This is a genomic window from Paenibacillus sp. NPDC057934, from assembly GCF_042887565.1.
Classification (GTDB): Bacteria; Bacillota; Bacilli; order Paenibacillales; family Paenibacillaceae; genus Paenibacillus_AQ.
Window position 1 is genome coordinate 1 of sequence record NZ_JBHVPB010000014.1, and the last position, 109,629, is coordinate 109,629.

Annotated in this window: 97 protein-coding genes, 1 pseudogene and 2 riboswitches; of the genes and pseudogenes, 2 read left to right on the forward strand and 96 right to left on the reverse strand. The window is 46.6% G+C overall.

Going from position 1 to position 109,629, the window contains the following annotated elements:
- Positions 1–183: 183 nt before the first annotated feature.
- The 8 genes from ACFVRY_RS26210 to ACFVRY_RS26245 form a co-directional block, all read right to left on the reverse strand.
- Positions 184–438 (reverse strand): AbrB/MazE/SpoVT family DNA-binding domain-containing protein, encoded by a 255-nt coding sequence (locus ACFVRY_RS26210; protein WP_066373981.1) that lies wholly within the window; start codon positions 436–438, stop codon positions 184–186.
- A gap of 122 nt (positions 439–560) precedes the next feature.
- A complete protein-coding gene (gene trmL, locus ACFVRY_RS26215) occupies positions 561–1,025 on the reverse strand; it encodes a tRNA (uridine(34)/cytosine(34)/5-carboxymethylaminomethyluridine(34)-2'-O)-methyltransferase TrmL (RefSeq protein WP_175374163.1) in 465 nt (154 codons plus the stop codon).
- A 102-nt stretch (positions 1,026–1,127) separates the two neighbouring features.
- Positions 1,128–2,216 (reverse strand): 3-phosphoserine/phosphohydroxythreonine transaminase, encoded by a 1,089-nt coding sequence (gene serC, locus ACFVRY_RS26220; protein WP_066373978.1) that lies wholly within the window; start codon positions 2,214–2,216, stop codon positions 1,128–1,130.
- A 98-nt stretch (positions 2,217–2,314) separates the two neighbouring features.
- Positions 2,315–3,202, reverse strand: a complete 888-nt coding sequence (locus ACFVRY_RS26225; protein WP_387503248.1) for a hypothetical protein — start codon at positions 3,200–3,202, stop codon at positions 2,315–2,317.
- 47 nt (positions 3,203–3,249) lie between these two features.
- On the reverse strand, positions 3,250–6,000 hold the full coding sequence (locus ACFVRY_RS26230) for a GH36-type glycosyl hydrolase domain-containing protein (protein WP_387503249.1): 2,751 nt from the start codon (positions 5,998–6,000) through the stop codon (positions 3,250–3,252).
- Between the two features lie 12 nt (positions 6,001–6,012).
- Positions 6,013–6,849, reverse strand: coding sequence for a carbohydrate ABC transporter permease (locus tag ACFVRY_RS26235; protein ID WP_387503250.1), 837 nt, complete (start codon positions 6,847–6,849; stop codon positions 6,013–6,015).
- Entirely contained in the window at positions 6,850–7,743 is an 894-nt protein-coding gene (locus ACFVRY_RS26240; protein ID WP_387503342.1) for a carbohydrate ABC transporter permease, read from the reverse strand.
- A 101-nt stretch (positions 7,744–7,844) separates the two neighbouring features.
- Positions 7,845–9,230, reverse strand: coding sequence for an ABC transporter substrate-binding protein (locus ACFVRY_RS26245; RefSeq protein WP_387503251.1), 1,386 nt, complete (start codon positions 9,228–9,230; stop codon positions 7,845–7,847).
- A 365-nt stretch (positions 9,231–9,595) separates the two neighbouring features.
- Here ACFVRY_RS26245 and ACFVRY_RS26250 point away from each other — a divergent pair, with 365 nt between their 5' ends.
- Positions 9,596–10,624 carry a LacI family DNA-binding transcriptional regulator gene (locus tag ACFVRY_RS26250; protein ID WP_387503253.1) on the forward strand — a complete coding sequence of 343 codons (1,029 nt, stop codon included), beginning with the start codon at positions 9,596–9,598 and terminating at the stop codon, positions 10,622–10,624.
- A 156-nt stretch (positions 10,625–10,780) separates the two neighbouring features.
- Here ACFVRY_RS26250 and glnA read toward each other — a convergent pair whose 3' ends face one another.
- The 22 genes from glnA to metA all read right to left on the reverse strand — a co-directional run bounded on the left by glnA (position 10,781) and on the right by metA (position 37,674).
- Positions 10,781–12,205: a type I glutamate--ammonia ligase gene (glnA, locus tag ACFVRY_RS26255; RefSeq protein ID WP_387503254.1), complete on the reverse strand. Its 1,425-nt coding sequence runs from the start codon at positions 12,203–12,205 to the stop codon at positions 10,781–10,783.
- A gap of 283 nt (positions 12,206–12,488) precedes the next feature.
- Positions 12,489–13,535 (reverse strand): 3-deoxy-7-phosphoheptulonate synthase, encoded by a 1,047-nt coding sequence (gene aroF, locus ACFVRY_RS26260; protein WP_066373961.1) that lies wholly within the window; start codon positions 13,533–13,535, stop codon positions 12,489–12,491.
- 383 nt (positions 13,536–13,918) lie between these two features.
- Entirely contained in the window at positions 13,919–14,875 is a 957-nt protein-coding gene (locus tag ACFVRY_RS26265) for a 4-hydroxy-3-methylbut-2-enyl diphosphate reductase (RefSeq protein ID WP_387503255.1), read from the reverse strand.
- Positions 14,876–14,932: 57 nt separating this feature from the next.
- Positions 14,933–16,399, reverse strand: a complete 1,467-nt coding sequence (locus ACFVRY_RS26270; RefSeq protein ID WP_387503256.1) for a sensor histidine kinase — start codon at positions 16,397–16,399, stop codon at positions 14,933–14,935.
- 1 nt (position 16,400) lies between these two features.
- Positions 16,401–17,090: a response regulator transcription factor gene (locus ACFVRY_RS26275; RefSeq protein WP_387503257.1), complete on the reverse strand. Its 690-nt coding sequence runs from the start codon at positions 17,088–17,090 to the stop codon at positions 16,401–16,403.
- Positions 17,091–17,224: 134 nt separating this feature from the next.
- Positions 17,225–18,874 carry a S1C family serine protease gene (locus ACFVRY_RS26280; protein ID WP_387503260.1) on the reverse strand — a complete coding sequence of 550 codons (1,650 nt, stop codon included), beginning with the start codon at positions 18,872–18,874 and terminating at the stop codon, positions 17,225–17,227.
- 1,069 nt (positions 18,875–19,943) lie between these two features.
- Positions 19,944–20,597, reverse strand: a complete 654-nt coding sequence (locus ACFVRY_RS26285) for a response regulator (protein WP_387503261.1) — start codon at positions 20,595–20,597, stop codon at positions 19,944–19,946.
- Positions 20,594–21,676 carry a sensor histidine kinase gene (locus ACFVRY_RS26290; RefSeq protein ID WP_387503262.1) on the reverse strand — a complete coding sequence of 361 codons (1,083 nt, stop codon included), beginning with the start codon at positions 21,674–21,676 and terminating at the stop codon, positions 20,594–20,596. The genes ACFVRY_RS26285 and ACFVRY_RS26290 overlap by 4 nt, the downstream gene beginning before the upstream one ends.
- A gap of 4 nt (positions 21,677–21,680) precedes the next feature.
- The gene (gene liaF / locus ACFVRY_RS26295) at positions 21,681–22,820 is read right to left on the reverse strand and encodes a cell wall-active antibiotics response protein LiaF (protein ID WP_387503264.1); all 1,140 of its coding nucleotides are present in this window, start codon (positions 22,818–22,820) and stop codon (positions 21,681–21,683) included.
- A gap of 158 nt (positions 22,821–22,978) precedes the next feature.
- Positions 22,979–24,931 carry a methyl-accepting chemotaxis protein gene (locus ACFVRY_RS26300; protein ID WP_387503265.1) on the reverse strand — a complete coding sequence of 651 codons (1,953 nt, stop codon included), beginning with the start codon at positions 24,929–24,931 and terminating at the stop codon, positions 22,979–22,981.
- 254 nt (positions 24,932–25,185) lie between these two features.
- Positions 25,186–25,332 (reverse strand): hypothetical protein, encoded by a 147-nt coding sequence (locus ACFVRY_RS26305; protein ID WP_379202717.1) that lies wholly within the window; start codon positions 25,330–25,332, stop codon positions 25,186–25,188.
- A gap of 175 nt (positions 25,333–25,507) precedes the next feature.
- Positions 25,508–26,248, reverse strand: coding sequence for a 3D domain-containing protein (locus tag ACFVRY_RS26310; RefSeq protein WP_387503266.1), 741 nt, complete (start codon positions 26,246–26,248; stop codon positions 25,508–25,510).
- Positions 26,249–26,589: 341 nt separating this feature from the next.
- Entirely contained in the window at positions 26,590–28,530 is a 1,941-nt protein-coding gene (thrS, locus tag ACFVRY_RS26315; RefSeq protein ID WP_175374147.1) for a threonine--tRNA ligase, read from the reverse strand.
- A 502-nt stretch (positions 28,531–29,032) separates the two neighbouring features.
- Positions 29,033–29,203: a type II toxin-antitoxin system antitoxin gene (locus ACFVRY_RS26320; protein WP_066373934.1), complete on the reverse strand. Its 171-nt coding sequence runs from the start codon at positions 29,201–29,203 to the stop codon at positions 29,033–29,035.
- A gap of 11 nt (positions 29,204–29,214) precedes the next feature.
- Entirely contained in the window at positions 29,215–30,057 is an 843-nt protein-coding gene (locus ACFVRY_RS26325) for an SPFH domain-containing protein (protein WP_387503267.1), read from the reverse strand.
- A gap of 236 nt (positions 30,058–30,293) precedes the next feature.
- Entirely contained in the window at positions 30,294–31,208 is a 915-nt protein-coding gene (locus ACFVRY_RS26330; protein ID WP_387503268.1) for a phosphotransferase, read from the reverse strand.
- Between the two features lie 117 nt (positions 31,209–31,325).
- Positions 31,326–31,679, reverse strand: coding sequence for a hypothetical protein (locus ACFVRY_RS26335; protein WP_387503270.1), 354 nt, complete (start codon positions 31,677–31,679; stop codon positions 31,326–31,328).
- A 178-nt stretch (positions 31,680–31,857) separates the two neighbouring features.
- Positions 31,858–32,535 carry a stalk domain-containing protein gene (locus ACFVRY_RS26340; protein WP_387503271.1) on the reverse strand — a complete coding sequence of 226 codons (678 nt, stop codon included), beginning with the start codon at positions 32,533–32,535 and terminating at the stop codon, positions 31,858–31,860.
- A 402-nt stretch (positions 32,536–32,937) separates the two neighbouring features.
- Positions 32,938–34,074: a cyclic dehypoxanthinyl futalosine synthase gene (mqnC, locus tag ACFVRY_RS26345; protein WP_387503272.1), complete on the reverse strand. Its 1,137-nt coding sequence runs from the start codon at positions 34,072–34,074 to the stop codon at positions 32,938–32,940.
- Between the two features lie 260 nt (positions 34,075–34,334).
- Complete coding sequence (locus ACFVRY_RS26350) at positions 34,335–35,513, reverse strand: trans-sulfuration enzyme family protein (protein WP_387503273.1); 1,179 nt, start codon at positions 35,511–35,513, stop codon at positions 34,335–34,337.
- Complete coding sequence (locus tag ACFVRY_RS26355) at positions 35,513–36,706, reverse strand: PLP-dependent transferase (RefSeq protein WP_387503274.1); 1,194 nt, start codon at positions 36,704–36,706, stop codon at positions 35,513–35,515. The genes ACFVRY_RS26350 and ACFVRY_RS26355 overlap by 1 nt, the downstream gene beginning before the upstream one ends.
- A 50-nt stretch (positions 36,707–36,756) precedes the next feature.
- Positions 36,757–37,674, reverse strand: coding sequence for a homoserine O-acetyltransferase MetA (gene metA / locus ACFVRY_RS26360; RefSeq protein ID WP_387503276.1), 918 nt, complete (start codon positions 37,672–37,674; stop codon positions 36,757–36,759).
- 113 nt (positions 37,675–37,787) lie between these two features.
- A riboswitch (SAM riboswitch) is annotated at positions 37,788–37,918 on the reverse strand.
- Between the two features lie 388 nt (positions 37,919–38,306).
- Between metA and corA the strand changes: the two genes are divergently transcribed.
- The gene (gene corA, locus ACFVRY_RS26365; RefSeq protein ID WP_066373916.1) at positions 38,307–39,242 is read left to right on the forward strand and encodes a magnesium/cobalt transporter CorA; all 936 of its coding nucleotides are present in this window, start codon (positions 38,307–38,309) and stop codon (positions 39,240–39,242) included.
- A gap of 84 nt (positions 39,243–39,326) precedes the next feature.
- Here corA and ACFVRY_RS26370 read toward each other — a convergent pair whose 3' ends face one another.
- The 66 genes and pseudogenes from ACFVRY_RS26370 to ACFVRY_RS26695 all read right to left on the reverse strand — a co-directional run.
- Entirely contained in the window at positions 39,327–40,352 is a 1,026-nt protein-coding gene (locus ACFVRY_RS26370; protein ID WP_387503277.1) for an HRDC domain-containing protein, read from the reverse strand.
- Between the two features lie 251 nt (positions 40,353–40,603).
- On the reverse strand, positions 40,604–41,488 hold the full coding sequence (locus tag ACFVRY_RS26375) for an ROK family protein (RefSeq protein ID WP_387503278.1): 885 nt from the start codon (positions 41,486–41,488) through the stop codon (positions 40,604–40,606).
- A gap of 179 nt (positions 41,489–41,667) precedes the next feature.
- Entirely contained in the window at positions 41,668–43,167 is a 1,500-nt protein-coding gene (locus ACFVRY_RS26380) for a cobyrinic acid a,c-diamide synthase CobB (protein WP_387503343.1), read from the reverse strand.
- Positions 43,168–43,344: 177 nt separating this feature from the next.
- Positions 43,345–44,463, reverse strand: coding sequence for a cobalt-precorrin 5A hydrolase (locus ACFVRY_RS26385; RefSeq protein WP_387503279.1), 1,119 nt, complete (start codon positions 44,461–44,463; stop codon positions 43,345–43,347).
- A complete protein-coding gene (gene cobM, locus ACFVRY_RS26390; RefSeq protein WP_387503280.1) occupies positions 44,456–45,253 on the reverse strand; it encodes a precorrin-4 C(11)-methyltransferase in 798 nt (265 codons plus the stop codon). The genes ACFVRY_RS26385 and cobM overlap by 8 nt, the downstream gene beginning before the upstream one ends.
- Positions 45,250–46,095 (reverse strand): precorrin-2 C(20)-methyltransferase, encoded by an 846-nt coding sequence (gene cobI, locus ACFVRY_RS26395; RefSeq protein ID WP_387503281.1) that lies wholly within the window; start codon positions 46,093–46,095, stop codon positions 45,250–45,252. The genes cobM and cobI overlap by 4 nt, the downstream gene beginning before the upstream one ends.
- A gap of 146 nt (positions 46,096–46,241) precedes the next feature.
- Positions 46,242–47,480: a precorrin-6y C5,15-methyltransferase (decarboxylating) subunit CbiE gene (gene cbiE, locus ACFVRY_RS26400; RefSeq protein WP_387503282.1), complete on the reverse strand. Its 1,239-nt coding sequence runs from the start codon at positions 47,478–47,480 to the stop codon at positions 46,242–46,244.
- Positions 47,473–48,624, reverse strand: a complete 1,152-nt coding sequence (locus ACFVRY_RS26405) for a cobalt-precorrin-5B (C(1))-methyltransferase (RefSeq protein WP_387503344.1) — start codon at positions 48,622–48,624, stop codon at positions 47,473–47,475. Before ACFVRY_RS26405 ends, cbiE begins: the two co-directional genes overlap by 8 nt.
- Positions 48,625–48,727: 103 nt before the next feature.
- Positions 48,728–49,393 (reverse strand): precorrin-8X methylmutase, encoded by a 666-nt coding sequence (locus ACFVRY_RS26410; protein ID WP_387503283.1) that lies wholly within the window; start codon positions 49,391–49,393, stop codon positions 48,728–48,730.
- Positions 49,363–50,190: a precorrin-6A reductase gene (cobK, locus tag ACFVRY_RS26415; protein WP_387503284.1), complete on the reverse strand. Its 828-nt coding sequence runs from the start codon at positions 50,188–50,190 to the stop codon at positions 49,363–49,365. Before cobK ends, ACFVRY_RS26410 begins: the two co-directional genes overlap by 31 nt.
- Positions 50,187–51,488, reverse strand: a complete 1,302-nt coding sequence (locus ACFVRY_RS26420; RefSeq protein ID WP_483875156.1) for a sirohydrochlorin chelatase — start codon at positions 51,486–51,488, stop codon at positions 50,187–50,189. Before ACFVRY_RS26420 ends, cobK begins: the two co-directional genes overlap by 4 nt.
- Before the next feature lie 6 nt (positions 51,489–51,494).
- Positions 51,495–53,063 (reverse strand): annotated as a pseudogene (cobJ, locus tag ACFVRY_RS26425) (precorrin-3B C(17)-methyltransferase); the annotation flags it as partial.
- Between the two features lie 16 nt (positions 53,064–53,079).
- Positions 53,080–53,958, reverse strand: coding sequence for an energy-coupling factor ABC transporter ATP-binding protein (locus ACFVRY_RS26430; protein ID WP_387503285.1), 879 nt, complete (start codon positions 53,956–53,958; stop codon positions 53,080–53,082).
- Positions 53,959–54,002: 44 nt separating this feature from the next.
- Positions 54,003–54,794 carry a cobalt ECF transporter T component CbiQ gene (cbiQ, locus tag ACFVRY_RS26435; protein ID WP_387503286.1) on the reverse strand — a complete coding sequence of 264 codons (792 nt, stop codon included), beginning with the start codon at positions 54,792–54,794 and terminating at the stop codon, positions 54,003–54,005.
- Positions 54,778–55,074, reverse strand: coding sequence for an energy-coupling factor ABC transporter substrate-binding protein (locus tag ACFVRY_RS26440; RefSeq protein ID WP_387503287.1), 297 nt, complete (start codon positions 55,072–55,074; stop codon positions 54,778–54,780). The genes cbiQ and ACFVRY_RS26440 overlap by 17 nt, the downstream gene beginning before the upstream one ends.
- The gene (locus ACFVRY_RS26445) at positions 55,075–55,839 is read right to left on the reverse strand and encodes an energy-coupling factor ABC transporter permease (RefSeq protein ID WP_387503288.1); all 765 of its coding nucleotides are present in this window, start codon (positions 55,837–55,839) and stop codon (positions 55,075–55,077) included.
- 260 nt (positions 55,840–56,099) lie between these two features.
- Positions 56,100–56,287, reverse strand: a riboswitch (cobalamin riboswitch).
- On the reverse strand, positions 56,246–56,419 hold the full coding sequence (locus tag ACFVRY_RS26450; protein WP_387503289.1) for a hypothetical protein: 174 nt from the start codon (positions 56,417–56,419) through the stop codon (positions 56,246–56,248). Its footprint overlaps the riboswitch before it by 42 nt.
- 2 nt (positions 56,420–56,421) lie before the next feature.
- A complete protein-coding gene (locus tag ACFVRY_RS26455) occupies positions 56,422–57,387 on the reverse strand; it encodes a DMT family transporter (protein WP_387503290.1) in 966 nt (321 codons plus the stop codon).
- Between the two features lie 218 nt (positions 57,388–57,605).
- A complete protein-coding gene (locus ACFVRY_RS26460; protein ID WP_387503291.1) occupies positions 57,606–58,532 on the reverse strand; it encodes a 5'-3' exonuclease in 927 nt (308 codons plus the stop codon).
- 38 nt (positions 58,533–58,570) lie between these two features.
- A complete protein-coding gene (locus tag ACFVRY_RS26465) occupies positions 58,571–58,936 on the reverse strand; it encodes an arsenate reductase family protein (RefSeq protein ID WP_387503292.1) in 366 nt (121 codons plus the stop codon).
- 118 nt (positions 58,937–59,054) lie between these two features.
- Entirely contained in the window at positions 59,055–60,047 is a 993-nt protein-coding gene (locus tag ACFVRY_RS26470; protein WP_387503293.1) for an RluA family pseudouridine synthase, read from the reverse strand.
- Between the two features lies 1 nt (position 60,048).
- The gene (locus ACFVRY_RS26475) at positions 60,049–60,612 is read right to left on the reverse strand and encodes a cob(I)yrinic acid a,c-diamide adenosyltransferase (RefSeq protein ID WP_387503294.1); all 564 of its coding nucleotides are present in this window, start codon (positions 60,610–60,612) and stop codon (positions 60,049–60,051) included.
- 43 nt (positions 60,613–60,655) lie between these two features.
- The gene (locus tag ACFVRY_RS26480; protein WP_387503295.1) at positions 60,656–61,213 is read right to left on the reverse strand and encodes a hypothetical protein; all 558 of its coding nucleotides are present in this window, start codon (positions 61,211–61,213) and stop codon (positions 60,656–60,658) included.
- A 253-nt stretch (positions 61,214–61,466) separates the two neighbouring features.
- Positions 61,467–62,210, reverse strand: coding sequence for an SDR family oxidoreductase (locus tag ACFVRY_RS26485; protein WP_387503296.1), 744 nt, complete (start codon positions 62,208–62,210; stop codon positions 61,467–61,469).
- Between the two features lie 79 nt (positions 62,211–62,289).
- Positions 62,290–63,198 carry an SDR family oxidoreductase gene (locus ACFVRY_RS26490; RefSeq protein ID WP_387503297.1) on the reverse strand — a complete coding sequence of 303 codons (909 nt, stop codon included), beginning with the start codon at positions 63,196–63,198 and terminating at the stop codon, positions 62,290–62,292.
- 304 nt (positions 63,199–63,502) lie between these two features.
- Positions 63,503–64,093 carry a TetR/AcrR family transcriptional regulator gene (locus tag ACFVRY_RS26495; RefSeq protein WP_387503298.1) on the reverse strand — a complete coding sequence of 197 codons (591 nt, stop codon included), beginning with the start codon at positions 64,091–64,093 and terminating at the stop codon, positions 63,503–63,505.
- Between the two features lie 92 nt (positions 64,094–64,185).
- Positions 64,186–65,220 (reverse strand): C40 family peptidase, encoded by a 1,035-nt coding sequence (locus ACFVRY_RS26500; protein ID WP_387503299.1) that lies wholly within the window; start codon positions 65,218–65,220, stop codon positions 64,186–64,188.
- A gap of 179 nt (positions 65,221–65,399) precedes the next feature.
- Positions 65,400–65,651 carry an aspartyl-phosphate phosphatase Spo0E family protein gene (locus tag ACFVRY_RS26505; protein ID WP_387503300.1) on the reverse strand — a complete coding sequence of 84 codons (252 nt, stop codon included), beginning with the start codon at positions 65,649–65,651 and terminating at the stop codon, positions 65,400–65,402.
- A 194-nt stretch (positions 65,652–65,845) separates the two neighbouring features.
- Positions 65,846–67,066: an aminotransferase class I/II-fold pyridoxal phosphate-dependent enzyme gene (locus tag ACFVRY_RS26510; RefSeq protein WP_387503301.1), complete on the reverse strand. Its 1,221-nt coding sequence runs from the start codon at positions 67,064–67,066 to the stop codon at positions 65,846–65,848.
- A gap of 14 nt (positions 67,067–67,080) precedes the next feature.
- A complete protein-coding gene (locus ACFVRY_RS26515; protein WP_387503302.1) occupies positions 67,081–67,581 on the reverse strand; it encodes an Lrp/AsnC family transcriptional regulator in 501 nt (166 codons plus the stop codon).
- 334 nt (positions 67,582–67,915) lie between these two features.
- Positions 67,916–68,194, reverse strand: coding sequence for a thioredoxin family protein (locus ACFVRY_RS26520; RefSeq protein ID WP_387503303.1), 279 nt, complete (start codon positions 68,192–68,194; stop codon positions 67,916–67,918).
- A 53-nt stretch (positions 68,195–68,247) separates the two neighbouring features.
- Positions 68,248–69,153, reverse strand: a complete 906-nt coding sequence (locus tag ACFVRY_RS26525) for a sigma-70 family RNA polymerase sigma factor (RefSeq protein ID WP_387503304.1) — start codon at positions 69,151–69,153, stop codon at positions 68,248–68,250.
- A gap of 643 nt (positions 69,154–69,796) precedes the next feature.
- The gene (locus ACFVRY_RS26530; protein ID WP_387503305.1) at positions 69,797–70,465 is read right to left on the reverse strand and encodes a lytic transglycosylase domain-containing protein; all 669 of its coding nucleotides are present in this window, start codon (positions 70,463–70,465) and stop codon (positions 69,797–69,799) included.
- 460 nt (positions 70,466–70,925) lie between these two features.
- On the reverse strand, positions 70,926–71,252 hold the full coding sequence (locus tag ACFVRY_RS26535; RefSeq protein ID WP_387503306.1) for a hypothetical protein: 327 nt from the start codon (positions 71,250–71,252) through the stop codon (positions 70,926–70,928).
- 98 nt (positions 71,253–71,350) lie between these two features.
- Entirely contained in the window at positions 71,351–71,629 is a 279-nt protein-coding gene (locus tag ACFVRY_RS26540; RefSeq protein ID WP_387503307.1) for a hypothetical protein, read from the reverse strand.
- A gap of 134 nt (positions 71,630–71,763) precedes the next feature.
- Positions 71,764–72,006, reverse strand: coding sequence for a hypothetical protein (locus ACFVRY_RS26545; RefSeq protein ID WP_387503308.1), 243 nt, complete (start codon positions 72,004–72,006; stop codon positions 71,764–71,766).
- 335 nt (positions 72,007–72,341) lie between these two features.
- Positions 72,342–72,794: a hypothetical protein gene (locus tag ACFVRY_RS26550; RefSeq protein WP_387503309.1), complete on the reverse strand. Its 453-nt coding sequence runs from the start codon at positions 72,792–72,794 to the stop codon at positions 72,342–72,344.
- A gap of 58 nt (positions 72,795–72,852) precedes the next feature.
- Entirely contained in the window at positions 72,853–73,089 is a 237-nt protein-coding gene (locus tag ACFVRY_RS26555; protein WP_387503310.1) for a hypothetical protein, read from the reverse strand.
- Positions 73,090–73,167: 78 nt separating this feature from the next.
- Positions 73,168–73,419: a hypothetical protein gene (locus tag ACFVRY_RS26560; protein ID WP_387503312.1), complete on the reverse strand. Its 252-nt coding sequence runs from the start codon at positions 73,417–73,419 to the stop codon at positions 73,168–73,170.
- A gap of 58 nt (positions 73,420–73,477) precedes the next feature.
- Complete coding sequence (locus ACFVRY_RS26565) at positions 73,478–74,038, reverse strand: hypothetical protein (protein WP_387503313.1); 561 nt, start codon at positions 74,036–74,038, stop codon at positions 73,478–73,480.
- 6 nt (positions 74,039–74,044) lie between these two features.
- Positions 74,045–74,314 (reverse strand): hypothetical protein, encoded by a 270-nt coding sequence (locus ACFVRY_RS26570; protein ID WP_387503314.1) that lies wholly within the window; start codon positions 74,312–74,314, stop codon positions 74,045–74,047.
- Between the two features lie 396 nt (positions 74,315–74,710).
- Positions 74,711–75,829: a hypothetical protein gene (locus tag ACFVRY_RS26575; protein WP_387503315.1), complete on the reverse strand. Its 1,119-nt coding sequence runs from the start codon at positions 75,827–75,829 to the stop codon at positions 74,711–74,713.
- Positions 75,830–76,112: 283 nt separating this feature from the next.
- Positions 76,113–76,316 carry a hypothetical protein gene (locus ACFVRY_RS26580; RefSeq protein WP_387503317.1) on the reverse strand — a complete coding sequence of 68 codons (204 nt, stop codon included), beginning with the start codon at positions 76,314–76,316 and terminating at the stop codon, positions 76,113–76,115.
- 345 nt (positions 76,317–76,661) lie between these two features.
- Positions 76,662–77,165 carry a hypothetical protein gene (locus ACFVRY_RS26585; protein ID WP_387503318.1) on the reverse strand — a complete coding sequence of 168 codons (504 nt, stop codon included), beginning with the start codon at positions 77,163–77,165 and terminating at the stop codon, positions 76,662–76,664.
- A 92-nt stretch (positions 77,166–77,257) separates the two neighbouring features.
- Positions 77,258–79,828: a DNA polymerase gene (locus tag ACFVRY_RS26590; RefSeq protein ID WP_387503319.1), complete on the reverse strand. Its 2,571-nt coding sequence runs from the start codon at positions 79,826–79,828 to the stop codon at positions 77,258–77,260.
- Positions 79,829–79,957: 129 nt separating this feature from the next.
- Positions 79,958–80,587 carry a hypothetical protein gene (locus tag ACFVRY_RS26595; protein ID WP_387503320.1) on the reverse strand — a complete coding sequence of 210 codons (630 nt, stop codon included), beginning with the start codon at positions 80,585–80,587 and terminating at the stop codon, positions 79,958–79,960.
- A gap of 402 nt (positions 80,588–80,989) precedes the next feature.
- On the reverse strand, positions 80,990–81,526 hold the full coding sequence (locus ACFVRY_RS26600; protein ID WP_387503321.1) for a sigma-70 family RNA polymerase sigma factor: 537 nt from the start codon (positions 81,524–81,526) through the stop codon (positions 80,990–80,992).
- Positions 81,527–81,617: 91 nt separating this feature from the next.
- A complete protein-coding gene (locus ACFVRY_RS26605) occupies positions 81,618–82,703 on the reverse strand; it encodes a toprim domain-containing protein (RefSeq protein WP_387503323.1) in 1,086 nt (361 codons plus the stop codon).
- 73 nt (positions 82,704–82,776) lie between these two features.
- Complete coding sequence (locus ACFVRY_RS26610) at positions 82,777–84,060, reverse strand: DnaB-like helicase C-terminal domain-containing protein (protein ID WP_387503324.1); 1,284 nt, start codon at positions 84,058–84,060, stop codon at positions 82,777–82,779.
- 157 nt (positions 84,061–84,217) lie between these two features.
- Entirely contained in the window at positions 84,218–85,219 is a 1,002-nt protein-coding gene (locus ACFVRY_RS26615) for an FAD-dependent thymidylate synthase (protein WP_387503325.1), read from the reverse strand.
- 24 nt (positions 85,220–85,243) lie between these two features.
- Positions 85,244–85,963 (reverse strand): ATP-binding protein, encoded by a 720-nt coding sequence (locus ACFVRY_RS26620; protein ID WP_387503326.1) that lies wholly within the window; start codon positions 85,961–85,963, stop codon positions 85,244–85,246.
- A 105-nt stretch (positions 85,964–86,068) separates the two neighbouring features.
- Entirely contained in the window at positions 86,069–87,157 is a 1,089-nt protein-coding gene (locus ACFVRY_RS26625) for a helix-turn-helix domain-containing protein (protein WP_387503327.1), read from the reverse strand.
- Positions 87,158–88,037: 880 nt separating this feature from the next.
- Positions 88,038–88,343 carry a hypothetical protein gene (locus ACFVRY_RS26630; RefSeq protein WP_387503328.1) on the reverse strand — a complete coding sequence of 102 codons (306 nt, stop codon included), beginning with the start codon at positions 88,341–88,343 and terminating at the stop codon, positions 88,038–88,040.
- On the reverse strand, positions 88,343–89,290 hold the full coding sequence (locus ACFVRY_RS26635; RefSeq protein WP_387503329.1) for a peptidoglycan recognition protein family protein: 948 nt from the start codon (positions 89,288–89,290) through the stop codon (positions 88,343–88,345). The genes ACFVRY_RS26630 and ACFVRY_RS26635 overlap by 1 nt, the downstream gene beginning before the upstream one ends.
- Before the next feature lie 83 nt (positions 89,291–89,373).
- Positions 89,374–89,727, reverse strand: a complete 354-nt coding sequence (locus ACFVRY_RS26640; RefSeq protein WP_387503330.1) for a hypothetical protein — start codon at positions 89,725–89,727, stop codon at positions 89,374–89,376.
- Positions 89,728–90,140: 413 nt separating this feature from the next.
- Complete coding sequence (locus ACFVRY_RS26645) at positions 90,141–96,122, reverse strand: DNRLRE domain-containing protein (RefSeq protein WP_387503331.1); 5,982 nt, start codon at positions 96,120–96,122, stop codon at positions 90,141–90,143.
- Positions 96,123–96,164: 42 nt separating this feature from the next.
- Complete coding sequence (locus tag ACFVRY_RS26650) at positions 96,165–97,391, reverse strand: hypothetical protein (protein ID WP_387503332.1); 1,227 nt, start codon at positions 97,389–97,391, stop codon at positions 96,165–96,167.
- A gap of 75 nt (positions 97,392–97,466) precedes the next feature.
- On the reverse strand, positions 97,467–99,776 hold the full coding sequence (locus ACFVRY_RS26655; protein ID WP_387503333.1) for an RCC1 domain-containing protein: 2,310 nt from the start codon (positions 99,774–99,776) through the stop codon (positions 97,467–97,469).
- 21 nt (positions 99,777–99,797) lie between these two features.
- Positions 99,798–101,423: a hypothetical protein gene (locus ACFVRY_RS26660; protein ID WP_387503334.1), complete on the reverse strand. Its 1,626-nt coding sequence runs from the start codon at positions 101,421–101,423 to the stop codon at positions 99,798–99,800.
- Between the two features lie 14 nt (positions 101,424–101,437).
- Positions 101,438–103,489, reverse strand: a complete 2,052-nt coding sequence (locus ACFVRY_RS26665; protein WP_387503335.1) for a hypothetical protein — start codon at positions 103,487–103,489, stop codon at positions 101,438–101,440.
- Positions 103,490–103,527: 38 nt separating this feature from the next.
- Complete coding sequence (locus tag ACFVRY_RS26670; protein ID WP_387503336.1) at positions 103,528–104,133, reverse strand: hypothetical protein; 606 nt, start codon at positions 104,131–104,133, stop codon at positions 103,528–103,530.
- A 33-nt stretch (positions 104,134–104,166) separates the two neighbouring features.
- A complete protein-coding gene (locus tag ACFVRY_RS26675; RefSeq protein ID WP_387503337.1) occupies positions 104,167–104,640 on the reverse strand; it encodes a hypothetical protein in 474 nt (157 codons plus the stop codon).
- 144 nt (positions 104,641–104,784) lie between these two features.
- Positions 104,785–106,023 (reverse strand): hypothetical protein, encoded by a 1,239-nt coding sequence (locus tag ACFVRY_RS26680; protein ID WP_387503338.1) that lies wholly within the window; start codon positions 106,021–106,023, stop codon positions 104,785–104,787.
- Positions 106,024–106,118: 95 nt separating this feature from the next.
- The gene (locus ACFVRY_RS26685; RefSeq protein WP_387503339.1) at positions 106,119–106,952 is read right to left on the reverse strand and encodes a hypothetical protein; all 834 of its coding nucleotides are present in this window, start codon (positions 106,950–106,952) and stop codon (positions 106,119–106,121) included.
- Positions 106,953–106,966: 14 nt separating this feature from the next.
- The gene (locus tag ACFVRY_RS26690) at positions 106,967–108,058 is read right to left on the reverse strand and encodes a cell adhesion protein (RefSeq protein WP_387503340.1); all 1,092 of its coding nucleotides are present in this window, start codon (positions 108,056–108,058) and stop codon (positions 106,967–106,969) included.
- The coding region (locus ACFVRY_RS26695) for a hypothetical protein (protein ID WP_387503341.1) at positions 108,059–109,629 on the reverse strand (1,571 nt) is incomplete at its 5' end.

Here is a 109,629-nt window from a genome sequence, read left to right on the forward strand (position 1 = left end):
TCACGGTGGACACCCTTGCCCTTGGCTAACGGTAGGCGCTTGCCAGCCCCCGCTCGGGACTTTCACCCTAGAGATGACGCCCATGCTGGGCGTACAACAAGAAAAGCACCGCAAGAAGCGGTGCTTTTTCTTATGTAGTCATAGTTCGAGCTACCTCTCTATCGAAATAGCTTAACCGTTATATTATGCATGTCTTTGCAAATGAGTCATCTCTGTAAGGCACTCGGCACAAATATAACGATCTTTATACTCGCTTACTTCTTCCATCGATCCGCAGAATACACATTTCGGACGGTAACGCTCCAAAATAATATGGTCGCCCTGTACCAAAATTTCCACCGGATCTCCTTCATTCATTTGATATCTCTTGCGTAGGGATTTTGGCAGAACAATTCTACCAAGTTGATCCACTTTGCGAACTACACCAGCAGGTTTCATATCTAACTTACACCTCTCCTGTTCAACTAAATAATGGATTACATATTTATATCGGACCTGTACTAAGATTTCGTGATGAAATTGTCGAATCCTGCTGAATTAATAAAAAAACATGTCTTATTTTAAACAAGTTGTGGAAAATCTAGCTGACGGAGAGCTTCGTAGACAATAATAGCTGCCGAATTTGATAAATTAAGCGATCTCACCGCTGTACTCATGGGCATCCGCATACATGTTTCCTTACCCGCTTCGAGAATCTCCGCCGGAAGACCCTTCGTTTCTTTGCCAAACACAAAGAAATCGCCATCCTGGAATTCAAAATCGCTGTACCGCTTGTCCGCCTTTGTTGTTGCATAGAAAAAACGTCCTTCGCTGTATTTCTCCAAAACTTCCGCGAAGGAATCATGATATTCAATATGGACTGCGTGCCAGTAGTCCAGTCCTGCCCGTTTCAGCGTAGCATCATCCGTACGGAACCCCAGCGGACGTACCAGATGCAGATGCGTACCTGTTGCCGCACAAGTGCGTGAGATATTGCCGGTGTTTGCCGGGATTTCCGGCTCGACCAGAACGATGTGAAGTGCCATAGTTTGTAATTCCTCTCTGTCCGGACCTAAGCCGCCCGGAAATGTTGATTTGTAAAGCAGAAAACCTTCCGCCTGTTGGCGGAAGGTCAGGAACAGCATTCATTAACCTTGCGTTTGCCGGAAGTGCTTCATGAAATCGGCAAGTGCCTTAACGTTCTCGTAAGGAACAGCGTTGTAAATGGAAGCGCGCAGGCCACCAACACTACGGTGACCCTTAAGACCGATAAAGCCTTCCAGTTCCGCAGCTTTTACAAATTGCTTCTCAAGGTCTTCCGACTGCATCCGGAACGTAACATTCATAATGGAGCGACTGTCTTGTTCTGCGACGCCACGGTAGAAGCCGTCACTTCCATCAATGTATTCATATAAGAGACCGGCCTTTTCACGGTTTTTGGATTCAACCCCAGCCAAGCCGCCTTGCTCTTCAATCCATTTTAACACTTCATTAACCATATATACAGAGAAGGATGGTGGCGTATTGTACAAAGAGTTATTCTTTGTATGAGTGCTGTACCGCAGGATTGTCGGAATATGGGAAGGGGACTCAGCAATAAGTTCTTCCTTGGCGATAACCACCGTTACTCCGGACGGTCCCAGATTCTTCTGGGCACCTGCGTAAATCAGCCCGAACTTATTCACATCGAACGCGCGACTCAGAATATCGCTGGACATATCTCCAATAAGCGGAATGGAACCGGAATCCGGGAACTCTGCGTATTGTGTACCTTCGATGGTTTCATTCGACGTTACATGCAGATAAGCCGCATTGTCCGCAGCCTTGATGGAACTGAGCTCAGGAATCTTCAGAAATTTCTGATCTTCCGAGGAAGCAGCGACATGAACGCCGCCCACCAGCTTGGCTTCTTTGTAAGCTTTATCCGCCCAGCTGCCTGTCATCACATAGCTGCCCACTTTACCTTCGGAAAGGAAGTTAAGCGGGATCATTGCAAATTGGGTACTCGCTCCGCCTTGAGTGAACAAAACCTTGTAACCTGTCGGGTTGCCCAAAAGCGAAAGCAGACGTTGTTGTGCTTCATTATGCACAGATTCGTATATGGCCCCACGGTGCGACATCTCCATAATAGACATTCCACTCTCCCGAAAATCCACAAACTCCGCTTGTGCGCGTTCCAGTACTTCTAGCGGCAGTGCCGCAGGACCGGCATTAAAATTGTATGCTCTCTTGCTCAAAACTCTCCCACCCTTTCTCTCCTATGAATATGGATATGATAGCAGTAATCTCACACACCAGCAAGTATAATTATTCACATAGGAGACGAGTTTATACCCTAGGAAAGCTTGAAAAACTCATAAGAACGGCGCCAGTGCTTGCTTTGACGCGGTAAAAGGCTAATGTTCACAAAAACTTCAGGAGAGATCACATGCCCTACTCCCCACAAAGCTATCTGTGAAATGGGAAAATCTCCAATTTCCCTCAGCCCGGCTCCGCTTGGCTTATGAGTCAGCTCCCAGTTGAAGTCTACCTCTCCTTTGGCATCGGAGGAGAGCATACAATAGAATGGACGGTCTGGCTGGCGCTTCCAGCTAAGCCGGTCTCCTTCCGTCAGTAGCAATTCCGATGTAAAAGAGGATTCGGGCTTTTCAATGGAAATAACACCTGGCAGTCGTAGTTCATAGTCCACTCCGACCGCATTGCCGTCGATCCCGATGAAATTATGAACATATTCTTCTGTTTCGATAGTCTTTGTTCCTTTGTTTACAAGCGTATAGTCAATGATCAGTGTATTCTGATGGATGGCTATTGTCTTAGTCAAGAGCATACCGTAGCCATTACACTCCATTGGCTGAACCGTATACGTGATAGAGTCTGAACTCGCCTCTACTCCAATGACAAATGGAGTCCGCTCGTATTCCCCCATAAAGGTATAGGCGTCCAGATTCTGCCTCTGCAGCAAGCCGACACCTGGCTTCGGGAACCAGCCCCCAACCGGAGCTTCGTCATATCCAATTGCCCGGGAAATGCCAAATTCGTTGCATAACCCCCTGCCGCCGCTGCCTTGTCCAGGAATCAGGCTTTCCGGCACACAAAACGTATGTTTTCCCTGTTCCAGGGTTACTTGAGTGATAAATCCTGTCCAATCGAAACGGGAGCCTGCATAGGCTCCCATCTCAGCAATTTCGACCGACAGGATACCATTCGATAATATATTGCCCATAAAGATTGCATCCTTTCAGCAGTGCAAGGGTAGAGATCAAGCGTCGATTACGCCAGTTCCACTTCAAGTAGATGACGTTTGTCAGCTGACAGAGCGTTTAGTACTGCACGTGGGATGATAACTCCTTCTAAACTGTGCTGTAACTCCACAGGAGTGCCATTCAATGTGACTCCCTTAATTTGATACTCCCCATAGGCAGAACGATTAGTGGACGTATAGACGACCTCCAGCTCACGACCTGCGAAGATGGTCTTAATTCCTGCCTGTCCGTTATTGTCGAATTGCTCTTGCACCAATTTAGGCTGAAGCAGCAAGTCGCCCAGCTTCCCTTTGACACCATACACTTCAGTCACCATGGTCAGCAGCAGCCAGCTAGCCGAGCCGGTCAAATACGTATACATGCCGCGGCCCTGCTCATTGATATACTCTGGAATCCCCGGATACATCCGGCTGGTCGCAAAATCAGCACTAAGCTGATACAAGGAATCCAGCACTTTCCGCCCTTCCTTAACATATCCGCGTTTATAGAGCGCGTTGCCGTACATGACCGTCATATGGCTGAACATTGCACCATTCTCTTTATGGCCGAAGGCAAAACCAAACGCACGACCCAGGTTCTGCTGAATCCCGCCAAAACGGGAATTCAAGCGGTAACCGATTTTGTCGTCCAGCAGATTTTTCTCCACAGCGTTAATAATACTCGGAATCTGTTCAGGTGCAGCAGCATGACCGAGAAGTGGGAATACCTGTCCTGTCAGTGTCATGCGGACGCCACCAGGGAATTCTCCTTCTACGCGCTCACCGTCATTATTGTAATAACCGTTGAACCAACCGCCACTGTCTTCCGCTTGTACCCATTCATTGCTGCGCAGGTGTTCGAAGAGCCAATTAGCCTTGCGCTCCAGGTCTGCTGCTACCTTGTCAATATCCAGCGCTACCCGGACACCACTGACTTTATTCGGCGCTGCCGCATAGTAGCGCTCAAGCTGCTCGTGCTTGCCCGATACAGAAGTATAATCCACGCCTTCGCCAAGAGAATCGAACAGCACCGTCATCTCTTCCGCCAGTTCAACGGTCGACAGACCCTTGCGCTCCTTCAGGTCGCGCAGCAGGCGGGCAATATCAAGCAGGTTGCTCGCATAGAAGGATGTGAAGGTCACACTCTCCCCGCGGTCTGCTGCCATATCTAACCCGTCATTCCAATCCGCGCCTTCAAGCAGAATGTTGTTGTGCTCTCCGACGTTAAAGAATGGAACCAAATTTTGCAGAAGAATATGCTCCAAAATGGTACCGGTATAGATTTCGCCGGAGGTCGTTCTTAGCGAGCTGCCTGCCTCGGTATCCCATGAAGTATCGCGTTTCTGGGCACGGTTCATGAAGACATCGCGGAAGTAGATTTGCTCCTGCAACAAGAAATCAAGATCACCGCTCTGATCCAGATACAGCATGGTAGTCAGGAACGGCCAAGCTCCGTGGTCCATCCAGACCCGTGGAATATTGTTGCGGTCAGCGATAAATTCGCCAGGCTGCGAACCAATAATGGTCGCGTTACTGCCGTCAATCCGCACACCGGCATAGTTGTTCAGAAGGAGGCTGCGTACTTCTTCCGGCTCCATGATCAGCAGGGCAAGGCAGTCTTGCCAAAGGTCACGCCAGCCTCGTCCCCCTCTGCCGTAATCGTGATATGGAAGGAAAGAGTTCCCGTAAAGTCTTCTCAGTACCGGTTGAAGGGTCACCCATTTCATCCACTGGTCGAGATCATGTTCACCACTCTGGAATTCTACGGTGTTCACCTTATCATTCCAGAACGACTTGTTCTCTTCCAGCTTGGCATCGAAGGCTGCGGCTGTGCCGTATTTCTGCATAAGCACAGGAACATCGATCCGCTCGCCTGCAATCGCCAGCACAATAATGTAAGAATGGCTTTCACCTGGATTCAAGAGCGTCTCAGCAAAGCGGAGTCCGCCCAGCGCCTCATATCCTTCCAGTTCGGCTTCAGAGTAGGTGGCTGGCTTACTGTTCAGTACTACGGCTTCCGGCCAGTCCAGGCTTCCGCCTTCGCCGACGAACTCTTCCTGTACGGGGAAGAATCCAACCGGACCACTTCCGCCCTCTTCCGCTCCGAACACCCCATACGAGGTGTGATTCACACGGTGGCCGCGTTCATCGAAGGAGAGTGCCGGTTGTACTTCAATACCGAACGAAGAAGTGTAGACCCGGTTCAGCAGGGATGTCACATGACGGTGATCGCGCAAGTCATCCGCGGACCGGGCGTACAAAGGAATAGCCGCCGTTGATGTCAGTGTGATTTTCTCGGCTCCTGTATTCGTTAGAACTACCTTCGTCAATTCTACCTTGTCTTCTCCGCATGGCACGAAGCTGGTAATCTCGGCAGAAATGCCGAGTTCTTTATTACTGCGGGTAACCCGATGCCAGAGCAGACCAGCCTCCAGTTCAGATTCGTCAGCGTTGTCTTTATAGAAATCAGCGTTTTGTTTGGCAGAGTTTCCTGCTGCCGACCACGCCCCTTTACCTTCTACATACACCCAGAAGTTACGGGAGGCCCGCGAATTATGCAAGTCCTCTACCGACAATGGAGGTGTCAGAAACGTATTATGGCCTGAAGTAGCCTGGCCGTGAAGCTTTGGCGTGATCGAAGACATCATGCCACCCTCATTTACCAACGGAAAATATAAAAAACTGCTGCGATCCGGCTGTGGGAGTCTGAACTCCCCATTCTTTCCTGTGAATTTCCAGCCTTTGATTTCATTGCGCTCCACTAATATCCATCCTCTCATTTGTATTGCTGCTTACGCTTTAACCGCACCTGCCAACGCACCATCGACGATGTATTTCTGAATGAAGGTGTACAGAATGATCAGCGGAGTAGATACGATCATAATGCCACAGGCCAGCATCGGCCAGTTGTTGCCGTATTGTCCACGGAACTCCTTCAATCCGAAGGTAATCGGATAATTGCTTGGGCTTGGCAAATACATAACCGGGCCCACAAAGTCATTCCAGATGCCGATGGCTGTCAAAATGACGCCGGTGGCAATCACTGGTTTCATCAATGGCATAATAATTTGGAACAGATAACGGTTATAGCCGCAGCCGTCCATCCCTGCTGCTTCATCAAGTTCACGGCTTATAGATTTGATATAGCCTGTGAACATCATGAAGACGATGCCGGTTCCGCTTGTTTTTAACAGGATATAACCCAGCTTTGTATCGTAACCTACAAATCCGAGTTCCTGCTTCATGGCGAGCATCAGCTTGAACTGAGCCACCATTGGGTTAGGCAGAAACTGCGAGAGCAGGAAGAACATATAAATAAAGCCGCTCCACTTCACATATCCCCGTGCCACCGGAAAAGCGCCGAAGAGTGACACAATGAGTGTCAGTACCGTAGCAACCCCCGTATACAGCAGGCTGTTGAGGAAATAGTTAGAGAAATTCCCCTGCACCCAGGCATCCTTGTAATTGCTCCATTGAATATTGGATACAATCCCCATAGGGTCCAGCAGGTAATCCGTGAAGGACTTGAACGAGACGTTAAATACGAAAAGTAGCGGTATGATGTACAACACGAGAAGTACCGCTACAACGACGTAAGAAAGAATTTTGGTGGACTTAGAGTCTTTCATCTAGTATTCCACCTCTCTCTTGCGCATTTGCTTTACAGCGATCACTACAAAGACAAGAATGATCAGGAACTGTACGACAGAAAGCGCCGACGGTAACCCCATCTCCAGACTGCCCCGGAAGGTTTCTTTGTAGACATCATAAGCCATAGTTCTGGTATTGAAGCGTCCGTCTGTCGTAGCCAGAATAATATCAAAGGTGGACATAGCACCGATGATCGACAGTAGCATATTGACCGTAAAGGAAGGAGCGATCAGCGGAAACGTGATGTTTTTGAACGATTGCCATTTACTCGTTCCGTCGATAAACCCTGCCTCGTACAAATCCTTCGGTACGGACTGCAGTCCAGCCAGAAAGATCAGCATGGAATAGCCCATGTACATCCAAATTTGTACAAATATAATATAGCCAAATGCATGGGTGAAGCTTCCAAAGAACATATCTTTATATCCGAATAACGCATTGTACAGATAGTTCACAGGACCGCTGAGTGGATCGAACATCATGCTCCATACCAGCGCCACTACTGCGACACCAAGAACTACCGGTAGAAAAAAAACCGCACGGTAGAAATAATCGCCCTTTAGCTTCTGATTAATGATCACGGCCACCAATAGTGCTAGGCCATTCTGTACAATCGTTACAATCGCCATGAAATAAAGAGTCCGTATAATGGAGTCCACACGTTCCCCTGAATTACCGGAGAAAAATACATCATAGTAATTTTGCAGACCTACAAACTTCAATTCGCTACCTGGCACATTCTTTATATTTGTAAACGAATAAATGACCGTCATCATTGAAGGCCCGAAGTAGAAAATAACATATAGCGCCAATGGCACCAGCAAAAACAGAAAGGGAACATAGCGCTTTAAACCTTTACCGAAGGGATACATTGCTCTCACCTACCTAATCCTGATTCAAAATAAAGGATCGGGGCCTGCACAGGACAGACCCCGAAGCTGACAGTATGTTTAATTATTGTTACTTAAACTGCTTATTTAGGCGCAGCAGCTTCCCATTCTTTCTGTTGCACATCAGCCAGCTCTTTGGCCGTCTTGAATTCGCCGCCTGGAGCCAGGTATTCTGTGTGTACGCCTTCAGCAGCAAGGTGCTCTCCGACATTCACACGGTTGATCATCAGAATTTCGTAAGCCAGTTCAAAGTCTCCACCAAGATATGGTGAAAGCTCTTTATCAATGAACTCGCTATCCGTTTGAACATTATCTTGTGTTGGCAGGAAGCCAGCTGCTTTCACATACGCTGTGTAGTTATCCGGTTCGGAGAAGAACTCCAGCCATTTCAGAGCGCCCTCTTTGTTCGGACCTTTCTCTGCGGCATACCAGGTTACATCGTATTTACCAACAAGCGAATTGTTCTTCGCTGCATCTTCAGTAGCAGGGATCGGGAAGTATCCAAACTTCAGATCCGGATTAGCGGTTGCAATAGTTGGCGCATCCCAGGTTCCGTCAGCAATCAGCGCTACTTTACCAGTAGCAAAGAAGGATGGTGCTGTTGCATAGTCGATACCCATAAATCCGTCAATAATGTATTTATCCTGAAGCGTCTTCATTTTGTCCAGAACCTCTACAGCCTCTGCATCATTGTAAGCCGCATCGCCCTTCCATACGCCCTCGATCCATTTGTTCTGATCACCGCCGCCAAGGATTTTCGCTTGCAGACCGAAGACTGGCAGTTTCAGCGGCCACACGTCTTTACCAGCCACTACGATTGGCGTAATATTCTTATCTTTCAAGGTATCAAGCACTTTGATGAACTCCGTCCAGGTCGTTGGAACAGAAAGTCCATTTTGCTCGAAAATTTCTTTATTATAGAAGAATCCCGACATTGCTACTTTACCAGTTGGCACGGCGTATACTTTTCCGTTATAAGTACCCGCCTTGGCAATATCGTTGGCATTGTAGTTCTTCACAAAAGCTTGATCGGACAGATCCGCAATCAGACCAGAATCGATCCATTGCTGCCAATCCGGCACTTTCGCACCTGGTGTCCAATCTTTTGGAGACAGTCTCATCCCGGACAAATCGGCAAGGACGTCAACATCACCGGCGGTAATTCTTGCTCTTTGCGCCTGTTTGAACTCGTCATCAGGCCCGGTAGTGGTGTACTCTACCTTGTATTCAGGATATTTCTCCTCGAATTTCTTGTTGATCTCTTGAATCGCTTTGTTAATGTTCTCTTGCTTCCAATGCAGGATTTTAACAACCTTCTTTTCACCGGATGCAGGTTTTTCCGTTGCCCCATTCGATGAACCGTTTGTAGCTCCCCCACTTGCACCATTGCCATTGTTCCCGCCCCCGCACGCTGTCAATGCCAGCAGCAGAACAGAGCTTAGCAAGATCGCAGAAAGCTTCTTTACCATTTTGTTACCCCCCAGAGTAAATTGTTCGAACATTAACGAAACACATTTTCGAAAATCTTCTAAATACTCGAAAAAGAGAAACATAATCCAGAAAGCGGTTTCGTCGTTTTTATTATTGCATCGTTGTCTATTTTTGTAAAGTGTTTTTTAGAGTTCACGTCTTCGTTTGAAAAACCCTTATAATAAGCGGATTTCTCCTATTTTTGTCCCCCAACTACTTTTCAGACATTGACTACTTTCTATTCAAAATATAAAATAAATCCGAAACCATTTTCGTAAATGCGTATCTAATCTATTAAAACAATGAAGAAACATGTTGGATTTTCGACTATTGCGATGTTATTTAAGATAAGGAGGCCCTTTAATTGACCTATAATATTAAGGATATAGCCAAAATTGCAGGCGTTTCGGTTTCAACGGTCTCCAAGATCATTAATAATTACAGTGACATCTCTGCTAGTACACGCAATAAGGTGCTTCAGATTATCAAGGAAACCGGCTACACTCCCCCCATTTCTTCCAAAACTCCTTCAAGCAAATCCTCGCATTTGATCGGTGTTATTTTTGCCGGGATGCTGAATATCGATTTGACTCATCCATTCTTCATCGAGGTTCTAAACGCCTTTAAAAAGCAAATGGGGCTGCTCGGCTATGATCTTATCTTTTTCTCTAATGAAAAGTTTCAAAACGGGGGTGTTAACGACTATCTGGCCCGGTGCTGGCATTACAACGTCGATGGATGTGTACTCCTCTCCGGGCAAGAACTAGAGACGTCCATCAGCAATCTGGATCAGAGTTCGATCCCTTGCATCGGTGTCGATATGAAGCTGTCCGGTTCTAGCTCCGGCTACATCATGTCCGATAATTTCAAGTTGTCCGCCAAAGCCGTAGAGCATTTCTATTTGCTAGGCTATCGTGATCTAGGTTATCTGGGCAGCACTCAGGAATCAGAAATATCAAACATGCGTGAGAATGGCTACCGCAAAGCTATTGAGGATCTGGGAATGTCAGTCAATGAGAACTGGTTTTTAAACGGGGAAAATTTTTTTGAATCCAGCGGGTATGAAGCTATGACACGCATGATCGCTACCGGCAGCCTGCCCCGGGCTATCTTTGCTGCCTCTGACCAGATTGCCATCGGCGCCATGCGCGCACTCAAAGAAGCTAAGATTTCAGTACCGGATACGGTCGCCATTATCGGCTGTGATGACATAGAGGCTTGCAAATACACCACACCTTCTCTAAGCACCATCCGGCAGAATAAAAATAAACTCGGTCGGCTCGCCGCACTGATGCTTTATGACCTAATCAACAATCAGTCGAGCACCAGTTCCTTCATTGTTGAGCCTGAACTTATCGTTAGAGAGTCCTGCGGCGCCTCTGAGCCGTCATAGGGCCAATCACGACTAAAGACTACCACTGCACCGCTGTAAAGCCACAGGGGCCACTGAGCGAGCTTCAGCATATTGTAGGGTAGAAAAACCTTTAAAGCCCCCGGGAAGGATCCCAGGGGCTTTAAAGGTTACAGCTTTTATTAAATTAACAGCAGATTAGCAATCGAAGTACAAGGAGTACTCATGCGGATGAACACGAATGGCCACCGCTTGTGCTTCCGAACGCTTCAGAGAGATGTAGTTGTCGATGAAGTCTTTGGTGAATACGCCGCCCTCAGTAAGGAATTCGTAGTCTGCTTCCAAAGCATCAAGCGCTTCGCCCAGGCTGCCTGGAACACTGCGGATCTTCTCTTTGTCTGCATCTTCCAGTTCATAGATGTTCTTGTCAAGTGGACCATAACCCAATTCTTGCGGGTTGATCTTCTTCTTGATTCCGTCCAGACCTGCCATCAGCATTGCGGAGAAAGCCAGGTAAGGATTGGCTGTGGAATCCGGTGTACGGAACTCGATGCGACAGCCCTTAGGTGTCACAGCAGCTACCGGGATACGAACTGCAGCGGAACGGTTACCTTTGGAGAATACCAGGTTAACCGGTGCTTCATAGCCAGGAACCAGACGTTTGAACGAGTTGGTGCTTGGGTTGGTCAAAGCGATCAACGCTGGAGCGTGGTACAGAATACCTCCAATGTAGTTCAGAGCCATTTCGCTCAGGTTAGCATATCCGCCTTTTTCATAGAACAACGGAGAATCGCCGTCGAAAATGGATTGGTGTACGTGCATGCCGCTTCCGTTATCACCGAACAATGGTTTTGGCATGAAGGTTGCTACTTTGCCATATTGACGAGCTGTATTGTGAACGACGTATTTATAAGTCAAGAGATTGTCAGCTGTTTTCTTCAAGGTGTCAAAACGGAAGTTGATCTCCGCTTGACCTGCAGTTGCCACTTCGTGGTGATGGCGTTCAATGCGCAGACCGACTTCAGCGAGCAGACGGCACATTTCACTGCGGATATCCTGTTGGGTATCTACTGGTGCTACCGGTACATAACCGCCTTTGACTCCAACCTTGAAACCAAGGTTGCCGCCTTCTTCCTTGCGGTTTGTGTTCCAAGCTGCCTCTTCGGAATCTACGAAGAAAGAAGAGCTGTTCATGCCGCTCTCATAACGCACATCGTCGAAGATAAAGAATTCAGACTCGGGTGCGAAGAATGCCGCAGTACCTACACCACTCTTTTGCAAGAACTCTTCTGCTTTGACTGCGATACCACGAGGGTCACGTTCATAACGTTCGCCATCAGGAGTGAAAATGTCGCACATGATGTTGAGCGTCGGGTGTGCAGTAAAAGGATCAATATATATCGCATCAGTGTCTGGCATCATAACCATATCGGACTCTTCAATACCGCGGAAACCGGCAATGGATGAACCGTCAAAAGCTACACCATTCACAAAAGTTTCTTCTTCTACTTCAGAAGCGGGCAACGAAATATGATGCGCACGTCCACCCAAATCTACAAACCGGAAATCCACCCACTCAATGTTGTTCTCTTTGATTGTTTGCAACACTTTTTCAACCGACATGAAATTTTCCTCCCCAAGTTTCCGAACATTAAGCCGCTCATAGTATGCAAATGTTCTTGTTTTATATTTTTTTTGCTGTCGTCATTATAAATCTCACACCTAACATCGTCAATGCTTATGTCAGGTATTTCTTATTCCAATGTAAGATTTTCTAACGCTTAGTGAAATTAGAAAAAGTAGCACGGGCAGCCTCATATCTTACCTTGCACAAAATCAAACAACCCGCTTATCCCAGTAATAACGCGGGATAAGCGGGCTGATGAACAGCAGATATAAGCAAAGATTACACAGTTACAACAGGTTCTGGCCCTGGAGAGAACTTACGTCCAACCAGCGGAGCGAGCTTCTCAAGGTCTCTAAGCAGGTTGTCGAACTGATCCGGGAATAGCGATTGTACACCATCGCCAGTCATGGAATTGTCCGGATCGGTGTGCATTTCGATAATAAGGCCGTTCGCTCCTGCAGCGACAGATGCCTTGGACATTGGCTCCACCAGTTCACGGCGTCCAGTACCATGGCTCGGGTCAGAAATGACCGGAAGATGGCTCAGGCTTTGCAGAACCGGGATTGCAGAGAGGTCCAGCGTATTGCGTGTGTAAGTCTCGAATGTACGGATTCCGCGTTCGCACAGCATAACATCACGGTTACCGCCTGCCAGAATGTATTCCGCTGCATTCAGCAGTTCGTCATAGGTCGCGCTGAAGCCGCGTTTGAGCAGCACAGGGCGCCCGCAGGTACCCAGCTTGCGTAGCAAATCAAAGTTCTGCATATTGCGTGTGCCTACCTGCAGAATATCTGCGTGCTCCGCACAAATATCTACGTATTCCGGAGTCATAACTTCAGTGATCGTCAACAGTCCATGACGTCTACCGGCTTCCGCCATCATCGTCAAGCCTTCTACGCCCACACCCTGGAAGCTGTATGGTCCTGTACGAGGTTTGAAAGCACCGCCGCGAAGTACTTGAGCACCAGAGGCTTTTACTAGACGGGCAATCTCATCGATCTGCTCTGGGGATTCAACGGCGCAAGGTCCGCCCATGATGACGAGGTTCTCACCGCCAATTTTGACACCGCGAATATCAATGACCGTATCTTCCGGGTGGAAGTCACGGCTAGCCAGCTTGTAGGATTTAGAGATTTTAACGACATTCTCTACACCTTTCATCTGCCGCAAATGTTCAGCCAGCTTAGGTGTTACGCCTCCAATCAGACCAATGACAGTGCGGTCAGCGCCGCGGGAGAGATGGACTTGCAACCCCTCTTTTTCAATAACTCTGATAATATCCTGAACTTGTTCTTCCGGAGTTTGGTTCGATGTAATGACGATCATAATTAATCTCCCTTTCCACATTTAACGTAATTTATTAGTCAGCGTTTGCGTGTGTACTCTGTCGCGCTACGACGCTTTTAAGCTTTTTAGCTTTTTAGCTTTTATGCTTTTAATCACTAAAGCAATTCTAACGGAAAATACCCATTTCGTCAACCCGCCGCAGCCCATTTTCACAAAACAGCCCGATTTGAAAACGCTCATATTCCCAGATCCTGAAGCCTGAAAAAGTATTAAGTAAATCACGAAATGGAAGCGAAAGGAATATTATCATTACATCTGTAAGTGTTGTTGAGAACATTTCTGCCCATAATAAAAGAGCGCACACACCGGAATCCAGTGTATTACGCTCTCTTAGTTCATCCTATAAGTTCAATGTCAGGAGATTAGTTCGTACTCGCTGTCTTGTTCTTGACCGGCGGCAGCAGCTTCGCCATATTCACAGTACGCTTAATCTCCCAAGTTGCGGGAACCTCGGGATCATACTGCTCCAAATAATTGATGACTTCCTTCGTGATCGGGGTTGGTGTAGAAGCACCTGAAGTTACCCCCACCTTCGTAACACCCTGCAGCCATTCTGTCTTGAGCTCGGAGACATCCGAGATCCGGTGGGCCGGTACGCCGGCAATTTCCTCCGATACCTGTGCCAGACGATTGGAGTTATTGCTGCGTGGATCGCCCACGACAATGACAAGATCCGTTTGTCCCGCTTGCTCTGCCACAGCCTCCTGGCGCACCTGGGTAGCCATGCAGATCTCATTATGGACTTCGGCGCCGGGGAACGTCTCCAGCAGCTTCTTCATAATATGCTTGATATCCCATTGACTCATCGTGGTCTGGTTCGTGATACAAATCCGCGAGGAAGAAATCGAGAGGTTTACGATCTCCTCTTCCTTTTCGATCAGGTGCACATGATCCGGGGCAATACCAACCGCCCCCTCAGGTTCAGGGTGTCCCTTCTTGCCGATATAAATGATTTCATAACCTTCTTCCACCTTTTCCCGAATCAGGTCATGCGTCTTCGTCACATCGGGACAGGTAGCATCCACAGTGGTCAGACCCTTGGCCCGAGCCACCTTACGTACTTCTGGCGATACTCCATGTGCAGTGAAAATTACTGTGCCGCTATCGATCTTGTCCAGAATATCCAGACGATTGGTGCCATCGAGGGTAATAATTCCGTCGTCCTCAAACGAGTTGGTCACATGACTGTTATGCACAATCATGCCCAGTATATAAATCGGCCGAGGCAGATCAAGATTTTGCGCGGCCTGCCGTGCCATAACCATAGCATCGACCACACCGTAGCAATAGCCTCGGGGCGATATTTTGATGACTTCCATGACTTCACCAGCTTTCTGCTGTCGTTGACTGCTGTAATAGTTCTCCTAAATTATACCCTATTCCAGCGGCGGAGCAAAGAGAAGGGGCAGCCAGATCACGAACGTGGTACCTTCCCCCTGCCGGGTGACAACTTCAACCGAGCCGTCATGCTCGTCAATAATCCATTTGGCAATGGAAAGACCAAGGCCAATTCCTTCCGTGATTCCCCGCGATTCATCTGCACGGTAGAAGCGGTCAAAGATATGCGGAATCTCATCTTTATCCATACCAATTCCCGTATCGCTGATCCGAATACCTACCTGATTCTGATAAAATACAGTGTCAAACACTACCTCACCAGATGGTGTGTATTTGAAGGCATTGTCGATGAAAATAAACAGCATTTGCTGCAAATAGTCCTTGTTGCCGACAATGTATTTTCCATTCAAGTGAGACATTTGGCCAGGTCGCCATTCCGCCTGATGTGGCAAGAAGGAGGCGCGTCGCGCCACTTCCATCATCATCGGCTCCAGAGCAACCGGCTCCTTGTCAAAAGTCCGTCCAGTATCGGCACGGGCCAGAGAGAGCATATCGGCGACAAGGCGACTCATCCGCTTAGACTCATCCGCAATGTCTTTCACCGACTCGATAGACAGCTGGCGGATAGCCGCATCGTCCAGGGCCGGATTACTTCCTGGCTCCATCTCCCAGACCTTCTGCAGCAGATCAATATTCCCCCGGATCGTCGTCAGCGGGGTTCGGAGTTCATGAGAAGCATCCGAGACGAAGCGCCGCTGCGCGGCGTAGGAATCTTCCAGCTCCGTGTAAAAGCCCTCCATCCGCCCCAGCATGCTGTTTACGGTCTGAACCAATCTGCCGATTTCATCCGGTGGACCGTCGTATTCAATGCGTGAGCTAAGATCCGTTCCAGTCTGAATGCCGTTCGCTGCCTCGATCACCTTACCGATTGGTCTCATAGCCTTGCGGGCTAGAAACAGGCCAAAGGTAAACGCTGCCACCAAAGTCGCAAAGGAGCCAGCGACCAAAATGTTCTTCAGTCTTTCCATCATCCGGTCTTCCTGGTTGGTTGGCGTAGCTACTTGTAAAACCGCCAATGGAGCATTGCCGGGGAGCGGTGTCAACGGTGTCTGATACATGATGAAATGATAGCCTGCAAGCGTAACCTGCTTGAAGCCTTTTTCCTGCATAATATTGTTCTTATCTGGAACATCGAATTTCAACCCCAGGCTCATCATATTATCTGACTGCTGAATGGCCCCACTATCATAGATACTAATCTGCACCAGCATATTGGCTTCCTCCAGGCGCGTTGCCTGAGAAGGAATCACATTGACGTTGAGCAAGGAGCCGTCATATCCCCAGCGCGGCAGAAGCTGAAGCTGTTCCACCTGCTTTTCAACACGGTCCTTCAAATCACCGTAAGTATTTATATACACAAAAGCATATATTGCGGCTGATAGGCCCAACAGCATTACAGCCAAAATTCCCGAATACCAAGCAGTCAGCCGCAGCTTAATAGACATACTAGTTGTCACCTCTTAGAATGTAACCTGCTCCCCGGATGGTCTGGATCAATCGTTTGCCGCCGTGTTCTTCTGTCTTCTGGCGCAGCATGGCGATATATACCTCAAGCACATTGGATTCTCCACTGTAGTCATAGCCCCAAATCTTGTCCATAATGAGATCACGCGACAGTACCCGCTTCGGATTCTGCATGAACAGATGTAACAGCTCGAACTCCTTGGCAGTCAGTTCTAGACGCTTGCCGTCACGTGTGACCTCCCGAGAGTCTACATCAAGAGTAATATCATCATAAGCCACCGCCTGATCACTGCCACCGTTCTGCTCACTCTTACGCCTTAGCAGCGCACGGACACGGGCCAGCAGTTCCTCTAATGCAAACGGCTTCACCAGATAATCGTCTGCACCCAGATCAAGCCCCTTGACCCGGTGCTCGATCTCATCTTTAGCCGTGAGCATCAGGACAGGAACGTTACTACCACCCTCCCGCAGCCTCCGGCAGACTTCAAAGCCATCCACCTGTGGCATCATCACATCAAGAATGACCACATCGGGATCATTTGCTATTACCGCACGCAAGCCGTCTGCACCATTCGCAGCTGTCTTGACGTCATATCCTTCAAAAGCTAGGCCACGCCTCAGCATGGAGATAATTTTCTCATCGTCATCAATAATTAGAATATTCGGTCGCATCCATACAGCCCCCATTGTCCAGTTCTATATATAAATATTGTACCAGCGAATCGGTAAAAAGACATCTTTGTACATTAAAGACGGAAGGGCGAACCCTTCCGTCTGATTGTATCTTGCCTTTGTTATCGCCTTTGTTATTGCCGTTGTTTCTGCGTAGTATCAAAATCGTTCTTGTTGCCAATCGTAACATCAAGGTTCAATGCTTTGCCGTCACGGACAACGTTGAGTGTAATCTTGTCTCCTACCTTGAGCGTTTGAATATAAGTAATCAGATCCTGATTGGTCGCATATTTCTTGCCGCCTACTCCGGTAATAATGTCGTAAGGACGGAGGTCTGCGTTATAAGCTGGCGATCTGAAGACAATATCTGCAACCACAGATCCTTCTTTAATATCAGTCCCCATTTGTTTGGCCACTTCATCTGTAATCGTCATAAGCGTTGCGCCAATGAACGGAACAGGTTCTTTCGGAATCGCCTGATTCGCTTCCAGCTTGTCAACGACATTCTTGATCGTATTCACAGCAATCGCGAACCCGATACCTTGTGAATCAGTACTTACAGCTACGTTCATACCAATAACCTCACCGTTCACATTAAGCAGCGGACCACCAGAGTTACCTGGGTTGATGGACGCATCGGTTTGAAGCAGGTTTTTGTAGTTTCTTGTACCGCTGCCGTCTTCTTCGTTAATATCAATGCTACGACCCTTAGCACTCAGTACACCTGCAGTAACGGTATGGTCAAATCCTTGCGGGTTACCAATTGCTACAACTTCCGAACCGACTTTCAGTGTATCGGAATCACCCAGCGCTACTACAGGGAAATTGTTGTTGCCTTCAATCTTCAGTACAGCCAGATCCAAATCTTTGCTGGAGCCGAGCAGCTTAGCTTCATATGGTTTGGTGTTGCCATCCACAGTCACCTGAATGACATCGGCACCATTGATAACGTGCTGGTTGGTCAGAATATATCCAGCTTTGTCGTAGATGAAACCTGTCCCAATCCCGTATGGAACCAGTTGAGAGGACGAACCTTTGTCAGACGGAGATTGCTGATCTGGTTCTGACTGGGAAGAGCCACCGCCACCGAACTGGTCTCCGAAAAAGAATTGTGAGAATGGATCATTGTTGTTCTGACTGCTTTGTCCTCTGCCGCGCGAGCTTTGGTTCACCAATGTCTCAATCTTGACGACTGCCGGGCCAACATGATCCACCACGCCTGAAACATCGCCTTTTCCAGTAACCAAGGACGCCGTTGTCGTCGAAGGTTTTGCCATGGCGCTTTCGCTCGGCGCTGAGGCAGAAGTGTTTGTTCCGCTTCCGTTAATCAAGCTTGCTGTATCCGGTGTGAACCAGTTGCCACGGTCGGCCATGTACATCGACCCTGAAAGCACGATCATTCCGGCGAGAAAAGAAACCACCACTGTTTTAAACGAGCTTTTCGGCTTGCGATTGTATTGCCATCCGTTACCGCCACCATCACCGTTGCCGCCCTTACCTCCACCATTTCCGTCATAACCTGTAGGCCGAACTGTCGGGCTGTAAGAAAGTGGTTTTACAGGTTGTGGAGGTGTAATCTCCACCCGCTCCGGTTCCCGCCGGTTGTAGTGTTCTACATCGCTGTCATTGTCCGGTTCTTCTTTATTCAAGGATTTAAAAGGTCCGTAAGAGTAATAGTATGATGAGCTTGTTTCGGAGGACTGGTTGCCATTGCTACCGTTGTTCCATTCCCGATCAGATTCAGGTTCGTTGTCACGGTTAAATCTGTTTTTGTTCTCGTCCATGTTTCTTTCCTCCCGCGCCTTGCCTATCACGAGGCAAGGTTTAATTTGTTTTCATGGTCTTATTTTGTACTTTAAACCTTAAGGTCACATTAAAAACAATTTAAGCGCAGATAAAAGATAGGCGCGGACAGATAGAAAAAGAACCATAGCGGGATTATGGGCAAGGATTGCTTGTGCGTGAGCGGGGATCGCTTGCAGATTGTAGGCGGGGGCTCATATCCGTGGGCTGGAATTGCTGCTGGGCTCATATCATGTGGGCTGGGATCGCTCTGGCAGGGCTCAGGCTCCACCGCTGTTGAAATCATGTTCCTTGAATAAAACCCTGCGGGTGGAACATGATTTCAAAGGCGGCCGTAAACTTTGCGCCCTGACCCCCGCCCACTCACCCTCTACAGGGGAGTGACATATAATATGGGCGCGGTTCCCCACGCCCGTGGCAATTACTGATTAGTTCAGCAATAGACAGTGTTGAACCAGTGATGAACGTGAATAGGTGCGCTCAATTATTTGAGCTTGCTACCATCCCCAACAGAAAAAAGGCACTACAACTTGGATCACAACCCCAACTTATAGTGCCTCTCTATTTATGCGTCCAAGTTGGACACAATATAAAACGTGTTAATATAACAAACAAAACCTAAACGTTACTCCGAAGTGTAATTAACGGCATTTTAGTACCTTAAATAGTCTGAAAATGGGAGATAGACGGAATTAAGTGCAATGTTGTACGTTAATTCTTCCATCATCACCCTTTCAGAGTAACTTTTTCGAAATTAAGATACAAAAATGCCTCTAATTATCTTATTTGTATATATTTAAGAAAAATAAGGTACAAAAATGCTCTTAGTTGGGAAGGTAGCGCCATTTCACTATTAAGAAGACTGGTTCAGAGGATAGGAGCTCTTTGAGCTAATGCCCTAACTTTACAGAATAACGCCTGGTATTCTGTTTGAGTATGAACTGCAACTTCAACATAAGCTCAGGCACTTCTACTTTAACTTTAACCTACCATAAGCTTAGAACTTCTACTTTAACTTTAACTTTAACTTTAGCCTCAACACAACCCCAACTACCCTTGCGCCCAGCCCTTCCGGTGGGCGTAAATGGCAAGCTGCGTACGGTCGTCCAGCTCGCACTTCATCAGCAAATTGCTGACATGCGTCTTGACGGTCTTGATGCTGATATGCAGCTCCTCGCCAATGTCCTTGTTGCTCTTGCCCTCGGCAATGAGCAGCAGCACTTCCTTCTCCCGCTCGGTGAGGCCGGAGGAATCTCCCTGCACGGTGCGCTGGCGGATGCCGCGCGTCAGTGCCTGCGATACATCGCCGGTCATCACCGGCATGCCCCGATAAGCACCTTGCAGTGCATAGATCAGTTCCTCGGCGGATACGGTCTTCAGGACGTAGCTGACCGCGCCGGCCTCTATAGCATCAACGACCAAATCATCCTCCAGAAAACTGGTCAGGATAACGATTTTGAGTCCGGGGAACTCCGACAAGACTGCTCTGGTTGTCTCCGCCCCATTCATGACCGGCATCATCAGGTCCATTAGCACAAGATCTGGCAGATCCTGTCCACCTCCGGCACGCAACATCTCCAGTGCTTGCAGTCCATTAGAAGCTTCGCCGATGACCTCGAAGCTAGGCTCCAGCATGAGATAGGTTTTGAGGCCCATTCGAACCATATCATGATCGTCTACCAGTAATACTTTTATGGGACTCATATCCTGTCCTCCTCTTCCCGATATTCAGTGTCGGAGACCTTCGGCAACTGCCGGTCCTGGTCCCCCTGGATGAATTTGGGGATATGCACGCGAATGGTCGTTCCTGCACCCTTGCGGCTAATAATCTCCACCTGGCCGCCCAGCTTCTCCGCACGCTCGCGCATCGTGGTAAGTCCGTACGACCCCTGTTTTTGCTGAACATGCTCGAAGCCCTGACCGTCGTCGCTGATGCTTAGTACAACCTGCCGGGGCCCTTCACGTAGTGACAGGCTGACGAGACGCGCTTCTGCATGCTTGACAATGTTCGCCATCGCCTCCTGAATAATCAGAAACAGTTGATGCTCTATGGCCTCAGATAACTCTCCCTGCAGTTCAAGCTCCTTAATACCCTTCAGACCATTTTGGCGACAATAATCAGGGAACCACTTTTCCAGCGCTTCGAACAGGTTTCGGCCCTCCAGCTCTACCGGTCGTAATTGCGCGATCAGCGCACGCATCTGCTTCTGCGCCATCTGAGACATCGTAATCAGTTGATCCATCACAGTCTGCCCATGAGCTTGGTTGCGTTCCAGCACTTTAGGCAGCGAAGAAGCGGACATATGGATTGCGAACAGCTGCTGGCTCACCGTATCATGCAAATCACGGGCCATACGCCGCCGTTCCTCCAATACCGCACTCTCTGCTGCCTTTTCCTTCTCGATGACTTCCTGCTCCCCAAGACGCTGCAAAAGCTTCATCTTATTCTCCACCGCATCCATCATCACATTAAACTCATGATACACTCTCGCAAAAGACTGGTCGTCACTCTCCGGCATCCGCACAGACAGATTACCTTTCGCTACCTGCAACATATTCAGGTCAAGATGATCAAGTCGGCGCTGGATACGCTGAACAGCCATATAACCTACAATAACCGTGAACAATACGATTCCGAGTGTAAGGTACAACCACATCCGATAGTCCACGACATCAATATAACCGAGGCAGGTTCCTGCGTACACCAGACCAACTGATACTCCGCCGCTGAGCAGAAAATAGAACAACAACACCCATTTGGTATTATGAAGTATCGTTCCCATCTCCCTAGCCCACCGACTTCACTTTAACATCTCCGATAAAAGCACTGACGGTGATGCGGACTTTTTTGCCGCGTTCCTTATAGTATGGCGTCTTGAACTGTACATTGCTCATAAACCCGCTACGAGATTCATCCAGCACTTGCATGTCTCCGATAAACGAGCTGCTGTTAACCGAAACGCCCAAATCCATATCATCAGGGATAAATACCTTGATATCACCGACAAAGGCGGAGATATTAATCTTAGTCTCCCCGTAAGCAATCTGCGCGTTGGTCAGATCAATGACGGTGTCGCCGATGAATTGCGAGATGTTCGTATTCTTCAGTTGAAAATGGTCGCGGCCCATATGAATATCGCCGATAAACGCAGACCTGTTAGTGGACTCCTTGCCGCTGTGATGGTCATGGTCATGGTCATGACCATAGTCCTCGTCCCATTCTCCGTGTCTGCGAGCATGGCGTTCCTGGCGCTCCTGGTATCTGCGTGCATGACGCTCCTGGCGCTCCTGATATCTTTGAAAATGACGTTCCTGCTTTTCTCTGTAGCGGGGCCCGGAAGAGCCAAATTGGCCCTCCTCTTCCCGCTCATCCTTATGAAGATGACGTTCCCATTCCGTTTCACTGGAGGAACCAGCCTTGGGTTCTTCAAAGGAAGAGGAACCTGAAAACTTACCAAACTTCTGCTCAAATTGCTCATCTAGCGTGGATTCCATCGGTTTTGGCGGTTCAACATCCAGCGGATTGTTCCCCGGGGGGAAGTAGCCCGGGGGCTTAGGCGGCACAGGAGGATCATTCCTCCGCGGTTTGAAAATGACGTACAGGCCGCCGCCGATCAGCATTACCGGTATGAACATTTTGAAAAAATCACCGGCCGATAGGTAAAACCAGCCCAGGTTTCGCCCCAGGAAATAAACCCCTATCGCCAGAAAAAACAGCCCGCCGATTGTTGATGAACCCTTGGAGCTATAATCGCCGGTGGACAACAAACGCTGTGCACCCATAAATATCAGAATGGCCGGCCAAAAGTTAGAGATCAGATACCCTATGCTAAAATTGGTATATCCCATCTGCCTCAGCATAAACATGCCGCCGATGCCAATGAGCACTAGCCCGCTCAGAATCTGACTCGAAACTCTTCGTTTCATACTTGGTTTCCCCCTTAAAATGGATATGTTTTCACTCTTCGCTAACCTTATGACCTCAGTCTACAGGAAGACAAGGTCTTGGTACAGCGGCGGGAGAAGGAAAAGCATCTCAGCCTCCAGGCTGAGGGATATGGGATTATATTACAAATAAACGCAAATTATTGGCGATCTTCGTAAATTTTAAAGCGGAGCACCAGCAGCCGAAGCTGTTCCGCCATCTGCCCCAAACCTGCAGAAGAAGAGGTTATTTCCTCCGTGGACGCGAGCTGCTCTTCGGTAGCTGCTGAGACGGAATCCGTAATGCCAGCAGATTCCTCTGAGATGCTCCGAATCTGTTCCATATGCTCTGTCACTCCCGCTACTTCATGAGTCATGGCTTCCACGGCCTTGGCGAGCTCCCCCAGAGTCGAAGCCGACTGGGTTACGGTGCCTGTGATCTCGGTAAATGAATGGCCCGTCAGGCTGACCGCTTTGATACCGCCGGACACCTTTTCCTTGGCGTTCTGCATTTCCACAGCCACTTCCTCAACATGCTGCCGGACGGCTAGCACCAATTCACTGATTCGGGAAGCGGATTCCTCTGAGTTAAAAGCCAGCTTCCGCACCTCGCTGGCAACCACCGCAAATCCCCGACCCTGCTCTCCCGCACGGGCGGCCTCAATGGAGGCGTTAAGTGCCAGCAGATTGGTTTGGCGGGAGATGCCAGTAATCACATCCACGATGGTATCAATCTCCAGCGAACGTTCCTCCAGTTTAAAGACTACCTCATCCAATCGTTCCACAGTCTCTTGCACACGGTGAATTTGACGGACTGCTTGGTCTGCGGCTGCATTGCCATCTATGGCCGCCGTAGCGGTTTGGATCATCCCGGCCGATACCTCCTGCATACGGCTAGACAAGGTCCCAATCTCTTCCGACATATACTCCATACTTTGCGCTCCCTTTTGCACACGCTCGACCTGACGCTCACTGCCCGTACACAGCGCCTGTACCGCTACACTAACCTGTTCTATAGCCTGATTGGTCTGCTCAGCACCAGCGGCCAGCTCCTCAGCGGACGATGATACTAGATCCGTCGTTTCTTGAACACCCATGATCATCGCTCTCAGATTATCGACCATGTTTTGAAAGCTGCGAGCCACATCTCCAAACTCATCCTGCCTTCGAGTCTCCACATTTTCCGTCAGATCGCCTTTGCTGATCCGTTCGGCAGCCGTCCTGAGCTTATTCAGAGGCCGAATGATGGTGCTGACAATAAACTGGCTAACAGTGATCATAATAATCAAAATAATGGCAATGGTAATATTCACTGTTTTTTTAATTGCCTCAGCACCCTCATTCATCTCGCTGACATAGAGTGTTCCTCCTATTTTCCACCCAGTCAGTTCATTGGTCGTAAAGAACATTTCCTTGTCCCGGCCGTCCAGCAAATACTCAAAGTTGCCACTCTTGTCGGCAAACATCTGCTCCGTATAGCTGCTTCCACCCAGTTCCGCCGGTTTAAGGTTAGGATGCACCACAATTTTTTTGTTGCTGTCCAGCACGATGACATATCCTTCCTTGCCAATTGTAATACTGGACTCCGTTCGGATTGCATCAAGATTCAGGGATACACCTAGCACTCCCGCTCCATTTGCAACCGCTTTCGACATAATGATCTCTGGGTTGCCTTTGGCATCCATCACAACTGGGGTAAGGCTGATTTGACCAGGCGCTGCTAAGGCAGACTTGTACCAATCCTGTTTACGAGGATCATTGTTCAAACGTTCTGACCCACTCCCCTGAATGGTTGCGCCCTCTGCGGTACCTATGTATGCATTATTGATATCGGGGTTCAGTCCCAGATATTGTTCCAGCATGGGGATCAGCTTCTGAGCAGCCGAACCTTGAAGCGTAGAACCTTCCAGTGTCCTGGTGATGAAATCCACATCACTTTTTTTCGACTCGATACTGTGGCTGATGATTGAATTAACCGTCTCCACGCTTTGCTGGGCACTGCTTAGCATTTGCTGACGCATATGGTTCCTGGAGCTTTGCGCAGCCATCACGCCTATGATCAGCGAGGGCACAATTACTACTACAATGAAAGAGACCACTAATTTTACTCTCACGGTTAATCTAAAATGCCTCTTCTTCATACCAACAAAACCCTTTCTTCGCTTATTTTATGTACTCGATTGTATTTATCGGCAAAACACGGAAGAAAATATTTCTTTTTTATCAATATTAACACTTTAAATGGTTAAAATATACTTTTTAGGTTAAAAATTATCTTCCTACAGATTTCATAATAAAAAGACTGCCCCGCAGCTCGATCGCTGATGAGGGCAGTCTGATTCTTCAGCAGAAGTCTGCTGTAAGATAATTATTGCTGCGGTTTTTGAACCGGCTTAGCAACAGATGTGTTACTCTTGCTGTTTGCGCCGTCATTTTCAACCGCAAACTCAGCATTGTATTTTTCATTCGGTGTTTTATAGTTTTCTTGAACTTTTGATTTCTTGGAATTGGCCACGGAATTCACCTCCCTTTTTCTCCTCATGTCATGGTCACACCAAGCCAGTGAGGTTGGTCCGGAAGAGGCAATGAATCATTGCCCCAGTCCGTATTATGGGAAGTAGCCGCATAGATTATGCATGGCCAAGTGAGTTATATTTCAAACCGTGTAGCAGATGCCGTAAATCTCACTGTTAGATGACTTCTTCCAGCAGATTTGGTGGAACGGAATTGTAGGTTTGGATTGCTCGACTGAGATTCTTCAGCATAGCTTCTGTACATTTGCCGTTACCCCGCTTGATCACATGCACAACCACTGTTTTTTTACCCCATTCCTTATAGACCTGCTTGGTAGTGGCAAAATAAAGATCGATCTTCCGCCCCTTAATCGCAGAACCTGTATCTGCTACCACGGCATAGCCATAGTCAGGAACATAAAGGATGCTGCCCAGCGGGAGCACTTTAGGGTCCGCCGCTATCGTTGAAATCGTATTTTTGTCCCGGCGCACCTTGACACCAGAATACGTAATGCCGTATTCCGGGTGCTTGGCGGTTTTCCCGGTCGATTCGTACCCTGCGGTATAACCTGTTGCTGTGACCTTCATTGACGTGATAATCTGCTCTCTTGCTGGTGCTGCTACAGGTACGGACGCCGGCGTCTTCGGTGGAGCCTCGCTACCCTTCTTCTGCGTTACGGGTGGCGTTGAAGCTTTAGGAACTTGTACTGCATCCTGCTGCACGGCTGGTGCCGATACCGGTGGCGTGTAGACTTCGTTCGAATATATTATCGCACGAGCGGTCTGGACTCCATGACTCAGACCGTCTGCTTGCACTGCCTTTTGCCGTGACTCCGGGTATATTCCGGCTACGCCCAGCAGAAGCGCTACAGTGACGATTAAACACCAAAACCTCTGAAACATGCCCATTTTGTTCATAAGATAAACCTCCCCCTATTAGCGAAGGTTTCCCTATTCTCAAAATTTTATACGTGAGGAACAGTAAAACTGTCCCCCACGGGCATATATCAGAGGTTTTATATAAGACGAACTTAATATCCTAACGTAAAGCTCGGTCGTCACTACGGTGAATGTTTGGACTTCCGGTCGCTGTTGTATCCAGATTTCTTCTTTATCAGCCGCTTTTAACGGTTGAAATCTGGATACAAAGGCGAGCGCTACGCTCCTACAGTTCCAAACCTTCCCCTTCGTTCCTTCTTGCTTTTGTTAATTTCTTATGTTCGTTTATACATTTGGTAGCATAAATCAGCTTTTTAAGCTTAGGAGATGACACGATCAGCGATTTCCTGAGACAGCAGTTCAATGACTTCCTGAACCGGCTTGGCTCCAAGGTCGCCTTCACCACGCTTGCGGACCGAGACGGAACCCGCATTCATCTCGTTCTCACCCACGATGAACATGTAAGGCAGCTTCTCCAGCTGTGCTTCACGAATCTTGTAGCCCAGCTTTTCGTTACGCAGATCCGCAACGGCTGTAATTCCGCGGCGACGAAGCTTATCGGTTACTTCGTTGGCATAGTCATCAAATGCAGTGGAGACCGGAATAACCTTAACCTGCTCAGGCGACAACCAGAGTGGCATGGAACCCGCAAAATTCTCCAGCAGGAATGCGACAAAACGCTCCATCGTACCCAGAATACCACGGTGCAATACTACCGGACGGTGCTTCTGACCATCATCGCCAATATACTCCAATTCAAAGCGTTCTGGGAGCAGGAAGTCAATTTGGACGGTCGACAATGTCTCTTCTTTGCCAAGCACAGTCTTGATTTGTACGTCGAGTTTCGGACCATAGAACGCCGCTTCGCCTTCAGCTTCGTAGAATGGCAGACCCGCTTCCTCTACAACTTCACGCAACATACGTTGAGCGGTGTCCCACATTTCATCATTGGCAAAATATTTCTCAGTATCCTTCGGATCACGGTAGGACAGACGGAAACGGTAATCGTTGATGCCGAAATCCTTGTATACCTGCTGAATCAGCTCAATTACACGGATGAACTCACCTTTGATTTGATCCAGACGACAGAAAATGTGCGAGTCATTCAGGGTCATTGAACGCACACGGTGAAGACCCGTTAGAGCGCCAGACATCTCGTAACGGTGCTGGATACCCAGCTCTGCGATACGGATCGGAAGGTCACGGTAGCTGTGCATAGAGCTCTTATAGATCATCATATGGTGCGGACAGTTCATCGGACGAAGAACGAACTCTTCGTTGTCGATAGTCATCTTAGGGAACATGTCTTCTTGATAGTGCTCCCAGTGACCGGAGGTCTTGTACAAATCTACGTTACCCAGTACCGGAGTGTATACATGTTGGTAGCCCAAACTGGCTTCCAGATCAACAATGTAACGCTCTAGAATGCTACGCAGCTTGGCACCCTTAGGCAACCAAATTGGCAGACCTTGGCCCACTAGCTGATTGAACGTGAAAATCTCCAGTTCTTTCCCTAGCTTGCGGTGATCGCGTTTCTTCGCTTCCTCGAGCAGGCGCAAGTGCTCATCCAACTGAGCTTTCTTGATCCATGCTGTGCCATATACGCGTTGCAGCATCTTGTTCTTGCTGTCTCCGCGCCAGTACGCACCAGCAACGCTCATCAGCTTGAAGACTTTGATCTTAGAAGTGGACGGTACGTGCGGACCACGGCACAGGTCGAAGAATTCGCCCTGCTCGTAGATCGTAATAATGCTATCCTCAGGCAGCGCCTCAATCAGTTCTAGCTTGTAAGGATCACCCAGGTCTCCGAAAATATCGAGTGCTTCCTTACGGCTAACCTCTTTGCGCACGATCGGCAGATTCTCGTTAACAATCCGCTCCATTTCCTTCTCAATCTTAAGCAGATCCTCAGGATTAAGCGGATGCTCCAAATCCATATCATAATAGAAGCCGTCTTCAATGACTGGACCTACGCCCAGCTTGACTTCCTTAGCTCCGAACAGGCGTTTAGCTGCTTGAGCCATCAAATGTGCGGTACTGTGACGCATCACTTCGAGACCTTCCGGCGAATCCAGGGTCACGATCTCTATCAGCGCCCCCTCCTGAAGTGGGGTCGACAAGTCGACGACGATTCCGTTCAGTTTACCTGCAGCGGCGTTCTTGCGGAGTCCGCTGCTGATGGAAGCCGCCACATCATCGATAGTGCTGCCTTCCGCGTATTCCCTAACTGAGCCGTCCGGTAACTTAATGCTTACTGCCATTATATTTCCTCCTCAAGAATCATTAGACCCGTAGGTCACTTACTTGTACGGAACGAAATGTTCCATGCAACAAAAAACACCCGTCCCGCAAAGGGACGAGTGATTGCACCCGTGGTTCCACCCAAATTCGATTCCTCCCCCTGTCGCCAATAAAGCAACTTCCTGGGGCAAAATCCTTAGTCAGCATAGGAATAACGGCCATGAACCGGCGATTCTTACTATCCCAAGTCTTGTCCATCGGACGATTCCGGGGAGTTCATAACCGCAGCTACAAAGGGGTAAATCAAAAGCCGGATACCGGAGGAACTTGCAGCCATTGTTTCCTCTCTCTGGACGGTCCGATACTGTTGATCCATATCTTTGTCAAAGCTGTTCGTGTGAATTTACCAGTAAATTATAAATCGGACCTCCCCTGACAGTCAAGCCAGAAGAAGTCCCCTCCTTGTTATACATGAGAAAATCATTATTGATGCTGCCAGTCGCCGCACTTCCATGACCAGAATCATTCTTCGCGGCGTTTCTTCTGGGGCAAGCGACCAGCACGCTTCAACGACTCCCGCAACAGATACTCGATGTGTCCGTTTACGCTGCGGAACTCCTCCCCTGCCCAGCGCTCCAGCGCTTCATGCAGCTCTGGATCAATCCGCAGCGGAAAGCTTTTCTTGGCCGCCATAATATACCGCCTTAATACAACGAGCCAGCGTTAATGACCGGGCTAGCTCCACGCTCGGACACGATCGCCACCATCAGATTATTGATCATCGCCGCTTTGCGTTCTTCATCCAGTTCTACCACACCGCTCTCTTTAAGCTGCTTGATCGCCATATCCACCATCCCCACAGCACCTTCAACAATGATTTGCCGTGCGGACAGAATCGCCGATGCCTGTTGACGCTGAAGCATTGTGCTGGCAATTTCAGTCGAGTAAGCCAAATGCGTTAGCCGTGCTTCAATGACTTCGACGCCAGAGAGAGACAGTCGGTCCTGCAGTTCGCTTGCCAGCTCCTTGGCAATTTCATCGGCATTGGCCCGCAAGGACATTCCGGCTTCATTGAAGTTGTCATAAGGATATTTGCTCGCTACATGACGCAGCGCTGTCTCACTCTGTATCTCCACGAACTCCATATATTTATCAACATCGAAGAGTGCCTTCGCAGAATTGATTACCTTAAATACAATAACTGCCGCAATTTCAATCGGGTTCCCCTCAACATCGTTCACCTTTAATTTGGCGCTGTTGAAGTTACGAACCCGCAGCGAGACTGTCTTACGACCACTGAACGGTATAACCGCCCATAACCCGCTCGCAGATATCGTTCCAACGTACTGCCCGAAGAAGGTCACCACAACTGACTTGTTCGGTTGAACTACCGTAATACTGGTCAGCAGCACAGCTGCTGCTACGAACAATATGACAGGAACGACAACGTACTCCTGAACAGAGCCGTATATCCCACCAGCCAGACAAAGAATCAGCAGAGCAATAACCCAGAAGCCACTAACCGGGCGAAGATTTTTTTCCGTCATGTGAATTCCCCCAAATAGATATTCATTTGATATTTAAATGATATCACTTTTGGATATGGATGTAAATTATTATTTCATCAGCCGTTAGAGCAACGACTTACTCTCTTGAATTTCGTGATTTTGTGTTCCTCAACATAAAGCAGCATCAGAGAAGGCGGATCGTACCTTATCACGGCCTCTAAACGACAAAATGGTGCCGATAGCCATAGCCCCATAGCCGCAACGAATTATTGAGCCTAATCCGACAGTGCCCGCATGATGTTGGATTTCGCCTCTGCCGCAATCGCTTCATTCCCGTCGTCGACCGCTTGCATTAAGATTAGTATGGGGATGTATACCGCGATCAGCCGTGCCAGCAGCTTCGTTTCCTCGTCCGCTCCTCCGTACGTTTCGAAAAACACGCCGCGAGCGTAAGGTGGTAAAAAGCTATAAGCAACGCTCACATCGCAAGCTGGATGGCCTACGCTCAGATCACCCCAATCAATGATGCCGGAAATGATCCCGTTCTCATTCACAAGCATATTTTTGAAATGAAGATCGCCATGTAGCAGTGCATTCACCGCCTCGACACGGTCCGTTTGCAGTCTGCTAATATACGCTTCGATCACACCGGACTCCTCCGGCGACAAGTGTTCAACCAGCTTCGATAGAAAGCCCTCCAATTTCACTTTGCGCGATGCTATGTCCGTCAAGTTTCGATGATCTTCCTGAACTCCGCACTTCAGCGCCGCCTGCACCGGAAACTCATGTAATCTCCGCAAAAATTTCGCCAGCGTCTCTGCCGATAAAGCCCGGCGTTCTTCCGTCAAACCGATGGGGAAATCTCCTGGCACGTAGGCATAGCCAAGAAATGGTGCCGGGTATTCGTCTCTTGCTTCGCCATAAAACAACGGTTTAGGATAGGGGATGGTCATATATGCCTCCAGCTGCGGGAGCAGCTTCCCTTCCATACGAATCGAGCCAACTGCAATCGTTCTTCTTGGAAACCGGAACACGTACTCGTCACCGATGAGAAAAACCGTATTGTCCCAGCCCCAGCCCAATCGCTTCACTTGCTTCGATGACAGCTGAGGGAATTGTCTGCCTATCAGCGTCCGCGCCTGCTCTTCGTTAACCTCCCACTCCGCATCCCATACATTCGTTCCTTCCAAGAATTGTCTGCCTCCTCGTTCCTTACGTTATTTAGATGTTTACATTCCCTGGAAGTTACGCATAACTGCCCGTTAGTTGAGAAAAGCCAGTGCGGTAGACCTTTCGGTATTGAACGATCACGTCAATCTTTCGGAGATAGTTTTACTTATTTCTCCAGGGTTTTTAACATCAATGATTAACTTTGATATTTTAAATTTACCAACAAGAAAATTATTCAAGTCAAAATGAAGGGTATCAACCTCATTATTAAAAAAGTAGAGATGATAACCTCCATTGAATCTAAATAATCCATTTCTTGTTCCTCGAAAAGAAAAACCATAAAGCTTGAAAGCATTTGGTATGGGTCTACCTGTTGTTATCCCCTTAATCGAAGAGTATGGAATTTGCAACCCGTTATCTAATTTTAAAAGGGGCGGATTTCCAAGATCGATATTTAGATGGGTTTCCATTAATTGAATTGTACGTTCCATTCGTTTAGTCCTCCATTTCATAACGCTTTAGTATTTTTAGAATATATTTACATATTACACCATGGACGATGGATTTAAATCTCTTCATTGCAAAAGAACGAGAAAAAATCAAATGTAATCTCACGTGAAAATAAGCCCACTACGCCTATACGGGCATTGTGGGCTTCTCTGCTTAATCTTACTTGTAAATTGAAGTATCTAGTGGAATAATGAACCCGCCGTCAACAGCTTGTGTCACATTTATTGCGATGTTCTTTACTCCAGAGATATCTACCTCAATCGTCTGGAGATCACTATTAGGCGAAATCTTCTCTACTTTTTTAAGAAGCACATTCTTGTCAGTATCCGTAATTTCAAGAGACTCCACTTCCTTGCCGACCGCAGCGAATTGCAGAACAAGTTTCTGATATTTGCCGTTAGGGCTGAGCGCGGTATATTTAATATTGGAATTAGGTGCGCTGTACAGCACTTCCTTATAATTCTTGCCGCCGTATTTGGTCAGTGCAGGGTCCTTGGTATGCAGACTGGTGTTAAAATCCTCCTGCTTCACGGGAACGCCTGCCTGCTGTTCGCCAATAATCACCTCTTTGGCTGTCCCGTCATAATTCACCGGAACATCCAGCAGCTCAGAAACAGATCGTACCGGAAGATACGTAGTTCCTTTATAAGTAATGGGAAGCACCGCTTTGCCATTGCCATCTTTGAGAGGGGTAATCTCCCCGTTCACTCTGATCTTTAAATCTCCGTTTAACAACGCTTTAATTTCTTGGAGATGCGAGCTCGCGAAAGCACCTGTGCCCATGCCCACTAAAAGTATCATGGTACCGCATAAAGTCGTAATAACCTTCTTCTTCATTTCTGTTTTCCTCCTCTTGGGATATCATCAATCCAGGAACACCAGAAACAACGGTTATTGAGAGATAATCTCTCTGAAAGATGACGCTACATGTAGAATAGTTTCTGCGTTTTGGAGTTGAAGATTTTACCACATTATATCACAAAGCCCAATGCTTCATTTCTATTTCTCCTTCTTCCAAGCTACTGATTCTATTGATTCAGATAAGATAAGAAATGATAAGTAATTCAACTCGAATTATTATGCAATTGTATATGGCCGGAACTTTCTTTCACGATAGTTACCTTTCGAGTCTAATACTTTATTTTCTTCTGACAAAAAGACCGTAGACACATTCGATTTTCCCGAATGAATCTACGGTCTATATTTAGCCTCGAAACTCTAGACTAGCAGCCTCTCTGCCTAGTTCTGCATTACAAAATCATTGTCAATCTTCGCATTGGCATCATCGAACACCCGCAGGATATCGTAACGCGTGTTGCGTTGTGCCGGGACTTTGCCGGCTTCACGGATCAGTTGGGTGATGGACTCGATGTTGACTTTGTACGTAGCGCCCGCGGAGGACACAACGTTCTCTTCAATCATCGTGCTGCCGAAATCGTTGCAGCCATATTGCAGCGACAGCTTGCCGACTTCCGGCCCCATAGTTACCCAGGAAGATTGGAAGTTCTTGATGTTGTCCAGTACCAGACGGCTGATCGCTACCGTCTTCAGGTACTCTTCCGGTGTTTGTCTGTCCAGCTTCAGGTTGGTATTATCCGGCTGGAAGGTCCAGGAGATAAAGGCCAGGAAGCCTTCGGAATCATACTTATTGGCGATGCACTCATCTTGAGCTTCACGCACGCGCAGCAGGTGCAGTGCCCGCTCTTCCATACTCTCGCCAAGGCCAATGACCATGGTCGCCGTCGTGTTCATACCGACTTTATGCGCGGTCTGCATAACGTCCATCCAGTCACGCCAGGAGCCCTTAAGACGGCTGATTCTGCGGCGTGTACGGTCATCAAGAATTTCGGCACCACCGCCTGGAAGGGAATCCAATCCAGCCGCATGGATCTCGCGGATCACTTCTTCCAGCGACAGACCAGAAACTTCCTTCATCTTCATGATTTCAGCAGGCGAGAAGGAGTGCATGGTGATTTCCGGGAAGCGTTGCTTAATTCCACGCAGCAAATCGGTATAGTAATTGAAAGGCAGGTTGGGGTTCACGCCCCCCTGCATTAGAATTTCAGTTCCGTTGACGGCAATCGTCTCGGAAATTTTTTGGAAAATAAGTTCATCCGGTAGGACGTACCCCTCATCGGAGCCCGGTCTGCGGTAAAAGGCACAAAAACGGCAGTACACATCACACACATTCGTATAGTTAACATTGCGGCCAATGACGAAGGTCGCCATCGGGTCCGGATGCCAACGTTTCATAATAATGTCGGCAGCAGCGCCCATTTTCTCAATCTCGTTACTCTCGAACAATCTTACGGTATCCTCCAGCCCAAGCCGGTCTCCCCGCAGCGCTTTATCCAAGATCAGGTCTATCGCACTCATCGTTCGCAGCCTCCTTTAAAACCCATATCTGTATGGTATTTTCATAAAATTTATAAGACAATTGCATATGTTCGTTCCTTCATCGTAACACAATCCGCACCGCTTGAGAAATTTTTTTCACAAAGTATAACGGCTTCATCCATCTTTTGGAAACGACTTTACTCTTTGTCCGAAAGATATAATCACCCGCTCACAGATCGGTTCCTGCGTTCAAAAAAGACAGCTTCGTCCGAAAACGAAACTGTCTGTGCGAGGCTTAATTATTCGTCCGCAAGCGCCTGCTCCAGATCGACGATGAGATCCTCAATGGACTCTAGTCCGACTGAGAAACGCAACAGGCCGTCTGTAATGCCGCGGGCCGCCCGAACCTCTGCCGGCATCGCCGCATGGGACATCAAGGCGGGGTAGGACAGGATGCTCTCCACTGCGCCTAGGCTGACTGCAACGAGCGGCAGCGTCACCTTGTTCAGCACACGCTTAGCCCGTTCACCGGAGCCAACATCGAACGAGACGACCGCGCCGTAGCCGCTGGATTGCGATTCATGGATCTCGCGTCCCGGGTGATTTGCCAGTCCCGGGTAGAACACAGCGGTAATGTCGCTGCGGGAGTCAAGCCAAGCCGCAAGCTTGGCTGCGCTAATCTCGCTGTGCGCCATCCGTGCCTCCAGCGTCTTCATTCCCCGCATCAACAACCAGCTTTCCTGCGGAGCCAGTACGGTGCCGAGACCGTTTTGCAGCATTTTGAGCTGCTTGCCAATTTCTGCGGTACGAGCTACAGCAAGACCAGCCAACACATCGCTGTGACCGCCAAGGAACTTCGTCGCACTGTGCAGGACGATATCCACGCCCTGCTCGATTGGACGCTGATAATACGGTGTCATGAATGTGTTATCCAAGATAGTCAGAAGCTCATGGCTCTTGGCCCATTCGCAGACAGCGGCAACATCCGTGATTTTCAGCGTCGGATTCGACGGAGTTTCCATATATACGGCCTTCGTGTTCGGCTGAAGCGCAGCTTTGACCTGCTCAAGATCCGTCATATCCACAAATGTGCTTTCAATGTTCAGACGGTTCAGGATGAGCGTCAATAGCCGGTATGTACCGCCATAAACATCCTCTGTAACGATCACATGATCGCCGGAGGACAGCATCAGGAACGTACTGGAAATAGCCGCCATGCCGGAGGCATAGGCGAAACCGCGCTCTCCGCCTTCCAGCAGAGCGATATAATCCTCAAGGGCCTGACGGGTCGGATTACCCGACCGGCTGTAGTCATGCAGCGGCGGATTATGAATATCCTCATGATGGAATGTCGAAGCCTGATAAATCGGCACACTGGAAGCGCCAGTAGCTTTGTCAATCTCGTTGCCAAAGTGCAGCAGGCGAGTAGCGAATTTGAGATTATTCTTTTTATCGTTGTTCACATTGTTATCACTCATTATGCCCGGCCTCCTTGTGCATCTGCTGCTTCAATCTCAATACGTGCTTGTTCGAGTGCGTTACCCAGATCGGCGATCAGATCATCAATATGCTCTATACCAACCGAGAAGCGCAGCAACCGGTCATCCACACCCACCGCATCACGGATTTCAACCGGAATATCGGCATGGGTCTGAACTGTAGGATAAGTCATTAGTGATTCTACACCACCAAGACTTTCGGCAAAGGCAATTAGACGGATGTGACGAAGAATCGGTTCTACATATCTCGCATCCTTCACTTTGAAGGAGAAAATACCGGTATTTCCAGAAGACTGGCGGTTCTGGATCTCAAAGCCCGGATGCTCTGGCAGACCCGGATGGAAGACCTCAGCGATAGCCGAATGTCCTTTGAGGTAATGGGCCAGTTCCAGTGCATTGCTCTCGTGGCGCTCCATGCGTAGTGCCAGCGTCTTCATACCTCTCATCAATTGGTAGCTGTCGGTTGGTCCCAGTACTGCGCCTATGGAGTTATGCAGAATCGCCATTTCAGCAGATAGTTCCACTCCCTTGGTCACAATAAGCCCTGCCAGCACGTCGTTATGACCACCCAGGTATTTAGTTGCGCTGTGGATAATGATATCGGCTCCCAGTTCCAGCGGACGCTGGAAGAATGGAGTCAGCAGCGTATTGTCTACAATAGTAAGCAGTTCATGCGACTTGGCCCATGTACAGACAGCCTGAATATCCGTGATCATCATCAATGGATTGGTTGGTGTCTCGATCACAACGGCTTTCGTCTCTGGACGACGAACCGACTCCAGCGCCTCTAGATCGTTGGTGTCCACATAAGAAGCACTCACTCCAAACTTAGACATGATCCGCTCCAGCAAGCGGTAAGTTCCGCCGTATAGATCCAGCGATACGATCAGATGATCCCCTTGTCCGAACAGGCTGAAAATCGTTTGTAATGCGGCCATACCGGAACTACAGGCAAATGCAGCATCTCCGGATTCCAATTGCGCCGCTGCCGTTTCCAGCACAGAACGTGTTGGGCTTTTGGTTCGGCTATAGTCAAAGCCTGTACTTTGCCCCAGCTTCGGGTGGCGAAACGCTGTTGAATTATAGATAGGGAAGTTCACCGCGCCGGTGGCCGGGTCTTCCAGCGATCCTATTTGGGCAAGTCTGCTTTCAATCCTCAGTTTGTCGTCCATTCCATATAACCTCCTAATAGTAAGTACACTGCTGCATGCGCATCTATAACTTAAATGATGGGACCAATATCATAGGGTGTTTCTTGGTATACATAGTAATTGAGCCAATTAGAGAACAATAAGTTAGCATGAGCGCGCCAAGTTGCCGGCGGAGTACGCTCCGGATCATCTTTTGGAAAATAATTCTTCGGCAGCGCCATGTCCATGCCCTTGGCTACATCACGGTCATACTCCCACTTCAGGGAAAGCGGATCGTATTCAGAGTGGCCGGTGACAAAAATTTGTCGGCCATCCTTTGTAGCTACCAGATAAATGCCCGCTTCATCCGACTCGGCCAGGATTTGCAGATCTGGATTACTCTCGATATCTTCGCGGGACACATCCGTGTGCCGAGAGTGCGGAACATAGAACAGTTCATCGAACCCGCGCAGCAGCTTTACATTATTATGGTTCAGTGTGTGAGGGAATACGCCAAAACATTTATCAGGCAATGCTTCCTTGCGCACACCGAAGTGATGGTACAGTCCAGCTTGTGCAGCCCAACAGATGTGCATAGTCGAAGTAACATTATCTTTACTCCATTCAAAAATCTCTTTCAGCTCTTCCCAGTACGTTACATCTTCAAAATCCATCTGCTCCACAGGAGCACCGGTCACGATAAGTCCGTCAAATCGGCGGTGGCTAATCTCATCGAAGGTCGTATAGAAGCTGTTCAGATGCTCCGCGGACGTGTTCTTCGAAGTATGGGAACGGGGACGCAGCAGCACAATGTCCACTTGAAGCGGCGAGTTACCGATCAAACGAAGCAACTGGGTTTCCGTGGTTTCTTTGGTAGGCATCAAATTTAGAATGGCAAGGCGCAAGGGACGTATATCCTGTTGAAACGCCTCACTCTCGTCCATGATAAAAATATTTTCTCCCGACAATATCTCTTTCGCCGGCAGGCTGTCTGGAATCTTAATTGGCATCTCTCGTCTTCACTCCTTGGGAATAGAATACCGCTTGGCGGCTGTTGACATTGGGTAAACAAAAAAGACCTCACTCTGAACGAGAAAGGTCATATTTATTCACATATGCGCCTCTCTCATCTGCCAGAAATCTTCACCGGGCATCTGCCCGCCTCAAAGTTTCCTGCAAGAATTAGCACCGTGCGTCTTCACGCCGGTTGCCGGGTTTCATCGGGCTAGTCCCTCCACCTGCTCTTGATAAGATTAAGCTGTATTCAGTTGAATTTTCTTAAAATCACTTTAAATCATGAACCCACTTCTCGTCAAGTCCATACAATGCTGAAGAGCCTTGAAAATGACAAGAATTTTCCTTGAAAGAGGCATACCCCGGCGTTATACTAGACAAGGGTTTTAAACTGGACGACAAGAGGTGAGAGGATTATGGAGGGCGACCCAAGTTCGCAGCTCAGTGTACAGAACGAACAACCACACAGGATTAACATCAGCTTGCCGGCGGCGGGAGCAGTTCTTCTTCATGCCCTCGAAACGTCATTTGCCGCTTCACCCTGACATGACCCCGGCCAAGCTGATTTTTTCTCTGTGCTTTTATTAGCATGTCCCTGGAGAAGACAGGGATCGAAGGAGTGAATCAGATGAAAATCCGGCTGGTCAACGCAGGGGTTTTTACACCTATTGATGATATTAATGAAACATTATCCCCGCCTGGTGAGGGATTTTATTGGATCGATGCTGATGTGGAGGACCTGGAACTCATTCAGCCCATGTTCAATCTGCATGATCTTGCCGTTGAGGACTGCCTTAGCGAAGAGGAGCAGCGTCCAAAAATTGAAATTTACGAAAGCCACTACTTTATTGTAGTGAACAGCATTCGGTTTGATGATGAGGAGATTTTCCTGCGCGCGCTTAACGTCTTTCTCGGAAGACATTTTATCATCACAGTGACGAAGCAGAAGATCAATGAACTACGTGTCTTGAAACCAATGCTGTGGGAGCAGGAAGTTAGCGAACCGGATAAGTTCCTGTATCTGCTAATTGACCTTGTAGTAGATAATTATTTTTCCGTCGGCGATCGAATTGAAGTCCGGATTGAGAAGCTGGAGGAAGATATCCTCATGCATACGAAGAAATCACATCTTAGTGAAATCATCGGTCTGCGCAGTGAAATCCTATGGCTCAAGAAAATGCTCGGTCCGCAAAAGGAAGTTATCAACACGTTGAACAAAAAGGATCTCCGGCTGATCGATGACCAGCTTCAGAAGTATTTCAGCGACATCTATGAGAATGCCGTCAAAATTTCCGAGACCTTTGAGACCTACCGCGATTTGATGGGCAACTTACGAGAAGCTTATCAGTCCAGTATCGCCAACCGAGCCAATGAAATTATGAGAGTATTCACCGCGATTACAACCATATTCATGCCCCTGACTGTCATTACCGGCATCTACGGGATGAACTTTGACCATATGCCCGAGCTGCATAGCAAATATGGCTACTACACCGTAATTGGCCTGATGCTGACCCTCGGCTGCGGAATGCTTTATATCTTCCGTAAGAAAGACTGGCTATGAAGGAATACTAACGAATGCATAAGACGAAGGAGTTCACACCCTAAGGGGCATGAATCCTTCGTCTTTTTGGTATGTAACCCGATGCTAAAAGCTCGTTGCCGAATCAAGGCTTCCAGCCTGCTCCCGCCGGAACCGGATACGGATCAGCCGTAGGCGCTCATAATGGATTTCCAGGCCGCCCGCAGCAGCAGGTGGTGTATCGCCATAGACCTTGTACAGCACCGGCTTCAGGAACAGGTCACCAAACTCTTCATAGGCCTTCCAGACCGCCTGCTGCTCCTCATGCGCCATGCTTTCAAGCTCAAGCTCGATCAGCTTCTCCACAGAATAGCCGTCTTTCTCGAGTTCCTCCAGCGCTTCCAGCAGTTCTCTACGACTAACCCCCGTCTCGTTCTTTAACTGCTCTAGTCCAAGACCACCATCAATGCCCTGAAGCAGAGTCCGGTTCAACCGCAGCTGTTCAAGCTGTCTCTTATACTTAAGCTCCTTCTGTTTGTATAACCAGGAGGAGAATTCCTCGTCCCCGATCTCCTCATAGACCCAACTCAGCGGAAAATCACGCTCTCTTGGTGCAACAGAGGTTACTGCCAGCCAATCTGCGCCATACTGAGCTGCCTTGGCTTCGCCGATGCCGGGAATTTGCAGCAGTTCTTCTGTCGTCTTCGGCAGAAAGGTACTGAGCAGGCGCAGCAGACGATTGCTTGCCAGCATATAAGGAGCCTTGCGCTCACTGGATGCACGGCCTCGGCGCCAGGCACATAGTTCATCATAGACACTCTCCTGACTGTAATGCTCACTGTAATATTGCAGCTTCAGCTGCTCCCTGCCCCGGCGGGGCAGTACCTCCTCTTCGTGCAAGCCGCCGTCAATCAATGGACGGTATCCAGCCCCCATCTTCACCGCCAGTTCATGTCTGTACACACAGAGCATTTCATTCCATGATCCTCCCTCATACCAGAGGTTGTCCGTGCTCTCCAAGACAGCATTTACCGAAAAATCACGCCAGCCCAGGCTCCACACACCTTCTTCCTCGCCGATCCATAGCTGAGCGAATTCCTCTTCCTCCCGGCCAGCCATCCTCGACAAGCGGTTCATGAATATTATCTGCATAACAATCCCTTCCTTTCCCATCTTACAGTAAGCATGTTAGGGCTATAGGGCAGCTCTTTGATTGAACGCTTCATTCTTCCACAACCGAATACCGTGCCATTCTTCCGCTATGGAAACATATAAGTCGTATCCCAAACCACGCCAAAAAGCACCTCTTCCGCGATCAACGCGAAAGAGGTGCTTCCTCATGACGATGCTATACTGTTAAATCCTACAATACCATATATTACCGTACAGTCAATCCCTATTTCTTACTGCTCTCTGTCCAAAGCTAGCTTGGCAAGGCCAATCGCACCAGCGAGACCTGCATTGTCTCCGAGTTGAGGCGGTACAACATAGTTACCGATCCCCTCATTCAGGGCCGGATGCTGCACATAGCCGTTCAACAGTTCCTGTAGCTTTTTGTGGATCAACGGGAACAACTGGCTTTGTTTCATAACCCCTCCGCCCATAACGATCTTCTGCGGAGATAGGATCAGCACGTAATTCATCAGGGCATGCGCCAGATAGTGTGCCTCCATCTCCCATGCAGGATGATCGGCAGGCAGCTCACCCGCAGGCTGACCCCAACGATTGCCAATGGCCGGACCGGCTGCCAGGCCTTCTAGACAATCGCCATGATACGGGCAGAAGCCCTCGTATTTGTCTTCCGGATGACGGCGGACCAGGATGTGGCCCATCTCCGGGTGTGAGAGTCCGTGAACCAGCTTGCCGCCCACCACTGCGCCAGCCCCGATGCCTGTTCCAACAGTAATATAGAGACAGCTATCCAGACCTCGAGCTGCACCCCACGTGTATTCACCAAGTGCTGCACCATTGACATCCGTATCAAAACCGATCGGCACATCAAAGTGCTCAGCCACCGTGCCAACAAGGTTATATTGCCCCCAGTGCGGCTTCGGTGTCGTAGTTATATATCCATAAGTAGGACTGCCGAGCACCGGATCAATCGGTCCGAACGAACCGATTCCGATCGCTTCCACACCTTTATCCTTGAAATAATTCAATACCTGCCCCATTGTCTCTTCCGGAGTTAATGTCGGAAAGCTGATCCGGTCAATAATATTGCCATCCTCTGTTCCGATCCCGCAAACAAACTTTGTTCCCCCTGCTTCTATCGCTCCCAGTAATTTCACTGCAAGTAATCCCCCTTCTCCATAAACAGCAGACCCGTAGTGGCCGCCTATTATTAAAGCGCTCTCTATTCCACATTATACTTGGACAATAGGGATATAACAAGCGGTTGACACAACATCAAAAAAACTCCTTTGCGGAGTCTTTTGATACGGCAATACGACTATGTGAATGACTATTCTCAGCTTAGGTGGCCAAATGGATTCAACTGTTCCGTCCTTCCTGAATTCTGAGCGCCTTTTCTCTCCTGGTAAGCCCTACAGGCTGCTACCCATCGGGTAGCAGCAGGTTTGTAAGAGGCTAGATGGATATGCGCATAAGCGGCCATGATATTCCCGGAAATATAGCCTTCCAGGCGGATCCCGCCTCTACCGCTGCTCTCATAGGCATATTGGCGTGGAGTCTCGTCATAGCTCATGATTGAGTAATGAAATTCATGGCCCCGCAAAGTCTCCCCCTTCTCTAGTAGCAGGCAATCCGAGAGCGCTGTGGCCTCCCGGTAACCCAGCGCGGCGCGGCGTCCCTGCATCCTTGCATGCGCTGGAATAATGCCGGCCATAGCATGGACAGTTCCGGCTCTGTCGGTCAAGGAACGAGCCAACACCATATACCCACCGCATTCGGCGTATAACGGCATATCGTTAGCCGCCGCATCTCTGAGTCCCTGCATAAAAGCTCCGTTCGCAGAAATAACTTCACCGAACTCCTCGGGAAAGCCACCGCCGAGGTAGATGCCGTCTGCTTCTTCCGGCACCCCGTCACCACGTAGCGGGCTGAACTCTACAAGCCGCGCCCCTGCCTGGATCAAAAGTTCCAAATTGTCAGCATAATAAAAATTGAACGCGGCATCGCGGGCAACGGCGATGACCGGGGCAATCGAGAGACTGTCCAACTGTGTATGGTTGACCGGATTAATCTGTTGCTTGTGGGCAACGGTGGAATTTGCCCGCAATGGCAGCGCGGCGGCGGCAATCTCTAGCAGCCGCTCAAGGTCAGTTCCCGCCGTCACCAGATCGGCGGCGGTGTCAAATAAGGGCTCCAGCTCGCCGCGCTCCAACGCCGGCAGCAGGCCCAGATGCCGCTCTGGGATATCCAGAGCGGCATCTCGCCCCAGCCAGCCTATGACAGGGATACTGCAGGCCGCCTCAACGGCCGCCTTCACTGTCCTGTAATGGCTGGGGCTACCGCAGCGATTCAGCATCACCGCTGCGATATGAACTTTCGGCTCCAGCTGCTGGAAGCCGAGCACTATCGCCGCAGCGCTGCGCCCCATGCTACGGGCGTCCACAACCAACAGTACGGGACTCGCTGTCAGGATGGCAATTTCCGCTGTGGAGCCAGAAAGTCCCAGTGGCTCCTTTCCGTCGTACAGTCCCATCACGCCTTCAATGATCGACACATCCGCATCCCGCGAGGCATGCAGGAAACTGTCCAGCACATAATCATGCGTAGTCATCCAGGAATCAAGATTGCGGGCGGGGCGGCCGGTTACAGCAGCATGATAGGCCGAATCAATATAATCTGGCCCACATTTAAAACCCTGCACCTTCAGTCCACGTCGGACTAGGGTCCGCAGAAGGCCAAGAGTCACGGTCGTTTTGCCGCAACTACTGCCGGTTCCAGCGATAACCAGGCGGCTGCAGCGCCTGTTATCACTAGCTTCACTACCAGGAGAATACATAGACTCCCTCTCTATCATCTCCAACGAATACGCATCTTCCCGGATAATATCTGGCGGCTCCATACCGTTTGCATCGATTGTATCTAAAGAGTGCGCATCTTCGCCCCCTGCTATTTCAGACAGGTACTCTATCCTCTCAGGCATGCAAATGTCCTTCTTTCCTGTCCGTCAACGAGTTCACAAGCTCCCTTCCCCGTTCCCTTTATTAAAAGCCACCCGGGTCACCGATATCGTAACATTGCCGCTCTTTTTCTTAGGCAACAGCCAATTTACAGCTCCAGAGGACAGCAAAGCAGCAGGTTCACACACACCGTACGCTCCCGTAGCCCGGAAAACGGTCTCCGACGGTTGACCCAGCGGTACTTTATTCAGTTGTTCCGCGGGATAAGTAATTAGCTTCCAACCATACTTAGAAACCAGTTCCAGCAGTCCAGCCTCATTTCCTTTGATATCTATTGTAGCCAGATTTCGTACGCTCAACGGGGACAGATTCAACTCATCCAACGTAGTCATCACGACCGTCTCAAGTTCGCTCATGGAGGTGCCGCGATTGCAGCCAATACCAAGCACAAGACTTCGGGGCCGGTACACCACCGAGCAAGATTGCAAGATTTCCTCTTCTTTGGCTTTAAGTTGTCTATCTGTCACAATAACCGCAGCAGAGAACAATATACCCTGCTCTACAACCTCTGAGATGCTTTCAAAAATCCTGAGATTCTCCGGCACCGTTAATCCAAAAGGCAGCCAGTCCGGCTCGCCGCATTCCTGTACAAAAACAACCGTCTCGTCGTTAACGATGGCTGCACTCACTTTCTTCATTGGCTCAAAACTGTCCGCCCGCCAGCCGAAACCGCGTCCCAACAGATCCACAGCAAATGTCCCCTGCACATCTGAAGCTGTAGTGATAACTGGACGACTGTTCAGTAACCCGGCAATTCGCTGAGTCAGCGCATTCCCTCCTCCCAGGTGGCCGGATAGAACGCTAATCACATGCTCACCGCGCTCGTCCAAGGCCACAACGGCAGGGTCAGTCTTTTTATCCTGTAATAATGGGGCAATAAGCCGAACTACCGCGCCAAGTGAAAAGAACAGGATCAGTCCCTGATAACGGTAGAACAGCTCTGGCAACAGATCCTTAAGCGGTTCTGAGAACGAATAGGCATCCCCCGCCCCCTCCTGGCCTTCCATATACTTGGCGCTACAGAATACATCTGTATCCCCCATCATCACGCCTAGCTCCAGTGCCAGCTTGATCCCGTTTCGTGTTATTGCTACCGCTGCATACTTCTTAGACATCAGCGGAGATTCCTTCCCGGCATCCATGTGTAAAGCTCTTATCATACAGCTTGGAACGATGGCTGTCCGCTTCCGTCAGCTCCGGGTCCAATGCCCAGCCTGCAAGGATCATGGCATGCATAGTGATGCCTGCATCTCGCAAGTCATCCGCCAATTTCACCACCGTTGTGCGCAGGATTTGCTGGTCGGGCCAGGTCGCCCGCTTTACTACCGCCACCGGGGTCTCAGGACTCCAGCCAGCGGCGAGGAACTCTGCCGTGACCTGCTCTGCGAGTGCGGCACTAAGGAACAGCGCTACCGTGCAGTGATGGGCGGCAAGCAGCGACAGCCGCTCCCGCTCAGGAACCGGCGTGCGTCCTTCCGCACGCGTCAGAATGACTGTCTGCGTGAGCTCCGGCACCGTAAGTTCCGCACCTACAGCTGCGGCAGAAGCAAAGACAGAGCTGACTCCCGGTACGATCTCGTAACCGACGCCGCACTGCCGAAGCAGAGACATCTGCTCAAGAATGGCTCCATACATGGCTGGATCGCCCGTATGAACGCGGGCCACGCTTTTGCCAGACTGTACTGCAGCCGCCATAATCTCTACCTGCTGCTCCAGATCCATCCCGGAGCTTGGTAACACCTCTGCTTCAGCCTTTGCGCTGCGGATCAGATCCTCGCTGACCAGGGAATCCGCATAAAGTACAAGATCGGCGGAGCACAAAATGCGATGGCCTTTCACCGTAATAAGTTCGGGGTCGCCAGGGCCTGCACCCACAATATATACTTTTGCTTCCAGTTCCGTCATTTGCTCACCACCATAAGACTCAGATATTCCAACTCATGTCCCCGTAGTTCGCGGGCATCCTTCCACACCGTTTCATATGGAGAAGTCACCTTGGTAACGACAGACGCCTTACTGTGAAGTCCGAGCTCATCCAGCACATCAAGTACGGTATCAAGCGCCTTTGCTACTTTCAGGAACACCACCGTGTCATGGTGCAACAGCGCCTCTTTAATCGCATTCCTGTCCCCCGTCGCCGGTATGATGCCCACTCGCTGGTCACCTTCGGCAAGCGGCTGCTCCAATGCAGCGGCCGCACCCAGCACAGAAGAGATGCCGGGCACTGAAACGATGGGAACTCCCGGATGAAGCTCCTGCATCAACCGAGACAAATGAATGAAGGTGCTATAAAGGTTGGGATCGCCTTCGGTGACAAAAGCAACATCTTTGCCCAGCCTCAGTTCATTCCAGCACAACTCTACAGTCCATCGCCAGCCATTCTCTAGCTGAACAGGGTCCTTGGTCATCGGAAATACTAAGCCAAGCATATCCTTGTCCCCGCCACTGACGTATGTATCCACGATTTCCTGTGCGTAGGATTTGCCGCCATGTTTGGCTGCGGGATAAGCGATCACTGGACATTCCCGGAGCAAGCGGCAAGCTTTGACCGTGATCAACTCGGGATCGCCTGGCCCGACACCTATACCATAAAGCGTTCCGATGGCCAATTGTTCATCTCCTTCCTCAGGAAAAAACTGCTCTTCATTTCCCCACAAAAGATCATCCTCTTCCTGCCCAATGGCTCTCCCAGTCTGTCCACTCGCTGCACGCTTCACAACACCTTCTTCACTATCATGCTGACTCATAGCCTTTCCCCTCCTTAATTGATAATCTTCTGTTAAACAGAACGGATCCGATGTCCTCTCGATGAGCAAAGTCCTTTTTCGCAAGAGCTATACGCCTCTTCTATAGGCTAAGCTTACTTACTCTTATGTAAAAAAGATTACGGTTATCAGGAATGTCTGTCCTTGCCGCTGACCACATAGACGGGATTCATGCCTTCAAAACGGGTCATCTCCAAGATCGGTTTTCCGCGTGAAGCCTGAAGCATCGCTATGCTTACCTCCAAACCAGCCAGTGCCAGCGCTTGCATGCTACCGTGCAGCGTCTCAATCGTAATCGCCCCGACGACGATCACTCCGCCCGGTCGCAGCCGTGCCGCACTTAGCGCGATGATGGCAGCCAGTTCCCCGCCGCTGCCGCCAACAAATACGGCATCCGGGTCCGGCAATTGCTCCAGCCCCTGCGGTGCCTTGCTATGGATAATCTCGAAATCCGCGCGGAATCTGCGCCTGTTCTCCTCCATGTTAGACAGGTTATCTATCTCTTTTTCCAGGGCATAGACCCGGCCGCGCCGCGCCATCCGCGCACACTCCACCGCCACTGCTCCTGAGCCGGACCCGATATCCCAGACTACAGCCTGCTCAGCCAGATTCAGCTCGGACAAGACCAAGGCGCGTACCTCGCGCTTCGTAATCAGTCCCTTGTCCGGCTTCCGCTGCGCAAAATCTTCGTCCGCATAAGCAAAGCCACGTCGGGCAGCCGCGACTATCCTGGGCTTATGCCGCAAAATAACTACATTAAGGGAAGCAAAATGGCCACAGTCTAGCCTCTTCATTTCCTCCAGCTCCCAGAACCCGCACCTTTCCTCCGGGCTGCCCAGCCGTTCACAGACAAAAGCTTCATATTCCGTCATGCCAAACTCCAGCAAATAACTGGCTATCCGTGCCGGATGATTGACCGCATCGGTCAGGAGGGCTACCTTAACTTTGCCGTCAATCCGCTGCGCCAGCCCGTGAATCGGCCGACCGTGCAAGCTCACTAGCTCCGCATCCTGCCAGCTGTCCCCAAGCCGTGCAAAAGCCAGCTGCACACTGCTGTAATGCGGAATGACCTCAACATGCTCCGGCCCAAATTTTTGCATAAGAGAGGTCGCAATGCCAAAAAATAACGGGTCTCCCGATGCGAGCACAACTGTCTTTCGATTCTTCCACAGCCTCTCCAGCTTATCAGTGAAGGTCTGAAGTCCGCCCTTTAGCACGATTTTGTCTCCAGTATACTGTGTAAAAAAAGACAATTGCCGCTCCCCGCCAAGCAGCACATCGCTTTCCAGCACCTTTTTCAGATTCTCCGGGGCCAGTCCTCCGGCGCCATCTTCCCCAATGCCGATGATATAAATTACGTTATTCACCGATTTCCGCCCTTCCCAGCACTCTGCCCTTCATCGTGATCAATACCATCTCCACTGCCGTTCCCCCTCCCATATGGTTCAGACAATGTCTGCAGGCATGGAGACACAGTTGTTCAAAAAAAACCATGTTCCCAGCCTCCGTCATCAAGTCCACGACCTGTGACGCGGTATTGGCAGCCTCTACTTGCGCGGTCAATTCCCTGTCCGCTCCTGCCTCCTCTGCAATCCGTGACAAAAAACCGAAATCAACGGGAGCATTCTTAGAGTGAATCAGCATAGCCCCTTGCGCTACCTTAGAATACTTGCCGGCCATACCGACGAGCGTTATCTTTGAGATACCGTAAGCTTTGGCATGTTCGAGGGAAAAGCCAACATATTCACCCATCTGGATAAAAGCTTCCTCCGGGAGCGTCGGAAACATCGCTATAGCATACTTCTCGCTGCTTCCGCCTGTCGTCAGGACAATCTCTCTGTTTCCAGCGGCGGCAGCGACCGAGATCGCTTGCTTTACGCTCGCCTTGTAAGCCTCTGTTGAGAAGGGCGTAACCACACCCCGTGTGCCGAGAATGGAAATGCCGCCAAGGATGCCTAATCGGGGATTGAGCGTCTTCTGCGCAATGGCTTCTCCTTCCGGTACACTGATCACTACCCGCAAACCTCTCGCCGCCCCATGCTCTTCCAGCACGTCAGCGATGGCTTCCCGGATCATTTCTCTCGGTACCGGATTGATGGCTGCTTCGCCGACAGGCACCGGCAACCCGGGTTTGGTTACCCTGCCCACGCCTTGACCACCATCAATTTCAATTTCTTGGTCTTCCCTCCAGCTTACAGTAGCCTCAATCCAAGCCCGATGTGTCGCATCGGGATCATCTCCGGCATCCTTTACAGTAGCGCAGATAGCCGAAGATATACTATACCGTTGCCAGCCGGTCAGTTGAAAAGTGTGGCGGAAGCCTGCCGGAAGATCTATATCTACGGTCTCGTAAGCCTCGCCGGTGATCAGCAGCAACGCCGCACCTTTGGCGGCTGCAGCTGCGCAGGCGCCAGTTGTGTAGCCACGTCGCAGCGGTGGGGTCTCATGACCACGAGTCGCCGAATTTCCGCTGTCCTCGCCGTCGTTCCCCGGGCGACTCTTGCGATCCATCAGACTCTGAGACTTCTCCGGCATAACGTTTCCTCCTTCACGACTGATTTTTGATGAGCTGCCGGTACAAGATTCTCTTGCGCTGAGTTGTGAGATTCTACGGTTAAAGCTTCTGCTCTGCGGTGTGTTGCACGGCTAGCAACGTCAGTGCGTTGACAGCGGCAACAACGACGGTGCTGCCCCCTTTTCGCCCAATATTCGTGATGTAAGGAATATCCAGCTTGCGCAGCTCATCCTTAGACTCGGCCGCCGAGACGAAGCCTACCGGCATTCCGACAACAAGACTCGGCCGGGCTGCACCTTCTTTGATCAGACGGATCAGTTCAAGCAGGGCAGTGGGGGCATTACCGATCACATAGATGCCTTCCGGGGCTTCCATGCAGGCTTTGCGGACTGCAATAATAGCTCGTGTAGTTGCCAGCCGCTTTGCATCTTCCACCACCTCGGGATCGGAAATATGCACTCGCACCTCCCCCCCATATCTCCCTATTCGTTCCTTGGCGATCCCGGCTCTCACCATCTCCACATCGGCTATCACCGGTTGGCCCTGCAAGATCGCTGCTATGCCGGCCTGCACCGCCTCCGGATGAAATACCAGACTGCGACCCAGCTCAAAATCCGCCGATGCATGGATGATCCGCTGCACCACAGGATAATGCTCCGGACTAAAATCATGCGATCCCAACTCTTCAGTAATCATCCGGAAGCTGAGGCTTTCGATCTCCTGTGGCTGCACTGTCAGCGGCTTGAACTCTGTTCCAAAATCCATTTTGGGTCCCTCTTCTCTATGATCTGACTCTCCTGAAGCCATCGACCGAGCGTTGCGGCTATGCCTTCAAAAGAATCGTACACCTCACCAGTTGACGGCTCTGGCCGGGCAATCAAGATAACATACAGCCCCATTTCCAGAGCTGAATACACCTTTTCATCCACAGATCCCTCTGCTCCACTTTCCTTCGTAACCATCACCGTTGTGCCATACTGGGTGTACAAGGCCTCATTTAATTCACGTGAAAAAGGCCCCTGTATCGCAATAATATTCCGTTGCTCTATCCCCAGAGACAGACATTTCTCCATGTTTTCCAAACAAGGAAGCAGGCGCACCGTCAGGGTAATCTCCGGATCACCCAGCAACTCTTCAGCAAAGATCTCCAACGTCTTCCCCCCGGTAGTAAGCATTACGGAGCCCTTGAGCTCCCGGGCTTTGACGGCGGCTTCCGCATAGGAAGAGACTACTAGCAGCCGAGGGTGGCTGGCATAGGACAGGCTGCGCCGTTCATAGCGGAGATACGGCAGGCCAAGTGCCGCCGCAGCTGCCTGGGCGTTGGCATGAGCCTCCAGCGCGAACGGGTGGCTTCCATCCACGACAGCACGGAACCCTCCCTCCCGCAGCAGAACAGTCATACCCTCTTGGTCTAGCCTGCCCACGCGCGTATTCAAACCCGCCTCCCGCAGCCGCGCAACCGCGCTTGGCGTCACAACCGATGCCAGCAGTGGCAGGCCATTCCGCGTGAGCATCAAGGCCAGCTCCCGAGCGTCGCTCGTGCCGCATAACATAAAAATCATCGCTCTGGCCCTGCCGCCGAACCGGAGACTATCTGTCCAGGCTTCTCAAGCTGTTCCTTTGAGCATTCCTGGTGGTCACCGGCACAACTGCAATGTTCGGGATGATAACCTCTTTCTTGATCGTCCGAGTGAAACTGACCGTAACGATGATCGTCAGAACGTTGATCGGAGTCATGATGCCCATGGCATTCACCGTGACCATCCGTTTGATGATACCTATAGCATGGACTGTGGCCGTTCGAATGATCATGCTCATCATGGTGTCGGCCATTATGGGCCCTACAATGATTATGCGTATGTTCATGTCCATGGATGTGATCATGTCCACATCCATTCTCATGGTCATGGTCATGGTCATGGTGATGTCCATGGTGGTGGTGATGCACTCCTGCTTCGGTACGGTACCTGCAATTGTCGCAGTTGGCATGGCTGCGGCCGTTCAGGGTCTCATCAACCCGCTCTTCCAACATATCCGCCAGCAAGGGGTGAGTACCCAGATAGCTACCGATCTCAACCTCCAACTCCGGATGCGCTGCTGCAAAGGCCGTCACTCTTTCGTTGAACTGCCTGATTAGCACACCTGTAAAAAGCAGATAGGGCAGAACGATGATTTTTCGTGCGCCTAGCACCAGACAGCGTTCCAGCCCCTCTGCAAGTGAAGGCTTGGCAATTGCAATAAAGCAGCTCTCCACACTTTTATAGGAGGTTTGTTCCCAAAGTAAACGGCTTAACTTGCAAAAATCGCTGTTGGCATCGGGGTCACTCCCGCCGCGACCCATGAGCAGGACTACCGTCTCCTCGGCAGGAATATTTACCTTTGGCGCACCAGAAACCTCTATCTGTGCATTAGGCTGACTTAGAGGAACCACCGGTACAGCCTCAGAGATTCGGTCCAGCAGAATCTCCACCGCCTTATCCTGTACACCGATTGGGCGTCCATAAATGAATTCAACACCAGGGTACCTTGCCTTGGCCTGGTCTATCGCCAGTGGAATATCCAGTTTGGAATGCCCAGCCGCGAACAAAATAATCGGCACGACATTTATCGTAGTTGCCCCACCCTGCACACAGTTCTCAATGCCTTCGGCAATGGACGGCCCAGCCAATTCAATAAAGCAAGTCTCGAACTTCAACTCCGGTCTGCGTCTTGCTAGCAAATCTGCGAACGCCCTCAGTTCATCGTTGCCTTCCGCCACTCTGCTGCCATGCCCTACCAACAGTACTGTTCTCACAGCCGTCTCTCCTTTCGTGACCTTCGCCTCATGTTCTGAACCTAAACTTATTCCTGCAAGCCCCACCCGCGCAAAAAAAGCGTGGAATGGCTCGTTGTTTGTTCCCAGCTCACGGTATCTCCCTACAACCGCCATAACGGCTTCAATAACTTCATCCTCATTCATACCCCTGCCTGCAAGAGCACCTGCATGGGGACTGCGTCCGAATTTCTTGCCCCCAAGATACAGCTCAAAGCTTCCTTTGGTGTAGACCACCCCGATGTCATCCAGTACTGCCGAATTGCAGGCCATCCCGCAGCCGTTGACCTGGATTGTTAATTCCCTTGGCACCTGGTGTCCGGCTAGAAGGTAATGCAATCTTATGGCAGCGCCCAAGCCGCCTGCTCTCCGGCCCTCGCAGAAGCCGCAGGTTTTCACACGCACGAAGCTCCCCTGCTGCAGGACACGAAGTCCCGTCCCGAGAAGCTTACGTTCAAGCTCTTTTGGATGGAACACTATGCTTTGGAGTAAGAGATGCCCTTGGCGTGTATGAGCAACCTGTCCTTCCGGTCCTGCCGCTTCAGAAAGTAACGCCAATTGGGCTCCAGTCAATGACCGACTACCTATTGGAGGCAAAACTTCCAATTCCGCCTTGAAAATCCTAGGCTCAGCAGTTCCAACCCCTGCAGCCTCTAATGTTACTGACTGCTCCAAGGCCGAGAACACCTTTGTTTTTCCCTCCACTCGTACTGCCATTGCGCGGGTTTCCCCTCCTGCTGCGGGAGGGCAAGTAACGGCCTCCCCCCACTGCTCGGCAGCTCTCTCTGACGCGGTCAATGACCACGGCTCCGCTGAGGTTCGTAGCCGCTCGTGAGGCTTCAGTTCCTGCGTTTCCGCGCCAAGGCTGTACTTGCGCTCATATCCGCGCGGTGTAATCATTATCCCCTCGAAGACAGTCGTCGCCGAGTTGCCGATAATGACTGTGGACAGCATACCGATCTCATGCTCCAGCATATCCTCCAGTGTCGTAACAACCGTCTGCTGTCGATCACGGTAGGCGCTTTTGACAATGCCAACGGGTGTACCTGGCTCGCGATAACGCAGCAGGATGCTCCGGGCCTCCTCGATCTGGCGAGTCCGTCTCCCACTGCGCGGGTTATAGAAAGCGATAACAAAATCCGCAGCAGCCGCAGCCTCCACTCTGACCACTATGTTATCCCATGGCGTAAGATGATCGCTGAGGCTAATTGTGCAAGCGTCGTGCATAATTGGTGCACCGAGCAACGATGAGCAAGATTGAATGGCGGATATGCCGGGAATCACCTCGACCTGGATACCCTTTTCCGGGTTCCAGCCCCGTTCAATTAACACCTCATACACCAGTCCGGCCATACCATATACCCCGGCATCCCCACTGGATATTACAGCGACAGTCTGTCCCGTCTCTGCTCTGCGTACGGCTTCCTGTGCCCGGCTAACCTCTTCCGTCATACCTGTGCCAACTATTTCCTGATGCCTTAGCAGCGGCTTAATAAGTTCTACATAAGTGTTGTAGCCGATTACCGCTTCACTTTCTTCTATTGCAGCCAATGCCCGGCCCGTAATATGCTCCATTGCGCCGGGGCCAAAACCGATGATCAGCAGCTTGCCCTGTTTATCCATAATTCTCCTCGTCCCTTTAGAATCTCGTTACCGTGTTTCCTCGCCTCTCAATACTTGTAAGCAGTGCACTCAGAGCAACCTTGAACTCATCCGCAGTCCGGGGCGCCTTCTGCCCCGATATCAGCTCTGGCGGCAAGCTCTGCCATACATCAGCCAGCAACGGCAAACCCAGACCGATGCTCTGTATCATATCCCGGCTGGCAAACAAGTCCTCCGGCCTACCGCTCGCCTTGCATATTCCCTGATCCAGGACGATAATCCAGTCCGCCCAACGGTAAGCCAGATTCATGTCATGCGTAGCCATGACCAGTGTAGTTCCATTTCGGGTATGTATATCCTCAAGCGCATCCAACAACAGTGTTTCGGACACAGGGTCCAAATAAGCTGTTGGCTCATCAAGCAGGATCAGTTCTGGTTCCATCGCCATCACACCAGCCAGGGCCGTCCGTTTTTTCTGCCCCAGACTAAGCTGATGGATAGGCTTATCTCCAAGCTCTGTTAAGTTCAGCCTCTCCAGTACCTCTCGGCATCGTAGCTTGATCTTAGGTTCAGCCATGCCGGAGCCCCGCAGCCCGAACGATACATCTTCAAGGGGCGTGTTTAGAATCAACTGCTGCTCCGGGTCTTGAAACACCAGTCCGACACTGCGGCGGAGAGAAGCCAGGTCTTTGGAGGCGTAGGATATCCTTGCCCCGTCCTTCCACACAACTCCCTGCTGTGGCCGGAGAATACCCACCGCATGCAGAAATAGGGTAGACTTGCCTGAGCCATTATGGCCGAGCACTGCCGTTCTGGAGCCTTTCGGAATGGTCGCGCTCAGTCCCTGTAATGCAGGCCCCCTCGTGTCCGGGTACCGGAACACCACTTCCTCAAAAACCAGACAAGCGTTATTCATGATGATTCTCCTTTATCAACTCCAAATGATAGGATCAACGATATTCACAATCGCCAGGCCAACCAGCTCTGCACGAGTACCAATACAGCCATTCCGACGTAGGCCTCAACAGCATATCGAACTGGAACTGGACGAGTCTCACCGGGCGGTAAAACAATATCTCCATCAAACCCTCTAGTCAAAAAACCTTGAGATAGCCCATGGTACCGCTGAACCGTCTTCGCGAACAAAACGCCGGCCATTCCCGCAGCCTCTCGTAGCTTTGCTGAGAACCCCCTAGTACCCCCGCGCAGTCGCCGAGCCAGCATCATCCCCTGCGCGGTGTCACTGAGCAAAAATAAAAACCGATACATGATCAACATCAGTTCAAGTACAATCTGCGGCATCCGCAATCTGCGCAATACTTGAAGCAACTCGGCAAAAGGCGTGGTAAGGATCAGAAAAAAGAAGCACGACAGGCAAGCTGCCACACGTGCCAGCAGCAGCCCCCCTCGCCAAAGCCCTGCAGCCGTCATATAGAGTGAGAGTGAAGAACCTAGCATCGGGAGTACCACCACTGCCTCTCCGGTTGCCGGACGGCCAATTTCCACTACAAGGACTGGCAAACTGATAAAGTAGAACAGCAACGCGGAACCAAGCAATATCGCGTATAGCTGGATCGGGATCTTGGCATAGAAGATGCACCAGATCATCAACCACAGCGAAATTGCCAGTTGCAAAACTGGGTCAAGAACAAAGGACAGCACGAACATGGCTGCAGCGAATCCGCTTTTCCACATCGGAGACAGGCTACGAAAAGCATTGCCATAGGAGACAGCGTCAACTCTTCTGATCATTCAGCTTCTGCTTGCCTTGTCTTCCTTTAAGCAGACCAATCGTATAGCCAATTACTCCGGCGCCAATAGCTGCCTGCAGGGCGAATAGCATACTTTCTGTCTCTCCCGGCAGCTCCGTCAGCGGCTTAAACCAAGGGGTATACGAGGGATCAATTTCAGTGATGGCACCTTCTGCAGCATCATCGGCCCCGCCAAATTCCCCTTCTACGAACAGTAGCGGCAGTACAACCAGCAGAACGACTACCAGAAACATCCATGCATTTTTCCATTTAGCACTCATTTATGATTGGGCCCCTTTCGTCTGGCGTTTCAGTAATGACAACTCATGCGGACTGTAAGATTTCAGCCAATTCCAGAGCAGCACTGTCAACAGCCCTTCACTGATGGCAAGCGGAATCTGCGTAATAGCAAAGATGCTTCCAAACTTCATGAACGAAGCCAGCACTCCGCCATCAGCAGCCGGAAATGCCACTGCCAGTTGAACCGAGGTAACAACATAGGTCATAAGATCAGCGATGGCTGCCGCACTGAATACCGCGAGCTTTTCACGCTGAGTCATCCGCATTATCAGCTTGTACGCCGCATAGCCGGCAAAAGGCCCGGCCACCGCCATCGAAAAGGCATTCGCACCAAGCGTAGTAATTCCGCCGTGGGCAAGCAGCAGCGCCTGAAAGAGCAACACAATTGAGCCAATAACACCCATGGGCAGCGGACCAAGCATAATTGCACCGAGGCCGGTTCCCGTCGGATGAGAACTGCTTCCTGTGACGGAAGGCATCTTGAGTGCTGATAGCACAAAAGTGAAGGCCCCGGACAAACCCAGAAGCAGCTTCAGCTCCGGATTGTCCTTCGTCATTTTTTTCAACCTCATAATTCCAAGAATAAAGAACGGCAGAAATGCCGCCCACCAGAACATCGCCCAGCCCACTGGCAGAAATCCCTCCATAATGTGCATGGCCTGTGCGGTCCCCGGTTCGTTAAACAGCAAATACACGGTAAATCCGGCGACCAGCATCGTAAAACTCCACATCCTGCGTTGTTTCATTCCTTTTCCCTCCATGTTTTATGTAGATTGAAAGCCAAAAAAGCCCACCCTAACAGGTGGGAGATCCTATGTACGTGATTGCTTACGAAAGAGAGGTATGGGATCGGAATTCACATTCCAGTCTCACTCCATTCAAAACAGCAGCAGACTAGCAGTCACCTTGTGCAAAGGGACCTATTAACTGTCCTCCATGGCATAGGCCGTTTGCCGTCTTCAGCCTCTTTCGTCAATTCGTACACCGCTCCTATCCGCGTAGGGTCTTGGTGTGCGAAAACAAGGTAGGTCTCCTGGCTTCGGATGATAGCGCCGGTTCTTTGTCTTCCCCGATATTGCTTCGAGTGACCTGGTAAAGAACGGCTCTCCTATACAGTGGCGGGACCGCTCGGGAGTTGCACCCGATTCCCTGTTACCCCTTGTCATCAAGGGCACCTTGTTTTATCGCTATTTGATCCTGTACATCATAGTAGATTTGGAGTTTTCTGTCTGTGATAAAAGTTTGGATCTGGAATTTCTTCCAAGTGTAATCAAAAAAGAGCTGATTCATCATCCTTAACAGATGATGAATCAGCTCTTTACTCAAAATCAGGCTCCCGGGCTTTTTCCCGCACTCAGGGACGCAACATCCGATCGGGACCTCCATGGTAGCTTTCCAAAGTTAGTGCCGAGCACCCCAATAATAATCATAACAGTCCCGATGATATGAGCCACCGTCAACTCTTCGTGCAGAATCAAGGCTCCGGCGATAATGGAGATTAACGTAGACAGATTATTGAAGACGCTGACCTTGGAAGCTTCCAGGCGGGCCAGTGCATAGGTGGACAACAGATTGCTAATTACCGTAGACACAATGCCAAGATACAGCAGAGCCAGCAAATACTTGGAATCCACAAACGGCTGGAAAAAGAGATTCAGTGACCCTGCCGTTCCATGCTTAATCAGGGCAGCAGCCGCAAATAAAATAAAGCCCATAGCCATAGTAACGAAAGAGATTTCCAAAGGCGTATACTTCCGCGTCAACGGCCTGGCTAGCACACTGAAACCTGCCATGCTCAGTGCCGACAACACCAGCAGTATCAATCCAACTACATTACCTCCACTCCAGCCAGCGCCCCCCTTCATCGCGAAGATAAAAATGACACCTGCTACAGATAGCAGAATGGACAGCTTCTGGACAACATTCGTGCGTTCTTTAAGAAAAAAAGCTGCGATCGGCGCGGTAAATAGCGGAACCATCGCCAGAATGATGCCAGCTTCCGACGATGAAGCGCTCATTAGGCCAAAAGCCTGAAGGGCAAAGAAAAGTACTGGAGACAGCAGCCCCAGCGGGAGCAGTCTGCGGACATCACTCCAGTTGAAACGTAGCCGGACCCATCCGAAGATAAACGGTATGGCCACCGCGATCCAGCCGATTGCGAAGCGATGCGCCAGCACATCCAGCGGATTGGACTTGGTAACCGTCATTTTGACGAATAAAAATGAAAAACCAATAATTGAGGCATAAAGAATAGCGGCCACATAAGCCGACGTATTACTGTTTCTGGATTTCATACATGATACCTCCGGGAAAAATAAATGTGGGGTCCAGACATTGAACTCAATATACTATGCAATCCGAGCGGAGCAGCCACAATTCATGCGTGACGCATATGTACCGATACAGACTGGGTAATTAGCGGTTGTATCCCGCCACCACTCCCCCTTGAAGCCATACCAAAAAAAGCCCTGCACTGCAGGGCTTTTTCACTAGACTGTAACCTTGGTTTGCTCTAGCCCAAATCGCCAAGCTCGATCTGCACAATACCTTCTTCTTCCTGAATCTCGGCAATTAGGTGCATAAGGCTACCGAATTCCAGCTCCTTGAATTTGCGGGTAGCAGATTCGCGCCGTACTTCCCATAGACATTCGGTTAGTTCGCAGACTACCGGCACATCGCAGCGGATTTGTGCAAGGTCCCGTGACAAGTGCAGCATGTCAAGGTCAGCTTCAATCTTGGCCCGCACGCCCTTGGGCAGCAGTTGCAAATTTTCGATAACGCCTTCGACCGTACCATAATCGGTTAGAAGCTTAAGCGCCGTCTTCTCGCCGATACCGCGAACGCCGGGATAGTTGTCGCTCGTGTCGCCCATGAAGCCCTTCAAGTCGATGACTTGAGCAGGCGTAAGACCTTTATCTTCCAGTAGTTCTGCCGGATCATACACTTTATAATTGGAACGCCCTTTTTTCATAATCACAACTTTCACGTTGTCCGTAACAAGCTGCAGCATATCATGATCTCCGGTAATAATATACACCTCGGATTCTTCACCGTAGCCAGCCGCTAGTGTACCGATACAATCATCGGCTTCATAGCCCACTAGCCCGACGTTTGGTACGCCAAGCTCTGCCACAACTTCCTTGACTAGATCGAACTGGGGAATCAACTCCAGCGGCGGCTCCGCCCGGTTTGATTTATAGCCATCATATTTCTCCGTGCGGAACGTGCCCTTGCCCATATCCCAGCAGCATACTACATGCGTAGGATTAAATGTGCTAACTGCGTCGAAAAAATACTGCAAGAAGCCGTAAACGGCGTTCGTCGGCAATCCTGCACTGGTCTTACGGATATATCCGCCATAAGCGGTGGCGTAATAGGCACGGAACAGCAGAGCCATTCCGTCCACGATCATCACGCGGCCCTTCGTTTCTGCTGTCATGTGTAAACCTCTCCTAATTCATCTATTCATTATTGGGGTCAGACGTTGCTCCAGGCCCCTGCATACTGATCTTCCTTGAATCCTACGGTAACCTTGGTTCCGTCGCTGACGATTGGGCGTTTAATCAACATTCCGTTGCTGGACAAAAGCTCCAGTTGCTCTTGCTCGCTAAGACCTGGCAACTTATCCTTGAGCCCCTGCGATTTATAGACATCACCGCTGGTATTAAAGAACTTCTTCAGCTCCAGTCCGCTGTTCTTGAAGAGTTCAAGCAGCTCCTCCACTCCCGGAGGCTGCTCCTTAATATCCTGCAGATCCAGTTCATGGCCTTGACCCTGCAGCCACTTGACCGCATTGCGGCAGGTGCCGCATTTTGGATAATGATAAACTTTCAAAGTGCTCATATTTCGCTCCTTTATCATGAATAGCAGGCAAAGCGCCATTGCACTTCACCTCTACGCGAATGGACAACTCTAGTGATTCCTTTTAATAGCTATTCTATTTGTTACAAAGTTTTAAAAACTATTCAGCCGCAAGCTCAGGCTTCCCCTGCTTCAGCTCATTCTCCAGAGCCGCCATATCCGGCGGCAATGGCGCTTCAAAGATCAGGTTCTCCGGCAACACCGGATGCCGTAGTGAGAGCCTTACTGCATGCAGCGCCTGACGCGGCATAGCAGCATCCAGTGCAGCAATCCCTGCCAGCTGCGCCGTCTGGTCAGGTGTCGGCGCAGCCTCGCTGTATAGTGGGTGCCGGTACATACCGTCACCGATCAGCGGACAGCCGATAGAGGTCATATGCACACGAATCTGATGCGTGCGCCCGGTCTCCAGCTTCAGCTCTACTCTTGAGCCTCCGCTATAGGTTTCCATGACCTTGTAACGGGTCAAGGAAGGATAGCCATCCGGTGTCACAATGCGCCGGTGGGGCTCCTCCGGATCACGGTCTATCGGCCCATCGATATCACCTTCCGGCACTACCGGTTTGCCATGTACGAAGGCCATGTAACGCTTGTCCACCTTTCCGGCAATCATCTGCTCAGAGATATGCTGGTGCGCAAATGGATTCTTGGCGATTACTAGAACGCCTGAGGTCTCCTGGTCCAGCCTGTGTACTGGCCGGAAGCGGTAGCGTTCTCCTTTTTCTGCCCAATAATGAACAACGCCGTTCGCCAGGGTGTCCGTATAATGGCCGTGGGTCGGATGCACAATGATCCCTGCCGCTTTATTGACCACAAGCAGATGCTCGTCTTCATACAGCGACTCGAAGGGAATAGGCTGAGGCAAAATATCCTCGGAAACTTCTGTCTCCATGCGAATCTCAACGGTATCGCCGGCCCGAACCTTTACACTAATATAGACGCGCTCCCCGTTGACCTTAATGCCTTGCTCCGTCATTTTCAGTCGGGACAGAAGCTTGCGCGAGACCTCCATCCGCTTATGAAGGATAGTCTTCAGCAACCAACCGTCCTCTTCCGGGGGTATGATATAGGTTATGGGTGAATAATAGCTACTCATCTTATTTCCTAAACACCTTTTTACTACGTACATATTCCACGTCAGCAATCCCTGCCCTTGTATTGGCGGTGCGAGCCAGTGCGAAGAAGTAATCCGACAGACGGTTCAAGTATATAACGGCTTCCGGATTTACCTCGTGGCTTCTAGCAAGCGTCACGGCCCGCCGCTCAGCACGGCGGCAGACGGTACGACAGACATGCAGCACGGAGGACAACTGGCTTCCTCCAGGGAGGATAAACCGTTCCAGCTCTGGATTCTCTCCTTGCAGGCTATCGATCCAGCCCTCCAGTCGCTCGGCCATCTGGCTTTTCACCTTATATTTGTTCTCGCTGAGCTTAACGAATGCCAGATCCGATCCGCAGTCGAACAACTCATGCTGGATCTCCAGCAGTTGTTCCCGCACATCCGCAAACTTCTCTTCCTCCATCAGACTGCGCGCCTGTCCCACAAAACAGTTCAGCTCATCGATGGTTCCATAAGCCTCAACCCGGACATCATCTTTGGCCACCCGACCTCCGATGACCGAGGTCTCCCCCTTATCGCCGGTACGTGTATAAATCCCCATATCGCGCACTCCCCTCTACTTTTCAAAAATGCTTGAATCCACTCTATTCCATCATGGCTTTAATCGCCGCAATGCTCTGTTCCAGACTGTCCGCCGAAACGGCAATCGTCAGAAACGCATCATCAGGCGCAAAACCGGCATCCTTGAACATCTTGAGCTTGGACAGCGGAATCGCAAACAAATGCTTCTCCTGAACAATATCCTTGCTCCCTTCCTTCACTACCCCGCCTTCAAAGACGCCTTCCGGGTAATCGTCCGGATTAAAGTATTCATCCAGCGGGCGGTTGGCTCCGCTTTTTCCATAATTGAGAACATCTTCCTTAGACAGGATTACAATATCATTCATAGCAGCCGCGTATTCAACCATCAGCTTCTGGATATTATAGATCGGCGCTGTGCTGAACTCCACCTTAGTCTCGTCGCCTAGCTTGTCCTTCAGGTTGCTCTCAAAGCCCTGAACAAATTTGGTATCGGGATTCACCCCGTTCAACATCATAAAGATATTCACCGTATCCTTCGTGTTACCCCCACCGCAGCCTGCAATTAACGTCATCATTACCAGCAGTGCAACGGCTATGCTGCCTTTCCAATTTCCCTTCAATCCGCTTCCCCCTTAGTCGTGAAAATCACATAATAACAGTTTAAACGCACTTACGCAAAGAAGGCAAATATATAGAAATCAACTTGAAATTTTTACAATAACCTAGCAAGGCCATGATTGAGAAATCGGTCGGGTTTGCACCATAGCCTCGTAAGTATGTGACACCCTAGAGAAGCAAAAAAGCAACGAGTCGGGTCCCCATGGACCAGGCTCGTTGCTTTTTTTCAAATTCTGCAAATAGAAAACCCTACCTTTACACCATTCCTCCGTTGACACGCAGTGTCTGGCCGGTTACCCAACCGGATGCGTCACTCGCAAAGAACGCAACCGCCCCTGCGATATCCTCCGGCTCTCCCAGACGTCCAAAAGCATTCATTTTACGAATACCGTCAATCTGCTCCTCCGATTTCCCCACAGTGAACAGCTCCGTGTTCACTGGACCCGGTGCGACGGCGTTAATGGTGATTCCCTTAGGTCCAAGCTCCTTCGCCAGTTGGCGGGTAAACTGCTCAACAGCACCTTTGCTGCCTGCATAAACGCTGTACGTCGGGAACATTACTCCCGCGACGGAAGTCGAGAAATTGATGATCCGGCCGCCCTGACCCATGTGTTTGACAGCTTGCTGGATGGCAAAGAAGGTTCCCTTCACATTGATGCTGAACTGCTTGTCAAAATCCTCCTCGGTGACTGCCGCAAGCGGCTTGGTCATCATGACGCCAGCATTGTTCACCAGAATATCCAGAGCTCCAAAAACCTTCACTGTTTCTTCAAACAGCTTCTCCAACTGGGCTACACTGCTAATATCCGCCTGAATGGCTACAGCCTCACCGCCATTTTGCTTGATTTCGGAAACGACCTCTTCCGCTTTATCCGGGCTGCTGCTGTAATTCACTACAACCTTTGCCCCGTTCCGGGCCAGTTCCTCTGCAATTGCACGGCCGATGCCTCTCGATGATCCTGTTACGACTGCCACTTTACCAGAAAGATTGTTTCCCATGTTAATAACCTCCAAGTGATTTGATTAAATAGAACAAGTAGTATTAAGCCAACTAAAACTTACCAGCCAATAGATCGATTTAATCAACAGATACAGCAGCTTCTAACAAACCTCCAAGTCCGATCCGCTCCAAAAATTCAATCCGCAGTTTCTCCGAAAGCTCTGTTACTTCAGCGGCACCGTCACCGACAAAGTCGATAACCGATCGTACAGGACGCTGGCCAGCGGGCAGACTGACAATACGGGCCACCTCATCCGCTACCGCTTGTGGATCAGCATCATCAGGTGTAAGCGCGCTTAGTCTTTCGCCAACCTCTCCGAGCAGCCCATTAATTCTTGCGTATGCTGCTGAAGTCTCTCCATCAGTTGGAGGAGTAGCATTCGGAAAATGCGCAGTTCCTTTCGTGAAGGCACCGGGTACTACGAAGGAAGTCTCGATCCCGAAAGGAGCGACTTCATACGCCATCGTCTGGGCAAGTGAATCCATAGCCGCTTTGGCAGCTACATAAGGTCCAAGGAACGGCGGGAATCCGCCGCGAACGGTAGTGCTGCTGATCCAAAGCAGCAGGCCAGATTCCTGTGCTCTCATATATGGGAGAGCCGCCCGGTTCACTCGCTGTGTCCCGAGAACATTGGTGTCATATACCTTAGCCATTTCTTCCGGGGAAAAAGCTTCAGTCACACCAACTACTAGATGACCAGCATTATGCATGACTACATCCAAAACGCCCTGCTCTTTCACAATGACCTGCACCGCGCGATCTGCCGATTCCTGAGAGAGAACATCCAGCTCCAGAGCCTTAAGGCTTAATCCGTTCTCCGCTGCATAATCGTGAAGTTCCTTGGCCCGGGGGGCGTTCCGTCCTTCAACATCGCGCATGCTGGCATATACGATATGTCCTGCTGTCGCCAAAGTGCGGGCGGACAAGTTGCCTATTCCGGTAGAAGCACCTGTGACGAGAACAACTGATTTGCGAGTGTGATTCATGTTGTCACTCCTTAAAAATGGATTGGTTACCAGTCCGATCTTCATAATGTCGGCGCGTTTCTTCGCTGCTATGCATCTTCTAAAGATTTTGTTGACGTTTGAACCCAATAGAATTCTGTGCTGCATCCGTCCGGTGAATTGATTATATAATAACAAAAATCAATAATCAACTGACAATTTTATATTTTTGTCATTTAATTTTTCTTTTCTATTTTTAATCAAAAAAAAGAGAAGTACCACTGATAGAATTTCATCAGCAGTACTTCCCTCTAATCTTGTGACACATTACCTTTAGTTTATTGAATTAAGATACTTCGATCCCTTCAACCAGCACACTCCATACGGAGTCAAAATCCTGGCCGAGCGTGGTCTCAGACCATTCGTAAGCATGCGCGGGGTGATTAAAATGAGCCATCGCAATAAATAGCGCTCGCGCGGTCACTTCAGGCTGACCCGGCTTCAATTCTCCCTGCTTTATCCCCCGCTCAACGATCTGAGCGATTTGGGAGATCAAGCAATCCACATGTTCCGAGATGACATCCGCAGTCTCCAGGGTAACCGCCGTATACATCGCGAACATCTCCGGATCTTCTACAGCGTAAGCCAGCTTACGCTGCGAAAGGACCAGAAACCATTGCCGCAGTCGCTGGGCCGTACTACCGCCCTTCTCCTCCGCAATTACCTGCAGCGGATCAGAGATTCGGTGTAGCCACCGCTCTGTTACCGCTGCCCGCAAAACCGCTTTGCTAGGATAATGACGGTAGATCGTTCCATGGCTGACCGATAGTACACGGGCAACATCTACTACCGAGCTTTTATCAGGACCAAACCGACGCAGCACGCTCTCCGCTGCATCCAGAATCATCTCTTTGGTTAACACATGTTCATTTTTCATACGAATACCATAGCACAACAATTATAGGGTATCAATATTGTTATTTTGTCATTCATAACATAACAACTGTTATCACTAGATAAAAGTAAAGCCTAAAATACTCTGCGGGCTGTCACAAATCGCTTCATCCACTTACTATCCAAGGTTTCGTAATGAACGCCCTGTTCCTTCGAATAGGTGTGGAGAATCCGGTTATTCCCGGCATAAATGGCGACATGCCCGATATCCAGACCGCGCGCACTGAAGAACAGCAAATCCCCCTTGCGCAATTCTCCGATGCTTACTTCTTTGCCCTCTTTGGCCTGATTGTAAGAGACACGCGCCAGATCAATGGACAGAACCTCCTTAAACACCCGGCCGACAAAAGAAGAACAGTCGAATGTACGTGTCTGATCCGGAGAAGCGCCGAATTCATAAGGTGTTCCTAGAAACTTCTCTCCATACGCCAGTAACGCGTTTCCTTGCAGTTCCGCAAGGGAGGCACTGGTGTAGTCGCTAAAGCCTGGTTTTGCAGAGATATAACCTGTCTTATTGTCCTCTGTGCGTACTTTCAGCCATAGGGCATCGGTCTCCTCAAGAACCTGAACCTTCTCTCCAGCCGGTAGCAATTCAATGACACTTGAGCTTGTTCCCGAATCCGGTACGGTGCGTAGATTGACGCCGTTCAAAATCTTGGTGTTATACTCTCCAGCTGAATTAATCCGGATTTCATGACTGACCGGGTCCCATTTCACTTGGTTGCCCAGCGCCTCACTAAAGTATCGCAGCGGCATCAGCGTGTTCCCGGCGACGATCTGCCCCGGCACGGTCAGGGTGACCGGCTTACCATTGGTATAAGCAGCCCCATCCCCGATCCTGTAAGTCAGCACGGTATCTCCCTTGGTCGCTGTCACCGATTTGGTCTGATTGTCCCATGAGAGCTTGGCTCCCTGCTCCTCAAACAGCTTGCGCATCGGCACAAGGACCGTATTATTCACAAACAGTGGCTGAACACCGAATTGAAGGGGCCTACCGTCCAAGTAGATGGCAGTCTCCTGGTTGACAGGCGCGGCATCGGCATGTGCAGGAGCTGAGTACAACAGCGGTGCCAGCAGCAGAAGCAGTGCCGCTTGTCTAGTTCTCTTCATGTTGTCTTCACCTCGGGTGATTGATAGATTCAAGTGTTTGTACTCAGACCAGTTCCAGAAGTTTTGTGCCAATTGTTTCCATGATCATGTAAATAACCAGGCAACATATTCAAGATAAGTCTCTTTATCACCATAAAAAAGAGGGCCCAAATGGGCCCTCCGAGCTGCGTCCCAGACAATTATCTTCTACAGGGACGTACCTTCATATATTCATTTATCTTTAGATCCAGCATACTGCTGATTTCAATGACGTTGTCCGAGGTGAACGATTTCTCCTGCAAAAAAAGCTGCTCCATCTTGGTGCGTAATACCCTAATTTCATCTTCCAAAGAGAGCCTGCGTACAGAAGCATCGCCCTTAAGGGGCCGTTTCCCGCTTCCTGAAAAACATTCCCCGCCATAGGAAGGTAAGTAATAATCGGCACTGAGCACAATCATACCTCCTAAAAATCTTGTTGAGCGTCTGCTAAAAAATAGCATCGAAACAACCGGCTAGAAAGCATCCGCTTCGTTTCCAGAGCAACGTTGACCTCCAACTATCATTAAAGGCTACACTTACTCTCTCAAAGTAAAATTATACCATGCATTCGAGAGATTTACTAGACTATTTTCATAAATTTTACTCTTTATTCCGTTCTTTCCCTTTCGAGCTTGGTGACAAAGGCTCCAATGCGTTCGATGGCCTCATTCAACTGCGACACCGAAGTCGCATACGAACAGCGCAGATAGCCCTCGCCCCCCAGACCGAACACGCTGCCCGGAACCGCAGCGACCTTGCTCTCACGCAGCAGCCGCTGGGCGAATTCATCAGAACTCAGACCGGTATGGCGGATGCTTGGAAAAGCATAGAACGCCCCCTGCGGCTCATGGCATTCCAGCCCGGCATCCCGCAGGCCCTTCACGATCAGGCGCCGCCGCTGGTTATAGGAATCGGTCATCCGATCCTTTTCCTCCAGCCCGTTGGTCAGCGCCTCCAGTGCTGCAACCTGCCCCATGGAAGGCGCACACATCACCGTGTATTGATGAATCTTCAACATGGCAGAGATGAGCTCCGGGTGACCGCAGGCGTAACCCATACGCCAGCCTGTCATGGCAAAGGCTTTGGAGAAGCCACTAACGAGAATCGTGCGGTCTTTCATACCTGGCAGCGATGGGAAGCTTACATGGTTGCTGCCGTAGGTCAGTTCCGCATAGATTTCATCGGAAATCACGATGAGATCATGCTTTTCCACGACTTTGGCAATGGGCTCCCAGTCTTCGCGTGTCATAATAGCACCCGTCGGATTGCTCGGATAGCACAGGATCAGCACTTTAGAACGCGGTGTGATCTTGGCTTCCAATCCTTCCGCGGTCAACTTGAAGTTATGCTCTCCAAAGGTCTCGATGCCAACGGGAATCCCCCCGCCGATGGCTGTTATAGGAGAGTATGAAATATAACAAGGCTCCGGGATCAGAATCTCGTCGCCTGGTGAGATCAGAGCGCGCAGAGCAAGGTCAATTGCCTCGCTTCCCCCTACTGTGGCAATGATTTCGTCAGCCGGATCGTAATCTACTGCAAAACGGTTATGCAGATAGTTCGCAATTCCCTCCCGCAATTCAGGCATGCCTGCGTTGGAGGTATAGCCGGTGAAGCCTTTTTCCAATGAATATACGCAAGCTTCCCGGACATGCCAAGGCGTCTTGAAATCAGGTTCACCGACCCCGAGCGAAATAATGTCCTTGCTGCCTGCTGCCAGATCAAAAAATTTGCGGATGCCTGATGGCTGAATCTCCCGGACCAGTGGAGCCAAATAGGAGTTCATAGACTTGCCGGTGTCTCCGTTAGGTTGAGTATTGTTCGTGATCATATGGCATTCTTCCTTTACGGAGAGATCATCAGACGGTTGTCTTCCTCATGCTCCTCGAAGATGATCCCGTCCTGTTTGTATTTTTTAAGCGTAAAGTTGGTTTTGGTAGAGAGCACAGAATCGATCGGCGACAGCTTCTCGGATACGAAATTTGCGACTTCACGCAGATTGCGGCCTTCCACTTCCACCAGCAGATCGTATGCACCAGACATCAGATAGACGGATTTCACCTGTGGGTACAGGTAGATCCGCTCGGCGATTCCCTCGAAACCGCGGCCTCGCTCCGGCGTAATTTGCACTTCAATCAGTGCGGTCACCCGCTCGTCATCCACCTTATCCCAGTTGACGACCGTTGCATATTTTACGATAACATTGTCTTGTTCCATCTGCTCAATCACAGTCTTTACATCGGCTTCTTCCGCCCCAAGTAGCGTCGCCATCAACGCTGTGGAGCTTCGCGCATCCTCCTTGAGCAGTTCCAGCACTTTCCTCTTCAATTCATTCATTTCCTTCATGCCTTCCCTCCGGGATCAATCGCAAGCACGTAACGCGGTAAAGCGCCGCCTGCGAAAAGAGTTTAATACTAATATGACACGAAAAAGGCGTCTCTGCAAACAAAATAACCCTACATCTGGCCGTCTGTATGACGAGCATAGGATGAGGGTAAGCCACTTTTTCTTGATTACTGCGCTTCTGTCAACGTCTCAATTCCAACGGGTAGGATGATGTTCTCACCCCTGGTTAGCTCACCGTATAAAATTCAGTACCACACTAATGCTTATATTCGTTCTATAATAGTTACAACGAAATGTCCGGTTGATTCGATATCTACTAAATAACTTGGTTTCATTATTTAATATCCTCTAAATGTGTTTTAATGTATTCTTCCAGTTGGTCGATCCAGTTATCTATTACTTTCTTTGCTAGAGCACTACTGAAACGTCCTAGTTCACGCTCTCCGTGCTTAACAACTACTGTAGGAATATACTTCACATCCGTATGTACGGATCGCTCATACTCAATCCTAGAGATTTTAAGTTGTGGCCGTTCTTTTTCAATCTTTTCAAGAGTCTTAGAGAAGCGGCGACAGTGCCCGCATGAATCGCTATAATAAAAGGTAAGTTCCACTTGACGTTCACCTTCAAATTTGAGATAACAGAACGGGATTAATTCCCTCTGTTTCAGACACAAAAATCCAACTTCTGAATGGCTTTTTGTCTCATGTAATACAACACCCGTGTCGTGTACTTTTCGATAGGATATTCACACACTTCAAGTAGTTCAGTTATGTCTTCAATGCACATGAGGTTATTGCGTTCCTTAATCTCTTGAGCGATTATAGTAATCTCTCGTTCATACTTGGATGCAACTATGACTTTCTCTTCCTTAACGTTAGCTTCTTTGCTCTCAATCTTGTGGCGAATACGGGCAAGAGTTCGGTTAATAGTCATAGGGTAGACATTAAGCTTCTCAGCGATCTGAGTGTTGTTAGACTCTTCCATAACAAACGTCATGACCTTTTTTTCAAAATCTGTAAACATAGAATCTACTAGAAGTTGTTCTACATAGACTTTGTTGGTCACTTCATCCTCAAGCACACGCTCCTTAGTGTCAGCTATGTCAAAGTTATCCATAGCATCATAGTGTTCTAAATCATCACTGAACATAGCAATCTCTCGATATCGTTCAACCGATATGTTCAAGAGTTCGGACATTTCTTCTTCGTTCGGGCGGTAACCTAGCGTATTCTCGATCTCAACCATTCTCTTAATAAGGTCAACAGCACCACGACTTAACCGTACAGACTGTGAATCACTGTAGAGAAGCTGATTAATCTCCCATAGCATAGGGCGAACGACATACGTGGTAAACTTTATGCCTCTATCAAAGTTGAAATCCTGAAGAGCAATCAGAATACCGATGCAAGCATGTTGATACAGTTCTTCATCCGTAACCCTGAACTTAGCCCTCAGTTCTTCTACATTCCCTTTAAAGTGCTTAATGATCGAAAAGATGAAGTCTCTATTTTCCGTAAAAAAGTCACCAAGCAAATCTTTATCTCTCTTACAGGCTTTAATAAGTTCCATGTTGTGCATATCTCTTACGCCTTCTTTTCTAAGCCTTACATAGTCTTCTCTTATCAACTATTTCACCTCGAACTTTCTGTCTTCTTGCACGGCTTTCAGAAAGTCCACTACCTCCCCACCGTCTGTAACTACAGCACCACTTTCACTAATCCCTCAAGCTCTTTTTAAATCTTCCCCACTTCAAATTGAATTTAAGTTTCCGTGCCTTCTCGTTTAGGGGCGGCGCAGTATTTAGAAACGTGGAAGCCATGTAGTAGAGCAGTCATGTATTCAGCTTTGTCTGTAGCACGTCTCCGGGCAACCGATAGTCATGCCACATAGCACCATTCATCGCTGCAATCTTGAATGTGAATCCATTTACTTGGTCTTGTGCTATTTTGCTGTACTCTATAATGGTCGTTCCATGCCTTTCAGGAGTTGCGGGCAAAAAAAAAGACCCTGTCTCTAGGGTCTTTCGATTACCTTAAGGGGTACTTGAGTTTACCTTCCTTGAGTCTTTCTTTAGCAGAACCGGAGGGTTTGATTAGAATTGCACGGTAAGGGTCAATGATCATTGGCTCTAATGTCTGAGGATTCTTTACATGTTTTTCCCTATTACTCACAATATAAGGGAAAGATATACTTAATAACACATACTCTGTAATCACCTATCAATTGTCGATAGAACCTTATTGACCTTAGTGAGATACTTCTTGCTGTATGTACCTCTTGATAAATTTCCTTCACCCTGATTGTAGGCTATTATCCCCAAATCATGTCCAAACCGTTTCTGATTATAAGCCAGGTACTTCGCACCAATCTCAATATTAATAGAAGGATTAAATAGACTCCCTGAAATCTTCATATACTTTTGAGTGGACGGTAGAATCTGAAGCAATCCTGTGTCATGAGAAGGACCTACCTCATTAGGGTTATACTCACTCTCAACCTGTATCATTGCTAGAATGGTATAAGGGTCAACGCCATAAGCGTTGCAATGTTCAATAATAAGCTTTGCCCATTTACTAGCATTTGTTTTAGACACTTTTTGCCCTATCATGTGGTTGATTAGATTTTTCTCGACAGTCGATACTGCCTTGGTCGGCTGAGGTTTTTGTTTCGGTGTATGCGTTGATGTGGGTACAATAGCGGCTAGCGTGTTAACTTTAATCTTAGGGCTTATGGTTCCTTGATTATTCATCTTTTGTGCCGGATCAGGAGCCTTGATCACATTTTCCGTCACCGTAGCTTGAGTTGCGGAGACCTCGTCTTGCGGGGAACAAGCAGTAATTGTCACCGCTATTGCCAACGTCAGTATAATTTTCTTTATCACTTTATTATCATCCTTTTTTGGCCACTAGAACATCGCTGATAAACTCCCTAGTATCAGCATGAAACTTCTTTTCGTAGTTGCTTACTAGAACGTAGTCCACTTTGTAATTACCTGTGTTACGTTCAGTTTCATCCTTCAGTAAGGAGGCGTTGAGATTTTCTTTACCGTCAATTCGGTAATCTTCTGGAAGAGTTCAATGTTCCTACGTAACCAGATTTCAATCCAGATATTTTGGTCTTTCTCACGAAGCACTTGACCAATCATAATATAGCTAGGCTGAGACTCGAATCTTTCCTCGTCGGGTTTACTAGGAGAATACACCCGAGTGGTAGTGGTTACTTTTACCGCTTCGAAGAATTTCACCTGATTTTATTAGTCGTCACTCCTTTCGATTGGTTACTCTATAGTGGTCGGGTTATACCTTAAAATAGTTGCGGAAATAGAAAAGGTAGGCTTTCGCCTACCTGATTCTTGCCATACGCTGATTAATGTCTTTGCACCATTCATAATCTCGTAGCCATAGTGCTATATCCATGAGGACGTACAGACCAATAGAGTCTAAGTAGTTCATGTCCCAATGCAATGCTTTTCTACTTATTAAAGAATGCGCCCTTGATCCGTTCTTTGCCAGAACACTTAATTCTGACTGAGCTAGCCGCACTTCTCTTCCATACAACCTCAAGACTAGCATATCTTTTTCGGCTGTAGCTACCACCTGCCCAATAAGTCCATCATGGGGGCTTCCCTCACTGGTAACTCTTATATAATCATTCACCTCGGGCGACATATGAAAAACCTCCTTACCTTTGGAATAACCTTTACAGAGTCTTCATGAAATTTTTTCTACATAAAGGGGGTTATTCGACAGTACTCTCATAATTACTATCAGTCATTATTGAAGGATTCATTAGAACATTCACTTCCTTCAACTTCAATAATTTCCACAAGTTTCTCGTAAGGCGGTAGGTTAATCACAGTTTCCTCCAACCAGTGTTGAAACATGTAGAGTGGTTGGCTATGAAGTTTCTCTTCTGTAATAGAACTGAGAAACAGGTACTTGCCATTAGATTTAAACCAAATCTCCTTTTTTTTCTTATCTGGTTTCTCAACCATATGAAGCCCTGCAGCTACTCTCTGATCTACACTAAACCCCTGTAAGTCCATTATTTTTCACGCTCCCTTACTCTCATTAGTGGATCCATCTACTAGTAAAGTTGCATAAAAAAAGAGACTCTAAAGTCCCTTTCCAGTATCTGTTTATATTGTGGATATGAGTAGGTAAGTTAAACCTAACCTATCTAATGTACGTTAATATATGATAGACAGAGGTCAACTTTACGTCTGATTTCAGTAATATCTTCACTTATGTTCACATCAGTGTTGTACAAATCCATATAGCTGTTGCGAAAGCGTACTTGCTCTTCAGTGAGCAGTCCTCGACCTTCTTTGGTGGGAGAATTATCGATGTCAACACCAAGAGTATCAGCCGCTAATTTAGTCTCCCTTACCGCCTGATAAAGTTCACGGAATGTAATCTTCATGATCTTCTCGTTCTCCTTATATGACTAAGTTTCCCGCTAGAGATGCTAGCACTAAAACAATCCTGTAGACACTTTCTATTACCTTCAATAAGGTTCTGTAAGCTAAGAGTTGAGGTCACTTCGGATTGCATTATTCTCTCTAATACTCCTTCAAGCTGTTTCTTACTACTTCGTAATGCGTTTACAGCGGCAGGGGAAGCGTGGTACATAGCTTGTTCTAACGCTTGTATAGCACTCTCTACTCGCTCTACCTCTGTTACTACAACCCCAAGAATGTACATATTTGTAGCCATTTATTTCCTCCTAGAGCTATAAGTGTAAGGTTTCAGGATTACTTAAGAAATTGAACCGCCTATAGCCACGTAATTGAATTCTCCTGCACTAATCTCAACACTCGCCGCATCTACTACCAGTTCCTGAGTCTCAACATTATTCAGTGATTCAGATAAGCTTCCGTAATACGCAAAATCCTTAGGGTAAGAAAGAGCAATCATTTCCTCAAAACTGACGTCAAACAATTCTTGCTCAAGTCTCCCGACACGTTCCGCAAGTCTTTCATTTGCTTCCAAAATCCGACTCAATTGCACATCACGTAGCTCTGCAAGGTCTGCCTTGGCTTTCAATTCAGCGATATTAGCACCTGAACTGCGAATCTCTTTGGCAATCGAAAGTAGTTCTACAAGTTCTTGTGGAGAAGTACTGCCGTCAAATGTCTCCGTGATGCATACTTTGTCTCCAAATCCGAAGAATGGAATGCCACCGAATGTTGGTCGTTGTTGTTGGTTCATAGTAGTATGTTACCTCCCTTTAAGATAGTTACAATTCGTTTTAATCGTTGCAGTAGGGTCAACGGTAAGAAATCATAACGTAATTTCCTTCTTCATTACGCTCAAAGGTAAAGTTAGAACCAACAACCAACTCATTGAAGTTCTGAGGGATAGTAATAGTACCACCCGCTTGCTCAGTAAGGTAGGATAGCATCTTAAACACTGCTTCATTCTGTCCTTTTAAGAACATTAATTCCTCTTGGAGTTGGGATATGGTAGTTGACTGACGAATGTCGATTACGCTTTTAGTGTTCATAAATTTAAGCTCCTACCTTAATCAGTTTCTTAGGATATTAGTAAGTCGCGGGGAAGGAATTCGAACCTACCCAAGCTACTATTTGATAATTACTTTGTCTGCAAGCTTGGTAGCATCCTCACTCATCTCTTCCGCCTTGACAGTCCAGTAGGTTACTTTAGAGAATGGAACGCCTGCCAATTCACCTGTAATATCCTCAATCGCAAACACCTCGTTCTCCCGATGGTATTTACGGAAAATCTTCTTGTACTCATTCAGAACTTCCTTGGCAGACTTCAGAATGATTTCCACGGGTTTCTTTTCGCCATGCTCCATAATATGACCTTTCAATATAGGGTCAATTTCATACCACTCAACCCTCTTAACTTCGCCATTGTCTAGGGAAAACTTAGCTGTTACCTGAACCTTCACAACTATCACCTTCTTCTATATAATAGTCATTTTCAATTTTTTCACTTATACCTTCAATGCAGTCATAATATGAGTCTTTTGAGTGGGTTACCCAAAATAATCTTTCTGCATCTGCTTCATTCTTTGCCTTCACATAAAATATCTGATTTTCACACGCAAATCGGTTATAGAAATTCACTTCATACTTCTTCAGATAATCCTCTTTGGAAGGTTCATCTTCGGTATAGAGGTAGTCTGTAAAATCTTTAATGTGAATCTCTATGTTCTCTAAGGCAACCCTGTTAATCTCTAAGTTTAGTTTGTCCTGTAGGACAAGGAGTTCTTCCAGTTGAATCTTGCTTAATGGTGGTTCAATGGACTCTCCTCCTTCATCATGCCGAATCCACCATCGTCTAATAGTTTCAAGTGTCAACGTTTGGTTAATGAAGTTACCGCAATGATTGCACCAAAGCATTAGAGACTTGTCACACTCCATTTCTTCCGGAATAAAGGACGATTTACCCCCGCAATGAGGGCACTTGTTCATGAATCCTAACATTCATCTTCACCTCTCTAATTTTTCCATTTTTCTATATATCTTAATTGATGGAAAAATGTAAACTGACAGAAGCATAACACCTACGAATACTTGAGGAAGCATGGAAGCTGTAATTGACGTATGTAAGAGCTTACTTAGCGCACCTGCCACATACGGACCTGCAATTAGCTTGAGTCCGACACCTACAATCCAACCGACACCAATTGCCGCCAAAGGCTTAAACAAAATCCCTATCAATAGTAGCAATAGCATACCTGCTCCAAAACCTGCACCCATAGCACCGATTATCAAACCTGACAACACTGCTTTAATTATGTTTTTTATTGTATAATTTCTCCCTTAAAGTAGTTAAAATAGTCTTGTTTTTCGCTTACTGGCTCGTACTGTATTCCATTGTCTGTAGGGTACGGAGTGGTATGAATGAACTTCAAATCTTGTATGGCACTTGGTATACCATTAGGAAAAGCCATGCAAGACATGTTCGCCCGATCATCCCTATTAAAATGCTTACAGAAGACACACGGCACTGTAATATCCACTTACTTCCCTCCCTGGCGTAGTATCTGTTTTTTATTTCCCCACATAATACGAGAGTCACCGTCTAATTCTATTACTTCCTCTTCTATGTCAGGAAAAAGGATACTCGCTCTATCATCTACTTTCATGCGTAACTCACCATCCTCCACACTTGAATCCCCCATACTGCTCATACCACTCCCATATATTTCTATCAATAGGAACTCCGGTTATTTTAGCAGTAAACACTTCTGGTATTAACTCAATCGGAAACCACTTTGTAGCGTAATTACATAGGTGGTTGGCGATATACGTTGCTTCAGAGTTGGTCAGTATCGTCTTAGCCCCGTAATTGTCAGGGTCAAGTGCTGAAATCTTATAAAACATCTGCTCTCCAACATTGTGGAAATGTAACCAGTGTCCTATCTCATGAATGACTGTTCTAAGCCTGTCAGGTGACGATTTCTGACCGGTATCATACTCTGCCTGTGCAATGGCGGCAGCATTCTTGAAGTCGTAGGTCTTGCTTACAACGACCTCTCCCGTTGGAGGGTTAAAGTAACCATTAGCCCCGTTACCATTCTTGATATTAATGGTTAACTTATGTTTCTGAACCATATCAGCAAAGCCACTGCAAGTATTTAGTAAAAGGGCTAAGGCTTCTGTGACATAGTTAGCCGCATCTAACTTACCTGCAAAGTTCACTGAGACCCCTAAGTCCTTAGCCCAGTTGGTTGCTTCAGCCACAGTGTTGAATGGTTGCCATGCAACAGGAAGCTGTATACCGCCGTTAGGCGTTTCGGGAGGTTCCTCATAGTCAGGCAACTCCGCTGGCGGGTCAGGGTAGGAACCTAAATCAGTAGTGCCCGTAAGAACTAAATCAGCGCCGTGCTCAGTCAGGAAGTGGAACATCAACCCTAAGTTCTTCTTGTCACCATGCGGAGTGTGATACTCAAGCAGAAACTCATTACCTGCTTTAACCGGATGGGCTACTTGGAAATAAAGACCTTCCTCGTAATTCTTACAGTGAAGATTCTTAATGATTGTCTTTCCATTCACCTTAAGACTCCAAAAATCCTCGATGCTGTCCACGTCAGCGTATATTGATATCGCATAGAACTCTAAATCATGGGACATTGTGAACGTATCCCTTATAATCCTGTCACCCTGTGCCTTGGCAGGAATTTCGATATTCCTTCCAATAAAATGCGGGGAAGGCTTGGTAGGGTAGTAAGGAGGATCCAACCTCCCACCTACAGCGTATCTACCTAGCATTTACCAACCACCTCGGCATTCTGTCGGCTTCTGCCCATTTGGGAGAATATAATACTTTCGTTGCCTTTAACGGATTGCTTAATGCTAACTGACTCTAATTCCCCTCCCATTAGTCAGCACCCAACCGTAGGCTGTACATTGGTTTCTAATGAATAATTCATATAGATCCTCCTTAAAGGTATACACTCTGTCACATTGCTCAGATAAACACTCTCCTGCACTCTTGCCCGTAAAGTGATTTCAGAAAGAACCGTTACTTCTGCCGTCACGTGTTATCCTCCAACTAATGCAGCGTTATTTGCTCTGCAGCCATTGTTGAAACTCGATTCATTACCAACGTCATTTCTTCAGCAAAAGTCATAATCATTGCTGCTGAGAAGTCAGTTTCTACTGCCTCTCTACCATCTTGCCTCGCAATTGTTTGAGCCATGTGAGAAATTTTGTTCGAGATAATTTCAGCATACTGGGGTGCTGTAAAGTTTTTCATGTTGTCTGCCTCCCTCTCTTTAATCGTCGTTTTATACTCTTCAGGAGTTGCGAAGCTAATTTAGAAACTCTTTGTATTGAGCCCGCAATGGCTTAGGAGCAAGTACATCAGCCTCATGGACAAGAACATCGTTGTAAACACCATCACCTAAGTTGTCTAGCCTCACTTAACATCCTTGTGTATACAGTTCTAATAGGCGGGCTTACTAATGTTGATAACCCTCGTAAAGTTCGATAATAGTGTCCCCCCTAGAGCTATCTGGCTTACCCTCTAGTAGTTGTTCTATCCTATTAAATAGATGCGAAAATAGAAAAGACCCCTTTCGGGGTCTTTTCCGTCTATCTGTTATCTTCTTCGACTTAAAACTGAACCGTCTAAGTTTACTTGGGCTCGTCCCCAAACCGCTATACGTCCTACTAAAAAATTTTTCCTAATATCTACTTTGCTCATGGTATCTGAGTATGATGATACTAACTCAATTTGTGGTTGCTGAACCTCATAAGGATCGTCTCCAATGAACTCAGTAGCACCTGTACCTGAGATTTCCATAGTAACACCCTCGTTAATATTCAAGGCTTCGAAAATAAGAACTGTCCTTGGTGCGTCATCATGAATACCACCTACCTTAGCCTTAACAGGGCAATCTGCCTCAACTAGTTTGTCGTTTACGTGAGCAACGAACAATGAAGTTACATGCGTATGACTCGTACTGTAAGTACCTGCATCTAAGGTAATAGGGAAATCTGTTCCGTTAACGCTGATAATAAGTTCGTCATTTGTGCCTGCTTCTACTATTCTTTCAGGTGCAAGTTGGGTGTTTCCCCATACTCGAATACCACTAGATGACATGAAATCACTCCTTCAATTCTACTAAGTCCATTATAAGTGACCGCCTAGCCGTTTTGACTCACTTGGCGTACTAGAGCATAGAAAAATCCGCACTAGGCAGACTCATCTCCTCCTTCTAAAGCTTCTTCGTCTTCACCTACATCAGCGAACATACCAACCGTGTACTCGATACCAAACTTAGCAAGTTTCTTCGTTACCTCGTCTTCAAACACTGTAGTCCAATCAAGAATTCCTTCATTAATCTGACGGATTTGCTCCTGAGAGAAGTTACCGCCCCAATAAGGACTAACTTCAAGGTCAGACTTGAAATTAATTCCTACATTATTTGGTATAACGTTTGCCATAGTATTAGTAATTTCCTTGAGCACGGCGGGGTCAACATCAGAAGGTGCATCAAAGATCAATTCATCGTGTACCTGAAGAATAAGATGAATATCATCCTTCTCAAGTTGCGATACATAACTTTGACTCAACCACTCGTCACGATCAAATACTTTAGTACCATCAGGGCGCGTAGGATAGAACAGATTAACCATTGCTTTTTTACTTTGATCTGCGGAAGAACCTTGTATTTTTGCATTACAGGACTGACGTTTACAACGCTCTATTTTCCAATGCCAGCCGGACTTCTTAAATAAAGGGTCTTGTCTAGCCTCAGCAATGGACTCTCCAAAACGTCTCTTCCGTCCAAGAACTGTCTCGATGTAACCTTTATTCAGAATCTCACGGTGTGTAGATGCTTCCCATAGTAGGTAATTAGGGAGTCCTGCCTTAAATCCATCAATTAGTGATTGCGCTTCTTCCTTAGAAGAAGAAATTTGGTCAGCTAATCCCATAGAAGTAATACCGTATACAACACCAAAAACTACTGATTTGATCTTTTTACGTAGTAACTCGAAAAAGGCCGCCAGAGAGAAAACCATGTTCTCACTGAAGTTATCAGGATCGATGTAATCTATCTCTTTATTATTAAAGTAGGTCACAGCGTATATTAATTCTTGAGAATGCTTATACTTATTTAATATAGCCTTAATATTGGTGTTGGTCTTTTCCTCAGACTCACCTTTAACACTACGAATCTTTTCAAACAAGTCATAATCAAAGCCATGAATCTGACAAGTAACCTTACTGTGCATGTCCAGGCCTAACTCAAAGATATCAATAAGCGTCTGTTCTTGCGTAAAGATTGCCAACCAACGTAACTCCTGTTGGCTAAAGTCTGCACTAACCAAAACTCTACCTTTTGAAGCACGGAAAGCGTAGCGAATTAGATCAAATTTTGATGGTATTTGTTGAAGATTAGGATCACTACAAGAAACTCGCCCGGTTCTTACTAATTGATTGTAGCTGCAGTGAATAATACCTTTAATAGAATTATCAGGAAGTTTATTGCAAAAAGAATCAATGAGTTTTGATAACCCACGGTACTCAAGGATAAGTTCAATAACTCTATGTTCTCTCTTATTACGTGTTAAAACTTTCTTACTGGTTGATTTCTTAGGTACTTTCTTCTTAAGTTCTGAGTCGTAAACTAACTCAGGTTCAAGAATTTTATAATCATCATAAATCTTCTGAGACACTTGTGCAGAAGATCCTAAGTTAAACTCTTCAATTACTTTATACTCTTCCTTGAATTTGATACCTTGTCTGTGCCGGGTTTGGAAGCGAGTAAGTGTAATAGTAGCACCTAAAATTTTATGAATTTCCTTCTTTAACTCTTTAGACTTTTCAGTGAGTACACGACCAATAACGTCCTTTAGAAACTTAGAGTCGAGTTCTACGCCACGTCTTTCAGCTGTTACAAATACAGGCAACAATGGCATTTCAACCTCTCTAAACAGCTTATATACGCCCCCAAGGGAATAAGAAGGGTTCTCTACTATCTGCTTTTGGTACGCAAACACCCAGTGCGTCATAAAGACATCATGACACGCGTAATAATTTGCAAGCCTGTGCGGTATGCTATCAAACGGTGTTTTTTTGAAAAGACTCCCGAATTTGAATGTAGGTCTTGTCATTTCATCCTGACCTAACTTACCTTGTGAAATTAACCAAGGAAGAGCATAGGAGTTGTACCATTCCTTTAGCCCTTTAGGGACATTCTCATTCAGGAGCCCCCCCATAATCATCGTGTCCCAATATATATTAAAGGTAAGGTCAATATTCGCCCAATTCTTAAGGACGTGAATATCGAACTTAGCGTTAGCCATTACAATCCTCCTGTCTGCTTCAAGAAGGGGACGTAAAGCATCTGCTACCATATCAAAGGAAAGTGTTGGAATTTCTGAAGAAGACTCATGAAGGAAAGGTGTCATCGGTATGTTGAAATAATGCTCAGACATAAAACCAATGGAAATTGAGATTAGCCCGTCTTTCCAGTTGTTCAATCCATACGTCTCGGTATCAAGAAACACATATGAGTCATCAACATACTTTTTCTTATATAATTTGTAATAATCAACAAACCTTTGCAAGAGTTCAGGAGTGTTAATTAGTGTATAATTGTCAGGCATAACTATAGACGCTTCTATATCTAGTATCTGCTGATCCTTTTTTGTTAACTTCTTAGACTTTTTAACTTTCTCAGTGTTTTTAGTTCTTGTCTTAGAGGTTTGCTTTTCACCTTTGTCTAAAATACCAAGGATTCTATTATCTTCAGACACACTAACACTTCCTTGGTTAGAGAAATTTAATAAAATCTTAACTGTATTTTCATGTTTCTTGCTTCAACCTGTGATATGATGGGTAAAAAGAAGAAGATACGGTTAAGATCCTTCTGTGATATACAGTTATTAAAATGGAAGTTTATTTTGTTGTGCAGGTACTCCTTGTAACTGATCGTATCCTTGACAACCTAGCGGTTCGGTCATACCCTCTACTAGTTTCATGAAATTTGCAATTTCATCTACAGAGTGCGCAGTAACTTGTGGATTGATATCAGGCATAGCTTCAATAGCTTCTTGAGTTGGGTAATTAAATACTGGCTTACCGTTTTCAGGGGTTGGAATATACTTACGAGCTGAGTAGCTTGTATCACTTGCTCCTTTACCTGTACGGTAAATAGTTACAAAGTTCTTAGTTGGGTCAACCTCGTCCAAGTTAAAATCTGAATTCAATTTCTGAACGTGAGACTTAGCAAGAGAAACGAATTTAATTTTCTTATCTGTCGCATCAAACACTCGAAATTTGATTCGAAGTGCAGGGTATTTTGAAGGGTTTGCTTTGCACAATGGGCAAATATCTTTGCCAGGGCAACGAACGTACTTAGGATTCAGGGCGGCTTCGTAGTGCTCACGAATACCAAGTAAGTCTTCAAACCAATCAATGAAGAGTAAAGTCATAGGCTTTCCTTCTTCAAAATTAATAAAATCTGCCCCACCTGCTAAAATGTTTCCAAGACCTCTAACTACTGTGTTACTCATAATGTGTTTCCTCCAAATGTGCTTTGTATTTAAGGATCATTGATCTCTCATTATTAGTGATAGCCTTATCCTTCTTGAAAGGTGCGAATGACTTTTTAAGTGACAAATGACCTAATCTTCTGGAGAATACTCTCACACTATAAGTAGTGGTCTTATGCCTCTATAAAGTTGAGATTGGTACCATATGTTGTCTATTCAATATTGTGGTAATGAATGATTTTTAAACATTATGTTAAGCACATGATAGTATATGAAACGCTTGTCAAGTAGTAAATCATATGATAGTATACTATCAGGAAACTTTGTCTCTAAGACAATAAATGTATCATGCACAGGTAATTACAACCAATTGAACAAAACCCTTGATATGTGTGGTATACTTAGGACTAGGGAAAGTTATACTTACGCCTGACACACCTTTTTAAGTTTGTTCATTGCACGGGAAGCATGCGATTTATTAAGACCTAGCATGTTAGAAATTTCAGTAGGTTTCATGTCCATACCTTCTTCAGTGAAGAGCATGAAGTCCATAATCTTTCTCTCTTGTGTGGTGAACTCAGAAATGTTATTTAAGTAGTCGTTCTTCACGTCTGACAACCCGAACCCTACATCTACAGTCGCATAGGAAAAGTAGTCGATAGTCGATCCATGCTCTTCGTCTGCACCATCGCAAAAGTTTACCGATGTACTATTTTTAGTAATCAAGCGGTTGTTCCTACGGTAGTGATCGTAGACTGTGCGTTGTACAACGGTGTGAGCGAAAGTGAAAACATCTTTTTTGATTTTACCTCCATTAATGGCAGTGAGAACTCTTAAAACGGCTTCACTTCTAACTTCCTCACGGTCTTCGTGTCTAACGCCTTTCAAGACGAAGTTGAAAATCGGTGTCATGGATTCGATATTGAAGTTTTGTACGGTTGTTTTTATTTGAGTAGTCATAGTTAATTCCTCCAATGGGTTCATGTGTAATGTTTTGCCTATTACTATTAGTGGTCGTTACATATCTACCAAAAGGTGCGAAACTATTTTTCTATTTGAATAAAGAACCGATAAGGTTGACATTTTGAGACTCTAGCCTATCTAGCAAACCCAAATTCATAAGTTCATTTGAGTCTTTGACAATAGGAAAGACAGGATAGCAGACTTGGTTTACAACTATCCCTGCTCTATCCAAAATTTTCGAAGCGTCTTTCATGCCCTTAATGCCGGCTCTATCGTTATCTAGCATCATGTCAACCTCTGTAATACCCGCAAGCTGTAATTCCCTTACTTGGATGCCAAATAAAATACGTCCATTAATGGACACAGCAGGAATACCCACCTGATAATTGGACATACAGTCCGTAGGAGATTCGACCATACGAACTCTAGTAATCCGGTTTGAGGTGGTTCTAAGTTTGTTAATGAAGTGCAACCCAAAGACAATATCTTTTTTTATGGCGCTCCCTTCGTTGACGAACTTAGCACCATGATAGCTGTTACCAATTTTTCTCTTCTGAATAAAGCGGAGTTGTCCTGTTCTTGTTCGTTGAGGGAATACGATTGTTTCCGTGGCGGTATCAACGCATATCTCATAGGTATTCAACGTGTGTTCAGTAAATCCGCGTTGATACATGTAGGACATAGCACTTTGATAAATTTTCTCATTATTCTCTCTTGACTCTTTCATAGTGAGTAGTGTGGATTCTTCTAAGTGTGATATTTTGTAGCTGTTCCTACGGTTGTCGATGAATCCGACCATATCAAACGTTTGTCTCTTTTCTTCGAAGATGTAGGTTGAAAGAAGTGTTTTTATACCTTCTCCTTCATTTAAGTCCAAAGCTTTCTCTATTAGATTGTCTATCGTGCCTAAGTAACCGCAAAAAAAACAATTACAATGATACGGGGCTTCTTTAGAAATACCAAAAGATGCTCTTGTTTCAGCGTGTATAGGGCAACAACTCATGACCCAATCGCCTGTATCCTTGAGTTTTGTAAAAGCATGAGGATTAGTCATTGCTTTTGTGAGGTGCTGATAGGTAAAACGTAATTCATCAGTCAGTTCTTCAGGGTCTATAAAAAGGTTTTCGAGAATGTCTACGTTGAGATTTTCCTTTTTTAGTTTAAATTTCATCATTGTCCTCTAACATTTTGGAGTCCTTGAACTGACAGGTATAAGTGGATTTGAATAAACCTTCCCTCCTGTCGATTTAGAAGTATTGTTCTGCTATGGGGTCATCTAGTACGGAGACTATTCCTACGTCAAAATCGTATCGAACAAGAAACGACTGACCGCATGCATTATTTCTATTTTTAATTACCATTATGCGGAATGTATTGTCACTTACTTTAACAATAGATATACCTTTAGAAGCATCTTGGACAATAGAGAAAGCTTCCCCTATATCTGTTGCGTCTACATTCTCTGTCACGTCTCTCTTTATTTTCTTAAGTGCATCACGGTTCGCTTGAGCAACAACCATTGCAGGCTTTCGAGTATCAAGAATAACCTCACGGATACCTGCTGACGTATCGAATAGTCGTTGTCTAAGGTCTCCACCACCTCGTGATGTAAGGCGTACTTTCGATAACTGGTCTAACGTCCACCGATTGTGACCTTCTCTTTCAAGTATCCGGTGTATTTCATCAAGCGTGAATGGCTTGCCCCCGTTACTATCAAGGTCATATATCACCATGTCTTTTTTCTTTTGCTTAAGACGGTTAATGTACTCGGTGTAAGCATCTCTTTTTTCATTAGAAAGAGTACCCCGTGTGAGAGCAAGTCTTGACACTTGAGCCAGTGTATTGTCCCAATTCAGGGCAATCTCCGATGCTCGTTGTTCAAGGGCGAAGTAGGCAGGATAGTCATCCTCTAAAGTACTATTCCATGCCGCTGACATCATAAAAGAGGATATGAGCGTCTTTCCCATATTTGTTGGTGCAAACACTAGGAAGTAATCAACTGCTCCTTCCTGGTATTCAAGCCCGTTGGTCGCTAAATCAAGCGGCTTAAATCCTGTAGTCAACCCTATAATCTCGCCTTCTACTCTACCGTGAATCTTGTTATATGTATTAAGACGTTCCTGTGCATTCCCAATGAATGAGTAACCCCGACCGCTTAAGCTAACTGACTTCAAAAATCTACTGGATTCTAGTTGAAGTTGTTGTATAGCTGCTGTGGTTTCCCTTTTGGCGAAAGTCTCCGAAGCTGACACTAAAATTGGTTTAAACTCCCTATAAAGAAAGTCCTCTTTCACAGAACGAATTACATGCTCTATATTCTCCAATTCTACTAACTCAAATGTCTCGAACTTATTCATTACTGTTTCGATGGTCGGTAAGTTTCCATTTTCTTTCTTGAACCTGCTTACATATGAAAAAGCTTCTTTGTGCACTTGAAAGTAATTTTCAGTAATTCCCGCATCCTCCACTACGCCCCACTCTTTTACGTTCAAAACGTGGTTGAGTAGCTGAAGTTCTTCTATTCCCGCCATCACGATCCCTCCCTCATACCTTTACTATCAGTAGTCGCACTACCTTAGTAATAAGTTGCAGAGGTTGTTAATTGTAATCCACATAAAAAACATACTTATAAAGTATTTTAGATACTATTATTCATTAATTATCTTACACCTTTATGTATAATTCCTTCTATACGGGCACACCTACTCTACGAAACGCAGTCAGCAGGGCTTGTGTGTTCTTCTGCTTCTCGTTTAGTGTGTGTACATCATCGTTTAACTTAAATAAGTGCTTCCACTGCTTTAGTGGGCGGGTTTCGATATACCTGGAGTAAATTGCGTTGGGTAAGATGGAACTTGCTAACTCTTTTGCTCTAAGCTTACTGTCTCCACGTGATTCAGAGAATGCCATAACTTTGTCATAAGACAAGGCAATAGTGTGCATTATATCTCCGTAAGTCACTTGAATAAGACCATCTGCTTCGCTGTAGATAACGTCTGTATTAGACAAACCAATGGGGACAGAGTATTTAAAATCTGACATAGATACATTGCGTTGGGAAATTTCGGAGCGCCCCAGCATGTCTGAGTGACATGCGTCCTGAAGGAGCATTGCCCTGTCGGAAACAATCTCAACGGTAACCGTGGTGTGCATTTCTAATTCATAGTCCGTTAAACCTAATTCCTTCAGTGCAATATAATCGGATGACAAGACCGTAGGTTGAAGATGGTCTGTGTCGTTTTGGAGGTAAGGATTGTCACTACCTTCTATTTGGTATGTGTTCTCCACAAACCATTCGAGGGATGGTACAATAAGCAATTTTTCTGTTAGATGTTGGAGTAATTTGTTTTCATTGCAAGAAAGTGATATGTCTATGAATGATAAGATATTCAAGGATATGACAAAATCCCAATTACTTTGCGGGTCTCTTGACCATCTAATATTGTTATTATATTCCTTGAATGAAACCAGTGAATCTAGTATATCATGGTAATTATCCCTGTCAACTGAAGCAATGGTAAACACTATGTTGCCGTGACCTATAATATTCTTGTGTTTCTTTTTCATAATATCACGCATTAATTTATGGATTTCAACCTTACTTTTTCCAAAATCGTCGTAACAACGGAGAGCAATGTACTCAACCAACTTGTGATAATCCGGTGTTGAATATACTAGCCTTGTTTCCATTATAAAGCTTCACTCCTAGTACGTTTAGTATATATATGTGTTGTCGGCTCGTCTGTCCCTACCCCCCAAAGGGATTACCATCGTATTGTACATCATTCTTGAAACTACCATTTCCCCTAACATATCATCCTGGCGGAGTAGTAAATCCGAGAAGTTAGACGTAAATATGATGCTTTTTTTTTCCTCCTTACGCCAGTCAATAACGTCATAAATCAGGTCACGTATAATCGGTGTAATTCGACCTGAGCCGATATCATCCAATACAAGCAAGGGAACGTCTTTCATTTGTGTTAATTCTTTGTGCACTTCGTAAGTGAATTGGTCATCATTTCTAGTAAATACGTCCCTATTCCGGTTAGCCCACGCCCCGAACTTGATGTACATAGCTACAGGACTTTCGTAATCAAACCATTCAGGGTCACGGCAAACTTTATATAGAAACTCATTAAGGACAGCATTAGCAGTCCAAGACTTACCAGTACCTTTTAGCTTGTTAATCAACGCTAAATTAGTACCTGATTTTACAAATCCTACTGGGTTGTTCAGTACTTCTTTAATGATTTCAGAGAAGTCAGCATTGTCTTTATCAGCTACGTAATTGAATAGGTTTGCGTTTTGGTATTCTTTAGGAACTTTTGCTAAGTGCACTGCCTTGGTCACCTTTTCAAACCCAACGCAGTATGTCTTTAAGTAATCTGCCGGTAGTTTTACTACTCCGCTTTTAAGTTTACACCAATCACGCACAACGCAAGAACTACATGTAGTAAATAAGTCCCTCATTACATTTCCCCTTTTTATATCGGAAGACCTAAATAAAAAATTAATACCTTCACCAAATCATACAAAATATTACAATATATCAGATTGTTTAATCCGTTCCAGAAATTCTTTAGCAGAAATACCGTAGTTTTCGCGCTTTTCCTCTGACACTCGTATCTTTTTGTCTTTAGCTACTAGATAATATGGACGCTTGCCCTTCTCTATGAATAGTTCAATCTCTACTATCCTACCGGAAGTGCAGAACACCTCAAGCGATTGGGGATCATACTTCATTTCAAAGAAAGAGTCAATCAAGTGCTTAACTTTGGTTTTATCGCCACCTTGATTCTTGAGTATACGCTCAACCATTCCCCTATGCTTATTACGTGCAACTTCATGTGTCTTGTCAGTCGCGTTAATGAACTTCTCATAGAAGTATTGAACGAAGTTGTCATTCTTCCACTTGGTTACATCGTCAGGTAAACAATAGCGACTTCTCCCGCCTAAAACATCTCCCACTTTTTTAGGGTCGCCAGCTAGAAGTACTGAGGTAGTGGTTGATTGTTGTGGGGGAAATAACATATTTGGTTCTTCACTCACATAATTCTGAGGTTTAAATGTGTCCTCACTATCCTTATTTACCATTTCCAAAAGTGTTTCCTTCAGACCTAGCTCTGTCTTATCATTGACCGAAATGTCTCTGAATTTTGTACCGCTATAGTTAATTTTTGAGATAAGATCCATAATACAGTCATATACATTCTCGTAAAGACATGTTTTAATCTCCCTGTTTACCTTGTTGACTGCCCGCCAGAACATCTCAGATACGTGCAGGTGAGGGATCTTATCAATGTCAACCAAGTAATAGGTATTTGTTCTTCCGTTACCATTACGCTCTTTCTGTATAAACCCTTTTTCTACTAACTCATCAACGTACTTGATAGCGGTCTTTTTTGAGCAGTTGCAAGCCATGGCTATCCTTGAAATTGATGGGAACGCTGACCGCCCTTGCTCAAATACATAACCGGAAATAACTCCGTAAGCTATCTTAGCTGTGCCCGATAAATTTAAACTATGTACAACCATTCTTGGTAATTGCACATGCCCTCTATTTACCGAATCTTGATAAACAAACTGCTTTTCAGTTGATACTACCACCTGTCCTTTATGTGCCTCCATCGTAAATCATCTCCTACTCTCAGTAGTCGTGATAAGTATGAATAAAGTTGCTGGATACGAAATAGAGGAACATGTGTTCGCTTTTAGTGTGGTTAAATTTAACACAACTACGTACATTAGGTCAATAGGTAAAATTAGTATGACCATAGAGCGCAACATCGGAAATTCAAACACAAAAAAATTTCCTGACTAATTTACTTAGAGAGAACAAAAACGACCTGAACAGTAGACAATGGAATAGATGTTCTTAAGTCCACCTTTTTGCTAGCATGATATATATACATAAATATTCCTATTATGTAAGGAATTGAAGTAAAATCTCCGGGTTTTTATGCAGTTAGGGTTCGTGTAATGCCAAGACCAATCCCATGACGGTTAAAATATGTTCTAATTCCAAAAGGATCTCATCGTAAGCGAATACAAATCACTGTCTGTTCTGTAGTCCGTATTCGTGGTGATTGTTCTCGTATAATTTATAATTAGTGATTTAATAAACAAAAAAGAAGCCCAAAGGCTTCTTATACTACGCTATACGCTCTTTCCTGTCGCTAATCATCTCACAGCGGAATCAAGAACTACCGATCAGCTGTTACAGCACTTTTAACGCTCAATTCATCCTCGTCAGGGCGTCTCTAATTGATTTTCATTATTAGAAAACCCTTGGCACCCATATAATGTGTGCATAACTTGCTCCAATACATTATCGTGTTTACTACCACATTTCTTACAATCGTAATTCAGTTCAATCATCCTCACTTACTTATGTGTTAGTATAATATTGTTAATCGTGCGATACCTATATAATTTCTTATAGGCGGTCTCTTGGCGAGATACACTCTTCGGAATAACTCTATTGGGAACTTTTGAAGTTTCTCAGATATTATTTTGATTTAAGAATGTCAAATTTCTTGAGTAGACCATTGAGATAGTTTGCACCACGGGATGCTAGAACACCTGCTGTAACCATCGAAGCATACGCGGATAGTCCGGTCAGTCCAAACGGATTGAGTCCGAATGCTAGTGCTAACGTGATACCGATTCCTATAGAAACTCCATAGGTAGTCTTGTCCTTTACAGGAAATACATTCTTGATGATTTCTGTAACTGCTTCAGTTAGGCTGGCCACGAACAGCCACATACCTGCTGCGGCTAAAGTATTAGCTAATACTGCTGATAGTGTAACCATTACTTAATCACCTGCCTTGTGATTATAGCGAAGTTGATTGTAGCCAACTCCCCCGCTGTTAATGTCTCGCTCTCTACCTTCTTAATCCAGTCAGCAGGACTGTTAATTAGTGGTGATCCGTCAAGACCGTTCAGTTTGCTCATTCCGTTCAAACCTTTGACAAATAGCGTTTTTTGCCACGCTTCAAGTTTCATAGGGGAATCATCCTCACTCTCTTCTTTCGTCTTCTTGCTGTTAGACCAAACCCACGAACCATCAGAAATCTTACGTATGTTGACGTTCTCCAATTGTTGAGCATAAGTAAAGGCTGTAACATAATCGGGAAAGTCTTTAAGTTTCTTATTGCCCTGATAGACACTATAGAATAGTTCTTCTACAGTACAACTAGCATACTCTTTGACTACATCGCTCAGAAATTGTGCTTTACTGATCCCCATAATTTTCAGTGCATTTTTAAAAGGATCTGTCTTGCGGGCAGGGTCTAGTTCATTGTGCCCTACGATGTTTTTAGTTGGGCTAATGTTGAATTTGTAGCACAGGTAGGCAATATACCATATATACCTCTTGTAAGACTCTGCATTGTCGATACTACCCTTCTGCCATGAATAGCATAACTCTACACCAATTGCTTCATCGTTAGCGTCGACTCCAAACAAGGCGTTGTCAATAGGTACATTATATAGAACGTGCCAAGCCTTCTCAGGCTTACCTATAGTAGCAGGAATACATTCTATAATCTGCTTGTGGTCTATGAAAGTGTGCGCCGATGCAGAAATATCATTTGCAGAGTTAGTGTAGTAACTTACATTCCCCGCGGCTGTACTACCGTCATTTCCGGTATCGTGTGCTACGATAAAAGTTACCCGTGGCATTAGATTACCTGAACGTCTCTTAGTCTTGTTTGGTAGAAGTTTCTGTACAATCTCATATTTCATCTTGAAAGCCATTCTCAACTCTCCTTTCTATAGTCCCAACACGTTCTTTTCTTCCATCTTCATCGTTCATGAAGAAGTTATTGTTAACTTCATCATTAGGCATTTCCTCCTTGTCTAGTAAGCCTCTCTACCAGCTCTTCCACTTTCTTATTCAGTAATCTATTCTCCGTGATAAGTTCCATGTTTTCTCTACGTAGGACAGTAATCTCGTCACTCAGTCTTTTTACTTCGTCTTTGCTGTCTTTCATTTCTTGGCGCATCTCAGCACGGAAAACTTGTTCGTCCTTCGAGAGCAATTCTCTCTCAGTCACTTTGTCTTTACCTTTGCCGCTGATATACCCGATCACGCCCGTAATTACCGAAACTGCGCCGCCAACAATTGCTACGATGATTCCTACGTCCATATCTTTTGCCCAACCTTTCTCATAGACTGCTTGTAGTAGTGGCAAGTCACATAATCCATGTTTTATTGGGTTATGTACCACTTGATAATGGGAGATGATGCTAAATGAATTATGTTGAGACCTTCCTTAATTACCTACAAACAGCGACAAGAACTCTTTAAGGCACACTAGCGGAAGTTACGAATGAGTCATAAACATATTGGAAAGAATATCTCCCATCTCGAGGTTCTAAAAAGAACAAACGCCACCATCAATTCAGATGATTCGTGCCCTCAAGACTTTCTTCCACTGCTAGTAGGATAGAAAACATCAATTTTGATTAGCATTATATGTAAAGGTAACCAGAAAAGAATGAACCCTATTTACACAGGAATTACTACCAAAAATATCATCCTTCGCAACTACAATATAGGTAAATTCAGACACAAAATAACCCCTACCTAGTAGGGGTTACTTTGTTACATTATGAAGCAGTATCCGTAGTCAGCAACAACGTCAATAGTTGATACTAAATCGTTACGATGAGGTATGTTGACCTTAGATGGAATTGTGCGGAATTGCCATGTTTCAATGAACGATGGAAGGTCTGCGTTGTCGCGTTGCCTTACCACGATTTCACCATCAAAATCCTTGTCAGCACTTCGTCTTACGGTAACCGTAGATTCTAAGTCAGAGTTCGCAGTACGTCTAACGGTAATGCTACATCCTAGTAAGTCAGCACTCTCCATAATTTCAAAACGCATTGGAATCTCTGAGAAATCATTTCTGCGTACAATAATTTTGGAGTTAATAAATTTCCATTGGATGGTGTTAATACTACCGTCAAGTTCGCTATTGCCTCTAACCTGTACCGTAATCTTACTTGGCTTATTTGATTCCATAGAACGTCTGACCACTAACATGGAGTTCAGGTCGTTTCTGTAAAGAACTTCAACACTGGAAGGCAAGTCGCTGTCATCTACAGGAATGATGAAGACCTTACCTGTCATTTTGTTTACGCTCGCTACTCCTACTGTAGAAGACAAGTCTTTGTCAACCCTGTAGATAATGCTTAGGTCTGAAGGTAGGTTCCCTCCCCCTTTAGTTTTAACTGTTAAACCAGAAGGAATGTCGATACCATCGTACAATACGACCGTTACACTACTTTCAATGTCCGCTGTAGGCGTGATACCTAACAAGCCCTCAATATCGCTCTCTCCAACAGGGATGAAGTCGACTTGACCTGTCATGCTATTGTCGAAACGTACTCCTAGTGTTGAAGGCATGTCGTAACTTACTACCGGACGGATTGAGGATACGAGTTCGTTTGTGCCCCATCCAATAATATCAGCCGTGCCATCCATCGTGTTGGTTTCCCTAACAGCGATTCTAGCAGGAAGGTACTCCTGAAGACCATACATAATGTTGACGGTAGCTTTAATCTCCTCACTACCTACTGCCATAACCAACATCTTGCCGAGTCTATCATTGTGACCAAAGACTTTAGGTTGAATTGTACCAACAATCTGAGACCATTCTTGTACTTGCAGAATGGAAGGGATCTCTGAGATGAAGCGATTCTTAACTCCAATTGTGCCCTTCAGATCGTTGTCAGCGTAAGCTGGTACAGAGATGACTGAGAATAAATTACCGGAGATGATCTGGATGAATGAAGGTATCATGCTTGCGCCTACAACGGCCATATTTCCAGTTATATCATCCTTGTACTTAACGTAAACTACTGCATCCAAAACCCTGCTGTCGGCATATACAACGTCTATGTTTGATCGAGTATCACTTACATTGATAACCGACAAGCTCGATTCCATTTGCTGTCTGCTTACGTTTAGTGAACCGGCTAATTCGTCTTCCTTTGTCCCTCTGATATGAAGAGTAGAAGAAAGATCACTACGCTCTTTAACCGTAAACGTTAGTTCAGTGTTACTGCGGCTGACGGCTAATACCCCAACCATTTCATCCAAATTCTCAACCTTGATCTTAACCTTAGAGGGTACATCGAAAGGCAGTGTAATCTCAGCACTAGATTGAATCTCAGGCTTAGATACTGCGACGGTGCTAATGAGGTAATCGAACCACATTGGTTCTATATTCAGCTTGGACTTTAAATCCTTCTTGAATAGAACCTCTAACGTGACTTCAAGACTGTCTTTTGAAACCATCAGTGCTGAAGGAATCTCACTCTCTCCTACAACCGTAACTACATTGATTGTGGAAGGTAAGTCTTCTTTTCCATCTTTATAGGTAACATTGACAAAGATTTCAGAATACAGGTCTCTTGTTAGGTTACGTGCAACTATTACCGAACCAGCAATGTTATCCTCTCCATCGAGACGTTTAACTACGATGCTGGAATCTAGGTCTGCACATTCAGTAGCCATGATAGTAACAGATCCGTCCAAGCTCGGTCTTGAAACAGTTACCTTTGAGTTCAGATTTTCTTCCGGATTCCGTCTGACGGTAAACCGAAGCTCAATATCATTGTGCGGTAATACGTAAATGCATGATGGTCTCTCTTTAATATTGACATTCAACCATGAGAAGAAGTCTTGCTCCCCAATGACTTTCGGTCTAATGATAGATGGGAGGTCCACCCTGTCACGTATATAGAAACTAGCTGGAATCTCAGGTCTGCTCACCGTGATCATTAAGTCGATGGTGTTGAATGATTTCTCAGCCACCCATAGACTTACAGGTACATCGAAAGGACTGCGGTGGACTGCATTAATCGTAGAAAGCATATCCGGTCTGCTGACATCAATTATACCTGTGAACTCATTATTTCGAGTTACTTCCAGGGTGGAAGGAATGTCCGAATTCAGCCAAGCAGGTACTCTGATTCTCAACTTAGAGTTCAAGTTCTTACGTGAAGGCACCCTAATGCTAGTGTCGATGTTAGAACGACCGAAACTCCAAATTGCAGGGTCGAAGTACGTAACTACTAACTGAGCTGCTTTCTTAGCTTCCTTAGTAAAGAAGTAGTCAGAGTCAGGTTCACTCTCATCCTCAGCAAGTACGTAGAAGCTGATTAAGTTGTTCCCCGCCAAGTAGTTCTCGCTAACAAACTCTTTGACGTTGAAGGAAATATAACCATCCATTTCATTTATTGTGAACGTATCAGAAATCTCTACGCCTTGCAGTGGTTTGTTGCCCCAAGTAACTCCGGTCTCTGACCACTCACCATTCACTGCGAATAGCTTCAGCTTCTTGGTTACTGGCTTACCGTAGAACATACGGAGTTCAACATAATCGACTAAGTAACTATCTTTTAGTTTGAAAAGGTCAAATCCGATAAGGGAACGTAAAACCTTACCTTTATAGTTTCCTACTGCAAAAGTGGTCTCTTCACCATAGTTTAGAGTTGGTACATCTTCTCTAATATATGCATCCTTGATGGCTTCTAGCGTTGAGTGCTCACGTACTGGTTGTACGATATCCACTACACCTGTCATCTTATTTGTAGGTGTTACGCCCATAATACTTAAGAGAGCTGCCGCCCCACCTTCAACGACATTAACATTGGTTGCAATGTCACTGTGGGCACGAATCTTAGCCGAAATTTTAGAAGCCAACTCCGACATGTCAGGATACATGACTTTAATTTTACCGTTTATGTCTGCACGATAGGGTATTGAGATCTTGCCGTAAATACTGTCATTATGCAGAATATATACTTCAGAGTTCAAATCAATGGATTCTGTCCTGCGAACAGTGATTTTACCATTAAGGTTCTTGGTAATCCAAACGTCAATGTTAGCAGTAATGTCTTCCTTGTCGCTCTGTCTAACTATAATCTTGCTGTTTATGGTGCTCTCAATGAATTGACGCACAACGATTTGTCCATCCAACACATTAAAACTGTAGACATCAATTGTGGAATCTATGTCACTTACCATCCGAATCCGGACAACAGCTTGACCTTCAATATCTCCGTTACCATAGACAGGCACTTCAATTCTACTGAACAGGTATCCAGAGTTTACTCGGATATTGGAAGGGATCATGCTTGCTCCAACAATGTCCATCTCAGAAGGGATATCTGATCTGTACAGGACATATGTCTTGGAAGATAGGCTAGAAGAGTCTGATTGGCATACAGTAATTGTTCCGGTTAAATCTAAGTGTAGTCTAGGGGTGATTGTCCCCCTCATGTCCGGTCTGGATACATCTACAGATGAATTCAATGGTTTGTGTTCAGTACGTCTCGCAGTTACACTACCATCCAGTAAAGAGTAACCATTTACCTTAATATTGGATACCAAAGATGGTCTGCTTACTGCAATGTTACCATCCACTTTATCAGAATCAGAGCGTCTTACAGACAGTTTACCCAACAAGTCAATGTACGGGTTAACCTCAATGCTACTTACTAACTGGAATCTGTTAGCTGTAATGCTTGAAGGTATGTTGGTGTCTTTGCCGCCCTGAACGATAATTTCACTTTCTAAGTCGTCACGGTACAGTATGTAGATGCTACCAACCCGGACTCGCTCACTAATCATGAAACTGGACTCTAAGTCTTTGTTATCTGAACGTACCACTGTAATGCTACCTGCTTTATCATCGTAAGGTCTAACATAGATACTTGCAGGTCTTTCCTTAACGTTTACTACAGCCCAACCATAGAGAGGTTCTTCAGCTTCTACTCGAACTCCCAACTGCAATTCAAGGTCAGCAGTATGTTTTACATACAACTCCATTGGCAAGTCTGGTTTGGATATTGTTATAGTACAGTTCTCTAGGTCGTATAGATCACCTTCACATACAGATACTGCTGCGTCTAGGTCATTCCACGTATTCATCCTAACTGTAGCTGAACTGCCCATGTCCGGTCTGTTAACTATGAAGCGAGATGGCCAACTTTCATCCCTGTTGCCGTTAGGAGTTACATTAATCTTAGACGATATTTCATCCTTGTCTGACTTCTTAAATACGTTCATCTTGGAAGTCAGGTTCTTGAATGCAGGATGAACGACTAGGATTATGGTATCAATTCCAGAACGGCCAGTGCTTCTGATAACTTCATCAAAGTACGTGTATTCGATGGTAGGTGCTAATGACTCACCTGCATCCATTGAAAAGAACTGAACCGATGTGTCACTTTCGTTTACCGCCCGTAAGTAAAGATCAAGGTCATGCCTTCCTTGCCCCTTGGCTTGCAATACGAAATCAGTTATGTCAAAGGTAATAAAACCTTTATCTGTGTCTGTCAGATAATCTCCAACGCTCACTACATTTCCAGAGTCCGGTTGGTTGTTCCACGTCACCCCATACTCCGACCAAGTGCCATTGACGGCTCTAAGTTCAAGTGGGATCGTTGGAGTTCTTCCTAGAGAGTGCTTAAACTTGGCAACGATCCTCTCAAGCTTAAAGTCACTCGTCATACTCAGAATATCCGAGATATCAAACCCGATAAGGCTTCGGAATATTTCAGACTTGGATTCGCTGTAACCAGTTAATAAGGTCTGCTCCCCGCCATAGTTCAGCTTAGGGTAAGCTTCACGAATGAACGCATCACGTTTAGCTGTGATGGTGTCAGTCATTCTTGACGGCTGTTGAATGTCTACGATGGCAGTCATTCTATTGCTTGGAGTTACACCTAGCGTCATTAGTAAATCTGTCACTTGTTTTGCGTTGATTTCAGATACAATGTCGCTATCGTTAGTCCCCCAAATATCTGTAGTACCCGTCATGACGTTTCTCATACGGACACCAATTCTACCGTTTAAGGAAGACGTGCTGACACCCATGGCGAAGATTCTTGAGTTAAGGTCACTATCTCCCCGCCCGAAAATCTCTACTTCCCCGCCCATAATGTTCTTCTCACGAACTGCTATGTGCGTTTTAAGGTACTCATTACCATATCTCTTGACTTTTACATTAGAACCAAGGTCTGAATCTCTAACACCCCAAATGAAAGCAGTAGCATCCATTATATTGTTCTCACGAACTGATATGGAACTCGCTAAAGCTTCTGTGATTGGGGGAGATACTGCGACCTTACTTACAATCTCAGTTTTGTTGTAAAGTACTACTCCATCTACTTCATGACTAACTGTAAAGTAAGAATCAATAGGGTCAGTCAGGGTATCTGCTGTAAACGTCATTGACCTAGAGTACAGCCCATGATTTAAAGTAAATGCGTATGTGTCGTAGCCATAAACTTTCGTGCTATGTTTCACACCTAAATTGAGGGTGGATTTTATCGGCAATGTTTCTGAAGATGCTGTGAATACCGTCGGTACGTTAGCCGCCACTTTATGAGTAGCGCCAATGCTTATACTGCCCCTTATCGGCAATGTTGTTGAAGATGCTGTGAATACCGTTGGTACGTTAGCCACCACTTTATGGTTAGCCGCCAGTGCCACGGGTTGAAGCTTTTTTATAACAACGTGCGAAGCCTTAAATCCAGTCTCTGCACCGATGATGGATGACGCTGACAATTCAATCACTTCCTATCCCATTGTATTGAGATGAAAAACCCATTACTCTGCCGAAGTGACTGTTACAGTTATATTGAACTGCCCCGCACCCGAAACCCCAATTTGGGTCTTTACTCGAACGAATAAGTCAAACTCCCTGCCCGGAAGTATGTTTAAGTTATTAACTGACATTGGATTGTAGTTATCTTTAAACGTACCGTCCATGCTAAACTCAAGTTCCGTTTTGGTCGATACCCCATCTGCCCTTACCCAACCAACGTCAATCCCCTTAATCGTATATTTGTATCCGTTCTTTAATCTAACCTTCTTTATCTTAGAGATGCCGCCTTCAAGTACCGCCCCAAAATCGATGTTGGATATTGGTCTTCCTGCATCTAACATTAGAAAAGCTTTGAAGTCTTCGAACCACAACTTAGGGAAGGTTACAGGTTGTACAACCCAATAAGTATTAGCAATATTTCCTTGATTCGCGTTTAAGTTAAACATGTAGTTAGGGTCTTTAAGTGTAGAATCAGGATAAAGTGTCACCATTCCCGTTGTTACACCAGACCCCAAATAACTAATCCTGCTACTTTGGTAAACGTTCAGCATTTGTTGCAGGCTTACTGCTGATGTTATACCTCCAACAACACCGCCGAAATAGGTAATATTACTCACAGTACTTTGTGTATTTGAAGCCCATACATTGTAAAGAAAAGAGGAAGTAGTCGACATATACCCCATAACCGCGCCTACGTAGTTACCGTACTGCCTTATGTCTACATCTAGCACGTATACGTTACGTATAAGGCCGTTAATTAGGTGACCTATAATTGCACCGGAGTATGCATTGGCATAGAACCTTCCACCTTTCACATAGACATTTTCAATCGAACCACCCGTACCCATGTAACCACATATGGCAGATTGATACGTGTAAGCTGTAGCTTGGATATCAACATTCTCCATGCCAAAGTTTTTAACAACACCAGTGGCGCCAATATACGGAAATAATCCACTATAATTTGCATTCGGGCGTGAAAAGTAGTTTTTTATTAAATATCCATCTCCATCAAAGGTGCCCATGAATGGCGTGTTATGTTTAATAAGAAAACCTACTCCTGTGTTGTACGGTAGTACGTTAAGGTCTATATCATTAACAAGCTTTGCACTCATCTTAGTGTTAATGGTGTCTACTTTATTTAAGAACTCGAATAGATCATACGCATCTTCGATTAAGTACGGTTTATCAGCAGAGCCGTCCCCGCCCCCGTACATTCCATTAGCCATTTATATAACCACCTCTCGATTAGTAGTAGACAGAAAAAATCCCTTACCACCATTATAAGATAGTAAGGGTTGTTTCTAGCTTTTCTTTGGATCTGCCTTGGTTAGGATATCAAACATTCCTCCCCACATGGCTTGTCTATTAGTTGTTATGCGAACATAAAAACTAATCTTAGCGTTGTGGTCAAGTTGCTCAAGGTAGGCTAAGCTATCACTGGGCTCAAAAGGCGCATCCAGTTTACTTATTTCAGCTTTAGCATTTACGCCGTCAAGTTCTCTATTATCCACCCACAGACGCACATTATCTACAGGGTAACCTAGAGTGTTCTTAACGTACACACGCTCTGCGGCAGTCGTCTGCCCCGCCACGATAGTCCCAAAGTCAAGGTACTTGATCACTTCACCAAAGTCATCTGAGTAAAATGATTCAGTTGCGTCACAGAATAGCAATCCAGAGAACATGCCCATAAATGTGATATCCAAGGACTTCGCTCCACCTAGTTCATCCAGGGTCTCGATGCGGACGATGTTGTTCTGCTTCTTCTTAACTTTGGGTCTAGGGATGGTATACTGGATAGTCAAAGGTACTGGATTATATCCGGTATAGCCGAATTCAGGGTAAAGCTGTTCTCCATTCAGTATTATACGATACTGTACTTTATCCCCATCAGCATCAACCACACTCGCGTTGATGAAATTACCTAGAACTGTTCCGGTGATGGTTGGTGCTGTATTGGTCTTGATTATTACCTGAGACCATGTGAACAGAGTCCCTAAGTCATCCTTCGCCTCAATCTTTAATGTGTTTGCTCCAACGTTAAAGTCAGCATTGTTTAGAACAATACCTATGTTGGCAGGAGAGGGCTCAAATTCTGTAAATCCTGAAGTCGGGTATTTTTGGTTGTTATTTAGCAGGACACGGTACTGGACTCGATCACCCTCAGGGTCAGTTATATTCCCTCCCAAGGTTACGTTATCCTTGTGAATCTGCCCCGCTGACAAATCAGGGTAGACTTGTGGTGCTTGGTTAACTTTTGTTGTACTCCAAGCTATTCCATCAGTCGCTCCAAACTCATCTATAAGTTCAAGCAGGACTATATTTGTTCCTAAATCAAAGTAGGTATGTGGCAGGTCTTTGTTTAAAATGAAGTCTGTTAGCTGTGGCGCAGTCCAACCGACACTAGGAAACCTTTGAACACCGTTCACACTTATTTTATAAGAGGTCAGCTTCTTAGACACATGGTCGATTGTCGCAGTAAGCTTAAAGTCATCTTTGTGAAAAGAGGTAGTAGCTGTTACGTTAGCGAATAAGAATAACGCTTCCGCCCCCCCCATTAACCGCCTAACTCCGTTATTAATCTGCTTAAGCGTGGTAACTGCTACGTTAGTGTTGTTAGCTTCAGCTATTCCCAGCTGTCCGAAGTTATTTCTACCTGCGCTATACGCTACGCCATCTACACTAAGTACCAAAATGTGCTCATAACCCATGGCCACCTGACGCACATTGCCCACTACTTTTCTAGGGATTGGGTTAATATTACTTGTGTTGCCTAGAGCAAGTTGCCCATAGTTATTATATCCGAACGTATACAAGTCCCCATTTGAGGTTACTAATCCTGTAAAATAGGTTCCACAAGCTACAGACCTAATGCTATCCATAATCATTACGGGAGTGACGTAAGCATTACCCGTACCGTTGCCTACAGCGTTACCCGTTTGCCCATAGTAATTGTAACCCAAGCCCCACGCTGTCCCGTCATTCTTTAACACGATGGTATGTCCAACACCGCCATCTACCTGTCTAACCTCCTTAATAGAGAGTCTGAAATTGGAATACTGAGTTGTATTACCTAGACCTAGTTGACCGTAGTTGTTCTGACCTGCGGAATACATATCACCGTTTTCTTTAATAAGAAATGATGTAGTATAGCCCGCCCCAATGTGTTTTACACCGCTATCCACTTTACTTGGTGAGTAGTGGTCATTACTGCCATTCCAACCTAGTTGATAGTAACCGTTATAGCCACATGTGTACACGTCACCATTTTTCTTAAGAATGATTGTATGAAGGTAACCACAAGCTACTTCTTTGACATCCGTCATAATTTTCATGGGCGCTATGGCGCTCCCACTTCTCCATCCTGTACTATGCCCCAACTGCCCGTAGTAGTTATATCCCATTGAATATAAATCGCCATTCTCAAGGAGAATCATGGAGTGATAAGTCCCTTCTGATATCGCCTTTACATTAATCATGTTCGGTATAGCTTTAGGTACATAACTGTTAGCACTTGTATACCCTAGTTGAGAATAAGCGTTGTATCCGAATGAGTATGCTTTTCCATCGTTTCCTATATACATGGAATGGTAAGCGGATTGTGTACTCATATGTGTCCTCCTATCGCCCTATTAAGCAGGATCTCCTACGACTCTTATGTCGAAGAAGCCTCCGCCAATGGCTTTACGTGTCGTATTTATTCTTACATAGAAAGGTATGATATCCCCGTAGTCCAGTGGAGGAATGTTAAGATAGGCAGATGGAATAAATGGATTGTCAGTTTCGCTTAACTCTACTACCTCTTCCACAGGGTCTAAATCTATCTGTGCCACCGTTAAGGTAATATTATTGATTGCGTATCCCACCGTATTTTTTAAGAAAATCTTAAAAGTACTGGAAGTACTTCCAGCCACAATACTACCCACCTCAAGGTACTTAAGCACCTTTCCAACGTCCGTAGAGTAGTACAAACCATCCTCAGCCATAAACATGAGTCCTGAGTAATCTATTAATGGTGTATCGCTCCATAGGGTAGTCTCCCCCAGGTCGTCCTCCACCTCAAGTGTCACCTTATGTGTGTTACCAAAAGATATAAACTCGTCAGGTATCTTGTATTGTACTTCAGCAGGTGATTGTAGGTACGGAGTCCAAGAGCCTACTGTTGGTGGATGAACCTGAACATTGTTAACCAATACCCTGTACCGCATCATATCCCCATCCTCGTCTGACAGAGTAGCGAATAGCATCTGACCTTTTACTGCCGGGTCTGAAATGGTTGGTATGAGGTTGTTCTTTTGGATGACAACAGATCGGGCATTGGTAATCCCCATATCATCAGTCAAGTCCACCCGAATAGTGTTATCACCCACAATCAAGTCAGTATTCCTGATTGTATAACTGTAGCTGAATGGTGTTTTAAATAACCTCGATTGACCTGTTTCCGGATACTTCTGCAGTCCGTTAAGAGAGATACTAAACTGTACGCTATCCTTATCAGCATCAGTAAAAAGCAGGTCAAGGAGTATATTATCTTTGTGAGTCACAGTAGTACTAAAAGTCATCCCCACATCGGGGGGAGTGTTAGTCCTCATCAAGTCCACAAAATTTAATTCATAGTTGGATATTTGGTTGTTTTCATCAACGGTTTCTACAAAGATTGTCGTTTTACCTAGCGGGAATTTACTTGCAGGGAACGTGTGCTTCGCATCTATCGGTAGTGCGAACGCGGGTGAATATCCACTATCTGGATATAGTTGTTGACCACTGTCAGTGTAGATTCTGTATCTCGCAGACACTTCTTCAACGCTATTCAGTTTAAAAGTAAGGTCAACGTTTTCTTTGTGTGTGAAAGGTGGATTAACCCTTAAGTTAGTGATTTCTACTACATTATGTTCAACCCAAAAGTCAGTAATAAATCCTGAGTCCTCCCCAGCGTTTACACTGTGATCTTTAGAGTATGATAACGTAAGTGTGTGATTACCGGGTTGCACTTCCTTTTCGAAGATAGTCCATCCTTGAGTACCGCTTATACGAGCGATCTGCGAACCATCAAAATTAAGTGTAAACCAATCAAAATTACTCTCACTACTGACTCTATACTTAAAGTGTATCTTTCCGGAACTAGGGAAATTGTATGTCATGGTGCATGATGTTGATTGACTGTGACCGATGCCAGCAGTCCCTAATTGCCCCCCAATATTTCTATAAGCCCCCTTCCAAGGGAATACTAGAGGGCTAAATGTCTCAACTATACGCATGTTCTACCTCCTTTCTAAAGTGCGTCACCTGTCACTTTGATTTTGAATATGCCGCCGCCCACAGCATCATTATTTAGTGACAGTCTCAAATAGAATTTAAATGAGTCACCGGTGTTGAAAACTTCAGGGTAAGTGAACTCACTCTGCGGTATAAAAGGTGCGTTGGTATTACAGATTTCAACCTTCTCTGTGATAGGGTCAAGGTCTCCTTGGATTACAGATAATTTCACATTCTTCACAGGGTATCCAAGAGTGTTCTCCACCCCTACTTCGAAGATACCGGACTGCTCCCTTGCATAAAGAACGCCTACGTCAAGATACTTCAAAAGGACACCTACATCAGTGGTGTAGTATTCGCTCTTAGAATCCTTGAACATCAGACCGCTGTAACCAAGCACACCATTGAATGCCCACGTCCCCGTGTCACCCGCCGTATCAATAACCTCTACTGTTACAGCGTTAGGTTGGTTAGTTCTGACCTTTTTTCTAGGTAGCGTGTAGGTTGTTGTCAGTGGTGGATGGAAGGCGATTGAGAATCCAGACTCAGGTAAAATCTGCTCACCATTCAAAAGGACTCGATACCTGATGTCATCACCGTCAGCGTCATCAAATGTCATTGTGAGCGTGTTTCCCTTTAGTATCGCCGTAGCTGTAGGCGCTGAGTTAACCTTTGTTACTACACTAGTACCTATTACAGATGAAGTGTTAGTCTTAAAGTTATCCTTGACTTCAATAGAAATTTCGTTGCGACCTATCCTCAGTTCATCTGCCCGAAATGCACGTCTTACTACCAACGGTGACGTGTATCCTGATACAGTCCAATCACTATAAACTACATCGTTCACCAAGATTCGATACGTCATCAAGTCAGTTACTTCATCGGTAACGTTGGCTTCAAAGATGGTGTTTTCATCATGTATAGTAGACTTAGTCACTGACGTTACGATCACTGGTTGATTATTTGTAATCGTCACATCAATCATCTTCCGTGATACCGCCTCGTAGTTATCCTTACAGAATATTGTCACAATGTTAGCGCCTATTTTAAACATCGAGTTGGGTAGTACTACACTAAGATTAGTCACCGGAAGTGGGAGTAAAGTTTCGTAGTCTTTTGCTATTACCCCATTGACTTCCACTCTCCAACTTGCGGAAGATGATGACACTCCATTCTCTTGAACAAGGTCGAATGAAAGGGGTATATCCAACCCATGTTGTGTAGTTTCAATATTTATGTTGGTAGGTACCGCAGTGGACAGAAATAACGTCTTTATAACATTACTTGCCACAAAATAGTAGGCGATACCACGGTTTGTAGGATTAATTTGAATACAACCTGCATCACCGTTAATCGGAGCCACTCCGAAGGATCCTAGATTACCTTGTCGCAGTACACCTTGAATAACAGCGCCCGTATTAGCGTTAAAGCACCCCAATAACCCATCAGTTTCATTTGATCCAGAACCCCAATATGCCTTGTTGTTGGTTACTAGTAGACCACTTCCAGTGTAACTAGAGTCCAGTGATAGACCATTACTTGCTATAAAACACATGAGATTCATTGCCTTAGCCTTTTCCCTTAAGTCCCATCTATACAGCCCCATATTAGCCCTGTTCCAAAAGTAAATGTATTGCCCACCGTCCCAACCACCCCGGCTATATCCGGCACAAGTTCTATCAGCAACGTCATACTGAGTACGCCTTGATATTGTTTGGTTGGTTTGATTTATTTCCCAACCAAACAAAGCACTATGGCTCTTAGACCACCCTATTAAATAGTCCTGCCCGTTTTCAGTATAAACGGCATAGGAGTATGGTACGGAACTGTTAGGTTCGCAGATGTAGGTTGTGTAAGTGTCATTAGAGTACCAGCTAACATTCCGCACATATGATCCTATAGTGCCACCTGTATCTTTATTATAAACACCTACATTGTACAGAGATTGGTGGACTACATAAATGTACTTATCGCCTACCATAACATCTCCAATAGTGCTTCCACTCGAACTTGTGGTAAGTGTAGATGCTTGACCTGTAAAGTTTAAGTCTCCCATTGTAAATGGCATAGCCATTCCTCCTTATATAGAAAAGGACTGTCTTAGATTCAAGACAGCCCGAAATTAACTTCTCCGCCCACGTCTTTTCTCAGTGGAGCATTGATTTCCTCAACGATGCGGTTGTTCTTTTTGATAACTAACACCCCGTCTAGTTTCTTGTCAGCTACTAGCCAGAAGTTCATGTACATTGCTTGTCCAAAAGGAATTTTGCACGTAGCCTTAAACTGGAATGTCACTCCATCTAATTCGATGACTGACTTATATCCAAAGTTGTACTGGTTGATCATCGTGTTTGTTAGCCCACCCCCACCTGCCAAGTTTACAGTTGACTCTGCATCCTTGTAGGTGATGATATCGCTGAACTTCCCGCTATGACCAGTTAGGTTATATTCTTTCTCACCGTGTCGATAAATGACTTCGATACCTGCCCCGTTGAGATTGAAAACACCATCGTACTCAAAGAACAGTTTATAATTATGTCCCAGAATTCCGAACCGAATCAATTTGCTTTTGTTAATGCTGTAAAAGCTGTTCTCTTTCCCGGTAATAAGATCAAATTCGGCAAGGTAAGTACCGTCATAGTACTCACCCAACCAAATGAAGTCTTGAGCCACAGGGGAAACTCCACTATGGTCATTGAAAATTGAAAGCATATAATTACCCCTTCATTGTATTGAAGTTATTTTTTACACGTACTGGTAGGAAACACGGGTCAGGAATGTTACTAGACCTGCTGTAGCTGTTGGTGGTACGTTTGCACGTAGCGTAACTTTACTCATATTTGCAGTGGTGTTAGCTGTGTTAATGTTACCGTCATTAGCCGCCCCTTTAATTGTTTTAGAAGGTGTGTCAGCTTTGGATGCACGAATATCTTTAGTCACAGTACCGCCGATCGCTGTAAATGTAGATTCAGATAGCGACTCAACCTTAACTTCAATCCAAGTGTTTGTTACAAGTTCACCTGTGTTACCACCGGAACTATCCTTGGTTGTAATCGTACAGTTCTGCATGTCCGAAACGGCTGTTGCGCGACCACGGTTATTCCAAATCAATACAGTAAATGTGGGGGACAGTGAACCTGCGTCAACTGTACCAATATCCCATTGTGTTACCTGCGAAGAGTTATCTGCGGTATACCAAGAAACTTCTGGTGCGGGCATTTAATTACCTCCTTATTTATCGCAAGAGTTACCTCTTGACTGTTATCTCATTGCTAAAGTCAATATAAGATAGCAGGGTGAATCCTTAACATTTGTGTCGTAATAAAAATAATAAAAGACCCCTTCTTAAGGGGTCCATCTGTCCTACAGAACTTTCTTGTATTTCACAAACACTACGTCAGGAATTCCCTCAGTCACCTTAAGTGATTCAGGCGCGAAGCCAAAACCGGTTACGTTGCCGCTCACATCAGTCTTGTAGTCGAAATTAATGCCAGGCGCTTGTAGCTGACCGTTGACGGATAGCAAAACTGTCTTAGCTTTAGCTACTCCTTTTACAAGGACGTACTCCGTCTCACCGCCGGCAGCTTCAAATACTTCCTCTTCGTCTTCGGTCTCAAGTTTGTTCAATCGGTCACTCTGCGCCTTAAACTCAGCATCAGCAACCGTCTCAAGGTCAACGATACGTCCCTCAGCAGTACCGAAGTCCCCTGCTTTGAAGTACCCGTTGGCAGAGTCAGCGTCACGTTCAGCAACACCCGCAGTTAGTGCTTCAAGTTCTACTACACGCTTTGCCAAATCTGACAGGACAGCCTGTACAGTTAGACCAGTGTAGTTAGGGTCTACGACAACCCCTACGAGACTAGCACCCTTGTTAGCCGCAGTGGAAACCAAATCATTACGAATTAAAGTATCCGCCTCAGTACGTGCCTGAATCTCATTAGCGATTTGTGTCAATACGTCAACTGCAAGGTTGGCATTACCGTCATTATCTAGCGTACCGCCACTGCCGTAAATATCCTTCATCAACTGATTAAGGTTCATGTAGGCTTTAGCATCGACTGCATCTGCTACGAGACCTGCGCCACCGGACACGATTGCATCTACAGGGATTACGGACAGGTTGGTGCGTGTAATGTACTTGTAGTCAAGAGTAACAGCGTCAACGAACGTATAAGCTGTCTCTACTTCAGGGTTACCTTCCAAGCTGTAGAAATCCAGGTAGAACTTATCAGCTTCCTTACGCACCTTACCGTAAACTCTATCTCCGTCAGGATCGATGAATGGGAAATCAGAAGTGCCATTCTTACGTAATTGCAATTCAACGCCAAGTACCGTACCTTCAGTATTGGAGTCAACGGCTTCATTGACGTTTAGAATGTGCTCGGTAATCTCAATGGAGTTCTCCCCCGCACCGACACTTACATCATTCTTCTGAACGAACACATCAATCTTCGTATCCTCAAGAGTCTCACGGTGTGCATGGAAATCAATGTCAAGATATTTCTCATTGATTTTGTTTTGTTCATCAAAGTGAGTATTCCGCATCAGTTTGTTGTTCAACTGCTCGCCACGGAATCTTGCTAAACCTCTAGTTCCTGCCATATGTCTTCACCTCTTTCTGAGTCATACAGTGTCTCTTGACACTGCATATACATTATAGGTTGGCAAAACCAAAAAATATTTTGACCTTGTAATATTTACCTGAGTTTTACCACTAACTCTATGGTAACCCCTTCGATACCTTCACCCCGTTCTACAACGTTAATTCGGAAATGTTCATCCTTAGCAATACGGGGTACAGGTACGCTGTATGGTCTATCTGAAGTGCGGCTAGAGTGTTCGTTAGCATCAATTATAAGAGTTGTTACTGTGTCCCACTCAGGCAAGCCAGTATCGTAACTATCTTGCGTGCATCTCTCTATTAGAAATGAAGTGTCATCGGCCCCAACACTAGAAGCAGAAGCATAAACCTCCATGATATCTCCCTCATACGGGAATCGCATATTAAGTTTTGCTATGCCATCAAACACCCTACTCAGAACAAAAACCATAGTCTTGGTCTCCATCCTACGCTCGATAGAATCAAGCCGAGTGTCAAGGTTAGGGTATGGCTGGTCTCCATCCTTGTACTTCCTAGCCGCCCTGACTTCATCCTCAAGTTGCTTGAATCGAAGTTCATCAATAGAACCGGTTCCTTCACGCACACTCTGCTTCCAGTTACGGATATAGATTTCATCGCCTACGTGCAATTGAACAGGTTGTCCTGCCAGTGGGGTGTCGCCTTCGTAAACACCTAAGTCCAACCGGATTGTGGTATTGTTGACTTCCTCATAACCGCCACCTTCAAGCAAATGCTGACCATTGACATACACATCAAGCTGACTTGTACCCATCGCATACTCATAATCAAGTGCGATATATAACCCTCTGCCTGAGTCGATGTACACTTGGTCTACAATGATTTCTTGTTCATCCCAATTCTGAGTAATACCACCGCCATAGCGGCGTAGGTTCATTTTAGTACCTGCCATTAACACTCACCCCCTTACGTATGGTTTATGTCTAAAATAAAGTGCAACGGCTTAATGTCAAGCTTATTACCTGTCCGCTCTACCTTCATCCAGAACTTCTTAGACTCTAGTGAATCAAGGTCACCCATCTCTAGCAGCTTGGAGAAATCTCCTGTAGGCATGTTATTACCATCATCATGGCATATGTCGGCCCACTCATACCCAAAAGTCTCCATATATTTCAATATCCCTAGTGTGATATTAAATGCAGGCTTCTCTTCTGACGGATTTACTAGCGACATTTGAACTAGAATCTGATTGTCATACATCGTACCTAAATAAGTATCCTTCTCCTTATTCAGTTCCTTACCGTTCCAGACAACCTGCATATCAGTCCCGAACAGGTACACATCCCCGCCGTAGATATCAAATGATCCAAGGCTAGATAGCAGGTTTCCATGTGTATCGTAAACTCGAATAATTCCGTTGTAAGGCATTAAGGGGAGCTCGATCTCACACCCCGTCCAGTTTGGTTCTACCTTTGCTGAGGCGATAGAGTTACCATCTGGGTCACAAAGGAAGACAGAATACCCCATTGGAAGATTACCTACCGTAAACTTGTTGCTTTTACACACAACAATCCGCTCAAGGTTAATGTTCTGGAAACCATCATCCATCCGGTTCTTTAGGACGACACCCATCTTCTCAGCCATCAATGGAGCGGTGTCAAATATTTCCCAACCATTACCACGGTTCGCAAAGAAAGACCACTTGTTACCTTTCTTCATTGCTCTCCAACGGCTATATTCCTGTACAGTGGTATCCTTACTTTCTAAGAACTCTAACCTGTGGTAGCCATCTTGCCAGATGATAATACCGCCCTCATCCAATAGTTCTGTAGGTATGTAATCGGCGGTTACCTCCATAAGTACGGTCTGTTCTTCTGGAATGTCAAACATTAGCGATGTATCACTTTCGGTATGCGGGATAACTACCTGACCGAGCGTTTCATCTATCACAATGGATTCGCTCGGGGAAAGGGTATAGCGAGAATGAATATTCCCGCTATTGAACTTATCATCGAAGATTAGCCCGTCCCACTTCTTATAAATCCCCAATAATCTCACCTACCTTGTTTTCTTCCAATTCCATATGCTCCATGATGCTATCTTACCGATGATTAGCCAAATACGTGGTTTCTTAGGTTCTTCAGGAGTCTTGAGTACGCCGCCCTCAATCTGCTCAATGACTGTCTCTATCTCACGTTTAGGCCGCTTTGCACTCTCAGGTCCATCAATAGAAGTCACTATGAGTTTCATAGGTCTTCTTGCGTTCTCAGAACTATCTGTGTTCACCTCAACGACCTTTTTAGGTCTCTTTGCTTCTTCTGGTTTACTTATTGAAGTCTCCATTGGCTCTCTGGTATTAGTTACGTCAGAGTCATCCGCAATGTTAGTGACAATCTGTTTCTTCTTACGAACCGCCACGTCAGTTTCATCTATAACTGCATGATTATCTGCTGAACCATTGTCTGCCTGCGTGGTTCTGTAAAGAACTGCATCACTTTCCTGACCACTTTCTGCTGTATGTGTACCATGAACCATGGCTTCCCTGCTCACAGTACTGTCAGCCAGATCACCGCTTTCAATGACGGCTACTTTATTACTGTCATCAATATAAGCAGCTTCGCCTTCATGGAGAACGCCAGTGGAAGATCCTTGTTGAGAAGCACTCTCTATAGCATGTAGGTAGGCTTCCTCAGTAAGCTCCTGTTTCGCCCACTCAATCTTTGTGTCATGGATGAAGTGACCTCTGTCGCTATAATCTGCAAGTTTCGTCTCTTGGATGGTGGTAGGTTTGCCACCGTCTGTAAGGTGAGCACTTAATGTCTCACTTAAACTACCATCCTTGCTTGATTTGTTACTAGCGCCTTCTAGCTCAGGTAAAACAGCATCTCTACTTACGCTATGGTTAGCTCTCTCCAGTTCCGGAAGTACACCATTTCGGCTTAATGCGTTACTAGCGCCTTCTAATTCTGCTAAAACAGCATCTCTACTTACGCTATGGTTAGCTCTCTCTAGCCCTGGAAGTACACCATCTTTGCTTGATTCGGTAGTAGCACCTTCTAGTTCTGCTAAAACAGCATCTCTACTTACGCTATGGTTAGCTCTCTCTAGCTCTGGAAGTACACCATCTTTGCTTGATTCGGTAGTAGCACTTTCTAGCTCAGCTAAAACAGCATCTCTACTTACGCTATGGTTAGCTCTCTCTAGCTCTGGAAGTACACCATCTTTGCTTGATTCGGTAGTAGCACCTTCTAGCTCAGCTAAAACAGCATCTCTACTTACGCTATGGTTAGCTCTCTCCAGTTCCGGAAGTACACCATCCTTGCTTGATTCGGTAGTAGCACCTTCTAGCTCAGGTAAAACAGCATCTCTACTTACGCTATGGTTAGCTCTCTCTAGTTCCGGAAGTACACCATCCTTGCTTGATTCGGTAGTAGCACCTTCCAGTTCTGCTAAAACAGCATCTCTACTTACGCTATGATTAGCTCTCTCTAGCCCTGGAAGTACACCATCCTTGCTTGATTCGGTAGTAGCACCTTCTAGCTCAGCTAAAACAGCATCTCTACTTACGCTATGGTTAGCTCTCTCTAGCTCTGGAAGTACACCATCTTTGCTTGATTCGGTAGTAGCAC

Bases quoted from the DNA above. Each gene is read 5' to 3' on its own strand.
- ACFVRY_RS26460 (WP_387503291.1), bottom strand. From the start codon at position 58,532: ATGACAGCAGAAACGAAGGGCCGCGTGATGATCGTGGACGGAATGGCT.
- ACFVRY_RS26585 (WP_387503318.1), bottom strand. From the start codon at position 77,165: ATGTCATCTAGTGGTATTCGAGTATGGGGAAACACCCAACTTGCACCT.
- cobI (WP_387503281.1), bottom strand. From the start codon at position 46,095: ATGAGTCAGCATGATAGTGAAGAAGGTGTTGTGAAGCGTGCAGCGAGT.
- ACFVRY_RS26370 (WP_387503277.1), bottom strand. From the start codon at position 40,352: ATGCAGATAATATTCATGAACCGCTTGTCGAGGATGGCTGGCCGGGAG.
- ACFVRY_RS26310 (WP_387503266.1), bottom strand. From the start codon at position 26,248: ATGAACAAAATGGGCATGTTTCAGAGGTTTTGGTGTTTAATCGTCACT.
- ACFVRY_RS26405 (WP_387503344.1), bottom strand. From the start codon at position 48,624: ATGGATCGCAAGAGTCGCCCGGGGAACGACGGCGAGGACAGCGGAAAT.
- ACFVRY_RS26605 (WP_387503323.1), bottom strand. From the start codon at position 82,703: ATGATGAAATTTAAACTAAAAAAGGAAAATCTCAACGTAGACATTCTC.
- ACFVRY_RS26470 (WP_387503293.1), bottom strand. From the start codon at position 60,047: ATGAGTAGCTATTATTCACCCATAACCTATATCATACCCCCGGAAGAG.
- ACFVRY_RS26525 (WP_387503304.1), bottom strand. From the start codon at position 69,153: ATGGAACTTATTAAAGCCTGTAAGAGAGATAAAGATTTGCTTGGTGAC.
- ACFVRY_RS26625 (WP_387503327.1), bottom strand. From the start codon at position 87,157: ATGGAGGCACATAAAGGACAGGTGGTAGTATCAACTGAAAAGCAGTTT.
- ACFVRY_RS26660 (WP_387503334.1), bottom strand. From the start codon at position 101,423: ATGCGTATAGTTGAGACATTTAGCCCTCTAGTATTCCCTTGGAAGGGG.
- ACFVRY_RS26445 (WP_387503288.1), bottom strand. From the start codon at position 55,839: ATGAAACAACGCAGGATGTGGAGTTTTACGATGCTGGTCGCCGGATTT.
- ACFVRY_RS26340 (WP_387503271.1), bottom strand. From the start codon at position 32,535: ATGAAGAAGAAGGTTATTACGACTTTATGCGGTACCATGATACTTTTA.
- ACFVRY_RS26325 (WP_387503267.1), bottom strand. From the start codon at position 30,057: ATGACGGAAAAAAATCTTCGCCCGGTTAGTGGCTTCTGGGTTATTGCT.
- mqnC (WP_387503272.1), bottom strand. From the start codon at position 34,074: ATGAGTGCGATAGACCTGATCTTGGATAAAGCGCTGCGGGGAGACCGG.
- ACFVRY_RS26540 (WP_387503307.1), bottom strand. From the start codon at position 71,629: ATGGACTTACAGGGGTTTAGTGTAGATCAGAGAGTAGCTGCAGGGCTT.
- ACFVRY_RS26665 (WP_387503335.1), bottom strand. From the start codon at position 103,489: ATGCCATTTACAATGGGAGACTTAAACTTTACAGGTCAAGCATCTACA.
- ACFVRY_RS26275 (WP_387503257.1), bottom strand. From the start codon at position 17,090: ATGCGACCGAATATTCTAATTATTGATGACGATGAGAAAATTATCTCC.
- ACFVRY_RS26465 (WP_387503292.1), bottom strand. From the start codon at position 58,936: ATGAGCACTTTGAAAGTTTATCATTATCCAAAATGCGGCACCTGCCGC.
- ACFVRY_RS26500 (WP_387503299.1), bottom strand. From the start codon at position 65,220: ATGAAGAGAACTAGACAAGCGGCACTGCTTCTGCTGCTGGCACCGCTG.
- ACFVRY_RS26455 (WP_387503290.1), bottom strand. From the start codon at position 57,387: ATGAAATCCAGAAACAGTAATACGTCGGCTTATGTGGCCGCTATTCTT.
- ACFVRY_RS26635 (WP_387503329.1), bottom strand. From the start codon at position 89,290: ATGGCTTTCAAGATGAAATATGAGATTGTACAGAAACTTCTACCAAAC.
- ACFVRY_RS26350 (WP_387503273.1), bottom strand. From the start codon at position 35,513: ATGAGTGATAACAATGTGAACAACGATAAAAAGAATAATCTCAAATTC.
- ACFVRY_RS26230 (WP_387503249.1), bottom strand. From the start codon at position 6,000: ATGAGAGGATGGATATTAGTGGAGCGCAATGAAATCAAAGGCTGGAAA.
- ACFVRY_RS26355 (WP_387503274.1), bottom strand. From the start codon at position 36,706: ATGGACGACAAACTGAGGATTGAAAGCAGACTTGCCCAAATAGGATCG.
- ACFVRY_RS26335 (WP_387503270.1), bottom strand. From the start codon at position 31,679: ATGGAACGTACAATTCAATTAATGGAAACCCATCTAAATATCGATCTT.
- cobM (WP_387503280.1), bottom strand. From the start codon at position 45,253: ATGACGGAACTGGAAGCAAAAGTATATATTGTGGGTGCAGGCCCTGGC.
- ACFVRY_RS26510 (WP_387503301.1), bottom strand. From the start codon at position 67,066: ATGATCACGAACAATACTCAACCTAACGGAGACACCGGCAAGTCTATG.
- liaF (WP_387503264.1), bottom strand. From the start codon at position 22,820: ATGAAACGAAGAGTTTCGAGTCAGATTCTGAGCGGGCTAGTGCTCATT.
- ACFVRY_RS26285 (WP_387503261.1), bottom strand. From the start codon at position 20,597: ATGAGTCCCATAAAAGTATTACTGGTAGACGATCATGATATGGTTCGA.
- ACFVRY_RS26650 (WP_387503332.1), bottom strand. From the start codon at position 97,391: ATGGCTAATGGAATGTACGGGGGCGGGGACGGCTCTGCTGATAAACCG.
- ACFVRY_RS26210 (WP_066373981.1), bottom strand. From the start codon at position 438: ATGAAACCTGCTGGTGTAGTTCGCAAAGTGGATCAACTTGGTAGAATT.
- ACFVRY_RS26595 (WP_387503320.1), bottom strand. From the start codon at position 80,587: ATGAGTAACACAGTAGTTAGAGGTCTTGGAAACATTTTAGCAGGTGGG.
- ACFVRY_RS26685 (WP_387503339.1), bottom strand. From the start codon at position 106,952: ATGGCAGGTACTAAAATGAACCTACGCCGCTATGGCGGTGGTATTACT.
- ACFVRY_RS26615 (WP_387503325.1), bottom strand. From the start codon at position 85,219: ATGGAAACAAGGCTAGTATATTCAACACCGGATTATCACAAGTTGGTT.
- ACFVRY_RS26490 (WP_387503297.1), bottom strand. From the start codon at position 63,198: ATGAATCACACTCGCAAATCAGTTGTTCTCGTCACAGGTGCTTCTACC.
- ACFVRY_RS26245 (WP_387503251.1), bottom strand. From the start codon at position 9,230: ATGGTAAAGAAGCTTTCTGCGATCTTGCTAAGCTCTGTTCTGCTGCTG.
- corA (WP_066373916.1), top strand. From the start codon at position 38,307: ATGAAAATCCGGCTGGTCAACGCAGGGGTTTTTACACCTATTGATGAT.
- ACFVRY_RS26550 (WP_387503309.1), bottom strand. From the start codon at position 72,794: ATGAACCAACAACAACGACCAACATTCGGTGGCATTCCATTCTTCGGA.
- ACFVRY_RS26630 (WP_387503328.1), bottom strand. From the start codon at position 88,343: ATGGTTACACTATCAGCAGTATTAGCTAATACTTTAGCCGCAGCAGGT.
- ACFVRY_RS26575 (WP_387503315.1), bottom strand. From the start codon at position 75,829: ATGCTAGGTAGATACGCTGTAGGTGGGAGGTTGGATCCTCCTTACTAC.
- ACFVRY_RS26655 (WP_387503333.1), bottom strand. From the start codon at position 99,776: ATGAGTACACAATCCGCTTACCATTCCATGTATATAGGAAACGATGGA.
- ACFVRY_RS26225 (WP_387503248.1), bottom strand. From the start codon at position 3,202: ATGGGCAATATATTATCGAATGGTATCCTGTCGGTCGAAATTGCTGAG.
- ACFVRY_RS26610 (WP_387503324.1), bottom strand. From the start codon at position 84,060: ATGGCGGGAATAGAAGAACTTCAGCTACTCAACCACGTTTTGAACGTA.
- aroF (WP_066373961.1), bottom strand. From the start codon at position 13,535: ATGATCGTCATTACATCGAACCAAACTCCGGAAGAACAAGTTCAGGAT.
- ACFVRY_RS26440 (WP_387503287.1), bottom strand. From the start codon at position 55,074: ATGAGTGCTAAATGGAAAAATGCATGGATGTTTCTGGTAGTCGTTCTG.
- ACFVRY_RS26485 (WP_387503296.1), bottom strand. From the start codon at position 62,210: ATGGGAAACAATCTTTCTGGTAAAGTGGCAGTCGTAACAGGATCATCG.
- ACFVRY_RS26555 (WP_387503310.1), bottom strand. From the start codon at position 73,089: ATGAACACTAAAAGCGTAATCGACATTCGTCAGTCAACTACCATATCC.
- ACFVRY_RS26475 (WP_387503294.1), bottom strand. From the start codon at position 60,612: ATGGGGATTTATACACGTACCGGCGATAAGGGGGAGACCTCGGTCATC.
- ACFVRY_RS26430 (WP_387503285.1), bottom strand. From the start codon at position 53,958: ATGAATAACGCTTGTCTGGTTTTTGAGGAAGTGGTGTTCCGGTACCCG.
- ACFVRY_RS26240 (WP_387503342.1), bottom strand. From the start codon at position 7,743: ATGTATCCCTTCGGTAAAGGTTTAAAGCGCTATGTTCCCTTTCTGTTT.
- ACFVRY_RS26380 (WP_387503343.1), bottom strand. From the start codon at position 43,167: ATGTATTCTCCTGGTAGTGAAGCTAGTGATAACAGGCGCTGCAGCCGC.
- cobK (WP_387503284.1), bottom strand. From the start codon at position 50,190: ATGATTTTTATGTTATGCGGCACGAGCGACGCTCGGGAGCTGGCCTTG.
- glnA (WP_387503254.1), bottom strand. From the start codon at position 12,205: ATGTCGGTTGAAAAAGTGTTGCAAACAATCAAAGAGAACAACATTGAG.
- ACFVRY_RS26535 (WP_387503306.1), bottom strand. From the start codon at position 71,252: ATGTCGCCCGAGGTGAATGATTATATAAGAGTTACCAGTGAGGGAAGC.
- ACFVRY_RS26495 (WP_387503298.1), bottom strand. From the start codon at position 64,093: ATGAAAAATGAACATGTGTTAACCAAAGAGATGATTCTGGATGCAGCG.
- ACFVRY_RS26385 (WP_387503279.1), bottom strand. From the start codon at position 44,463: ATGTCTAAGAAGTATGCAGCGGTAGCAATAACACGAAACGGGATCAAG.
- ACFVRY_RS26515 (WP_387503302.1), bottom strand. From the start codon at position 67,581: ATGAAGGAAATGAATGAATTGAAGAGGAAAGTGCTGGAACTGCTCAAG.
- ACFVRY_RS26235 (WP_387503250.1), bottom strand. From the start codon at position 6,849: ATGAAAGACTCTAAGTCCACCAAAATTCTTTCTTACGTCGTTGTAGCG.
- ACFVRY_RS26320 (WP_066373934.1), bottom strand. From the start codon at position 29,203: ATGGCGGCCAAGAAAAGCTTTCCGCTGCGGATTGATCCAGAGCTGCAT.
- ACFVRY_RS26270 (WP_387503256.1), bottom strand. From the start codon at position 16,399: ATGTCTATTAAGCTGCGGCTGACTGCTTGGTATTCGGGAATTTTGGCT.
- ACFVRY_RS26580 (WP_387503317.1), bottom strand. From the start codon at position 76,316: ATGAAAAACTTTACAGCACCCCAGTATGCTGAAATTATCTCGAACAAA.
- ACFVRY_RS26280 (WP_387503260.1), bottom strand. From the start codon at position 18,874: ATGGACGAGAACAAAAACAGATTTAACCGTGACAACGAACCTGAATCT.
- ACFVRY_RS26290 (WP_387503262.1), bottom strand. From the start codon at position 21,676: ATGGGAACGATACTTCATAATACCAAATGGGTGTTGTTGTTCTATTTT.
- thrS (WP_175374147.1), bottom strand. From the start codon at position 28,530: ATGGCAGTAAGCATTAAGTTACCGGACGGCTCAGTTAGGGAATACGCG.
- ACFVRY_RS26410 (WP_387503283.1), bottom strand. From the start codon at position 49,393: ATGGATTTTGGAACAGAGTTCAAGCCGCTGACAGTGCAGCCACAGGAG.
- ACFVRY_RS26545 (WP_387503308.1), bottom strand. From the start codon at position 72,006: ATGAAGATTACATTCCGTGAACTTTATCAGGCGGTAAGGGAGACTAAA.
- ACFVRY_RS26570 (WP_387503314.1), bottom strand. From the start codon at position 74,314: ATGGGTGCAGGTTTTGGAGCAGGTATGCTATTGCTACTATTGATAGGG.
- ACFVRY_RS26675 (WP_387503337.1), bottom strand. From the start codon at position 104,640: ATGCCCGCACCAGAAGTTTCTTGGTATACCGCAGATAACTCTTCGCAG.
- ACFVRY_RS26265 (WP_387503255.1), bottom strand. From the start codon at position 14,875: ATGGAAGTCATCAAAATATCGCCCCGAGGCTATTGCTACGGTGTGGTC.
- ACFVRY_RS26680 (WP_387503338.1), bottom strand. From the start codon at position 106,023: ATGGCAGGAACTAGAGGTTTAGCAAGATTCCGTGGCGAGCAGTTGAAC.
- trmL (WP_175374163.1), bottom strand. From the start codon at position 1,025: ATGGCACTTCACATCGTTCTGGTCGAGCCGGAAATCCCGGCAAACACC.
- metA (WP_387503276.1), bottom strand. From the start codon at position 37,674: ATGCCAATTAAGATTCCAGACAGCCTGCCGGCGAAAGAGATATTGTCG.
- ACFVRY_RS26600 (WP_387503321.1), bottom strand. From the start codon at position 81,526: ATGACTACTCAAATAAAAACAACCGTACAAAACTTCAATATCGAATCC.
- ACFVRY_RS26670 (WP_387503336.1), bottom strand. From the start codon at position 104,133: ATGCTTTCAATTTTCAATGACCATAGTGGAGTTTCCCCTGTGGCTCAA.
- cbiQ (WP_387503286.1), bottom strand. From the start codon at position 54,794: ATGATCAGAAGAGTTGACGCTGTCTCCTATGGCAATGCTTTTCGTAGC.
- ACFVRY_RS26565 (WP_387503313.1), bottom strand. From the start codon at position 74,038: ATGTTAGGATTCATGAACAAGTGCCCTCATTGCGGGGGTAAATCGTCC.